Origin of the sequence: Arthrobacter sp. CC3, from assembly GCF_039907775.1 — a bacterium.
GTDB lineage: Bacteria > Actinomycetota > Actinomycetes > Actinomycetales > Micrococcaceae > Arthrobacter.
This window is the reverse complement of the sequence record NZ_JARCCY010000009.1, coordinates 57,428-166,969: the sequence shown is the minus strand read 5'-3', so window position 1 is coordinate 166,969 and position 109,542 is coordinate 57,428. Positions and strand designations below refer to the sequence as shown.

The 109,542-nt window shown below is 65.4% G+C and carries 102 protein-coding genes, 1 tRNA gene, 1 other RNA gene, 1 pseudogene and 1 riboswitch (1 of these 106 running past the window's edge); of the genes and pseudogenes, 60 read left to right on the top strand and 45 right to left on the bottom strand.

The features are described 5' to 3' along the window. Positions 1-74 precede the first annotated feature (74 nt). From PV761_RS07890 to PV761_RS07860, 7 genes are all read right to left on the bottom strand, one after another. The gene (locus PV761_RS07890) at positions 75-1,697 is read right to left on the bottom strand and encodes a hypothetical protein (protein WP_347895694.1); all 1,623 of its coding nucleotides are present in this window, start codon (positions 1,695-1,697) and stop codon (positions 75-77) included. Between the two features lie 45 nt (positions 1,698-1,742). After that, positions 1,743-1,973 carry a hypothetical protein gene (locus PV761_RS07885; RefSeq protein ID WP_347895692.1) on the bottom strand — a complete coding sequence of 77 codons (231 nt, stop codon included), beginning with the start codon at positions 1,971-1,973 and terminating at the stop codon, positions 1,743-1,745. Between the two features lie 178 nt (positions 1,974-2,151). Next, complete coding sequence (locus PV761_RS07880) at positions 2,152-3,051, bottom strand: glycosyltransferase (protein WP_347895690.1); 900 nt, start codon at positions 3,049-3,051, stop codon at positions 2,152-2,154. Positions 3,052-3,063: 12 nt separating this feature from the next. Beyond that, positions 3,064-4,158, bottom strand: a complete 1,095-nt coding sequence (locus PV761_RS07875) for an NAD-dependent epimerase/dehydratase family protein (RefSeq protein WP_051628770.1) — start codon at positions 4,156-4,158, stop codon at positions 3,064-3,066. Between the two features lie 25 nt (positions 4,159-4,183). Next, positions 4,184-5,071, bottom strand: coding sequence for a glycosyltransferase (locus tag PV761_RS07870; RefSeq protein WP_347895688.1), 888 nt, complete (start codon positions 5,069-5,071; stop codon positions 4,184-4,186). A 3-nt stretch (positions 5,072-5,074) separates the two neighbouring features. Next, positions 5,075-5,518 carry a DUF2304 domain-containing protein gene (locus PV761_RS07865; protein WP_028270166.1) on the bottom strand — a complete coding sequence of 148 codons (444 nt, stop codon included), beginning with the start codon at positions 5,516-5,518 and terminating at the stop codon, positions 5,075-5,077. Positions 5,519-5,521: 3 nt separating this feature from the next. Beyond that, entirely contained in the window at positions 5,522-6,271 is a 750-nt protein-coding gene (locus PV761_RS07860; RefSeq protein WP_347895685.1) for a glycosyltransferase family 2 protein, read from the bottom strand. Positions 6,272-6,417: 146 nt separating this feature from the next. Between PV761_RS07860 and PV761_RS07855 the strand changes: the two genes are divergently transcribed. Genes PV761_RS07855 through PV761_RS07840 form a run of 4 tightly spaced genes read left to right on the top strand, consistent with a single transcriptional unit; the run spans position 6,418 to position 10,669 of the window. Then, positions 6,418-7,188 (top strand): glycosyltransferase, encoded by a 771-nt coding sequence (locus PV761_RS07855; protein WP_028270165.1) that lies wholly within the window; start codon positions 6,418-6,420, stop codon positions 7,186-7,188. A 50-nt stretch (positions 7,189-7,238) separates the two neighbouring features. Further along, the gene (gene rfbB, locus PV761_RS07850; protein ID WP_028270164.1) at positions 7,239-8,237 is read left to right on the top strand and encodes a dTDP-glucose 4,6-dehydratase; all 999 of its coding nucleotides are present in this window, start codon (positions 7,239-7,241) and stop codon (positions 8,235-8,237) included. Positions 8,238-8,240: 3 nt separating this feature from the next. Further along, positions 8,241-9,665, top strand: a complete 1,425-nt coding sequence (locus PV761_RS07845) for a bifunctional dTDP-4-dehydrorhamnose 3,5-epimerase family protein/NAD(P)-dependent oxidoreductase (protein ID WP_347895682.1) — start codon at positions 8,241-8,243, stop codon at positions 9,663-9,665. 11 nt (positions 9,666-9,676) lie between these two features. Then, the gene (locus PV761_RS07840; RefSeq protein WP_347895680.1) at positions 9,677-10,669 is read left to right on the top strand and encodes a glycosyltransferase; all 993 of its coding nucleotides are present in this window, start codon (positions 9,677-9,679) and stop codon (positions 10,667-10,669) included. An 8-nt stretch (positions 10,670-10,677) separates the two neighbouring features. On the opposite strand, the gene PV761_RS07835 is transcribed toward PV761_RS07840, so the two are convergent. Further along, positions 10,678-11,940, bottom strand: a complete 1,263-nt coding sequence (locus PV761_RS07835; RefSeq protein WP_156037077.1) for a polysaccharide biosynthesis C-terminal domain-containing protein — start codon at positions 11,938-11,940, stop codon at positions 10,678-10,680. A gap of 119 nt (positions 11,941-12,059) precedes the next feature. Next, the gene (locus tag PV761_RS07830) at positions 12,060-14,279 is read right to left on the bottom strand and encodes a lysozyme (RefSeq protein ID WP_347895678.1); all 2,220 of its coding nucleotides are present in this window, start codon (positions 14,277-14,279) and stop codon (positions 12,060-12,062) included. A 589-nt stretch (positions 14,280-14,868) separates the two neighbouring features. On the opposite strand from PV761_RS07830, the gene PV761_RS07825 reads away from it, so the two are divergent. The 13 genes from PV761_RS07825 to ssrA all read left to right on the top strand — a co-directional run bounded on the left by PV761_RS07825 (position 14,869) and on the right by ssrA (position 25,151). Beyond that, positions 14,869-16,092, top strand: coding sequence for an ATPase, T2SS/T4P/T4SS family (locus PV761_RS07825; RefSeq protein WP_028270160.1), 1,224 nt, complete (start codon positions 14,869-14,871; stop codon positions 16,090-16,092). Next, entirely contained in the window at positions 16,092-16,946 is an 855-nt protein-coding gene (locus tag PV761_RS07820) for a type II secretion system F family protein (RefSeq protein WP_028270159.1), read from the top strand. The genes PV761_RS07825 and PV761_RS07820 overlap by 1 nt, the downstream gene beginning before the upstream one ends. Continuing rightward, complete coding sequence (locus PV761_RS07815; RefSeq protein ID WP_028270158.1) at positions 16,943-17,884, top strand: type II secretion system F family protein; 942 nt, start codon at positions 16,943-16,945, stop codon at positions 17,882-17,884. The genes PV761_RS07820 and PV761_RS07815 overlap by 4 nt, the downstream gene beginning before the upstream one ends. Positions 17,885-17,966: 82 nt before the next feature. After that, positions 17,967-18,218 carry a hypothetical protein gene (locus PV761_RS07810; RefSeq protein ID WP_028270157.1) on the top strand — a complete coding sequence of 84 codons (252 nt, stop codon included), beginning with the start codon at positions 17,967-17,969 and terminating at the stop codon, positions 18,216-18,218. A 3-nt stretch (positions 18,219-18,221) separates the two neighbouring features. Then, the gene (locus PV761_RS07805; RefSeq protein WP_347895675.1) at positions 18,222-18,668 is read left to right on the top strand and encodes a TadE family protein; all 447 of its coding nucleotides are present in this window, start codon (positions 18,222-18,224) and stop codon (positions 18,666-18,668) included. Next, on the top strand, positions 18,649-19,146 hold the full coding sequence (locus tag PV761_RS07800; protein ID WP_347895674.1) for a hypothetical protein: 498 nt from the start codon (positions 18,649-18,651) through the stop codon (positions 19,144-19,146). The genes PV761_RS07805 and PV761_RS07800 overlap by 20 nt, the downstream gene beginning before the upstream one ends. Beyond that, positions 19,143-19,604, top strand: coding sequence for a pilus assembly protein TadG-related protein (locus PV761_RS07795; RefSeq protein WP_347895672.1), 462 nt, complete (start codon positions 19,143-19,145; stop codon positions 19,602-19,604). The genes PV761_RS07800 and PV761_RS07795 overlap by 4 nt, the downstream gene beginning before the upstream one ends. Before the next feature lie 54 nt (positions 19,605-19,658). Then, positions 19,659-20,774: a peptide chain release factor 2 gene (gene prfB / locus PV761_RS07790; RefSeq protein ID WP_347895670.1), complete on the top strand. Its 1,116-nt coding sequence runs from the start codon at positions 19,659-19,661 to the stop codon at positions 20,772-20,774. 187 nt (positions 20,775-20,961) lie between these two features. Further along, positions 20,962-21,759: a cell division ATP-binding protein FtsE gene (gene ftsE, locus PV761_RS07785; RefSeq protein ID WP_347895668.1), complete on the top strand. Its 798-nt coding sequence runs from the start codon at positions 20,962-20,964 to the stop codon at positions 21,757-21,759. After that, positions 21,756-22,670: a permease-like cell division protein FtsX gene (gene ftsX, locus PV761_RS07780; RefSeq protein ID WP_028270151.1), complete on the top strand. Its 915-nt coding sequence runs from the start codon at positions 21,756-21,758 to the stop codon at positions 22,668-22,670. The genes ftsE and ftsX overlap by 4 nt, the downstream gene beginning before the upstream one ends. Before the next feature lie 27 nt (positions 22,671-22,697). Beyond that, positions 22,698-24,083, top strand: a complete 1,386-nt coding sequence (locus PV761_RS07775; RefSeq protein ID WP_347895666.1) for a peptidoglycan DD-metalloendopeptidase family protein — start codon at positions 22,698-22,700, stop codon at positions 24,081-24,083. Between the two features lie 91 nt (positions 24,084-24,174). Next, positions 24,175-24,645 (top strand): SsrA-binding protein SmpB, encoded by a 471-nt coding sequence (smpB, locus tag PV761_RS07770; RefSeq protein ID WP_028270149.1) that lies wholly within the window; start codon positions 24,175-24,177, stop codon positions 24,643-24,645. A 137-nt stretch (positions 24,646-24,782) separates the two neighbouring features. Then, positions 24,783-25,151: a transfer-messenger RNA gene (ssrA, locus tag PV761_RS07765) on the top strand. A 114-nt stretch (positions 25,152-25,265) separates the two neighbouring features. Here ssrA and PV761_RS07760 read toward each other — a convergent pair. The 11 genes from PV761_RS07760 to PV761_RS07710 form a co-directional block, all read right to left on the bottom strand. Continuing rightward, positions 25,266-25,400, bottom strand: a complete 135-nt coding sequence (locus tag PV761_RS07760) for a hypothetical protein (RefSeq protein ID WP_268760395.1) — start codon at positions 25,398-25,400, stop codon at positions 25,266-25,268. 79 nt (positions 25,401-25,479) lie between these two features. Next, positions 25,480-25,851 carry a hypothetical protein gene (locus PV761_RS07755; protein ID WP_028270148.1) on the bottom strand — a complete coding sequence of 124 codons (372 nt, stop codon included), beginning with the start codon at positions 25,849-25,851 and terminating at the stop codon, positions 25,480-25,482. Positions 25,852-25,946: 95 nt separating this feature from the next. Next, positions 25,947-26,315, bottom strand: a complete 369-nt coding sequence (locus PV761_RS07750) for a CrcB family protein (RefSeq protein ID WP_028270147.1) — start codon at positions 26,313-26,315, stop codon at positions 25,947-25,949. Continuing rightward, positions 26,312-26,728 carry a CrcB family protein gene (locus PV761_RS07745; RefSeq protein WP_347895662.1) on the bottom strand — a complete coding sequence of 139 codons (417 nt, stop codon included), beginning with the start codon at positions 26,726-26,728 and terminating at the stop codon, positions 26,312-26,314. Before PV761_RS07745 ends, PV761_RS07750 begins: the two co-directional genes overlap by 4 nt. Positions 26,729-26,743: 15 nt before the next feature. Continuing rightward, positions 26,744-27,457, bottom strand: coding sequence for a metal-dependent transcriptional regulator (locus PV761_RS07740; protein WP_028270145.1), 714 nt, complete (start codon positions 27,455-27,457; stop codon positions 26,744-26,746). 32 nt (positions 27,458-27,489) lie between these two features. After that, positions 27,490-28,278, bottom strand: coding sequence for a class I SAM-dependent methyltransferase (locus tag PV761_RS07735; protein WP_347895660.1), 789 nt, complete (start codon positions 28,276-28,278; stop codon positions 27,490-27,492). An 80-nt stretch (positions 28,279-28,358) separates the two neighbouring features. After that, a complete protein-coding gene (locus PV761_RS07730) occupies positions 28,359-29,771 on the bottom strand; it encodes an aminotransferase class V-fold PLP-dependent enzyme (RefSeq protein ID WP_347895658.1) in 1,413 nt (470 codons plus the stop codon). A 35-nt stretch (positions 29,772-29,806) separates the two neighbouring features. Then, a riboswitch (SAM riboswitch) is annotated at positions 29,807-29,920 on the bottom strand. Between the two features lie 215 nt (positions 29,921-30,135). Beyond that, positions 30,136-30,948 carry a histidinol-phosphatase gene (gene hisN, locus PV761_RS07725; protein ID WP_347895656.1) on the bottom strand — a complete coding sequence of 271 codons (813 nt, stop codon included), beginning with the start codon at positions 30,946-30,948 and terminating at the stop codon, positions 30,136-30,138. A gap of 63 nt (positions 30,949-31,011) precedes the next feature. After that, positions 31,012-32,127, bottom strand: a complete 1,116-nt coding sequence (locus PV761_RS07720; RefSeq protein ID WP_347895654.1) for a ribosome small subunit-dependent GTPase A — start codon at positions 32,125-32,127, stop codon at positions 31,012-31,014. After that, positions 32,117-33,493, bottom strand: a complete 1,377-nt coding sequence (gene aroA, locus PV761_RS07715) for a 3-phosphoshikimate 1-carboxyvinyltransferase (protein ID WP_347895652.1) — start codon at positions 33,491-33,493, stop codon at positions 32,117-32,119. The genes PV761_RS07720 and aroA overlap by 11 nt, the downstream gene beginning before the upstream one ends. Positions 33,494-33,499: 6 nt before the next feature. Then, positions 33,500-34,048 (bottom strand): DoxX family protein, encoded by a 549-nt coding sequence (locus PV761_RS07710; RefSeq protein WP_347895650.1) that lies wholly within the window; start codon positions 34,046-34,048, stop codon positions 33,500-33,502. A gap of 362 nt (positions 34,049-34,410) precedes the next feature. Between PV761_RS07710 and PV761_RS07705 the strand changes: the two genes are divergently transcribed. Together PV761_RS07705 and rsrA are read left to right on the top strand one after the other, a co-directional pair. Next, positions 34,411-35,220, top strand: a complete 810-nt coding sequence (locus PV761_RS07705; RefSeq protein WP_347895648.1) for a sigma-70 family RNA polymerase sigma factor — start codon at positions 34,411-34,413, stop codon at positions 35,218-35,220. Continuing rightward, complete coding sequence (rsrA, locus tag PV761_RS07700) at positions 35,217-35,477, top strand: mycothiol system anti-sigma-R factor (RefSeq protein WP_028270137.1); 261 nt, start codon at positions 35,217-35,219, stop codon at positions 35,475-35,477. The genes PV761_RS07705 and rsrA overlap by 4 nt, the downstream gene beginning before the upstream one ends. A gap of 282 nt (positions 35,478-35,759) precedes the next feature. Here the strand turns inward: rsrA and PV761_RS07695 are convergent, their stop codons facing one another. The 5 genes and pseudogenes from PV761_RS07695 to PV761_RS07675 all read right to left on the bottom strand — a co-directional run bounded on the left by PV761_RS07695 (position 35,760) and on the right by PV761_RS07675 (position 43,263). Beyond that, on the bottom strand, positions 35,760-36,383 hold the full coding sequence (locus tag PV761_RS07695; RefSeq protein WP_347895646.1) for a PadR family transcriptional regulator: 624 nt from the start codon (positions 36,381-36,383) through the stop codon (positions 35,760-35,762). After that, positions 36,384-37,211 (bottom strand): DUF4097 family beta strand repeat-containing protein, encoded by an 828-nt coding sequence (locus tag PV761_RS07690; RefSeq protein ID WP_347895644.1) that lies wholly within the window; start codon positions 37,209-37,211, stop codon positions 36,384-36,386. It lies immediately after the preceding gene. A gap of 41 nt (positions 37,212-37,252) precedes the next feature. Continuing rightward, positions 37,253-38,332, bottom strand: a pseudogene (locus PV761_RS07685) (serine hydrolase domain-containing protein). 349 nt (positions 38,333-38,681) lie between these two features. Continuing rightward, positions 38,682-39,281 carry a GDSL-type esterase/lipase family protein gene (locus PV761_RS07680; protein ID WP_028270134.1) on the bottom strand — a complete coding sequence of 200 codons (600 nt, stop codon included), beginning with the start codon at positions 39,279-39,281 and terminating at the stop codon, positions 38,682-38,684. 175 nt (positions 39,282-39,456) lie between these two features. After that, positions 39,457-43,263 carry a multifunctional oxoglutarate decarboxylase/oxoglutarate dehydrogenase thiamine pyrophosphate-binding subunit/dihydrolipoyllysine-residue succinyltransferase subunit gene (locus PV761_RS07675; RefSeq protein ID WP_347895642.1) on the bottom strand — a complete coding sequence of 1,269 codons (3,807 nt, stop codon included), beginning with the start codon at positions 43,261-43,263 and terminating at the stop codon, positions 39,457-39,459. A 226-nt stretch (positions 43,264-43,489) separates the two neighbouring features. Here PV761_RS07675 and PV761_RS07670 point away from each other — a divergent pair, with 226 nt between their 5' ends. The 6 genes from PV761_RS07670 to PV761_RS07645 all read left to right on the top strand — a co-directional run bounded on the left by PV761_RS07670 (position 43,490) and on the right by PV761_RS07645 (position 50,551). After that, positions 43,490-44,971: a GuaB1 family IMP dehydrogenase-related protein gene (locus PV761_RS07670; protein ID WP_347895640.1), complete on the top strand. Its 1,482-nt coding sequence runs from the start codon at positions 43,490-43,492 to the stop codon at positions 44,969-44,971. Positions 44,972-45,246: 275 nt separating this feature from the next. Beyond that, on the top strand, positions 45,247-46,584 hold the full coding sequence (locus PV761_RS07665) for a hemolysin family protein (protein WP_347895638.1): 1,338 nt from the start codon (positions 45,247-45,249) through the stop codon (positions 46,582-46,584). Continuing rightward, entirely contained in the window at positions 46,581-47,651 is a 1,071-nt protein-coding gene (locus PV761_RS07660; RefSeq protein WP_028270130.1) for a hemolysin family protein, read from the top strand. Before PV761_RS07665 ends, PV761_RS07660 begins: the two co-directional genes overlap by 4 nt. Before the next feature lie 124 nt (positions 47,652-47,775). Then, a complete protein-coding gene (locus tag PV761_RS07655; RefSeq protein ID WP_347895636.1) occupies positions 47,776-48,738 on the top strand; it encodes a zinc ABC transporter substrate-binding protein in 963 nt (320 codons plus the stop codon). A gap of 109 nt (positions 48,739-48,847) precedes the next feature. Beyond that, complete coding sequence (locus PV761_RS07650) at positions 48,848-49,663, top strand: metal ABC transporter ATP-binding protein (RefSeq protein WP_347895634.1); 816 nt, start codon at positions 48,848-48,850, stop codon at positions 49,661-49,663. After that, the gene (locus PV761_RS07645) at positions 49,664-50,551 is read left to right on the top strand and encodes a metal ABC transporter permease (protein WP_347895632.1); all 888 of its coding nucleotides are present in this window, start codon (positions 49,664-49,666) and stop codon (positions 50,549-50,551) included. A gap of 51 nt (positions 50,552-50,602) precedes the next feature. Here the strand turns inward: PV761_RS07645 and PV761_RS07640 are convergent, their stop codons facing one another. Beyond that, positions 50,603-51,067, bottom strand: coding sequence for a Fur family transcriptional regulator (locus tag PV761_RS07640; protein WP_028270126.1), 465 nt, complete (start codon positions 51,065-51,067; stop codon positions 50,603-50,605). Between the two features lie 119 nt (positions 51,068-51,186). On the opposite strand from PV761_RS07640, the gene PV761_RS07635 reads away from it, so the two are divergent. Beyond that, positions 51,187-51,843: an MBL fold metallo-hydrolase gene (locus PV761_RS07635; protein WP_347895630.1), complete on the top strand. Its 657-nt coding sequence runs from the start codon at positions 51,187-51,189 to the stop codon at positions 51,841-51,843. On the opposite strand, the gene PV761_RS07630 is transcribed toward PV761_RS07635, so the two are convergent. Continuing rightward, a complete protein-coding gene (locus PV761_RS07630; protein ID WP_028270124.1) occupies positions 51,840-52,934 on the bottom strand; it encodes a PLP-dependent cysteine synthase family protein in 1,095 nt (364 codons plus the stop codon). The two genes, PV761_RS07635 and PV761_RS07630, sit on opposite strands and share 4 nt — an antisense overlap. 112 nt (positions 52,935-53,046) lie before the next feature. Here PV761_RS07630 and PV761_RS07625 point away from each other — a divergent pair, with 112 nt between their 5' ends. The 3 genes from PV761_RS07625 to PV761_RS07615 all read left to right on the top strand — a co-directional run bounded on the left by PV761_RS07625 (position 53,047) and on the right by PV761_RS07615 (position 55,542). Then, a complete protein-coding gene (locus PV761_RS07625) occupies positions 53,047-53,883 on the top strand; it encodes a sulfurtransferase (protein WP_347895627.1) in 837 nt (278 codons plus the stop codon). A 61-nt stretch (positions 53,884-53,944) separates the two neighbouring features. Further along, entirely contained in the window at positions 53,945-55,117 is a 1,173-nt protein-coding gene (locus tag PV761_RS07620; RefSeq protein ID WP_347895625.1) for an NAD(P)-dependent alcohol dehydrogenase, read from the top strand. Next, the gene (locus PV761_RS07615; protein WP_028270121.1) at positions 55,114-55,542 is read left to right on the top strand and encodes an HIT family protein; all 429 of its coding nucleotides are present in this window, start codon (positions 55,114-55,116) and stop codon (positions 55,540-55,542) included. The genes PV761_RS07620 and PV761_RS07615 overlap by 4 nt, the downstream gene beginning before the upstream one ends. Before the next feature lie 61 nt (positions 55,543-55,603). On the opposite strand, the gene hrpA is transcribed toward PV761_RS07615, so the two are convergent. From hrpA to benA, 7 genes are all read right to left on the bottom strand, one after another. Continuing rightward, positions 55,604-59,629, bottom strand: coding sequence for an ATP-dependent RNA helicase HrpA (hrpA, locus tag PV761_RS07610; RefSeq protein WP_347895623.1), 4,026 nt, complete (start codon positions 59,627-59,629; stop codon positions 55,604-55,606). A 66-nt stretch (positions 59,630-59,695) separates the two neighbouring features. After that, the gene (locus tag PV761_RS07605) at positions 59,696-62,617 is read right to left on the bottom strand and encodes an AAA family ATPase (protein WP_347895621.1); all 2,922 of its coding nucleotides are present in this window, start codon (positions 62,615-62,617) and stop codon (positions 59,696-59,698) included. A gap of 24 nt (positions 62,618-62,641) precedes the next feature. Further along, a complete protein-coding gene (locus tag PV761_RS07600) occupies positions 62,642-64,180 on the bottom strand; it encodes an aromatic acid/H+ symport family MFS transporter (RefSeq protein ID WP_347895616.1) in 1,539 nt (512 codons plus the stop codon). 80 nt (positions 64,181-64,260) lie between these two features. After that, complete coding sequence (locus PV761_RS07595) at positions 64,261-65,082, bottom strand: 1,6-dihydroxycyclohexa-2,4-diene-1-carboxylate dehydrogenase (protein ID WP_347895614.1); 822 nt, start codon at positions 65,080-65,082, stop codon at positions 64,261-64,263. Then, positions 65,079-66,131, bottom strand: coding sequence for a benzoate 1,2-dioxygenase electron transfer component BenC (benC, locus tag PV761_RS07590; RefSeq protein WP_347895612.1), 1,053 nt, complete (start codon positions 66,129-66,131; stop codon positions 65,079-65,081). The genes PV761_RS07595 and benC overlap by 4 nt, the downstream gene beginning before the upstream one ends. Positions 66,132-66,154: 23 nt before the next feature. Beyond that, positions 66,155-66,697 carry a benzoate 1,2-dioxygenase small subunit gene (gene benB / locus PV761_RS07585; protein ID WP_347895610.1) on the bottom strand — a complete coding sequence of 181 codons (543 nt, stop codon included), beginning with the start codon at positions 66,695-66,697 and terminating at the stop codon, positions 66,155-66,157. 26 nt (positions 66,698-66,723) lie between these two features. After that, entirely contained in the window at positions 66,724-68,100 is a 1,377-nt protein-coding gene (benA, locus tag PV761_RS07580) for a benzoate 1,2-dioxygenase large subunit (RefSeq protein ID WP_347895608.1), read from the bottom strand. Positions 68,101-68,363: 263 nt separating this feature from the next. Here benA and PV761_RS07575 point away from each other — a divergent pair, with 263 nt between their 5' ends. From PV761_RS07575 to catC, 3 genes are all read left to right on the top strand, one after another. Beyond that, the gene (locus PV761_RS07575; RefSeq protein WP_028270116.1) at positions 68,364-69,473 is read left to right on the top strand and encodes an enolase C-terminal domain-like protein; all 1,110 of its coding nucleotides are present in this window, start codon (positions 68,364-68,366) and stop codon (positions 69,471-69,473) included. A 73-nt stretch (positions 69,474-69,546) separates the two neighbouring features. After that, positions 69,547-70,410 (top strand): catechol 1,2-dioxygenase, encoded by an 864-nt coding sequence (catA, locus tag PV761_RS07570; RefSeq protein WP_347895704.1) that lies wholly within the window; start codon positions 69,547-69,549, stop codon positions 70,408-70,410. Positions 70,411-70,501: 91 nt separating this feature from the next. Further along, a complete protein-coding gene (catC, locus tag PV761_RS07565; RefSeq protein WP_347895606.1) occupies positions 70,502-70,786 on the top strand; it encodes a muconolactone Delta-isomerase in 285 nt (94 codons plus the stop codon). Between the two features lie 61 nt (positions 70,787-70,847). Here the strand turns inward: catC and PV761_RS07560 are convergent, their stop codons facing one another. Beyond that, complete coding sequence (locus PV761_RS07560) at positions 70,848-71,015, bottom strand: hypothetical protein (RefSeq protein ID WP_197024910.1); 168 nt, start codon at positions 71,013-71,015, stop codon at positions 70,848-70,850. An 81-nt stretch (positions 71,016-71,096) separates the two neighbouring features. Between PV761_RS07560 and PV761_RS07555 the strand changes: the two genes are divergently transcribed. Continuing rightward, positions 71,097-72,065 carry a helix-turn-helix domain-containing protein gene (locus PV761_RS07555; protein ID WP_028270113.1) on the top strand — a complete coding sequence of 323 codons (969 nt, stop codon included), beginning with the start codon at positions 71,097-71,099 and terminating at the stop codon, positions 72,063-72,065. On the opposite strand, the gene PV761_RS07550 is transcribed toward PV761_RS07555, so the two are convergent. From PV761_RS07550 to PV761_RS07525, 6 genes are all read right to left on the bottom strand, one after another. Further along, entirely contained in the window at positions 72,062-72,367 is a 306-nt protein-coding gene (locus tag PV761_RS07550; protein ID WP_028270112.1) for a protealysin inhibitor emfourin, read from the bottom strand. The genes PV761_RS07555 and PV761_RS07550 overlap by 4 nt on opposite strands. A gap of 63 nt (positions 72,368-72,430) precedes the next feature. Next, a complete protein-coding gene (locus tag PV761_RS07545) occupies positions 72,431-73,474 on the bottom strand; it encodes a M4 family metallopeptidase (protein ID WP_347895603.1) in 1,044 nt (347 codons plus the stop codon). Positions 73,475-73,589: 115 nt separating this feature from the next. Continuing rightward, positions 73,590-73,662, bottom strand: a tRNA-Arg gene (locus PV761_RS07540). 87 nt (positions 73,663-73,749) lie between these two features. Continuing rightward, positions 73,750-75,261 (bottom strand): oxidoreductase, encoded by a 1,512-nt coding sequence (locus tag PV761_RS07535; protein WP_347895702.1) that lies wholly within the window; start codon positions 75,259-75,261, stop codon positions 73,750-73,752. 5 nt (positions 75,262-75,266) lie between these two features. Continuing rightward, positions 75,267-76,139, bottom strand: a complete 873-nt coding sequence (locus PV761_RS07530) for an FAD:protein FMN transferase (protein WP_347895601.1) — start codon at positions 76,137-76,139, stop codon at positions 75,267-75,269. A 57-nt stretch (positions 76,140-76,196) separates the two neighbouring features. After that, on the bottom strand, positions 76,197-76,649 hold the full coding sequence (locus tag PV761_RS07525; RefSeq protein WP_347895599.1) for an FMN-binding protein: 453 nt from the start codon (positions 76,647-76,649) through the stop codon (positions 76,197-76,199). A 239-nt stretch (positions 76,650-76,888) separates the two neighbouring features. Here PV761_RS07525 and argS point away from each other — a divergent pair, with 239 nt between their 5' ends. The 10 genes from argS to PV761_RS07475 all read left to right on the top strand — a co-directional run bounded on the left by argS (position 76,889) and on the right by PV761_RS07475 (position 89,553). Continuing rightward, entirely contained in the window at positions 76,889-78,553 is a 1,665-nt protein-coding gene (gene argS / locus PV761_RS07520) for an arginine--tRNA ligase (RefSeq protein ID WP_028270107.1), read from the top strand. A 5-nt stretch (positions 78,554-78,558) separates the two neighbouring features. After that, positions 78,559-80,043 (top strand): diaminopimelate decarboxylase, encoded by a 1,485-nt coding sequence (gene lysA / locus PV761_RS07515; protein ID WP_347895597.1) that lies wholly within the window; start codon positions 78,559-78,561, stop codon positions 80,041-80,043. Continuing rightward, entirely contained in the window at positions 80,044-81,360 is a 1,317-nt protein-coding gene (locus PV761_RS07510) for a homoserine dehydrogenase (protein ID WP_347895595.1), read from the top strand. It abuts the gene before it with no gap. Then, entirely contained in the window at positions 81,361-82,467 is a 1,107-nt protein-coding gene (gene thrC / locus PV761_RS07505; RefSeq protein WP_028270104.1) for a threonine synthase, read from the top strand. Positions 82,468-82,469: 2 nt separating this feature from the next. Then, positions 82,470-83,456, top strand: coding sequence for a homoserine kinase (gene thrB, locus PV761_RS07500; RefSeq protein ID WP_347895593.1), 987 nt, complete (start codon positions 82,470-82,472; stop codon positions 83,454-83,456). 341 nt (positions 83,457-83,797) lie between these two features. Further along, positions 83,798-85,969: a transcription termination factor Rho gene (gene rho, locus PV761_RS07495; protein WP_347895591.1), complete on the top strand. Its 2,172-nt coding sequence runs from the start codon at positions 83,798-83,800 to the stop codon at positions 85,967-85,969. A 108-nt stretch (positions 85,970-86,077) separates the two neighbouring features. Next, complete coding sequence (gene prfA / locus PV761_RS07490) at positions 86,078-87,151, top strand: peptide chain release factor 1 (RefSeq protein WP_347895589.1); 1,074 nt, start codon at positions 86,078-86,080, stop codon at positions 87,149-87,151. 18 nt (positions 87,152-87,169) lie between these two features. Then, positions 87,170-88,054 carry a peptide chain release factor N(5)-glutamine methyltransferase gene (gene prmC / locus PV761_RS07485; protein WP_347895587.1) on the top strand — a complete coding sequence of 295 codons (885 nt, stop codon included), beginning with the start codon at positions 87,170-87,172 and terminating at the stop codon, positions 88,052-88,054. Between the two features lie 36 nt (positions 88,055-88,090). Next, positions 88,091-88,798: an L-threonylcarbamoyladenylate synthase gene (locus PV761_RS07480; RefSeq protein WP_028270099.1), complete on the top strand. Its 708-nt coding sequence runs from the start codon at positions 88,091-88,093 to the stop codon at positions 88,796-88,798. Continuing rightward, entirely contained in the window at positions 88,795-89,553 is a 759-nt protein-coding gene (locus PV761_RS07475) for a WecB/TagA/CpsF family glycosyltransferase (RefSeq protein WP_347895584.1), read from the top strand. Before PV761_RS07480 ends, PV761_RS07475 begins: the two co-directional genes overlap by 4 nt. 28 nt (positions 89,554-89,581) lie before the next feature. Here PV761_RS07475 and PV761_RS07470 read toward each other — a convergent pair whose 3' ends face one another. After that, the gene (locus tag PV761_RS07470) at positions 89,582-90,478 is read right to left on the bottom strand and encodes a glycosyltransferase (RefSeq protein WP_028270097.1); all 897 of its coding nucleotides are present in this window, start codon (positions 90,476-90,478) and stop codon (positions 89,582-89,584) included. A 296-nt stretch (positions 90,479-90,774) separates the two neighbouring features. On the opposite strand from PV761_RS07470, the gene PV761_RS07465 reads away from it, so the two are divergent. The 14 genes from PV761_RS07465 to PV761_RS07400 all read left to right on the top strand — a co-directional run bounded on the left by PV761_RS07465 (position 90,775) and on the right by PV761_RS07400 (position 104,395). Continuing rightward, positions 90,775-91,941 (top strand): MraY family glycosyltransferase, encoded by a 1,167-nt coding sequence (locus PV761_RS07465; protein WP_347895582.1) that lies wholly within the window; start codon positions 90,775-90,777, stop codon positions 91,939-91,941. Between the two features lie 107 nt (positions 91,942-92,048). Then, entirely contained in the window at positions 92,049-92,540 is a 492-nt protein-coding gene (locus PV761_RS07460; protein WP_347895580.1) for a hypothetical protein, read from the top strand. Next, entirely contained in the window at positions 92,527-92,856 is a 330-nt protein-coding gene (locus tag PV761_RS07455; protein WP_347895578.1) for an AtpZ/AtpI family protein, read from the top strand. The genes PV761_RS07460 and PV761_RS07455 overlap by 14 nt, the downstream gene beginning before the upstream one ends. Before the next feature lie 91 nt (positions 92,857-92,947). Beyond that, positions 92,948-93,748 carry a F0F1 ATP synthase subunit A gene (atpB, locus tag PV761_RS07450; protein ID WP_347895576.1) on the top strand — a complete coding sequence of 267 codons (801 nt, stop codon included), beginning with the start codon at positions 92,948-92,950 and terminating at the stop codon, positions 93,746-93,748. A gap of 78 nt (positions 93,749-93,826) precedes the next feature. Then, a complete protein-coding gene (gene atpE / locus PV761_RS07445; RefSeq protein ID WP_009356484.1) occupies positions 93,827-94,030 on the top strand; it encodes an ATP synthase F0 subunit C in 204 nt (67 codons plus the stop codon). Between the two features lie 55 nt (positions 94,031-94,085). After that, positions 94,086-94,643: a F0F1 ATP synthase subunit B gene (locus PV761_RS07440; protein WP_347895574.1), complete on the top strand. Its 558-nt coding sequence runs from the start codon at positions 94,086-94,088 to the stop codon at positions 94,641-94,643. Beyond that, a complete protein-coding gene (locus tag PV761_RS07435; protein ID WP_347895572.1) occupies positions 94,643-95,470 on the top strand; it encodes a F0F1 ATP synthase subunit delta in 828 nt (275 codons plus the stop codon). The genes PV761_RS07440 and PV761_RS07435 overlap by 1 nt, the downstream gene beginning before the upstream one ends. 82 nt (positions 95,471-95,552) lie before the next feature. Next, the gene (gene atpA / locus PV761_RS07430) at positions 95,553-97,190 is read left to right on the top strand and encodes a F0F1 ATP synthase subunit alpha (protein WP_347895700.1); all 1,638 of its coding nucleotides are present in this window, start codon (positions 95,553-95,555) and stop codon (positions 97,188-97,190) included. Between the two features lie 76 nt (positions 97,191-97,266). Continuing rightward, positions 97,267-98,160, top strand: coding sequence for a F0F1 ATP synthase subunit gamma (locus PV761_RS07425; RefSeq protein WP_028270091.1), 894 nt, complete (start codon positions 97,267-97,269; stop codon positions 98,158-98,160). An 82-nt stretch (positions 98,161-98,242) separates the two neighbouring features. Further along, positions 98,243-99,697 (top strand): F0F1 ATP synthase subunit beta, encoded by a 1,455-nt coding sequence (atpD, locus tag PV761_RS07420; protein WP_011692446.1) that lies wholly within the window; start codon positions 98,243-98,245, stop codon positions 99,695-99,697. Between the two features lies 1 nt (position 99,698). Then, entirely contained in the window at positions 99,699-99,983 is a 285-nt protein-coding gene (locus PV761_RS07415) for a F0F1 ATP synthase subunit epsilon (RefSeq protein ID WP_011692445.1), read from the top strand. 10 nt (positions 99,984-99,993) lie between these two features. Continuing rightward, positions 99,994-100,425: a DUF2550 domain-containing protein gene (locus tag PV761_RS07410; protein WP_028270090.1), complete on the top strand. Its 432-nt coding sequence runs from the start codon at positions 99,994-99,996 to the stop codon at positions 100,423-100,425. 5 nt (positions 100,426-100,430) lie between these two features. Next, positions 100,431-101,777 (top strand): alpha/beta hydrolase-fold protein, encoded by a 1,347-nt coding sequence (locus tag PV761_RS07405; protein WP_347895569.1) that lies wholly within the window; start codon positions 100,431-100,433, stop codon positions 101,775-101,777. A gap of 77 nt (positions 101,778-101,854) precedes the next feature. Continuing rightward, a complete protein-coding gene (locus PV761_RS07400) occupies positions 101,855-104,395 on the top strand; it encodes a DUF2156 domain-containing protein (RefSeq protein WP_347895698.1) in 2,541 nt (846 codons plus the stop codon). 177 nt (positions 104,396-104,572) lie between these two features. Here the strand turns inward: PV761_RS07400 and PV761_RS07395 are convergent, their stop codons facing one another. Beyond that, on the bottom strand, positions 104,573-104,776 hold the full coding sequence (locus PV761_RS07395; protein ID WP_011692441.1) for a cold-shock protein: 204 nt from the start codon (positions 104,774-104,776) through the stop codon (positions 104,573-104,575). A gap of 308 nt (positions 104,777-105,084) precedes the next feature. Then, positions 105,085-105,780 carry an endonuclease NucS gene (gene nucS / locus PV761_RS07390; RefSeq protein WP_028270087.1) on the bottom strand — a complete coding sequence of 232 codons (696 nt, stop codon included), beginning with the start codon at positions 105,778-105,780 and terminating at the stop codon, positions 105,085-105,087. A 70-nt stretch (positions 105,781-105,850) separates the two neighbouring features. Between nucS and PV761_RS07385 the strand changes: the two genes are divergently transcribed. Continuing rightward, complete coding sequence (locus tag PV761_RS07385) at positions 105,851-106,195, top strand: hypothetical protein (RefSeq protein WP_028270086.1); 345 nt, start codon at positions 105,851-105,853, stop codon at positions 106,193-106,195. 10 nt (positions 106,196-106,205) lie between these two features. Beyond that, positions 106,206-107,006: an alpha/beta hydrolase gene (locus PV761_RS07380; protein ID WP_347895566.1), complete on the top strand. Its 801-nt coding sequence runs from the start codon at positions 106,206-106,208 to the stop codon at positions 107,004-107,006. Positions 107,007-107,031: 25 nt separating this feature from the next. On the opposite strand, the gene PV761_RS07375 is transcribed toward PV761_RS07380, so the two are convergent. Then, the gene (locus PV761_RS07375) at positions 107,032-108,330 is read right to left on the bottom strand and encodes an AI-2E family transporter (protein WP_347895564.1); all 1,299 of its coding nucleotides are present in this window, start codon (positions 108,328-108,330) and stop codon (positions 107,032-107,034) included. 193 nt (positions 108,331-108,523) lie between these two features. Here PV761_RS07375 and PV761_RS07370 point away from each other — a divergent pair, with 193 nt between their 5' ends. Continuing rightward, positions 108,524-109,542 carry the 5' portion of a hypothetical protein gene (locus PV761_RS07370; RefSeq protein WP_347895562.1) on the top strand. It continues 796 nt past the right edge of the window, so only the first 1,019 of its 1,815 coding nucleotides appear in the window; it begins with the start codon at positions 108,524-108,526; its stop codon lies beyond the right edge, outside the window.

The following is a 109,542-nucleotide window of genomic DNA, read 5'->3' as shown; positions in this document are numbered from 1 at the left end:
CTATTTTCCCTTGTCAGAGCACCTTTTCGCCCTTTAAACACGCCCTTCAACGGCCGCCCGATGAAACCACGGGGCTAAAAGCCGGCAAGGCGTATCAGCCGCCCTTCGAGGCCTTTCAGGATCAGGTGCTGGCGGACGGGTTCGTAGAGCTCCGGGTCAACGATCACCGAGACAGCCGGATCGTCCGCAAGGAGCCGGGCAATGATTTCGGGTGCGTGGTTGTAGTCCTTGTAGATGGCACCGATCGCCGGGCTCAATGCCGTCGTCTTTGACGTGGAGTTACCACGCAAGGTCCAATGCCACCGGGCCGCAAGCACCCTGTCCACCGTGCCCTGCGCCACGATGTAGATGGTTTCGTCCGGTTGCGGCTGGCGTGCACTGGCCAGGAGCCGGGCAACGTAGTCCGGCGTTGCCTCCAGCCGTGCCGCCTGCTTTTCCATTTGGGTTATGGCCCGCGCTGTCGGCGGGAGCCCGGCGTCGTTCAGGCCTGTCACCGAGAAACCGAAGAACTGGGTTGCCGCCAGAGCCAGGACGCATAAGGCTGCCGTCAGACGCTTGTCGTTTCCAGGGGCGAACCCGGACGACGGCGGAGGCAGGATAGATGCCACTGCGGCCACGGCCACCGGCCATGCAAACAGCAGTACGGCAATCAAGTACTTGTAGAAGTAGTAGGAAACAGCGCCGCCGTCCGCGCTTTGCGAGACGGCGAGCCAGAGACAGAGCCCGATGGGAACAAAGAGCCCGAACGATGCCAAAGCCGATCCTCGCCGTCCGGCTTCAAGCGAAGGGCTGGCCACGGCAACCGCGATGTTGGCGAATCCGAGGGCCACCGCGAACGTGATGACTGCGAGGGCCATCCCAAAGTCGGGAAGTTCGATTCCCCCGGTAAGGCCGAGTATCTGCTGGCTCTGCTGCACCAGCGGGGATAGCTGGATTACCGGCAGCAGCACCCCTGCGATAGTGAACGCTGCCACGACGACGGCCGGCCACCACCATGACCGTGGATAGGTCCCTGGCCGCCGAAGGACATGCCAAAGCCGGACCATGCAAGCGACCGCAACGAGGCTGACCAGCAAGACCCAGTTGTTGGCGACACCGACGAGCCCGGCGCCAACGGCAGCCAGCCCCCAAAGCGGAATCCTGCGGGGGAAATTCAGCAGAGCCAGCACCGTTGCGGTCGCCAGGCCGCATGCGAGGTAGAAGTTGGCGAAGCCGTCGTAGACGGGAAGCGAACCTGGACCGAAGATCCAGGCGCTTGCAGCCACGGCGGTGACCGGCGCCATCGCGGCGGAACGCCGCCGGATCGCGGGAAGGGCACAGAGCCCGGCCATGACCAGCACAACCGTCACCACGCAGACGGCGGCCTGGAGGTTAATAAAGGAAATCAACTCGGCGTCGAGGGAGCCGCTATCGGGCCGAATAAGGTCAGCGAAGGTTGCCAGCAGGGCATGAAATCCCTGGGGATACTCCGCGAAGCCCCAAGTGCCCCCGGAGGAAGGACCGGGGATAGTCGGAATGACGCCGCCATGGCTGCGGATCATGAAGTAAATGTTGAAGTGCGACTGGTAGTCCCACTTGTCGGTCATGAGCGACAAAGCATCCTGGGCCGACCTGACCGCCAGCATGGTGCCGAGCGAACTTGCGGCGAGCCCTCCGGCCAGGAAGGGAACAGCGTCGATCCATTTCACCCCCGGCATCAGGCGCCGGAGTCTCGGCCGGGATGGCTTCGTCGAAAGAATCCACTATGAAATCGTCCCGGCTGTCAGGGCCATCAGCAGTGTGCCGTGGTCGATTCCGAGGACGCGTTCCGGCACCCACCAGGTGAGAGGCGCGAATCCCATGGCCAGGAGGCCGTTGAGGAGCAGCCGGAGGGATAATCGCTTCGCCGTCGGAAGGAGTAGAACAAGTGCGGCTGCGAAAGACAGGCCCAGGATTCCGTCCAGCAGGCCGTTCAGGCGGAGAACGACGATCACAAATGCCGCCGCGACAAACGCGGCTGGTCCGCGGAGGGATCGAAACTTCGGTCCCCGCCCTTGAGCGCTTACCTCGAACTTCCGGGCAGCCCGGCGCGGACGCCGCGACTCCTGCTGCAACGCTGACCTCACGGACCTGCCCCCAATCGTAATTACCCGGCGTGCCGTGCCCCTGAATCTAGCTGACGCGTCGTTTTCCGGCCCGACCTGCGATGCCGTCGGCAATCCCCGCCATGGCGGAGGACAACCGTTCCCACCTGTTCGGGGCGAGCAGGGTCACGATCGCGAGGTGCCGGTAGTCTGCCAGGAAACCCTTGATAGCCCACCACAGGTGTTGGCGTCCGTATTTCCTCGCGAGCAGGATACGGTTCCTGAACAGGTAGTAATAGCGCCACGACGCTGCGGTCCGCACCCTGATGGGGCGGCCCCGCAGGGCAAGGTCCGTACCGAACAGGCGGGCCTGCGTCATGGTTCCCAGGGAGTGGCCAAGGGCTGCTTTCGGAGCAATGACGGTCTTCAAACCGGCTGACTGGGTGCGTAGGAAATATTCGGTGTCCACGCCGTCGATAAACAGGTCGCTTTGCAGGGTCCCGAGTTCCTCAATGACTGAAACCGGCAGCAGCAGACCCGATTGGATCGGCTCGCCCCCCAGCTGCACGCCGTTCACGACGCCGGCGCGCCGGGTCGGGAGCCCCCTGATCGAGGCCGGAGCGACCATGCCGACACGGACTCCGGCCTGTTCAGCGGCCAGTGCCGACTCTTCGAGAGCGGCGACGTAGCCGCCGTCGAGCAGGCTGTCCTGATCCATGGTGAGGATGAAGGCGGGCCGTTCTGCTGACGCCAGGGCCACCGCAATCCCGGCGTTCAGCGCCGCGGCGATGCCCGAGTTTACGGCGAGCCGCTCCACGGTGCAGCCGAGATCCTGAAGCTGCCCAAGAATCTGGCCGGGGTCCCGGGAACTGCCGTCGTCAACGACCACCACACGGTTGACCTGGGCCAGTAGGGCGGAGGCGTTGGCCAGGACGTGCTCGTCGGCGTTGAACAGGCTGACAACCGCAGTGGTCGCGTTGGACGACATTCGCTCGCCGGATCAGGCAGGCTTGACGTCTGGCTGCGCGTCAATCCATGTGGCCAGCAGTTCGATTCCCTGGGCAAGGTTGTACTTCGGCGTCCAGCCCAGCACCTTTTCGGCGGCGGTGATGTCGGCCCAAGCATGCCTCACATCGCCCTGCCTGTACTGGCCGGTCACGTGCGACTCGGGAGCGTTGTAGTGCTCCGCAATCAGCTTGGCGGCGGTGCCGATGGTCTGGAACTCGCCAGATCCGATGTCCATCGGTTCGCCCTGGACGGTGGGGGAGACCGCACCGGCAACAATGGCCGACGCGACGTCGTCGATCAGGATGAAGTCACGGCGCACTTCGCCGTCCTCGTAAAGGGGGATGGACTTGCCGCCCATGGCCATCCGGCAGAACAGGCTCATGATGCCCGTGTAGGGGTTGATCAGCGACTGGCCCGGACCGTATACGTTCTGAAGGCGGAGGATCACGGTCTCCACGCCGTAGGACTTCGCCCATGCCTGCAGGACATTTTCCTGGGCGAGCTTCGTGGCACCATAGACGCTCACTGGGGCGGGGAAAGTCTCGGACGCCTTCATTGCAACAGGCGAGGCACCCGGGAAATCCCACTGTGCTTTGTCGAGGGTTTCGCTTGTCCTCTGACCCGGGTAAAAGACTCGGCCGTCGGCATCCTTCCAGGCGCCTTCGCCGTACACGGCGCGGCTGGAGGACAAGACAATCCGGCGGGGAAGCTTGCCGTGGCGGTTGAGGCCGTCCAGGAGCTGCGACGTCCCCACAACGTTGACGAGAGTGTGCCGGGTGGACTCTTCCAAGGACTGACCGGTTCCGGTTTCCGCCGCGAGGTGAATGACGACGTCGGGAGTCACGTCCTGTAGGACGGCGTCCCAGGTCTTCGCCTCCGTTACATCCGCAACGACCAGTTCGGCTGCCGGGTTCAGCTGCTCGGGACGCTCGCCCGTGGCATGGATCTGCGGGTGGAGATTGTCGACGACGACCACACGGTCGAATGCGCTGACGAGGGCATCGGAGATGGCGCAGCCGATGAACCCGGCGCCGCCGGTGACCAGGACGGTGCCGCCAGGACGGGCAGAAGTTGAAGAGGAAGTCACTTGGGACCTTTCGTAGCGAACGGTGTTACTTGCCGAAGGTGTGGCGGACCAGGGCCTTGACGGCAGAGGAGTTCTTGCTGAGCACTGCCTTGGGGAGCAGGGACGCCGCGTGCGCACGCGATGTGAACCTCAGCCGTGCTGACCGGGCGGCCCGGTTCCATCCGAGTTCCTGTGCCTGCGCGGCAGCTACGGCGAAATACTCCCGCTCGCCGGCGAACCGTGAACCGTCCACAAGCTTGGTGGACGAGGCACTGTTGGAGTGCCTGCGGTACTGGAAGCAGACGGTCGGCTCGATCAGGAGCTGGTCACCGTTGTAGATCATGTCCATGATCAGGGCGAGATCCTGGATGATGGGGAAGCCGTCCCGGAAGTCCACCTGCCGGATTTTATCCGTCCGGAAGGCCAGCGACGGCCAGTAGAGCCAGTCGCCGTGCATCAGGTTGGAGGCGATGGCCTCGCCGGAGACGAGTTGGCGTCCGCCGCCCCTGGGCTTGATGAGCTTCTGCTTGACGGTGTCCACAAGGGTGACCACCACCTGGCCCGCTTCGTCGATGACCTGCACCCCAGGCTGGATCAAGGCCGCCCCGGGGTACCGCTTGTGGGCATCGAGGATGGTGGAGACGTAATTCGGCAGCAGGACGTCGTCGCAGCCGAGGATCACCAGCACCTCTTCGGTGGCCATGGCTACGCAGGTCCGGTAGTTCTCCGTGATTCCTGCGTTCTGGTCCTTACGGATGTACTTGACGCGCGGATCGGAGATTCCGGCCATGAAGTCCTTGATCTCATGGCCGGGGTAGGCGTCGTCCACGACGGTGAGGAGCCAGTCATCGCTGTCCTGGGCCAGGACACTGTTGACGGTTTCCTTCATGTAATCCGGATCGCCCCAGTAGGGAATGAAAATATCCAGTGGCATGTGTTAATCCGAACCTTTGTGTTGTGTGTCGGGCTTCGCCGCGTGGGGTCCGGCGGTATCAGGCGTTGTTGCCAGCGAGTCGGAGGGCACCTGCGAGTCGGTGCTGGCCGCGGTGCTGAGCGCTTCAACCTGGACCCGCAGGATCGCCACTTCCTCGGCCAGGGTCCGTGTCTCGTCTTCGACGACCGAGATTTCCCACGAGAGGTGGAGGCATACGCCCAGGAGCATGAGGATGCTCATGGCGAAGAGCAAGTTGGAGGGCAGCTGGACGCCGACGAACTCCGCCACGATGTTGAGCAGGCGGGGGAAAGCTGCCAGGACAAGCGTGGCGACGCCGACGATCAGCCAGAGGGCAGCGTACTTCTCCCGGAGTTTCTTCCGGCGGAGCATTTCGACAACCAGTCCGACAATAGCCAGGGCAAGCAGGAAGGCAGCAATGTTTCCCATGCTCTAGGCTCCCGATGCTTGCGGAGCAGGTACGGCCAGGTGGGACCGCTTCCGGGTCAGGGCAAACAACAGGGCGAACACCGATCTTCCGAGGTATATGGCGGCCTTGGCCGGATTATGGCTGGGTTTTCCGCCCTGCCGGGCACGCATTTCCACGGGCACCTGAGTCACGGTGCACCCCGAGCGAATGGCGACCACGAGGGAGTCAATGGTGTCGCCCAGGTATTCGGCCGGATAGTGGTCAAGGTATTGGTCCACAGCGCGTACGTTGGCGGCACGGAACCCGCTGGTCACGTCGGTGAGGCGGGTCTTGGCCAGCCCGGAAATTACCTTGGCGAGCAGCTGCATGGCCCACTTCCGCGGGCCCGTGACCTTGTAGTCCCCGCGGTTCGCGAACCGGGCACCGATTGAGATGTCGGCATGGGCAAGCCCTGCGAGGACTTCGTCGATGCTCCGCGGATCGTGCTGGCCGTCGGAATCCACCTGGATCACCTGGCGGTAGCCACAGCGGCGTGCGTACTTGAAGCCTGCCCGCATAGCGCCGCCGACACCAAGGTTGAAAGGAAGGTTAAGCACAGTAGCACCGGCCTCGGCGGCAACGGCTGCAGTGTTGTCGGTGGATCCGTCGTTGACGACAAGAACGTCGTACCGGGAGTCTGTATTCAGCACTTCCCGCACGGTATTACCGACGGCTTCCGATTCATTCCAGGCAGGCATGATGACCAGAACGCGCGGATTGGGGGTGGATTCCATGGTGTCCAAACTATATCAATTCCATGATTCGGGTCGGCGGCGGCGCCGCGGGGGAGAGCCCGAGCAGTACAGCCTAAGATGGGACGGGCCCTCCGGACGTCACCCGGCGAGCCCCGGAACTATCTTGCGCAGGCGGAAGGACCAGATTGAGAACAGATCCTACGGACGTCCCGGGCACCACCGGCAAGGGGGAAACGAGGGTAAGTGTCTGCCTCGCGAGCTACCGGGGCGGGCGCTACATCAGGGAGCAGCTCGAATCCATCCTTGCCCAGCTCGGCCCGGACGATGAGCTGGTAATCGTAGACGACGCTTCACCTGACGACACTGTCGAACACATCCGGACCTTCCACGACGGAAGGATCCGCCTCATTGAAGCGGCTGTGAACCAAGGTTACGTCCGGTCATTCGAACAGGCAGCCCTGGCATCGAAGGGACAATACATCCTGCTCGCCGACCAGGATGACGTGTGGGTGCCGGGCAGGCTTGAACTTATGCTTGGTGCGCTGCAGACATCAAGGGTGGTGGCCTCCAATTTCGACGTGCTCGGAGACGGCCCGCGTCCGAACATTCCGCGGCTCCGGGGCGGGGACAGCCGGCGCCATGCCGCAAATATCCTCGGAATCCTCGTGGGATACCGGGCTTATTACGGCTGCGGCATGGGTTTCCGGCGCGACATGCTCTCAGTGTTCACGCCCGTTCCCCGCTACGTGAACGAGTCCCACGACCTTTGGCTGGCCATCTGCGGAAACCTGGCCGGCTCCATGCGGCACTTGGACAAGTCAACGTTGCTGCGCAGGATCCACGATGACAACGCCACGCCGCGGAGCTGGCGCTCGCTGCCTGTGATCCTCCGCGCACGCATCATGCTGCTCCGTTGTATCGGGCAGGCATGGCGCCGCCTTCACCGGCCGTCCTAATGAGTCCCGTCCTGATTAGGACGCCATTGCTCAACCGGTAAGCTGGCTGAATGCAGAAACTCCTTGTCACCGGCGGTGCCGGCTTCATCGGTTCCAATTTTGTCCACTACGTTCTTGAAAACACTGATGATCACGTCACTGTCCTGGACAAGCTGACGTACGCAGGCAACCTGGAATCCCTGAGCGGGCTCCCGGAGGAGCGCTTCCGCTTCGTGCAGGGTGACATCTGCGACGCCGCTCTGGTGGACACGCTCGTGGCAGACGCCGACGTCGTGGTCCACTACGCCGCCGAGTCGCACAACGATAACTCCCTGCATGACCCGCGCCCGTTCCTGGACACGAACATCATCGGCACCTACACGCTGATCGAGGCCGCCCGGAAGCACAACAAGCGTTTCCACCACATCTCCACCGACGAGGTCTACGGCGACCTCGAACTCGATGACCCGGAACGGTTCACCGAAGAGACGCCGTACAACCCCTCCAGCCCGTACTCCTCCACGAAGGCCGGCTCCGACCTGCTGGTCCGTGCCTGGGTGCGCTCCTTCGGGCTGCAGGCCACCATCAGCAACTGCTCGAACAACTACGGCCCCTACCAGCACGTGGAGAAGTTCATCCCGCGCCAGATCACCAACGTGATCGACGGGATCCGGCCCAAGCTCTACGGCAAGGGCGAGAACGTCCGCGACTGGATCCACGCCAACGACCACTCCTCGGCCGTGCTGGCCATCATCGCCAAGGGGAAGATCGGCGAGACCTACCTGATCGGCGCTGACGGCGAGAAGAACAACAAGGACGTCGTCGAGCTCATCCTCAAGCACATGGGCCAGTCCCCGGACGCCTACGACCACGTCGTGGACCGTCCCGGCCACGACCTGCGCTACGCCATCGACTCCGCCAAGCTCCGCGACGAGCTCGGCTGGGAACCGAAGTTCTCCAACTTCGACGCCGGCATCGAAGACACCATCGCCTGGTACCGCGAGAACGAAAACTGGTGGCGCCCGCAGAAGGCCCAGACCGAAGCCAAGTACAAGGAACAGGGCCAGTAGACGATGTCGATCGAGTTCTCCAAGAAGCTGACCGCGCACGAAACCCCGATCCCCGGCGTCGTCCTCTACGACCTCCCGGTCCACGGTGATAACCGTGGCTGGTTCAAGGAAAACTGGCAGCGGGAGAAGATGGTGGCCCTCGGGCTGCCGGACTTCCGCCCTGTGCAGAACAACATTTCGTTCAACGAAAAAGCCGGCACCACCCGCGGTATCCACGCCGAACCGTGGGACAAATTCATTTCCGTGGCCACGGGCAGGATCTTCGGCGCCTGGGTGGACCTGCGCGAAGGACCGTCCTTCGGGGCTGTCTTCACGGCTGAACTGGACCCGAGCCAGGCCATTTTCATTCCCCGCGGCGTGGGCAACGCCTTCCAGACCCTGGAAGACAACACCGCCTACACCTACCTGGTCAACGACCACTGGTCCGCCGACGCGCAGGGCCAGTACACCTTCCTGAACCTCGCGGACGAGACGGCCGCAATCACCTGGCCCGTCCCGCTGGAGGAGGCTGAGCTTTCCGACAAGGACAAGGCCCACCCCCGCCTCGCGGACGTTGTGCCGATGCCGGCGAAGAAGATCCTCGTGGTCGGTGCCGACGGCCAGCTCGGCAAGGCGCTCCGGGAACTGTACGACGGCGACGCGACCGTTGAGTTCGCCGGCCGTGCCGGCTTCGACCTCGGCAGCGAAGCGTCGTTCACGGAGCGGAACTGGAAGAACTACTCAACGATCATCAACGCCGCGGCCTACACCGCCGTCGACACCGCGGAAACTGCGGAAGGCCGGGCAGCTGCCTGGGCCGTCAACGTTGCCGCCGTTTCACGGCTGGCCCGGACCGCCGTCGAACATGACCTCACCCTGGTGCACGTCTCCTCGGACTACGTCTTTGACGGCGTCCGAGAGAGCCACGACGAAACCGAGCCTTTCACCCCGCTGGGTGTCTACGGCCAGACCAAGGCCGCCGGCGACGCGGTCGTCAGTGTGGTGCCGCGCCACTACATCGTGCGGACCAGCTGGGTCATCGGTGAAGGCAACAACTTCGTCCGCACCATGGCATCCCTGGCTGGCCGCGGCATCGAACCGTCCGTGGTCAACGACCAGATCGGCCGGCTCAGCTTCACCGAAGACATTGCCGCGGGCATCCAGCACCTTCTGGAATCCGGCGCGGACTACGGCACCTACAACCTGAGCAACGACGGCGAACCGCAGTCCTGGGCCGACATCGCCGCGGACGTTTATGAGCTCTCGGGACAACCGCGCACCGCTGTTACCGGTGTCAGCACGGAAGACTACTTCAAAGGCAAGGCGGCCGCGCCCCGGCCGCTGAACAGCGTGCTGGACCTGACCAAGATCAAGAACTCGGGTTTCAAGCCGAGGCCTTCCCGGGACGTTCTGGAGACGTACCTCGGCCGGCGGACGGCCGCGGAATAGCGGTCCGATCCATGCGCTTCGATTCGACTACCTTCGGTGTGGTCGCCCTGGCGGCCTACCAGCCGGACTGGGAACTGTTCAGGACCCAGCTTCGATCCATCCAGAACCAGACGCATTCGCAGTTCCAATGCCTCATTTCGGCGGACGGCGGCTTTGCCGAAGTTCGTGACTTCGTGGACCGGGAACTCGGCGGCGACGAGCGGTTCCGGGTGCTCGGGTTCGAGGACAGGCTGGGGTTCTACGGCAACTTCGAACGCGTCCTGCAGCACGTTCCGGCCGAAGCGGCGTGGATCGCGTTGTCGGACCAGGACGACTCCTGGTATCCGTCGAAGATTGAATCGATGCTCCCGCGTTTGAACGAGGTCAGCCTCGTGGCCGGGCAGGCACGCGTTGTCCGCCTGCCCGGCAACGAGGTGGTGACCGAATCAACGCAGCGCAAGAATGTCGGTCTCGATGCGCTTCTTGCCCAGAACCAGGTGACAGGAAGCCTTTGCGTCTTCCGCCGGGATCTTCTTGACCTGGCGTTGCCGTTTCCCCGTTTGAACACCATCTCGCAGGTACACGACCATTGGCTGGCCGTCTGCGCCAAGGCAACCGGCGGTGCGCTCGTCGTCGAAGACGTTGTCCAGGACTATGTCCAGCACGGCGGCAATGTCCTCGGCGAAGTCGGCGGCAGGAAGAGCATCGCCAAATCCTTCGAACATGTCACTGCGCTGTCCCGGAAATTCCAGGGCAGCAGCAGCCCGCTCGCCTTGCTCAGGACGGCCAACGACCTGAGCTTCGGATGGCGCAGGGTCATGGCTGACGCCCTGCGGGAACGGGTTGCTGCGGGCACTCCCGGACTGGAAGGTGGCGTGGCTGTTTTTGAAACAGGCCACGGGTGGGTGCCTACTGCGCGTGCGCTTGTCTCCGGCCTTCGCAGCGGCGACATTGCCCTGCCGTGCTTCGTTGAGTTTGTGGCCGGCGTTCCGGTTGAGCTTTTCACCAAGGGGCGCCGGAAGTAGCTGCCGGCCTAGTGTGGCTGTTCCGCGGTGGGGACCGGCGGCTGGACCAGGTGCTTGAGGCTGTCGCGGACCACCATGATCTGGTAGCCGGCGACGACGAGTTCGGCCAGGCCGACCGCCCAGGCGACGCCGGGGGCGCCGTAGAAGATGCCGAGGACGAACATCATCGGAACGTTGAAGGCTGCGCCGATGGCTGTCGATTTGGCCAGGGCGGCTCCCTTGCCGAGCGGAATGAGGCAGGCGAGGCCCACTACCTGGGCAACAATGACGCCGGCGAGGATCAATCCAAAGGGGATGCTGAGGCTGTAGTCGATAGTGATGACTCCGCCGGAGAACAGCGGGCTCGCCCAGGGGGTGAGGAGCGCGAGGAGGACTCCGGCAAACAGGCCGACGATCGGGGCAATCCTGGCCACGGTCCGGATCCGGTGGGAGCTTCTCGCCGGTCCGGCCTCCGGGATCCACCCCTGAATCACCTGGAGGATGGGACCGAACCCGGCGACAGCAAAGCGGAAAAGCTTGTCTGCCAGGGCGTATTGGGGGAGCGCGGCAGCAACCACCTGGCCCACCGCGAGCAGCGGCAGGTTGCTGTTGAGGCTTCCCGTGCCTGCCGCGATCACGCCGTATTTCTGGTCGCGGAGGCGTTTCATGGCCGGAACGACGCGAAGATCCGCCTTCACCGGATGCCCTGCGCGTGAGAGTGCGCCGCCGGCGCCAATGACGACTGCCAGCAGGTTAAAGACCAGCAGTGCAAGCACAAAAACCACCGGCTGCGGGAAGAACTGGATCAGCACAACGCCCGCCACGATGCCGAGCCCCTGGGGGAGCACGTCACAGAGGAACAGCTTCCACGGTTTTGCCTGGCCGATGAAGAACCACGAGGCACCGACGAACGGCAGAACGTAGGCCACTGACGCCAGGGCTGCTACCGGAGGATCGATTTTGCCCATCAGCAGCATCACGAAGTACATCACGGGCGCGGCGAACAGGAAGAGATAGGCCCTGCTGACCAGGGAGTCGAGGAACATTTGCGGGCGTTCCCGCTCGGGGAGTGAGGCCACGAGGGCGGCTCCGACGGTTCCCCAGCCGAAGGCGACGGCGATCCCGAAAATTGCTGCCGTGGCCTGGGCCAATGCCAGTTCGCCCCAGGTCTCCTTGCCCAACGTGGAAATAACGAACGGGATGGCGAGGAGATTGATGACGGTAGAGAACACGAGCGATGTTGCGAAACCGCCAAAACGGCGGAACAAAGCGGGTGCAGCTTTCGAAGCCACGCGAGATCTCCGATCCTATGGGTCCAGGCATGTGGCCCATGCGAGTCGGCTTTAGGCCAGTTTGAATCCTACCCCGCGTGCTGCGGCGGCCAGGAACCGTGCCGCGCCAACTTCCCGTTCTAGTACGAGATGTTTTTGCAGCCCAGCAGCGAGTTGCCGGTGGTGAACGGTGAAGCCGCGATGGCATAAGTGCAGATCCGGTAATTGCCGCGCTGGCTGATTGCTTTCTTTGCCGTGTACCCGTGGTTGCCGCTGATCCCGAGAATCTGGTTCACGTCCGGCCGAGGCTGGTTGGCCATCACCGCGAAGTTGGTGGTGCTTCCGTCCGGTGCTGTGACATAGGTGTGAACGCTCAGGGATTCAGTTGGCACGTCGCGGTCCACGGTCCAGCCTGCAGCAACGACTGATGCAACGCCATTAGCCGTTTCGATTCCCACCGAATCCAGGTATCCGATCGGGCTGGCGCTGAAGCCGGCGTCAATATAGCTGCAGCCGAGGAGCGGGTTGCCGGGGGAGACCGGGCTGAGTGCTATGGCGTAGGTGCACACCCGGTACTTGCCGGGAGCTTTGATGGGGAGGTCGGCTTCATAGCCGTGGTCGCCCGGCACACCGAGAATCCTGTTGACGTCAGCGCGGGGCTTTGTCGCCGTGAACTCGTGCAGCGTACTGGTGCCGTCGGGTGCCAGGACGTAGGCGTGCACCGGGACCTGCGCGGACGTGTTGCCGTAGTCGATCGCCCAACCGCGGACGCTGAGAGCTGCCTGGGTGCTGGTTTTCTTAACGCTGACCGAATCCAAGGTTCCTACGGGCGTCGTGCCCGGAGCGATGCTAATGGACCGGCAGCCAAGTTCCGAGTGGAGGTAGAGACCGATCGCATAGGCGCAGAGCTTGTAATTGCCGGCCTTCTTGATGTCGATATTGGTTTCGAAGCCGTGGTTGGAGCCGACTGACCAGATCCGGTCCACATCCGGCCGCGAGGTATTTGCGGGGATCTTGTAGAGCGTGCTGCTCCCGTCCGGGCCGTAGAGGTAGGCGTGGACTTCGGCGGTAACCGTGGGACGGCTCATATCCACGGCCCAGCCGCGCACTTTGATTGATTCCTTGTCCGGAGACCGCTGTTCGGACACTTCGTCCAGGCTGCCGATAGGCGGTTCGGCGCCGTCCACCGTGAGCGACTTGCAGCCTATGCCAGGGTTGATGAACTTGCCGATGGCGTAGACACAGATGGTGTATTTTCCGGACACGTTAATCGGAATCTGGTTGTCGAAGCCGTGATAGTCGCCCAGCCCCAGGACCTTGTTGACGTCGGGCCGGTACGTTGTTGCCGGGAACTCATGCAGGGTCTTCGTCCCGTTCGGCGCCGTTACGTAGGCATGCACTTCCGTGGTGGCGCCTGGCAATGCCCGGTCCAGTGCCCACCCCCGAATCTTGAGGGCGGTGGTGGTGCCGGTGCGTTCGATGGTTGCCGTGTCGAACGAGCCTTGCGGCCGCGTGCCCGTGAACAGTGAAAGGGAAGCGTAGTCGCCGTTCCAGACGTTCGAATCGCCGGCGAAGGGTCCTGTGCTGCTGTACTGCCACATGCTGTACGTGTCCCAGCTGGACGGAACCGGTCCGGCGTCGTTCGTGGCGGAGCTCGGGTAGGCGGCGATCCACAGCGGATAATCGCCGAAGCCGGCGGCGTCCGCCGTGCACTGTTTCCACCAGGATGTATTGGTGTAAATCATGGGGAGCCGGCCGGTCATGGCCAGCATGGTGTTGCCGAAGTCCCGGACCCAGCTGGTCAGCTGCGCCGGTGACATTCCGTAGCACGTGTTGCCAAAGTAGAACCCGTTGATGGTCCGGCCCTCATAAGGGTTGAATTCGAAATCCAGGACGGGAGGGAGGGTATAGCCGTCGGGGCTCCAGCCGCCACCGTTCTGCACAAAGTAGCGGGCCTGGTCCGCCCCCGAGGACCAGTTGGGGATGGCGAAGTGATAGGCGCCGCGGATCATGCCGACGTTCCGCGAGCCGTCGTACTGGGAGCTGTAGGAGGGGTTGGTGTAGTAATTGCCTTCGGATGCTTTGACGTAGGCGAACCTGACACCCATGTTCCATTGCTGCAGCCAGTCAACGCTTGACTGGTAGGCGCTGACGTCCAGTCCCTTGACGCCGAACGTCGGGGACCAGGTGCCCTGGGTTTCGAGTGACTGTGTCGTCAATGACTTCGTGCCCTGCAACAGTTTGGCGGAGGCCGTCACGCGTGCGGACCGCTGGCCCATCTCGGCTCCTCCGGGACCGACAGCCGTCGCCATCGCTGCCCGGCCGGCGTCGGAGTTCGGGTCCGGGACGGGGGCGGCCACGGTCGGTTCTGCCGTGGTGGCCGGTTCGGCGACGGGAGCGGTCTGGGCAGTCGGGGCGGGCGCCGGTGCCTGCGTCTCGACCGGCGCTGGAGCGGGAGATGACGTCGGAGGGACCGATGGTGCCGGAGTCGGCGATGCGGTTTCCGTAGGAGTGGCCGAGGTTGCCGTCGGTGCCGGTTCAACGGCATTGGCCGGAACGGCAAGGCCCGGACCCGTCAGCAAGGCCATAGCAAGCAGTAGCGACCCCAACCGGATGCAATGGTTGGGTGGGAAGGGTTCTGGGTTCCGCTTCATTTTTCGCTCCGGAATGATGACATGCCCCGAAGAACAGGTCACTAGGTCGCATCTACAGCTGAATCCCGCAGGAATAACCGAACTGTGAGATATGTCTGACTTAACGCGCCTACCATAACACCAGTGTGCATGGAGCGACTAGTGGTTCTGGTGTTACCAATGTGAATCAGAATTCACTCGAATTTTCGCTTTATCCACAGCTTTGCCGATGTGACTTGGCTGACATGTGCAAGTCCCATAGCTTTAACGCAGTTGTACTGCCTCAGTCGGGGGCGGCAGTCGTATTGGGGAACTCATGGATGCTGTTCGAATTGTGGAGGACGAGGTCCGCGAACTGATTCGGCGCCGGGGCCTGGACCCGCTTCGGCAGGCCGGCGAGGTCAGGCGCCTGGTCGAAGCGGCGGTCAGCGACTACGACGAGCGTGCGCTCATGGGACCGCTTCCTCCGATCGGCCCCCTGGAGACAGCCCGCCGGCACGTGTACGACGCCGTTGCTGGTTTCGGCGCGTTGCAGCCACTGCTGGATGACCCCGCCATCGAAGAAATATGGATCAACGCACCCAGTGAAATCTACGTGGCGCGGAACGGCGAATCTGAACTCACCTCCCTGAGTCTCTCGGATCAGCAGGTTCGGGACCTGGTGGAACGCATGCTGAAAAGCTCTGGCCGCCGGCTCGATATGTCTTCGCCGTTCGTGGATGCGGCCCTCCCGGACGGGTCCCGGCTCCACGTTGTCATCCCGGACGTTACGAGGCGCCACTGGGCGGTCAACATCCGAAAGTTTGTGGTCAAGGCAAGCCGGCTCGACCACCTCGTGGAGCTCGGCACCCTCACGCCCCAATCGGCCCGGTTCCTGGGTGCCGCGGTAGCCAGCGGGCTCAACATCCTGGTGTCGGGGGCGACGCAGGCCGGGAAGACCACCATGCTGAACTGCCTGGCTGCCAGCATCGGGGCGCGCGAGCGAGTCATCACGGTGGAGGAAATCTTCGAACTGCAGTTTCCCTTGCGTGATGTTGTGGGCTTGCAGTGCCGCCAGCCGAACCTTGAGGGCGAAGGAGAGATCCCGCTGCGCAGGCTTGTCAAGGAAGCGCTGAGGATGCGGCCGGACCGCCTGGTGGTGGGCGAAGTCCGCGAGGCGGAAAGCCTGGATATGCTCATCGCGCTCAACTCCGGCCTTCCCGGCATGTGTACTGTGCATGCGAACTCGGCGCACGACGCCGTTACCAAGCTGTGCACCCTTCCGCTGCTGGCCGGTGACAACATCTCCAGTGCGTTCGTAGTGCCGACGGTCGCCTCATGCATTGATCTGGTGGTCCACTGCAGCCGCCACGCGAGCGGCCGCCGCCAGGTAACAGAGATCCTCTCCCTCGGCAGGCGGGTTGAGAACGGCATCATCGAGTCGTCGATGGTCTTCTCAATGGCCGACGGTCAGCTGCAGCCCAGAGCCAACTCCATGCCCGCCGTCGAGAAGTTCGCCGCTGCGGGCTTCGACGTTGCGGCACTGCTGGAGGTCCGCTGATGGCCCCCGTGCTGGGGGTGGTACTCGGTGCAGGTTTGTTCCTCATCTGGTGGTCAGCATGGGAACAGCCGCAGACCGCCAAACGGCCTCCCCGCTCCAGCCGGCTCCAGGACCTGCTGCGGGCAGCGGGCATTGAAAACGTCTCCGGTCCCGGTTTGGTAGCTACGTGCCTTGGCCTCGGGGCATTCGTGAGTCTGGTGTTCTTCGCCGTGACCAGGTCCTGGCCCATCTCCGCGTGCTTCGGCCTGTTTGGCGGATGGCTTCCGATGGCAGTTGTCAGGTGGCGGGCCCGCAAGCGTACGGCGACGCTGCGCCAGCTTTGGCCCGATGTTGTTGACCACCTTCGCTCCGCAATCAGGGCAGGGTTGTCACTGCCGGAGGCGCTGATCCAATTGGGCGACAAGGGTCCCGAGGAACTGCGGCACGTCTTTCGTGATTTTGGATCCGACTACCGCGCCGGAGGCCAGTTCGATCCGGCACTCAACAGGCTCAAAGAACGGCTTGCTGACCCCGTCGCCGATCGGATTGTCGAAGCCCTGAGGCTCACGCGCGAAGTGGGCGGCTCCGACCTCGGCCGGCTGTTGGGAACCCTGGGCGAATTCCTGCGGGAAAGCGCACGGACCAGAAGCGAGCTCGAAGCCCGGCAGTCCTGGACGGTGAATGCTGCCCGGCTCGCAGTGGCTGCTCCGTGGATTGTCATGGTCCTCCTGGCCACCAGACCCGAAGCGGTCGCCGCATACAACACGGCGATGGGGGCTGCGGTGCTCCTCGGCGGACTGGTCGTGTCCGCCATCTGCTACTCCGTCATGCTGCGCATCGGGGCCCTTCCCGAAGACGAGCGGGTGCTCCGATGACGTCGCCCGCAGCCGCTGCCGTGATCTGCGGACTCCTTCTCGGAGCCGGACTCTGGCTTCTGGTGGTCCGGCTGCCGTTCATGCGGCCCATGAGCTTTGCGGAACGCATTGAACCGCAACTCAAGTCCCAGAACCTGGAGTCCCGGCTGCTTATGGCCCCTGCGGGCAACCTCACGCCTTTCGGTCCGCTCGAACGCATCCTGCGCCCGATGCTCAAGGACGCGCACGCGTTCCTCGGGCGGTTCAACCTGGGGTCTTCGGCGTTGAGCCGCAGGTTGGCGCAGGCCGGAATCCGAAAGTCTGTTGTCGACTTCAGGGCAGAGCAGCTGCTGTGGGCTGTCCTGGCGTTCGTCGTTGCCACGGGCCTGGTGTTGGTCGGAGCGGCCGCAGGACAGTTCAATCCGTTCCTCGCCGTCGTGGCCGTCCTCGGCAGCGGCCTTGGCGGATTCCTGTTCAGGGACTACTGGCTTGGCGCCCAGATCAGCAGGCGGGAAAAGCGGATGATGGCCGAGTTTCCGAGCCTCGCCGAGCTGATGGCACTTGCCGTCAGCGCAGGGGAAAGTGCCTCGGGCGCCCTGGACAGGGTCTGCAGGACATCGCACGGCGAACTCGCCGCGGAATTTGAGCTGGTTCTTGGGGAAACCCGGGCCGGAAAACCGCTCGTCGAAGCGTTGCAGCGGTTCTCGGCGCGGACCGACCTGGGGCCCTTGGTGCGATTCGTCGACGGGATCATCGTGGCAGTGGAGCGGGGGACACCCCTTGCTGACGTCCTCAGGGCCCAGGCGCAGGATGTTCGCGACACCGCCAAGCGTGAGCTGATGGAATCGGCCGGAAAGAAAGAGATCGCCATGATGGTGCCACTTGTCTTTGGCGTCCTCCCGTTGACGGTCATCTTTGCCGTGTTTCCCGGCCTCGCCGCCATCAGCATCGGCCTATGACTGAACCTAGATCACCCGGACACCTCGATCACCCGGAACGCCGGAAACGAACTCCAGCCCGAACCCACAGAATGGAACCTCGATGAAGCACATAGGAATCCGCGCCCTGGCAGTCATCCTCCCCATCGTCCTGCTGCTCCGGACAACGGCGGAGTTCGTCGGGAACAGCCGCCGCGGTCCGGCCCGGACCGCGGACCACCCGGAACGAGGCGACGTGCCGGGCTGGGTAATGATCACCCTGATGTCGGCCGTGCTCGTAGCTGCCCTGCTGGCCCTGGCCGGACCTGCCCTCGAGGGGCTGTTCAACCAGGCCATGGACAAGGTCGGAAACTAGCAGATGCCTCCGGTGGTCCCGGCGGCGGACGATCCGGCTTGCCGGACATCGGGGAACCCGGCTGAGCGCGGAGCCCAGTCCCCGCGGGAACGGGGTTCCGCGGTGGTGGACTTCGTACTGGTCGGCGGGCTACTCACGATGTTCTTCCTGGCAATCATCCAGCTGACGCTGGTGCTGCATGTCCGCAACACCCTGATCGACGCCGCCGCCTCCGGAGCCAGATACGGCACGCTGGCCGACCGGAACGCGGCCGACGCGGGGGACCGCACCACCGAGCTCATCGGAATGGCGCTCAACGCCGACTTCGCTCAGGACGTGACCACCTCGGAGGTCACTTATCAGGGAATCCGCGCCCTCGAAGTCACGGTCAGGGCGCCGTTGCCGGTGATCGGGTTGATCGGTCCCCGGGAGGCTCTGGAGGTGAAAGGCCATGCTGCCATCCAGCCGTAAGATCGCGGCCAGGCTTTCCCGGGCCGGCAGCGGGGAAGCCTTGGCCCGGAGCGGGGAGGCCGCCTCTGGCGAGCGCGGAAGCGCCGTCGTGGAATTCACGTTCCTTGCCCTGCTCCTGATGGTGCCCCTCGTGTATTTCATCATTACCGTCGGGCAGATCCAGGGCGGTGCCTTCGCTGTGGTCGGCGCGGCCGACCAGGCCGCCAAGGTGTACGTTGCCCAGCCCGACGCGGAGAGCGGCCGTCTTGCAGCCGAGCAGGCAGTCATGCTGGCCCTCGCGGACTATGGACATCCGGCGGACAACGCGCGCATGGACGCGAGCTGCCAGCCCTCGGACTGCCTCGCCCCGGGGTCCGCCGTCACCATCACCGTCCACCTCACGGTGCCGCTGCCTTTTGTACCGTTTAGCGATTCGATGCGGCTCAACGCGAGCAGGCTGGACGCCTCCGCCACGCAGATTGTGGGGCGATTCCGATGACGTCCCAACACCGTGACACTGAACCACGCCGGGAAGAGGGACAGATGATGGTCCTGATCATCGGCTACGTGCTCATGGCGCTTCTGGTGACCACCGCAGTCATGGCGGCATCCTCGCTCTACCTTGAACACAAGAAGCTGCTGTCCGCGGCTGACGGGGCATCGGTGGCAGCGGCCGACAGCTACACGCTTGGCCAGGTCGAGACAGGCGCCGGCAGCCCGTCCGCGGTCCTCAACGGCGGGCGGGTGCGCAGCGTTGCCGCTGACTACCTCAGCCGGAACGGCGCCTTTGCCAGGTTCGACGGGCTCGCCGTGGCGCCGGAGACCGGGAGCCCGGACGGATCCACCGCCGTCGTTGTGCTGAGTGCCGAGGTGCATCCTCCGATCGTGAACTTCCTCATTCCGGACGGGATCAGGATTGAGGCCGCCTCCACAGCGCGCTCCCGGCTGGTCCGGTAGTGCCGCTGAGCCGGTGCCGGGCGGCTAGGAACCATAGCGTAGGCTTTAACAACCATGGCTCAAATAGATTTTTCCGCAGAAATCCGCGCTTTGCGCGCCACCTACACCTCCATCGAAAACGTCTCGAATGTTGAGGAGCTGAAGGAAGACATCGCTGAACTGAGCGAGCGCGCAGGCGAGCCCAACCTCTGGGACGACCCGGCGGCGGCGCAGAAGATCACCTCCAGGCTCTCCCACCGGCAGAGCGAGCTCGAACGCCTCAACAAGCTCGTAGCCCGGATTGACGACCTGGAGGTCCTGGTGGAACTCGGCCAGGACGAGGACGACGCGGCTTCCATGGGCGAGGCCGCGGCCGAGCTCGAGTCCATCCGGAAGTCCCTGAAGGACCTTGAAGTGGTGACGCTGCTGTCCGGCGAGTTCGACGAACGCGAGGCAGTGGTCACGATCCGTGCCGGCGCCGGCGGCGTGGATGCCGCGGACTTCGCCGAGATGCTGCTGCGGATGTACCTGCGCTGGGCGGAACGCCACGGCTACCCGACGACGATTATGGACACCTCCTACGCCGAGGAAGCCGGGCTCAAGTCCGCCACGTTCGAGGTCAACGCACCCTATGCTTACGGCACACTGAGCGTCGAGGCCGGTACCCACCGCCTGGTACGGATCAGCCCCTTCGACAACCAGGGCCGCCGCCAGACGTCGTTCGCGGCCGTGGAAGTTATTCCGCTGATCGAGCAGACGGACTCCATCGAGATCCCGGACAACGAAATCCGCGTGGACGTCTTCCGGTCCTCCGGCCCCGGCGGCCAGTCAGTCAACACCACTGACTCGGCGGTGCGCCTGACGCACATCCCCACCGGCACCGTGGTCTCGATGCAGAACGAGAAGTCCCAGCTGCAGAACCGTGCGGCGGCCCTGCGCGTGCTGCAGTCCCGGCTCCTGCTGCTCAAGAAGGAGCAGGACGACGCGGAGAAGAAGGCGTTCGCGGGCGACGTCAAGGCCTCGTGGGGTGACCAGATGCGTTCCTACGTCCTGAACCCGTACCAGATGGTCAAGGACCTCCGCACCGAGCACGAAGTGGGCAACACCTCTGCAGTGTTCGACGGCGAAATCGACGACTTCATCGATGCCGGCATCCGCTGGCGGACAGATAACCGCAACGCCGCCGACTAGGCCCTGGACCGGCGGGGCTCTCCATTCGGTGGCTGAAATCCTGCGACACGCCAGGTAACTCCAGCTTTTCTGCAGGTGCCGGTGCGTATAGTCGAGGAGCCGGAGCTCTACTTCCCCCAAAAGAAAGCCCGTGCACCGGCTGCAGTACTGGGCTCCATAAGCCATGTCCTGCAGGGTTCTTAGGGCAATGATCCGTTTCGAGAATGTCACCAAGGTCTACGACCAGACAGCCCGGCCTGCGCTGGACTCTGTCAACCTTGAAATTGACCGTGGTGAGTTTGCGTTCCTTGTGGGCGCCTCCGGTTCCGGCAAATCAACTTTCCTCCGACTGGTGCTGAAGGAAGACCGGGCCACGTCCGGCGCTGTCTACGTTGCCGGCCAGAACGTGGCGAACATTTCAAGCTGGCGCGTTCCGCGGCTGCGCCGTGGGATCGGCGTCGTGTTCCAGGACTTCCGGCTCCTTCCGCAAAAGAACGTCTTCGCGAACGTTGCCTTCGCCATGCAGGTCATCGGCAAGAGCCGCAGCATCATCCGGGACACAGTTCCCGAAGTCCTCAAGACGGTGGGCCTGGAAGGCAAAGAGCACCGCATGCCGCACGAACTCTCCGGCGGTGAGCAGCAGCGTGTCGCGATCGCCCGTGCCGTGGTCAACCGCCCGGGGATCCTCCTGGCGGATGAGCCCACCGGAAACCTTGACCCCACGACGTCGATGGGAATTATGGGCGTCCTGGACAAGATCAACCAGAACGGCACCACAGTGGTGATGGCAACGCACGACGACGACATCGTCAACGAGATGCGCAAACGTGTGGTTGAACTCCGGAACGGTATCGTCATCCGCGACGAAGCCCGGGCACTGTACACATCGATGATGCCGGTTGTGGGGCAGTCCCGCCGGTTCAAAGACGCCAGCGGACGCCCGGACGGGTCTGCAGCGGACCCGGGTGACGGGGTTGCTTCCAACCAGTCGGGGGAGGAGCTGTGAGGCTGGCTTTCATCCTCAGTGAGATCGGCAGCGGCCTGAGGCGCAACCTGTCCATGGTGGTCTCGGTCATCCTGGTGACCTTTGTGTCGCTGACCTTCGTCGGTGCCGCCGGCATGCTGCAGCTCCAGATCAACCAGATGAAGGGCTACTGGTACGACAAGGTCCAGGTGGCCATCTTCCTCTGCGGTGACGGATCGACGGCGGCCGGCTGCGCCACCGGGACGGCGACGCCGGAGCAGCAGGAAAACCTGCGCACCCTGCTGGAATCACCCGCTGTGGCCCAGTACATCAACGACTTCCAGTTTGAGTCCAAGGACGACGCCTACAAGCATTTCAAGGAGCAGTTCTCCAACTCGCCGATCGTTGACTCGGTGACCCCGGACCAGCTGCCCGCCTCCTTCCGGATCAACATGAAGGATCCGGAAAAGTACCAGATCATCAGCGAGACGTTCTCCTCGCAGCCCGGCGTCGAGACGGTCATCGACCAGCGCCAGGTCCTGGAACGGCTCTTCTCGGTGATGAACGCGGCTTCCCTGGTCGCCGTCATCATCGCCGGCGTGATGATCGTCTGCGCCATCCTGCTCATCGCCACCACCATCCGGCTGTCCGCCTTCAGCCGGCGCCGGGAGACGGGGATCATGCGGCTGGTGGGCGCCTCCAAGACCGTGATTCAGCTGCCGTTTATCCTCGAAGGCGTCATCGCCGCCGTGATCGGCGCGGCGCTGGCCTCGGGCACGCTCTGGGCCGTGGCCCATTTCTTCCTCGGCGAATACATGTCCAAGCAGTATCCGGACACGGCGTTCATCTCTCCTGCGCAGACCCTGATTCTGGCTCCGGCGCTGCTCGGCCTGGGCGCAACTTTGGCGGGAATTTCGTCTCTCTTGACCTTACGTAGATATTTGCGGGTCTAGGCTGTGCACACCAACGAAGGAATGACCATGACAGATCTGGACCGCAAGGCCCGCCGGCACCGGACCGCGGCACGTAGAAGCCGCGTCATCAGCGCTGCTTTGGCATTGCTCCTGACCGCGAGCCTCGGCGCCGCCACCCCTGTCGCTTTCGCGGGCGAACTGGAAGACAAACAGGCGGCGCTGGAAGCAGAGGCGGCCCGCGTGCAGCAGTCGCTTGAGTTCGTCGATGACAAGATCGCCAAGGCCGCAGGCGACCTAGTGATCTACCAAGGACAGCTTCCGGCCGCACAGCAGGCATTGCTTGAGGCGCAGGGCCGGGTTGCGAGTGCTGTCAAGGAAGTCGAGGCACTGGCTGCGCGGGTCGATCTGGCACAGCAGAACAAGGCCAAGATCACACAGCAGCTTGAGACTGATAAAAAGAAGATTGCGGACACCAAGAAACTTATCGGCCAGATCGCCACGCAGGCCTACAAGTCCGGCGGAGTGCCCTCGAACCTCACGCTCTTCTTTGGCTCCAAGGGCGGTGGGAGCCTGGCCGACACCATGGACCTGGCGGACCAGGCCATGCGGAGCCAGAACTCCGCCATGGACAAGCTGTCCCAGCAGAACGCAACGAACGTCAATTCGGAGGCGCGCCTGCAGGCTGTTGAGGCAGAGATCAAAGATCTTAAGGCCAAGGCGGATGCCGCGTTGGCCCGGGAAAAGGCAGCCCGGGATGAAGCCGCCGCGAAGAAGGAACAGGTGGACAAGCTGATCGCTGACACCACCCGCATCAACAACGAGCTCCAGGCGGCCAAGCCGGGCATCCAAAGCCAGCTCTCCAAGGTGCAGGCAGCCCAGGATGCGGTGGCCGCGGAAATCGTCGAACGTGACCGGAAGCTGCGCGAAGCGTGGGAGGCCGAGCAGCGCCGCATCGCCGAGGCCGCCGCCGCGGCGGCCAAAGCAGCCGGCCAGGCTGCCCAGCCCTACGTTCCGCAGGTCGGGCCGCCTTCCGCGTTCGGACTGCAGAGACCGCTTGCGGGTGCGTCTATAACTTCGGGATTCGGCTGGCGTGCAACGCCGCCGGGCACTGTCGACTTCTTCGGTGCTGGCGGGTACATGCACACGGGCATCGACTTCGGCGCCGGCTGCGGCACCCCGGTTTACGCCCCGGCGGCAGGTACGGTTTTCTCGGCTGGCTGGAGTGGTGATGGCGGCGGTAACAACGTCAAGATTTCGCACGGTGTGGTTCAGGGCAACTCGCTAACCACAATCTTCTATCACAATGCCAGCGTGGTGGTCTCAGTAGGCCAGCAGGTAAGCCAAGGTCAGTTGATTGCCTATGTCGGGAGCACCGGTAACTCAACCGGGTGCCACTCACACTTCGAGACCTGGCTCAACGGCCAGGCCGTCGATCCGATGAGCCTGCTCTGACGGGCAGGCCCTGCGGCTGCCGTAGAATTAAATAGCACCCGAGCCTCAACGGCCGGGGCAACCATCCAGACAAGAGCTGAGGAGTTCCACCGTGCCGAAAGAAAGTGGCCGTAAGGTAGTGGCCACCAACCGGAAGGCCCGGCATGACTACCATGTCCTCGACACCTACGAGGCGGGCATTGCCCTGATGGGGACAGAGGTTAAGTCCCTTCGCGAGGGCCACGCGTCCATGGTTGACGGGTTCTGTACGTTCTACAACGACGAGTTGTGGATGGAGGGAATCCATATCCCCGAATACAACCAGGGGAGTTGGACGAACCACTCCGCCCGCAGACGGCGCAAACTGTTGTTGCACCGCGAGGAACTGACCAAGATCTCGCACAAGGTCCGTGAATCAGGCTTCACTATCGTGCCGCTACAGCTTTACTTCCTGGACGGCAAAGCGAAGGTGGAGATCGGCGTCGCCCGCGGTAAGAAGGAATACGACAAGCGGCAGACGCTCCGTGAGCAGCAGGACAAGCGCGAAGCCCTGCGCGTCATGCGCGAAAAGAACCGCAGCTGAACCTGGCTGCGGAGCTGGCTGCGCACGTGGGGGAATGATTCCGGGCGGCAGTGCGTTATGATTGGTAGTCCGGGAAGGAACGGCGCGGAGTCCGCAAGGAGTCGGCAAGGAACCTGACCGGTTTGGTAACAAAATACGGGGATGATCGGTTTCGACGATGTTAGTCGCGACAGGTGAAGCGGGCCGAGGATGCAGAATTATCTCGTAAACGCTGTCTGCAAAACAATAAGTGCCAAACAAACGCGCACTGACTTCGCTCTCGCTGCCTAAGCAGTAAGACAGTCCGTCAGCCCGGGATTGCTATCGTCCCGGATCCTGGCGTCATTAAGATAGCCACTGCTGTTTACCTTCGTCATTGGGGTGAACGGGACTCTTAAATGACTGGGCCCGGATCAGCTACTCGTTTGCAGGATAGCCGGGGCCGAGAAAATCCGACGCAAACTGCGCCCGGAGAAGCCCTGACAACACGACATCGGACGGGGGTTCAATTCCCCCCATCTCCACCATCGGGACAGCGGCAACGCGGTCCCACCCCGTGCAAAAGGCCGGAAGCGGAAGCTTCCGGCCTTTTGTTTTCGGCACCGATCTGGCATTCTCCAGCGGCCGTCCGCGGCCCCGGGTCAGCGCTTCTTGATGTGCGCGACGGGGTCCACGTGGGTGTCCAGCTCATGCTTGGACTTCTTTTCGGCCCTCTTTTGCTTGATGGACTTGTCCGACTTCTTGGTAACCTGCCGGTGCGGCGATTTGTCAGGCATGTCGCCCTCCCTAACATCGGGGCCCTCGAATAGGCCCCGTGCTTGTAAGGTACGCCTGTTTTGCTCCGAATGTAACTGGTCAGGAACCCGGCACTTCAACGTCGACGATACCGACGAACCGGCTCCCGATGCCCTCGTATTCGCTGCGAACCAGACCCGGCAGAACCGGGGGCAGGTCCGACGCCGCGTGGTGGACGCAGCAGACGTACGTGAACGGCGGCCACCATTTCTTGGGTCGGGCGGCTTCCGAGAAGCCGCAGACGGCGCAGGTCAGCTGGACCCAGACTGGCCGCTTGCCGGTCCGGTTTGCCTTGGACTGGACAAGCCAGGCCGGGGGATTGTCCAGGAGTTCGGAAAGCTCGGCGTCGGAAAGCCTGGCGGGGATACCGTGACGGTGTGCCATTTCCAGCGGGATGTCGAGGATCTGAGCTGCTTCACGTCGCGTAACCATCGTTTAACGATACGGGATGCGGAGCAGCTCCACGTTCACGACGGCGGGACAACGGTGCCGGGGCCGGGTCTCCACATGCTGTCAGCCGGCGAGCTTCACCCGGCGAGGGCAATGCCCGCGCCGGCCGCGGCGAGCCCGGCCACGAGGTTGACCGTGATGTTCAGGGCGGCGGCCGCGTACCTCACCTCGCTGACGAGACGGATGGTGGCCGTGGTCCAGGAGCTGAAGGTTGTCAGCCCGCCGGCCAGCCCGGTGGCGATCGCCGCATGCCATTCCGCGCCGAGCCCGAGCCTGCCGGTGACGCCCAGGGAAAGGCCGATGATCAGCGACCCGGAGACATTGACCACCAGCGTAGCCCAGGGCCAGTGCCGGCGGTCGCCCGCGCGGTGCGCGAACCACGTATCGATGGAGAACCTGAGCAGGCCTCCCGCAACGCCGAAGATTCCCACCAGCAGCGCTGTCATGATCCGCCTGTCCGGTCGCTCAGGGCCTTGCCCGCTTTCCAGCCCGCGGCGGCCGCACCGAGCCCCAGAACCAGCGAGAGGCCGAGATACGTCAGCCAGGTCAGGTGCTGGCCGGAACGTGCCTGCTGGTCAACGGAAAAGACCACCGCGGAGAAAGTCGTGAACGAGCCCAGCAACCCCGGCCCGATCCCGGCCCGCAGCCAGAATGCTGTCCTGGGGCGTGCGATCCACAGGGTGGTGAGCGCGGCAAGGACAAAGCTTCCGCAGACGTTGATGGCTAAAGTGGTCCACGGGATGGCACCCGCGGGTTCCGGAAACAGGACGCCCAGGCCATAGCGGAGTTCCGTCCCCACGAGTGCCCCGAGAGCCACGGCCGTCCAGGCCCGCCAGCCGGCGCTTCCAAGGGCCTTCATTCAGGCGGCACGCATTCAGGCGTCCGCCAGCCGGCACCCGGCGTGGAGTGAATCGCTGTAGACCCACAGCGCTGACGACACCTCATCGGCGAGGTCGAATTCGCGGCCGGCGCCGGCGGTGCCGATCCGGACCACCAGTGCGCCGCCGAACGGCTTCCGGCCGAGCACTTCGATGTCGGCATCGAGGTCGATTTCCTGGGCGGAAAGATAGCGCAGGAGTTCGGGGTTGTCGTCGCTGATCCGGGTGATCCGGCCGGTGTGGCCGTCGTCGAGTTCGCTCATCCGGTGGGCGTGCGGCATGTGTACCGTGCCGTCCGCTGCCGGGATGGGGTCGCCGTGCGGGTCGCGCAGGGGATTGCCGAGCTTGCGGGCCATCCGCTCAATGAAGGTATCCGACACTGCGTGTTCCAGGAGTTCGGCTTCGTCGTGGACTTCATCCCAGCTGTAGCCGAGTTCCTGGACGAGGTAGGTCTCGATCAGGCGGTGCCGCCGGACCATGGAGAGCGCGAGCCGGATCCCGTCCGCCGTGAGCGTGATGGCGCTGTATGGCTTGTGGTCAACCAGTCCCTGGTCCTTGAGTTTGCGGACCATCTCCGAGACCGAGGAGTTGGCGACTCCGAGCCGCTGGGCCAGCTGCGAGGACGTGATGGGCTTGTCCTGCCACTCCGTGAAGGAGTAGATGACCTTGACGTAGTCCTCGATGGAGGAGGAGGGCGCGCTGGTCTTCACGAGTCCAAGCCTACCGCTTTGGCTGCGGGCACTCATGCTTTGAACGCCCGCCAGGTCTGGGTGAGGTATGGGAGTCCGATGGTGTCCGCCGGGGAATGGCCCAGGTGCTCGTGGAGGTACCAGTCCAGGTTGTGGCGGACCTTTGCGCGCGTATTCTCGCCGGCTGCGAGGTAGTAGCTGCGGGACTTTGCCAGCTCGACGATGTCTCCGGTGGTCACGGGGTCTTCCCAGCGTGTCAGGTGGCTCTCGAGCCCGTCGAACTCCGGCCCGATCGCTGGGCGGAAGTCCGGCTTGTGCACGTCCCCGGCGTGCATGATCCGGGAGAGGCGGTGGACCCAGGGGACGGACGTGTCCAGCTGGTTCCACACCAGTCCCAGCACCCCGCCGGGGCGGAGGATGCGGGACAGTTCGGTGCTTGCCAGGAGCGGATCGCACCAGTGCCAGGCCTGGGCAACAACGACGACGTCGAACGCCGCGTCGGGGAGTCCGGTTGCCTCCGCTGTTCCCTCTGTCGCCGGAACTCCCGGCAGGACGAGCCGCAGCTGGGCAAGCATGTCCGGTGAAGGATCCACTGCGGAGACTGCCAGGCCGCGCTGCACCAGCAACGCGGTGAACTTGCCCGTCCCGGCGCCGATGTCAGCGGCGTCGGATGCGCCTGCTGTGCCGGCCCCGGCTGCGCCCCCGGCGCTGTGGATCAGCCAGTCCGCTGAGTCGCCAGGGTAGCTTGGGCGGACACGGTCATAGTGTTCACCGCCGTCCTGGAAGCTCTGGCCGAGCTCGTAGCGGCGCTGGTGGTGCAGTTTGGGGCCTCCCCGTGCCACGTGCAGTCTCCTTCGGGCAGGCTGGAATTCTTACCCCTCGAATTTACCGCACGGACCGCGGCCCGCAGGGCCCCCGGGCCTTAGTCGTCGGTGCAGGGTGCTGCGCCGGCGGTGCCGGGGGTGTTGGGAGCCCACTCGGGGTAGCTGCGGGTGTCGTTGGCCGGCACCCAGCGGCCGGCGTCCACAACGTAGTCCCAGCCCAGGCCAGTGCGGCGGAGTTCCTCGATGCCGGCGAGCAGGCGCTGGGCGTCCTCCAGCCGGGAGCCGACGCCGAAGCTTGCGCGGAGCGAGCCCGAGGGCAGTCCCAGCCGCTTGAGCAGCGGGTGGGCGCAGAAGCGGCCGTCCCGCAGGCCCACGCCGTGTTCGGCGGAGAGGTAGGCCGCAACCAGGCCGGCGTCGTAGCCGGCAACGGAGAAGTTGACCACACCGATGGTGTCATTGGTGTCGCTGAAGATCTGGTGCACGGTGACGCCGTCGATCCTCTGCAGCCCTTCTACCAGGAAGGAGCGGATGGCGGTCTCATGGGCGTGCCACAGCTCCTGGTCCAAAGCGCCGATGACCTGGGTGGCGCGGGCAAGCGTGGCAGCCCCGAGCACGTTGGGGGAGCCGCCCTCATGCCGTGCCGGTCCCGTGGCCCAGCTGACGGAATCCAGCCGGGCCTCGCGGACGGCTCCGCCGCCTGCCAGGTGGGGTGTCCCGGCGTCGAGCCAGTCCGGCCGGCCCACGAGGACGCCTGACCCGAAAGGCGCGTACAGCTTGTGACCCGAGAAGGCGAGGTAGTCGACGTCGTCCGCTGCGATATCGATGCGGCGGTGCGGGGCCAGCTGAGCCGCGTCCACCACAATCCGTGCGCCGTATTCGTGCGCAAGTGCGGCCAGTTCGCGGATCGGAAGTATTTCGCCGGTGACGTTGGAGGCACCGGTGACGGCCAGCAGGCTGATGTCGCCCTGCCGGAGTTCAATGCGGAGGCTTTCCAGGGTGGCCTTCAGGGTGGGGGCGGCAACCACGCTGCGGTGCGGCACGCCCTGCCAGGGGAGCAGGTTGGCGTGGTGTTCGATGTCGAGGTAGAGCACCTCACCGGTGTGGCGGCCGTCCGCCACCGGCAGGCAGCCAGCCAGCAGGTTCAGGGAGTCGGTGGTGTTCCTGGTGAAAATGACGGAATCGTCCGGCCTGCCACCGACGAAGCCGCGGACGATGTTCCGTGCATTTTCGTACACGGACGTGCTGATCTGCGAGGCGTAGCCGGCGCCGCGGTGCACGCTGGCGTAGTACGGCAGGATCTCGTTGAGGTACGCCGAGACGATGGACAGTGCCGGTGCTGATGCGCCGTAATCCAGGTTCGCGTAGCGGACATGGCCGCCCTGGATCAATGGAGCCTGGATCTCCGCGCCGGTCACGGCCGAGAGGGGGCGCCGGGCGACGCTGAACCGCTCGTCCAGGCGGGTTGTGGCGGGGGCGGTTCCGGGGTTTGCGGGGAACGTGGCAGTAGTCATGGGGACCTCACTGTAAAGGGACCCCTCACTCCGGGGATCCGCGCTTGCCGGGTCCGTTCCGGACCGGCCTGGTCGTCACCCGGGGCACCCCACCGCGAATGGAGGGTTGCCGGCCAGCAAACCGGGGTTTAGCGCTGGCACTCGTGACCTGTTTCGAGATTAGGACATTGACGGCGCCGCGGGAAAGCTGCGGCAATTATTAAGCGGATTGTTACGTGCGCCGGAAGAAGGGCGATGCGGCCGAATAAACGACGGCGGACGCCCCCTTGGGAGGGGCGCCCGCCGTCGTTTATTCGGCACTGCGTTCAATCAGCAGCGCCTTGATCAGCCTCGCTCATGGCCGCACCCGGGGGTGCCGTGCGTGTTAGAGGAGGTCGTCGATGTCCGGGTTAAGCCGTTTGAGGACCTCGGAGTGGAGGATTGAGTTGGTGGCGAGGGCGTTCCCGCCGAAGGGACCGTCCACTCCCTCCAGCGAAGTGAAGCGGCCGCCGGCTTCCGTGACGATGGGCACCAGGGCGGCCATGTCGTAAAGGTTCAGCTCCGGCTCGCAGGCGATGTCCACGGACCCCTCGGCCACCATGCAGTAGGACCAGAAATCGCCGTAGGCCCGGGTCCGCCAGACGTCCTCCGTGAGGCCCAGGAATTCGTCCAGGTTGCCGCGCTCCTTCCAGCCGCTAAGGCTCGAGTAGGAGAGGGAGGCGTCCGAGAGCTTGGACACGTTCGAAACCTTCAGGCGGGTGGCGGCCGCAAGCGACCGTCCCATATAGGCGCCGGCCCCTTTCGCGGCCCACCAGCGCTTTCCCAGCGCCGGCGCGCTGACCAGGCCGACCACCGGCTCGCCTTCATCCACGAGGGCGATCAGGGTGGCCCACACCGGCACGCCGCGGACGAAGTTCTTGGTGCCGTCGATCGGATCAATGATCCACCGCCGGGAACCGTGCCCGGAACTGCCGAACTCTTCGCCGAGGACGGCATCCCGCGGGCGGGAACGGGACAGTTGGCCGCGGATGGACTCTTCAGCTGCCTTGTCAGCATCCGTGACCGGAGTCAGGTCCGGTTTGGTTTCAATCTGAAGGTCCAGCGCCTTGAAGCGGCTCATGGTCTGGGAGTCGACAGAGTCGGCCAGGACATGGGCGAGGCGCAGGTCGTCGTTGTAGCTCGAAGCGGGTTGGGTCATGGTTCCAAACTACCGTCTCTTGGCCGGCCGGGCGGGATGTCAGGTCCCTGGCCCCTCCGCCTGCTAGGAAACGATGCCGAGTTCCTTCGCTTCCTGCGCTTCCATCCGGGGATCGGTACCGAGCAACCGGCGCAGGGACGCGAGCCGCGCCGCGCCCGACGGCCCTGCGTGTCCCTCGGCCACCCAGGCGTCCACTCCGCAGTTGACGGCGGACGCATCATGCTTGCAGCCGCGTTCGCAGGAATCCGTGCCGGGTTCGAGGTCGGGGAACGAACGCAGGATCCGGTCCGGGTCGACGTGGGCAAGGCCGAACGACCGGATGCCCGGGGTGTCAATGATCCAGCTTCCGGCCGGCGCGTCACTGATCCGCAGGGCCAGTGCCGACGACGACGTGTGCCGTCCGCGCCCCGTGACGGCGTTGACTCCTCCCGTGGCCCGCTCAGCGCCGGTCAGGGCATTGACCATGGTGGACTTCCCCACGCCCGAATGCCCCAGCATGACGGTGACCTTCCCGTCGAGGTGCGCACGGAGCTGCGAGACGGCGTCGCTGTCGAGGCGCGCGGACAGCCCGTCGTCCGAGCGGGCATCGATGCCGGAGGCGGCGGCGTCGGCGGTCCGGCTGATGATGACCGGGAAATCAAGGTGCCGGTAGTTGGACAGGAGTTCGGTGGGATCCTTGACATCCGCCTTGGTGACCAGCAGCAGCGGCTCGATGCCGGCGTCGTAGGCCGCCACCAGGGCGCGGTCGATGAAACCGGTGCGCGGCTCCGGATTGGCAGCGGCGACCACCACCACGAGCTGGTCCGCATTCGCCACGACTGCCCGCTCAATCGGATCCGTGTCATCGGCGCTCCGCCGCAAAAGGGTGCGCCGGTCCTGGATTTTTACGAGCCGGGCAAGGGTGTCCGGTTCTCCGGAAACGTCACCCACCAGGGACACGAAGTCCCCGGCCACCACCGGCGAACGGCGCAGTTCGCGTGCCCGCGCGGCCACCACGATGCGTTCGTTGCCGCTGTCTTCGCCCACCACGGCCGTGTAGCGCCCGCGGTCCACCGTGATGATCCGGCCGGTCACGGCGTCGTCATGGCTGGGCCGGTCCTTGGTCCGGGGACGGGTACCTTTCTTGTTGGGACGGACCCGGATGTCGGATTCGTCCCATGTGCCGGTGCTACGCCCCACTGGCCTGTTCCGTCTGCCGGGCCGGCTGTGGTGTCAGCATGGCTTCCCACAGCTGCGGGAAGTCCGGCATCGTCTTGGACGTGGTGCCGATGTCTTCAACTTCGACGCCGTGAACGGCGAGGCCGAGGATGGCCCCGGCGGTGGCCATCCGGTGGTCGGCGTAGCTGTGCACGATGCCGCCGTGGAGCTTCGCTGGCCTGATTATGAGGCCGTCGGCGGTTTCCTCCGCGTCCCCGCCCAGCCGGTTGATTTCCGTGACGAGCGCGGCAAGCCGGTCGGTCTCATGGCCGCGGAGGTGCGCGATTCCGGTCAGCCGTGACGGGGTTGTTGCCAATGCGCACAGGGCTGCCACGGTCGGTGCCAGTTCGCTGGTGTCGGCGAAGTCCGCGCCCTTGATTTCCGGTCCGCCCGTGACGGTGAGTGTCCCGTCGGCCAGCGTGACGGTGGCGCCCATGGCAGCCAGGATGCTGCGCCAAAGGTCGCCGACCTGTGTGGTGGGCGCGGGCCAGTTGGGAATGCGGACGGTACCGCCGGTTGCCAGGGCTGCTGCGAGGAAGGGGCCCGCGTTGGACAGGTCCTGTTCGATGCGCCGGTCGAAGGCCCGGATCGAGCCCGGTGCCACAACCCAATGGTTGGGGACGGAATCGTCCACTGATACGCCGACTTCCCGCAGCACGGCCACTGTCATGTTGATGTGGTCAAGGCTGGGGACCGGCTTGCCCACGTGCTCCAGGTGCAGGCCCTCGGTGAAACGCGCACCCACAAGGAGCAGGGCCGACACAAACTGCGATGAGGCGCTTGCATCAATCACCAGGTGCCCGCCGCGTACTTCGCGGGTGCCGGCCACCGCGAAGGGGAGCGACGACGGCCGGGTGCCGTCAGCGGCCCGGACATCGACGCCGAGGGCGGCCAGCGCCTCAATGATGGTGCCCATCGGCCGCTTGCGGGCGTGCGGATCGCCGTCGAAGACTGTGGCGCCGCTGCGGAGCGCGGCCACCGGGGGGACGAAGCGCATCACGGTACCCGCGAGTCCGCAGTCGATGGCGGCGTCCGCCGCCGCGGCGTCCTGTGCGAGGGGGGTTATTTCAAGGTCGGGCCCGAATGAGCCGTCCCCGGGGACTTCCCGGATTCCGGCCCCCAGTTGGCGGAGTGCCTGGATCATCAAGGCCGAATCGCGCGAGTGCAGGGGTGCCCGGAGGCGGGACGGCCCGTCGGCCAGGGCAGCAAGGACCAGGTACCTGTTGGTGAGGGACTTGGAGCCGGGGACGGTGACCGTGGCGTCGACCGGCGCTTCTGCGAACGGTGCTGGCCAGGTGTTGTCCGCAACCGGGGCGGACGGTACTGGGGCGGGGGCGGTGCCTGTCATTCGTACTTATGCTTTCACGGCGTGGTCCACGGCCTTGCGGACTGCTTTATCGGCCTTTTTGAGATTCTTGCTGGTGGTCTTCCGGGCGTCTGCAGCCAGGTGGCTGGCACCCTTGCGGGCGTCGGCTGCCAGGTGCTCGGCCCGCCATGCCAGGCTCGGCTTGCCCGCGGTATCCACGGACGCAAGCAGCACGCCGCCGGTGAGCGTGACGTTCTTCAGGAGCTGGGTCCGCCGCGCGTCCCGGCCTTCCTTGGTCGTGATGTCGGCGCTGCGCCACTCGACGAAGGCGTTCAGCGCAGAAATGATGGCCAGTACGGAGGCTGCCAGCCGGGCCGACTTGCCCATGGCGAACAGCACGCCCGCGCCCACCTGGGTGCCTCCGATGACGCGTGCCAGTACCTTTTCGTTCGTGGCGAACGGGAGGGAGTCCGCAGCCCGGCGCAGCAGGGGCGAGAGCTGCGTCGCAGTGTCATCCGCGTTCTTTAGCTTGTCCAGGCCGGCAAGAACGAAACTTGAGGCCAGCATGGGCCGGGCGAGAATACGGACTAACGACATGAATTTCCTCCTGGGTGGACGAGCCGCGGAACATCTGCGGGGGAACCGGTTCTAGTCTTGCACTTTTGCGGAATATTTGCCCGCCGGCTGTGGTTGTGAAAGGCAGGTCCCGATGAGTCACGGGCTGTGCTTGGCCACGGCCTAAGGCGCTTGCGGACGCCCGGAGGCCGGGCGCTGAAAGCGTTCGCACGGGCGCCCCACGACGGGCGCCAACAATAAGGACACAGAGCGGAGTTGGAGCGTTGACATTGGTTAGGGGCAGCGTGGAACTACTTGCGCCACTGGAGTTCTCCGGACGCGGCGATGATGCCGGCGGGCAACCGCCGGTGGGCTCGGGGCGCGTCACAGTAGACTTGAAGGCAATGAGCACCATTGATCCGGCCGTTGCGGCCATATACGAGGCTGCCGGTAACGACGCCAAGACCAACAGCGGGCGCCCGGCGGATGCCGGGGCCACTGCGGAAGCTGCAGCCAGCCCGGACGGCTTGGCCAGCACGGGCGGCGCGGCAAGCCCGAACGGCGGGCGTGCTGCGGAAGCGGAGGTCGACGTCGTGTCTGAGACCTCCGAGGAACGCAGGCTGCGGTTTGAACGCGATGCCATGCAGTATGTCGACCAGCTCTATTCGGCCGCCATGAGGATGGCACGCAATCCCGCCGATGCCGAGGACCTGGTGCAGGAGGCATACACCAAGGCTTTCTCGGCGTTCCATCAGTACAAACCGGGAACCAACCTCAAGGCGTGGCTCTACCGGATCCTCACAAACACGTACATCAACCTCTACCGCAAGAGGCAGCGTGAGCCGCTGCAGTCGAACTCAGACACCATTGAGGACTGGCAGCTGGCGCGGGCGGAATCGCACACTTCGTCCGGCCTGCGTTCGGCCGAAGCGGAAGCGCTGGACCACCTCCCGGATTCCGATGTGAAGCGGGCGCTGCAGGCGATTCCGGAGGAATTCCGCCTCGCGGTGTACTTCGCCGACGTGGAAGGGTTCGCGTACAAGGAAATTTCAGACATCATGAACACCCCCATCGGCACTGTGATGTCCCGGCTTCACCGCGGCCGCAAGATGCTGCGCGACATGCTTGCGGACTACGCCGCAGAGCGGGGTTTCAAAGCCGCAGCCGATTCCGGTGCCGCGGCCGAAAGCACAACACAGGAGAACAGGAAATGAGCGACTGCCAGGGACTGGGCGATTGCGACGACGCCCGGATGCAACGTATTTACGAATACCTGGACGGTGCGTTGACACACAGCGACATCGCCGAGATCAAGGACCATCTGGACGGTTGCCCGGAGTGCCTTGAAGAGTACGATCTCGAGTGCGTCATCCGCAAGGTGGTCAAACGCTCCTGTACGGAAGCAGCCCCGGAGAACCTGAAGAACGCCATCCTGGACCGGATCCACTCGATCCGTCCTGTCGAAGCTTAGCTTCGCCGGGAGCCCGGCGGGAGGGCAGCTGCTCCCCGAATTCACGGCATTCACAGCGAAGGGCCCCGGAAACCATGTGGTTTCCGGGGCCCTTCGCTTTAATGCTCATGTTCCAAACCGTAGCTTAGGTGTTGGGGCGCTTCCCGTGGTTCGCGCCGCCACGCTTACGGTCACGACGTTTACGTGCACGCTTGCTCATAGCTGGCCTCCTTAATCTTGGTACTCAAAAGAGCTGCCCTCAAGTCTCCCACATCACGCGACGGCCCGCGAACCGGGCCCCGCTCAATGACTGCCGGCGTTCAGGGAGTTGCGGATGGATATTTCGGCCTGGTCCAGGACCGTCCGGATCGTCTCGAGCGTGACGCCGCTGATGGGTGCGGCGCCGGCCTTTACCCGGAGCTCCACACGGAGGTTGTCCCTGAAGGCCTGCACCAGCATTTCCGCCTCTTTGAGCGTGCGGTCGCCTTCGGGAGTGTGCCGCGTACCGCGGTCAGTGAACCCTGCGGAACGGGCAGACGTGCGCGCGGCTTCGGCAGTGGCGGCAAGGTCGGCCCGGAGCCCGCGCATGTTGACGCGGATATCCTCCCGCAGGTTGTCGGCCAGCCGGCGAACGGAGGCGGAAATGTCATTCTCCACGCCGGCCAGTTCGTCCCTGCGCCGGTTGAGCTCCACCAGGCCGGCAGGGGTGATGCGGTAGTTGGTGCGGCGCCCCTCGGCTTCCGTGGCCACGAGCCCTTCTTCCTCCAGCTTGCCGAGGCGCGGATAGATCGTCCCGGCGCTGGGGGAGTAAGTCCCCCCAAAACGCTCGCTGAGCGCTTTGATCAGTTCGTAGCCGTGTTTGGGGCCCGACTCCAGCAGGGAAAGCAGGTAAAGGCGAAGCGCGCCGTGGGCGAAGACCGGAGGCATCTAGGCGTCCGTTTCGGTGTCCGCGGGCGACAGGCTGTGGATGATGGACGTCTTTCCGGAGACGGAGTTGGTTCGAACAATCATCAGCTGCGCGTCCGGGCCGGCGATCGTCTGGACCTTGCCGCCCGGATGGACGTACTTCTGGTCGTCGATGACCACGGTGCCGCCGGCGGATTTGGCCACGACGTCCACGCCGACGTCCTGGGGCAGCCGGAGGGTCAGATCGCCCGATACCGAATTGGCTCCGAAGTCGTGGGTGAACCCGTGAAGGTCGAAGCTCATGTCGCCGCTGACGGTGTTGGCGCGGATGTTGCTGAACCGGCCGGACGCGGTAACTTCACCGGAAACGCTCTTGGCGGTAAGGAAGCCGTCGTGGTTCCGGGCGATGACTTCACCGCTGACCGTGTTGACATGGAGTTCGCCGCGGGTGCCGTCCGCCATGACGGATCCGGAGACTGTGTTTAGCTTGGTGTGGCCGCTGATGCCGGAGACGAGGCCGTCCCCGCTGACGGTGCCGGCCTCCACTTCCACGCCGGCAGGCAATGCGATGCTGATGACCACGGAGTTGGTGCTGCTGTTGTTGACCGTGTCCATCAGGTTCTTGAACCAGCCCTGGGCGCCCTGTAGCTGATGGCGGACCTCAAGCCGGCCGTTGACCAGGGTGACCGTCAGCGGATCCCCGTGAATTTCGGATACCTCGATCCGCGTGACATCCTCGGCGTGGGTGACCACATCGAACCGTCCCCGGATGATTCCGAGTTTGAGTGACCTGACGCCGTCGATGTCGATCGTTTGCGGACCGGTGACGGTCCAGGTGTTCTCGTCCACTGCGCCTCCAAGTTGCGATATATCGTGAATATGATCCGACGTTATATCGCGTCTTGCCCAAAAGCAATACGTCGTGCCCAAAAGCAATGCACGGCGGCCGCTAGCGGTAGATCTTTCCGATGAGCGTCCGGGCAATCGTGGTGGCCGGATCCCGGCCATCCGGCGTCGGGGCCAGATTCGTCCAGACGACAAGTGTGACTTTGGGCAGCGGGGTCATGGCCGGCGAAGCTGTTGAAGCCGGGCAGTTCACCGGTGTGCCCGAAGAGCTTCCCGAATTTTGCGATCCCCAGCCCGTAGAGCGCGCCCCCGGGGTCGTCGGCCTTGACGGGCTGTGGACTGTCCAGGCGCTGCTTCTGCAGGGCGGGGTCCAGGACCTTTCCGCCGCCGAGTGCCTCCGTCCACATTGCCAGGTCTTCCGCGGTCGAGATTCCGGACCCGGCGGCCCAGGCCCACGAGGGGTTCATGGCTGTCTGGTCGGTGGGCTGGAGCGTCCCGTCGGCGGCGGACTTTTGCATGTCCTCGGGAAGGGCCGGGTGGTCGAGGGGCAGCACGTTGTTCCCGTACATGTACCACTGCGGGTGCGGGTCCGGAAGGGCGTTGGATGCCTGCTCCGGAAAGACGGATCCGGTCAGTCCGAGCGGGGTGAACAGCCTGTCGCGGAACGCTGCGGTGAGCGGTTTGCCGTCCAGGGCTTCCGCGATCAGGCCGAGCAGCACCGTGTTGGTGTTGGAATAGTGGAAGCCCTCGCCGGGAGCGAAATAGGGCGGGTGGCGGAAGGCAACGGCGAGCAGTTCTTCGGGGGTCCACGCCTTACCGGGATCGGCATCGAGGACCTGGTTCACTTCCAGCGCCTCGGTGTAGTTCTAGAGGCCGCTGCGCATCGTCAGCAACTGTTCGATGGTGATGTTGGCGCCGTTGGGCACGTCCGGACGGTAGTCCGCCACCGCGTCTTGGAGCTTGATCTTCCCTTCCTGGACCAGCTGCAGGATCACAGTGGTGGTCCAGGTCTTTGTGATGGAACCGATCCGGACGTGGTCCGCGGGGGTCACGGGGTCGGTTCCGCCGTAGGTTCTCACTCCGTACGTGTAGGTGAGGTTCCCGCCGGGGGTCCGCAGCAGCATCACCGCGCCGGGGACGCGCAGTTCCTGGGCAGCATCCCTAAAAGTCTGTTCCAGCGCCGCCTGGTCGAACTCCTGCAGCGCAGCGTCGGACGAGGCGGCGGGGGAGGAGGCTGAGGGGGACGAAGCTGCCGGGGAGGAGACTGCGGACGAGGGGGAGGAAGCAGGCGGGGCAGGCGCCGGGCCCGCACTGCAACCTGCCACGGCAAGCATCAGCGCTGCGGCCAGCGCTGCCGGGGCGGGGGAGCCCGTGGGGATTCCGGGAACGTTCATGGACCCACAACCTTATGTCGACGGCGTTATGGGCCCCATTGGGTCACGTTCGGGCGTGAGGTGTCAAGCACCTCCGGATCTACTCCGGGGCGGCGATACCCAGCCACTGGAACCAGCCGCGGTGCAGCACCAGCCAGGCCATCAGCCCGTAGCCGGCCTGTCCCGGCGTTCCGCCGTTCGCTGCCAAATCCTGCCGCCACTGCTCATGGTTGAGCAACGGGGAGAAGGTGTCCACATACAAGTGCTTGCGCCGCGTGGTGACGTCGGCGAAGGCCGTGTTCAGTTCGCCCAGCCGGCGGTTCTGCGAGGGGTCCAGGGACGGCGGCGGACCCACCACAAAGACCTCGATCTTGTTCTGGGACGCGGAGTCCAGGATATTGGCAAGGTTCAGGCGGCTGCGGGCCGTGGAGAGGCCAAACTCGACGTCGCGTCCGCTCAGGCCGATCACAAGCCGGTTTTCGTGGTTGTTGCCGAAGCGGCGGCCCGCCTCATCGAGCCAGCGCGCGGCCAGGCCCTCGGTGCCTTCCTGCGGACAGGGGAGGGGGTAGCACTCAACAGTGATGCCGTCCTGCGGAGTGCGGGCCAGCACACGGCCCAGCCAGCCGAGTGCGCGGGGATCGCCCAGGCCGGCCAACAGTTCATCTCCAACAGCCGCAATCCGCAGCTTCCTGTCTTCCACGACTACCTCTTTACCTCAATATGCAATTGGTTCAGCGTTCCATGGAAAGGGGCTGCCAGCCAACTCCGCGACCGGCGTCGGGCGACACGTGCGTCGGGCAGCGCCACCCCTTCCATTAAGCAGCGCTGCCCGGCCGGAGACGAAAATGTCGAGTTCCGGCCGGGCAGCGTCCAGGCTACTTCCGGGCAAACGCCTGCTTGAGGAGGGTGTCCTGCTCCGCAGCGTGCCGCTTCATGGAGCCGGCAGCCGTGGAGGCCGAAGCCGGACGCGAGACCAGGCGCACCCGGCGGTCCAGGGCGTCGGGCAGGTTCAGGCCCATGAACGGCCACGGGCCCTGGTTGGCCGGTTCGTCCTGTGCCCACACCACGTCGGCGTTGGGGTACTTGGCGAGCTCGGCGGCGATTTCAGCGGCGGGCAGCGGGTAAAGCTGCTCGACGCGGACGATCGCCGTCGTCTTGTCGCCGGTCTTCTGCCGCGTGGACAGCAGATCGTAGTACAGGCGGCCGGACACCAGCAGCACACGCTCGACGGCGTCCGCCTGCAGCTGTTCGTGCTCTCCGATGACGGGCTTGAAGGTGCCGGTGGTGAAGTCCTCCACGGAAGACGCTGCGGCCTTCAGGCGGAGCAGCTGCTTCGGCGTGAAGATGATGAGCGGCTTCCGCGGCCGGCTGTATGCCTGGCGGCGCAGCAGGTGGAAGTGGGAGGCCGACGTCGTGGGGTTGGCTACGATCATGTTCTCTTCGGCGCACATCTGCAGGAACCGCTCGATCCGGGCGGATGAGTGGTCCGGGCCCTGGCCTTCATAGCCGTGGGGCAGCATCAGCACCAGCGAGGAGCGCTGGCCCCATTTCTGCTCGGCCGAAGAGATGAACTCGTCGATGATGGTCTGCGCGCCGTTGACGAAGTCACCGAACTGCGCTTCCCACAGCACCAGGGCGTCAGGGCGTTCGACGGAGTAGCCGTATTCGAAGCCCATGGCAGCGTATTCGGACAGCAGGGAGTCGTAGATCCACAGCTTGGCCTGGTCATCGGAGAGGTTGCCCAGGGGCAGCCACTCATTGCCGTTGGCACGGTCGTGGAACACGGCGTGGCGCTGCACGAAGGTGCCGCGGCGGGAGTCCTGGCCGGCGAGCCGGACCGGAACGCCTTCCATGATGAGGGAGCCGAAGGCCGCGATCTCGCCAAAGCCCCAGTCGATGCCGCCCTCGCGGGACATCTGTTCACGCTTCTCAAGCAGCTGCTTGAGCTTGGCGTGGACCGTGAAGCCCTCGGGAATCTCGATGTGGGCCTTGCCGATGCGCGCCAGGGTCTCCGGGGAGATCGCGGTGGACGCCGGCGCGTTGATGCCGGAGTCGGACTGCTGGGCGCTGGGCCGTTCGATATCGGACACGGCGGCGGAATCCGCGGTGATGATCGGGATCGGGGAGGTCTGCGCGGCGTGGGTCTCCGCGAAGACGCGTTCCAGGCGTTCCTGGTAGTCGCGGAGCAGCTGCTCGGCTTCTTCCTCGGTGATGTCGCCGCGGCCGATCAGCGATTCGGTGTACAGCTTGCGTACGGAGCGCTTGGCTTCGATCAGGTTGTACATCAGCGGCTGGGTCATCGAGGGGTCGTCGCCCTCGTTGTGCCCGCGGCGCCGGTAGCAGACCATGTCGATGACAACGTCCTTGTGGAAGCGCTGGCGGAACTCGTAGGCAAGCTGGCCGATGCGGACCACGGCCTCCGGGTCATCGCCGTTCACGTGGAACACCGGAGCCTGGATCATCTTGGCGACGTCAGTGGAGTAGGTGGAGGAACGCGACGACGAGGGTGCCGTGGTGAAGCCCACCTGGTTGTTGACCACCACATGGATGGTTCCGCCGGTGCGGTAGCCGCGCAGCTGGGAGAGGTTGAGCGTTTCCGCCACCACACCCTGGCCTGCGAAGGCGGCGTCGCCGTGCACCATGATGGGGAGCACGGGGAAGGCCTCGCCCTGGTCCAGGCGGTCCTGCTTGGCACGGACGATGCCTTCGAGGACGGAGTCCACTGCCTCGAGGTGCGAGGGGTTGGCGGCGAGGTAGACCTTCGTCTCCTTGCCGTTGTCCGAGGTGAACGTGCCCTCGGTGCCGAGGTGGTACTTGACGTCGCCGGAGCCCTGCACGGAGCGCGGGTCCTGGGTGCCTTCGAATTCGCGGAAGACCTGGGCGTAGGTCTTGCCGGCGATGTTGGTGAGCACGTTCAGGCGGCCGCGGTGGGCCATGCCGATTGCCACTTCGTCGAGATCGTCGTCGGCCGCATCGGAGATGATGGCGTCCAGCAGCGGGATCAGCGATTCGCCGCCCTCCAGCGAGAACCGCTTCTGGCCCACGAACTTGGTCTGCAGGAAGGTTTCGAAGGCTTCCGCGGCGTTGAGCTTGGAAACGATGCGCAGCTGCTCTTCGCGGCTGGGCTTGGAGTACGGGTGCTCCAGCTGGTCCTGGAACCACTTGCGCTCGGCCGGGTCCTGGATGTGCATGTATTCGATGCCGGTGGTGCGGCAGTAGGCGTCACGGAGTACACCGAGGATGTCGCGGAACGCCAGCATGGGCTTGCCGCCGAAGCCGCCGGTGGGCCACTCGCGGTCGAGGTCCCACAGGGTCAGGCCGTAGGTGAGGACGTCCAGGTCCGGGTGCTTCCGCTGGACGTATTCCAGCGGATCGGTGTCCGCCATGAGGTGGCCACGGACGCGGTAGGAGTGGATCAGCTGCTGGATCCGGGCGACCTTGTTGATTTCGTCGGCCGGGTCCACCTGCAGGTCCGGGCTCCAGCGCACGGGCTCGTACGGAATGCGCAGGGACTCGAAGATCTCGTCGTAGAAGTTCTGTGCACCGAGCAGGAGCTGGTGCACGAGCTTGAGGAACTCGCCGCTGCCGGCACCCTGGATGACGCGGTGGTCATAGGTGGAGGTCAGCGTGAGGACCTTGCTGATGGCGTTATGCGCGATGATCTTCTCGCTCGCGCCCTGGAACTCGGCCGGGTAATCCAGTGCGCCGACGCCGATGATGGCAGCCTGGCCCTTGGAGAGGCGGGGCACGGAGTGGACGGTGCCGATGCCGCCCGGGTTGGTGAGGGAAACCGTGGTGCCGGAGTGGTCATCGGCGGTCAGCTTGCCGTTGCGGGCACGCTTGATCAGGTCTTCGTAGGTGTGCCAGAACTCGGAGAAGTTGAGGGTCTCCGCCTTCTTGATGTTCGGCACCATGAGCAGGCGCGTGCCGTCCGGCTTGGGCATGTCGATGGCGATGCCGAAGTTCACGTGTGCCGGCTGGACCGCGACGGGCTTGCCGTCCACTTCGTCGTAGTAGACGTTCATGGACGGGAACTGGGACAGTGCGCGGATGACGGCATAGCCGATCAGGTGCGTGAAGGAGACCTTGCCGCCGCGGGCCCGGGCCAGGTTGGAGTTGATGACCACGCGGTTGTCGATCAGCAGCTTCGCGGGAATGGCGCGGACGCTGGTTGCGGTGGGAACTTCCAGGCTGGTGACCATGTTGGAAGCGATCGCCTTGGCCGGTCCGCGGAGAACGGAGACAACGTCCTCTTCGGGAGCCGTGGGAGCCTTGACGTTCTTCGGCAGCTGGGCGGGGATGGGCGGAGTGCCTGCGGATTCGGGCTTCTTTGCGCCGTCACGGGCAACAGTGGCGGGTGCTTTCTTCGCCGGGGCTGCGGGAGCCTGGGCGGAAGCGGCCGGGGCGGCAGCGGCCGGTTTGGCGGCTGCCGGCGACGGTGCCGGTGCGGCCGGAGCGGGAGCTACAACGGGAAGTTCGCGGGTTGAGGGATCTGCGGGCGCCGGTGCACCGGAGGTCCCGTTGGAAGACGAGCTGTCACCGGCGTCGAAGGATTCGAACAGGGGCCACCACTTGGCATCTACCGTGTTCTTGTCCTGCTGGTAACGCTCGTACAGTTCGTCAACGAGCCACTCGTTTCCGCCAAATTCCTCTGGTAGACGGTGGCTAGGCTGCTCTGGCACTTGAAATACGCCTCTTCCATGAGTTTGATTTCCCTCTGGTCGCCTTCGGTGCCTCAGCACAACAATCGAACCAGTCTCTGCGTCCTGTGAACCCAGACCTTTGCCAGTCTAGTGACGATCCTTGGTTAACTGCCAATAAGGGTGACCCAAATCATGTAGCGGCGAAACTATTGCGCGAATAAGCTCCTAGACTCGCACTGAGTATCCCTTTCGACGAGGAGTTGCCGTGCGTTTTTTGAGTGAACCGACCACCGACCTGACGTACTCGGACGCCTTCCTGGTGCCCTCGCGTTCGGACGTCACGTCGCGGCTGGATGTGGACCTTGCGGCCGATGACGGCACCGGGTCCTCCATCCCGCTGGTGGTGGCCAACATGACGGCCGTGACGGGAAAGCGCATGGCCGAGACCATGGCCCGGCGCGGCGGGCTGGCCGTCCTGCCGCAGGACGTTCCGCTTGATGTGCTCCGCGACGTCACGGCCTGGATCAAGTCGCGGCATACCGTTTTTGAAACTCCGGTCAGCCTGCTGGCCTCGGAGACGGTCATCGACGCCCTCCACCTGATGGGCAAACGGCCGCACGGTGCAGTGGTGGTAGTGGACGACGCCGGCAGGGTTGCCGGTGTGGTCCGCGCTGCGGACTGCGAGGGGCAGGACCGTTTTGCCTCCCTCGCGTCGGTCATGCGGCAGGCGCTGGTGCTGGACGCCGGCGCGCTCGGCCCGGGGAGCCCGGCCGCGGGCGGAACGGGCGCGGGGATGCTTGACGCTTCCCTGCGGAAGGCCTTCGACGCCATGGACGCCGCAGGCACGGACTTCGCCCCGGTCCACCAGGACGGCTCCCTCGCCGGAGTCCTCACCCGCAAGGGTGCGCTTCGTTCCACTATCTACCGGCCACTCCTGGACGCGGCGGGAAAGCTGAAGGTGGCTGCCGCCGTCGGAATTAACGGTGACGTGGCGGGCCGGGCGGCGGAACTGCTGGCCGCCGGCGTGGACGTCCTCGTCATCGACACCGCCCACGGCCACCAGCAGAAGATGTTCGACGCGCTGGCGGCTGTCCGCGGACTGGACCCTGCCGTACCCATCGTGGCGGGCAATGTCGTGACAGCGGATGCAACCCGGGAACTGATCAGCGCCGGCGCGAACATCGTCAAGGTCGGCGTCGGTCCGGGGGCCATGTGTACCACGCGCATGATGACGGCCGTGGGCCGTCCCCAGCTCTCCGCCGTGCTGGAGTGCGCCGCTGCGGCACGCGCCGCCGGCGGGCGGATCTGGGCCGACGGCGGCGTGCGGTATCCGCGGGACGTTGCCCTGGCGCTGGCGGCCGGAGCAAGCCAGGTCATGATCGGTTCGTGGTTCGCGGGAACCCACGAAAGCCCGGGGGATCTGCAGTCGGACGCAAACGGCCGCCAATATAAGGAGAGCTTCGGCATGGCCTCGGCCAGGGCGGTGCAGAACCGGAACCAGCGCGAGGGCGCTTTTGAAAAGGACCGGAAGGCGCTTTTCGAAGAGGGCATCTCCACGTCACGCATGTACGTGGACCCCGCCCGGCCCGGCGTAGAAGACCTGGTGGACATGATCACCGCAGGGCTCCGCAGTTCCATGAGCTATGCCGGAGCAGCGGACCTCGCCGGATTCCGCGAGCGTGCCGTGGCAGGAATCCAGTCCGCTGCCGGCTACGAGGAGGGCCGGCCTGTTCCGCAAAGCTGGTGAGGCGTGCTCCTGTAGACTGACATTCTTATGGACAGTAAATCTAGGTGCCGGCCTGGGGGCTGTCAGCGGAGCATGAATACCAGCTCCCCGCAGTCCACCCACAGAGCCGGCAAACCCCGTTCACGCGCCCATCATTCTGCAGCAGTCCACGCCGCAGCCTTCCAGGAAACAGGGTCGGCAACGGCCGACCATCCTCCGCCGGGCGGTTTCCCCGGCAGCGCCTCCCTTTCTCCAGCCGCTCCGTGGCCGGCCTCTTCGCCGGAGGCAATCCGCTGATGGAATGGCTACTCCTTATTGCGGGCATCCTGCTCATCCTTGGCACGGGTTTCTTCGTCGCCGTCGAGTTTTCCCTCGTCGCCCTGGACCAGGCGACGGTCCAGCGGGCCGTTGACAGCGGCGACGCAGCGGCCGTGCCGCTGCTCAAATGCCTCAAGTCACTGTCCACCCAACTATCCAGCTGCCAGCTCGGGATCACCATGACCACCCTGCTGACCGGCTACGTCATGGAACCGTCCGTCGGAAAGCTGCTGGAAGGTCCGCTGGCCGCGGCGGGTGTTCCGGAAGCCGCGGCTGCTTCCGTTTCGTTGGTGATGGCCATGGCCATCGCCACCCTGGGGTCCATGCTGATCGGCGAGCTGGTGCCCAAGAACATGGCCATTGCACTGTCCCTGCCGATCGGCAAGGCCGTGGCCCGTCCGCAGCTGGTCTTCACCGCCGTCTTCAAGCCTGCCATCATCGTGCTGAACGGCTTCTCCAACAGAGTGCTGAACGTCTTCGGACTCGAAGCCAAGGAGGAGATCTCCGGCGCCCGGACCCCGGCCGAACTGGCATCCCTGGTGCGGCGCTCCGCTGCCATGGGAACACTTGACCCGGGAACGGCCAACTTCATCGCCCGGACGCTGAAGTTCTCCGGCCGGACTGCGGCCGACGTGATGACCCCCAGGATCCGGGTGGAGACAATTGCCGCCGGGCAGCCGGTTTCGGACATTGTGGACGCCGCACGGCGGACCGGGTATTCACGCTTCCCGGTCATTGGTGAGTCCGCCGACGACATCCGCGGCCTGGTCCACGTCAAGAAGGCAATCGCCGTCCCTTCGGACCGGCGCGTCAACCTTGAGGCAGGCGCCATCATGACGGACGTCCTGAGGGTTCCCGAAACCATCCACCTGGATGCCCTGCTGGCGGAACTCCGCGAGGGAAACATGCAGCTGGCCGTCGTGCTTGACGAATACGGCGGCACGGCCGGCATCGCCACCCTCGAGGACCTCGTGGAGGAAATCGTCGGGGAGGTCGCGGATGAACACGACAAGGTACGTCCCGGACTGCTGCAGAGTGCATCGGGGGACTGGTACTTCCCCGGGCTCCTGCGCCCGGATGAACTCTCGGAACAGATTCCCGGGCTGACGGTGCCTGACGAATCTGCATACGAAACAGTGGGCGGCTACGTCATGAGCCAGCTCGGCCGGATCGCCGCTGTGGGGGACAAAGTGGACGTCGGCGGGGGCACGTTGAGTGTGACCCGGATGGACGGACGCCGCATCGACCGGATCTGCTTCAAGCCTTCCCCGGTCCGCGGCGAAGAGCACGCGGCCGGCCAGGGAGGCACGGCATGAGCGACTGGGCAGGAATTCTCTGGCTGGTGGTCCTGCTGTTCGGCAACGCTTTCTTTGTGGCGGCCGAGTTCGCGGTCATGTCCGCCCGGCGGAGCCAGATCGAGCCGCTGGCGGAGGCCGGCTCCTTGCGGGCGCAGACGACGCTGCGGGCCATGGAAAACGTGTCCCTCATGCTCGCGTGTGCCCAGCTGGGCATCACTGTCTGCTCCCTGCTGATCCTGCAGGTGGCAGAACCGGCCATCCACCACCTGATGGCGGTTCCCCTTGAAGCCGTCGGCATGCCGATGGAGCTGGCGGACATCGTGGCGTTCACCGTGGCCCTGCTGGTGGTGACCTTCCTCCATGTGACGTTCGGCGAGATGGTGCCCAAGAACATCTCGGTGTCCGTTGCGGACAAGGCGGCCCTGCTGCTGGCGCCGCCGCTGATGTTCATTGCGCGGCTGGTGAACCCGGTGATTGCGGCCCTCAACTGGTCCGCCAACCACATCCTGCGCCTGATGCGGATTGAGCCCAAGGACGAGGTGAACTCCTCGTTCACGCTGGAGGAGGTCCAGTCGATCGTGCAGGAATCCACCCGGCACGGGCTGGTGGACGACGACGCCGGCCTGATCACCGGTGCGCTTGAATTCTCCGAGCACACGGCGTCGGACATCATGGTCCCGCTCGACAAGCTGGTCATGATGAAGTCGCCCACCACGCCCGTGGAGTTCGAAAAGGCCGTCAGCCGCACCGGATTCTCCCGGTTCCCGATGATGGACGAGGACGGCATGCTTTCGGGCTACCTTCACATCAAGGATGTGCTGTCCATTCCGGAGGCGGGATACGAACACCCGATTGCCGAGAGCCGGATCAGGTCCCTGGCGAACCTGGCCATGGATGACGAGATTGAAAAGGCCATGTCCGTGATGCAGCGCACCGGATCACACCTGGCGCGCGTCATCGGACCGGACGGCAACACCCAGGGCGTGCTGTTCCTTGAAGACGTGATCGAGCAGCTCGTGGGCGAGATCCGTGATGCCACCCAGGCGAAGGGCATCCGCCGGCTCGGCCAGCCGGACGGAGAGTAGCCCGGCGCTGGATGCTGTAGCCCTAAATAGGAATCATTCCTATTTAGGGCTACACTCGTCTTGTTGCTAATGCTCCTGATTCTCATGTGGCAAGTTTTCCGATAACCAGATCCGAGGTCCTTCCGTGCGCCGTTCCGCAGCCCTTTCCGCCACCGCCCTTGCCGGTCTGAGCCTGCTCCTTTCAGCCTGCAGTACGACGTCGGCCGGCCCGCAGGCGGATCCCGGCACCGTCGAGGTGGTCACCTCGACGAACGTGTACGGCGACATCGTCAAGGAAATCGGAGGCGACAAAGTGAACGTCAAGGCACTGATCACCAAGGCGAGCCAGGACCCGCATTCCTACGAAGCCACCACCCAGGACAAGCTGGCGGTCTCAAAGGCCCGCCTGGTGGTGGAAAACGGCGGCGGCTACGACGACTTCATGCACAAGCTGGCCGACGACAGCAACCTGGGTCACGAGAACATCATCAGCGCCGTCGAGGTTTCCGGGCTGGCCCCGGAAGAGGAGCCGTCGACGGCGTCCACGGCCGAGGCCGACGATCACGGACACTCCCACGACGGAGCATTCAACGAACACGTCTGGTACAGCCTGGATGCCATGACAAAGCTGGCCGACGCCGTCGAAGCCAAACTCGCAGCGCTGGAGCCGGCGTCCGCCCCGACCTTCCAGGCCAACGCCGACTCGTTCAAAAAAGAGATCGCAGGGCTGAACGCCCAGGCCGCCGGACTTGCCACGACGGCGGCCAAGGCGCCCGTCGCCGTTACTGAACCGGTACCGCTCTACCTGCTCGAGGCTGCCGGTCTCGTGAACAAGACCCCTGCCGACTACACGGCCGCCATCGAGGAAGGCTCCGATGTGCCGCCCGCGGTCCTCAAGGAAGCCACGGAACTGGCCGGTTCGAAGGACATCAAGTTCCTGGCGTACAACACACAGACGGAAAGCCCGCAGACCCAGGCCCTCAAGAAAGCAGCCGAGGGTGCCGGCGTCCCGGTACTTGACTTCAGCGAAACCCTTCCCGAGGGCAAGACCTACGTTCAGTGGATGAGCAGCAACGTGGACAACATCAAGCAGGCCCTGGGCAAGTAGCCCGCGGGGCGCATTCCGCCCCGGGAAGCCGTGTGCTGAACCATCCACGGACTGGCAGTCCTAAGATGGTGGGGGCGCTTCGCCCCGTATGAATCGAGGATAAAGAACGTTGAAACCGGTAGTGAGCCTCCGCGGAGCCACCCTGAAGTTCGGCAAACGGACACTGTGGGAGGACCTGGACCTCGATATCAATCCCGGCGAGTTCTTTGCCGTCCTCGGCCCGAACGGCAGCGGCAAAACCACGTTCCTGAAGGTCCTGCTGGGACTGCAGGAACTCCATGCCGGGACAGCGGCGCTGGGCGGCCGTCCGGTGGAACGCGGCAGCAACCTGATCGGCTACATTCCGCAGCAGAAATCCTTTGCCCCGGACACGCCCCTTCGCGCCCGGGACCTGGTGGGGCTGGGCGTCGACGGCCACCGCTGGGGACTGCGGCTCGGTGCAGCAAAGGCCAACCGCAGGATCGATGAACTCCTGGACCTGGTGGGCGCCGCGGAGTATGCCAACGTTCCGGTGGGACAGCTCTCCGGCGGCGAACAGCAGCGGCTGAGGGTTGCCCAGTCGCTGGCCGCCGATCCGCAGATATTGCTTTGTGACGAGCCGTTGCTTTCCCTCGACCTTCAGCACCAGCAGGCCGTCAGCGCGCTCATCAACGAGCAGTGCCGCACGCAGGACAGTGCCGTGGTCTTCGTAACGCACGAGATCAATCCGATCATCGATTACGTGGACCGCGTCCTCTACCTTGCCGGCGGACGTTTCCGCGTGGGCAAGCCGGCAGAAGTGATGACTACCGAAGTGCTCTCCGGGCTTTACGGCAGCCGGGTCGAAGTCATCCGTGCCAACGGCCGGATGATCGTGGTGGGGCTCCCGGAGGGGGCCACGCACCACCACGAGGACGCGCATTCGGTGTCAGGAGAGGTGGGCTAAGTGGATTTCGACAGCATCCTGGGCTCCATCTTCAATTTCGATAACTACGGCGAGCTCCTGGCCCTGGTCCAGAACTCCATCTGGGCAGGAGCGCTGCTCGGACTGCTGGGCGGCCTGGTCGGAACCTTCGTGATGAAACGGGACCTCGCGTTCGCCGTCCACGGAATCTCCGAACTGTCGTTCGCCGGTGCCGCCTTCGCGCTGCTGATCGGAGCCGACATCGTCTTCGGATCCCTCATCGGTTCGGTGCTGGCGGCGCTGCTGCTGGGTGTGATGGGGGTCCGGGCCCGGGACAAGAACTCCATCATCGGCGTCATCATGCCCTTCGGGCTGGGCCTGGGCATCCTGTTTCTTTCCCTTTACGAGGGTCGGGCATCCAACAAGTTCGGCCTCCTGACGGGGCAGATCGTTTCCGTGGATACAGTTCAGCTGCAGGTCCTGGCCACGGCCGCCCTCGTGGTGATGCTGGCGCTGGTGGCCATCTGGCGCCCGCTCACGTTTGCCAGCGTGGACCCGGAAGTGGCGGAAGCGCGGGGTGTGCCTGTCCGGACACTCGGCATCGGCTTCATGGTGCTGCTGGGCATCAGCGTGGCGTTGTCCATTCAGGTGGTGGGGGCGCTCCTGGTGCTCGCGTTGCTGATCACTCCGGCCGCCGCGGCGCTTCGCGTGACCTCCTCGCCCCGGCTGGTGGTGATGCTCAGCGTTGCCTTCGCGGTGACGGCTACTGTGGGCGGCATCCTGCTTGCCCTCGGCGGGCGGATCCCCATCAGCCCGTACGTGACCACGCTGTCATTCCTGATCTACGTGGTCTGCCGGATCATCGGCGGCGTCCGGGCCGGCCGCGGCCTCAACGGCCGGGTCCTTCCGGCCGGGGCTGGAGCCTCCTAGGCCGGCAGCTCCCGGGCCCCGGCGGCGCCCCGGTAGCTGCTACGGTGCCCCTTAGCCCGCGGCGGATTTCCGGGCCGTGCAGTCCGGGCACAGGCCGAAGATCTCCACGGTGTGGGCTACCTCGGTGTAACCGTGTTCCGCGGCCGTCCGCGCAGCCCATGTTTCCACGGCGGGCGCCTCCACTTCCACGGCCTTGCCGCAGTTGCGGCACAGCAGGTGATGGTGATGGCCGGTAACGGCGCACCGCCGGTAGACGGCCTCGCCCTCACCGTTGCGCAGGACGTCCACCAGCCCGTCGTCGGCGAGCGACTGCAGGATCCGGTAGGCAGTGGCCAGTGAAACGGAAGTGCCCTGGTTCTGCAGGATCCGGTAGAGCTCCTGGGTGCTGACGAAGTCGTCCAGCTCGTCCAGGGCGGCGCTCACGGCCACTCGCTGCTTGGTGACACGCTGCTCCCGGCCGCCGGCGGGTGCCGGTGCGGATAGCTTTGTGGCGTCGGCCTTGGCGCCGTGGGCCATGGAATAACTCGCTTCCCTCAGGGGTGGTGCAATGTCCAAGATTACCAGCCGGGACCTGTCGGACGGGTGCGCGGGCGGGTTCGTGGACACTGCCGCGCAGGCCGCCCTAGGCTGGCTCCATGAAGTTGACTAAATACACCCACGCCTGTGTCCGGCTCGAGAAGGACGGGCAGGTGCTGGTGCTCGATCCCGGCACGTTCTCCGAAACCGGCGAGGCCCTCCGCGCCGCCGGGGCGGTCCTGGTCACCCATGAACACGGCGACCATATTGACGTTCCTGCCGTGGTCTCGGCCCTGCGGGGCAATGACTCGCTCCTGGTCTTTGCCCCCGGGGGAGTAGCCGCCAAGTTGCGGGCCGAGGCGCCGTTTGCCGAGTCCCGGATCCGGGACGTCGAGCCCGGTTCAACGTTCACCGCGGCGGGATTCGACATTCAGACGTTCGGCGGACAGCACGCGCTGATCCACCCCCAGATCCCCGTGGTGGCCAACATCGGATACTTGATTGACTCCAACGTGTACCACCCGGGCGACTCGTTTGTGATTCCGGACGGCATCGGTGTCCGGACCCTCCTGGTCCCGGTCCACGCGCCCTGGAACAAAATCGGCGAGGTGGTGGATTTCGTCATCGGAGTCCGGGCCGCCAAGGCGTTCCCCATCCACGACGCCCTGCTCAATGAGACCGGACTCGGCCTCATCGAAGGTCACGTGAAGCGCCTGGGAGCCAAGTACGGCACCGAGTACAGGCACCTTTCCAGCGGAGACTCGGTGGAGGTTTAGGCCCGCCAGGTTCCGGTTTCGAAGAATTCCCTGATGACTCCCTGGTGCGGCCTGGGATCCAGCCCGCGGGCCTGCAGCCACTCCTCGTTGTAATAGCTGCCGGCGTACCGGTCCCCGGCGTCACACATCAGCGAGACCACGCTGCCGCGCCGGCCCTCCGCGACCATCCCGGCGATCAGCTGCCACACGCCCCAGAGGTTGGTCCCGGTGGACGGGCCCGCGTGCAGCCCGGCCAGCTCCCACAGGTGCCGCATGGCGGCCACTGACGCCGCATCAGGCACCTGGATCATGTGGTCGATGACGGCGGGAACAAAGCTGGGCTCCATGCGCGGCCGGCCGATGCCTTCGATCCGGGAAGGCATGCCGGTGCTGAAGCCGGCGACGCCGTCCCGCCAGCCCGGGTAGAAGGCTGAGTTCTCAGGGTCCACGACGGCGAGCTCCGTGCCGTGGCGGTGATACCGCAGGTAGCGGCCGATGGTGGCGCTGGTGCCGCCGGTGCCTGCGCCCACCACAATCCACCGGGGGACCGGGTGCTCTTCGAGGGCCAGCTGCTCGAAGATGGATTCGGCGATGTTGTTGTTCCCCCGCCAGTCCGTGGCCCGCTCGGCATAGGTGAACTGGTCCATGTAGTGGCCGCGTGTGGTCCGGGCGACTTCCTCGGCAGCGGAGTACACCTCCGAGGCGTGTTCCACCAGGAGGCAGGAGCCGCCGAACTGCTCGATCAGCGCAATCTTTTCGGGGCTGGTGGTGCGGGTCATGACGGCGACGAACGGCAGGCCGAGGAGCTGTGCGAAGTAGGCCTCGGAGACCGCCGTGCTGCCGCTGGAAGCCTCCACGATGGTGGTGCCTTCCCGGATCCAGCCGTTGACCAGGCCGAACAGGAACAGTGAGCGCGCCAGCCGGTGCTTCAGGCTCCCGGAGCGGTGCGTGGATTCGTCCTTCAGGTACAGCTGGACCCCCCAGTGCTCCGGCAACGGGACGGAGTAGAGGTGCGTGTCCGCTGATCTGTTGTTTTCGGCGTTGATCCTGCGTACGGCTTCATCCGCCCACGCCCGGTCCTGCTTGCCCGCACGGTTACCCACTGTGTTCACCGATTCAGCCTACCCGGGACCGGCGGCGTCCACGGCTACAGTGGGAACCGGCTACCCGCCCGCGTCTGCGGACCGGGCCGGACGGCCTGTCATCCGAACCAAAGGAGATTTGATGAACCCCCTGATGGACGTGTCCGCGCTGAACCACCGGATGACCTCCGGCAAGCGCACCGTTCTGCTGGATGTGCGCTGGGCGCTGGGCGACCCCCACGGCCGTGAGCATTACCTTGAGGCGCATATTCCCGGTGCCGTCTACGTGGACCTGCCCTCCAGGCTGGCCGGGCCGGCGGACCCCGCCCAGGGACGGCATCCCCTGCCGCCGCTGCAGCAGTTCCAGGAATCGGCCCGGTGCTGGGGTATCCGGGACAACGACGTCGTGGTGGCCTATGACGACACGGGTGCAACTGCCGCCGCGAGGCTGTGGTGGATGCTGCGCAACGCCGGGATGCCCAACGTTTTCCTGCTCGACGGCGGCCTGTCCGCTTGGCGCGCAGCCGGATACGCCGTGGAAGGCGGCCTCGAGCAGGCTTCGCTGGGCGACGTCACGCTCACCGACGGTGCGATGCCTGTCATCGATGCGCCCCAGGCCGCACAGTGGCCGGAACGGGGTGTCCTGCTGGACGCGCGGGCGGGCGAACGCTACCGCGGCGAAGTCGAGCCGGTGGATCCGCGGGCAGGGCACATTCCGGGCGCCGTGAGTGCCCCCACGGGCGCGAACATTGGAGCCGACGGACGGTTCCTGCCGCCGGAGGAGCTGCGCGAGCGTTTCACCGCCCTGGGCGTCCGGCCGGATGCGCCCACCGCCGTGTACTGCGGCTCGGGGGTCACGGCGGCACACGAAATCGCTGCCCTCGAAATCGCCGGGTTCCCCGCGGCACTGTATCCGGGCTCGTTCTCGCAGTGGTCCAACGATCCCGCCAACGAGGTGGCCACGGGAGCGGCCCCGTAGGCCCGGCAGGATTGGAACGCCGGATTGGAACGCCGGCCGGGGGCGGGGGTAGCGTCGGAGCATGACTCCCGGACGCCCCGTACCGCCGCCCCTCGCCAAGCCGCTCCCCGGCACTCCGCCGCTCCGGGACGCCAGCCAGACCGCGCCGCCTGCACTCCCGAGGCTTGCCGCAGCCTACGGGGCCACAGCAAGCGACAGCGGCCTGGTCCCGCTCACCGTAGCCCGCCGCGCCCCGAAGGACGACGACGTCGAGATCGCCATTGAGTTCTGCGGCCTCTGCCATTCGGACGTGCACGCGACGCGTGGCGAGTGGGGGTCGCCGAAGTACCCGCTGGTGCCCGGCCATGAAATCGTGGGCCGGGTCAGCCGCGTTGGTGCCGCCGTGGACGACTTCGCGCCGGGTGACCTCGTGGGGGTGGGCTGCCTGGTGGACTCCTGCCGTGAATGCGAAAGCTGCCTGGACGGGCTCGAGCAGTACTGCGAAAACGGCATGACCGGAACCTACGGTGCTACGGATTCCCGCAACGGGGACGCCATCACCCAGGGCGGCTACGCCACCTCGGTGGTGGTGGACCGCCGCTACGTGCTGCGGGTTCCCGGAAGCCTCGACCCCGCAGCCGTCGCACCGCTGCTCTGTGCCGGCATCACCACGTATTCCCCGCTGCGGCACTTCGGCCTCGAAGCCGGTGACGTGGTGGGTGTGGTGGGCCTGGGCGGTCTGGGCCACATGGCCGTGAAGCTCGCCAAGGCCATGGGGGCCGGCGTCATTGTGTTCACCACCTCGGAATCGAAGGTCGCCGCTGCGAAGGAGCTCGGTGCCGACGGGGTTGTCCTGTCACGCGACGAGGCGGCCATGGCGGCCGCCGGCCGGACCATCGACGTCATCATCGATACGGTGGCGGCACCGCACGACCTCAACCCCTACTTCCGGACCCTCCGCCGGGACGGCGCGCTGTTCCAGCTGGGCCTGCCCTCCGGAGTCATGCCGCCCGTCAATCCGGGGGCGCTGATCCGGCGCCGGATCGCTTACGCGGGTTCTCTGATCGGCGGCATTGCCGAGACCCAGGAGATGCTGGACTTCTGTGCCGAACACAACGTTGTCTCCGACGTCGAGGTGGTGGGTGCCGATCAGCTGAACGAGTCATATGACCGCATGGTGGCCGGAGACGTCAAGTATCGTTTGGTCCTGGACACCAGCACCCTCGGAACCCCTTCGGAAAAGGCAGACGCATGAGCACCGTTTTCACCAAGATCATCAACGGCGAGATCCCCGGACGCTTCGTCTGGCGCGAACCGGACGTGGTGGCGTTCCTGACCATGGGACCGCTCGCCGACGGACACACCCTGGTGGTTCCGACAGAGGAAGTGGACCGCTGGACGGACGCCCCGACCGCGCTGCTGACCCGGGTGATGGAAGTTGCGCAGAAGATCGGCGCCGTCCAGGTAGACGTCTTTGATGCCGCACGGGCAGGGCTCATCGTGGCCGGCTACGAGGTCAACCACCTCCACGTCCATGTGTGGCCCTCCAACTCCATGGCCGACTACGACTTCGGCTCCGTGGACCAGCACCCCGACCCCGCACAGCTTGACGCCAACGCGGAGAAGCTGCGCGAAGGTCTCCGCCAGGCCGGCCACGGCGATCACGTGCCCGCGGCCTGAGAGCTGCTGCGCCATTCCGGTTTTGATCGGGACTGGCCCCGGTGTGGTTCCCTGGCGGGGGCTACGCCGGGGCCAGTGCCTTATTCAGGACCGCCCGGATCCGCTTCTCGGAGACGGAATAGGCCGTTCCGAGCTCGACGGCGAAGAGGCTCACCCTCAGCTCCTCGATCATCCAGCGCACCTGCGTTAACTCCGTCCCGGCCCGGCGGCCCGGCAGCAGCGCCGACACGGCGTCGTCGTAGTCGTCTTCCAAGGCCTGCACCGCGGCCATGTGCAAGGCGTCCCGCTGGACATTGCCGGGCAGCTTCTCCAGCCGCTTCTCGATCGCGGCCAGATAGCGCGGCAGCTGGCTGAGCTGGGCGTAGCCCGTGCGTGCCACAAAACCGGGGAAGACGAGCTGTTCGAGCTGGCTCTTAACATCGTTGAGCGCGCTGATCAGGGCCAGGCTGGTGGTCCCCTTGAGCTGCTTTTCGATCCGGCGTGTGCTGGCGAGGATGCGCTCGACGACTGCGGTGACAGTGAACACTGTGTCGATGAGCTCGGCCCGGACCTGTTCGTACAGGGCCTTGAAGGACGCCTCGTCCCACGGCAGTTCGGCCGGCGTCAGCTTGTCGATCGCGGCCAGCGCGCAGTCCGCGATCAGGGCCGACACCGAACCGTGCGGATTCTGGCTGAACGTCAGTTTCTCGGTGTTGTTCAGGTGCTCCAGGACATACCGGTCCGGCGCGGGCACCTTCAGCGCGAGCAGACGGATGACGCCGCCGCGCATGGCCAGCTCCTGTTCGGACGCGGTCTGGAACAGGCGGAGGGCAACCGACGCGCCCTCATCCACCAGGGCCGGGTAACCGGTGACGGTGTGTCCCTTCACCATGCCCTGGACCTGGCGCTGCACGGTTCCGAACGTCCAGTCCGTCAGCCCGGACTTCTCTGCGAAGCCGGGTGCTGCGGCACCGTCCGGGGACGGCGTGAAGCCTCCGGAGCTCTTCGGGGCCTGCGCGGACTGCCCCCGCTGCGCACCCTTCGGGCCTTTGGGGGCCGTCGTCACCGGGGTGGCGCCCAGGGACTCGGCGATCGCCCGCCGCGTGGCCGGGGCAAGCCGTTCCTGCAGTTCTGCCAGGTCCTTGCCCTCATCCAGCGTCTTGCCCTTGGAATCGACCACGCGGAAGCTCACGCGAAGGTGGGACGGCACGGCGGCCCAGTTCCATGAACCCGGCGGGATGACCTGTCCGCGGATCCGCCGCAGGACCAGCTCAAGCGAGGGCTCCAGCTCGTCGGCGGCAGGATCGAAGCCGGCCTCCAGGGCGGCCACGGCCTGCCGGGCGACGTCCGGGGCGGGAACGAAGTTCTTGCGGACCTGTTTCGGCAGCGACTTGATCAGGGCAGTGACCAGCTCCACCCGCTGGCCCGGAATGAGCCAGCGGAAGGCGGCGTCGTCCAGCTGGTTCAGGAAGAGCACCGGCACCTCGGCCGTGACGCCGTCGGAGGGGTTGGGCGGGGAACCGGGCGCGACGGGGTGGAACTCGTAGCTGAGGGGCAGTTCGAAGCCTTTGTGCAGCAAAGTCTTCGGATAGGCCGAATCGTCAAGGGCCGCGGCGTCCTCGCTAATCAGCAGGGACTTCTCGAAGTCGAGCAGGCCGGGGTCCTGCTGCCGTGCATCCTTCCACCACTTGTCGAAGTGCCGCTCGGAGACGACGTCCTTGCCGATCCGGGCGTCGTAGAACTCGAACAGCGTCTCGTCGTCCACCAGGATGTCCCGGCGCCGCATCCGGGCCTCGAGCTCCTCGACTTCATGGAGCAGTGCCCGGTTGCGGTGGAAGAACTTGTGGTGGGTCTGCCAGTCGCCCTCAACCAGGGCATGGCGGATGAACAGCTCGCGGCAGAGCTCCGGGTCCACCCTGCCGTAGTTGATGCGCCGGCTGGGGATGATGGGCACCCCGTAGAGGGTGACCTTCTCGTGGGCCATCACCGAGCCCATCTTCTTGGACCAGTGCGGCTCGCTGTAGCTGCGCTTGACCAGGTCCGGGGCCACCTGCTCGGCCCAGAGCGGATCGAACTTCGCCGCAACCCTGGCCCACAGCCGGCTCGTTTCCACCAGTTCTGCCGCCATCACGAACGTGGGGGACTTCTTGAAGAGCGCCGAGCCCGGGAAGACCGCGAAGCGGCTGCCGCGGGCGCCGGCGTACTCGCGCTTGCGCTCGTCGAGGATGCCGATGTGGCTGAGCAGGCCCGAGAGGAGGCTGATGTGGATGCCCTCGTGGTTGCCTACGGGATCGGCCAGGCGCTTGTTGTCCAGGCTGATGCCCAGCGGGCGGGCGAGCTGGCGGAGCTGGGCGAAGAGGTCCTGCCACTCGCGCACCCGCAGGTAGTTGATGAACTCGGCGCGGCAGAGCCGCCGGAAGGCCGTGGAGGACAGCTCCTGCTGCTTCTCCTGGAGGTAGTTCCAGAGGTTCAGGAAGCCGGTGAAGTCCGAGTTCTCGTCCCGGAAGCGCGCGTGCTTCTCCGCGGCGAGCTGCTGCTTGTCGGTTGGACGCTCGCGCGGGTCCTGGATGGTGAGCGCCGCGGCCAGGATCATGACCTCGCGGACGCAGCCGCGCTTGCCGGACTCGACGATCATCCGGCCGAGCCGCGGGTCCACGGGAAGCTGGGCAAGCTGCTGCCCGACGGCGGTCAGCCCGCCGCCGTTCCTGCCGCCGGCCGATCGCCCGCCCGGGCGTCCGCCGCCGTCGCCGGTCTCCTCCTGCGGACGCGCGGCGCTGAGGGCGCCCAGCTCGCGCAGGAGCGTGACGCCGTCGTTGATGGCGCGCGAATCCGGCGGCTCAACAAACGGGAAGTTCTCCACGTCCTTCGGCCCGCGGGCCACACCCATGGCGGTCATCTGCAGGATGACGGCCGCGAGGTTGGTGCGGAGAATTTCGGGATCCGTGAACTGCGGCCGGGATTCGTAGTCCTCTTCCGAATACAGCCGGATGGCGATGCCGTCGGACACACGGCCGCAGCGCCCGGATCGCTGGTTGGCCGAGGCCTGGGACACGCGTTCGATGGGCAGCCGCTGCACCTTGGTCCGGTGCGAGTACCGGGAGATGCGCGCGGTTCCGGTATCCACGACGTATTTGATGCCGGGCACCGTGAGCGACGTTTCGGCGACGTTGGTGGCCAGCACGATCCGCCGTTTGCTGCCGGGATGGAAGACCTTGTGCTGCTCCTGCAGGCTCAGCCGGGCGAAGAGCGGCAGCACCTCGGTGCCGGCCAGCCTCCGGTTGGACTGGATGCGGGCGTTGAGGGCTTCGGCGGCGTCGCGGATTTCGCGCTCGCCGGAGAAGAAGATCAGGATGTCGCCCGGGGCTTCGAGGGCCAGTTCGTCGACGGCGTCGCAGACGGCGTCGAGCGGGTCGCGGTCCTCCTCGAGTTCGTCGTCGGAGGCAGCTACTGCTTCGTCGTCATCTGCGTCGTCACCTGCGGTGCGGGCGCCGCCCGCCGGCTGGGACAGCGGCCGGTACCGGATTTCCACCGGGAACGTCCGTCCGGACACCTCGATGATGGGGGAGGGATCGTCCTCGGTGCCGAAGTGCTTGGCGAACCGTTCCGGATCGATGGTGGCGGAGGTGATGATGATCTTCAGGTCGGGGCGCTGCGGCAGGATCCGCTTGAGGTACCCGAGGATGAAGTCGATGTTGAGGCTGCGCTCGTGGGCTTCGTCGATGATGATGGCGTTGTACTTGCGCAGCAGCTTGTCGCGCTGGATTTCGGCCAGTAAGATGCCGTCGGTCATGAGCTTGACCTTGGTGTTGCGGCTGACCTCGCCGGTGAAGCGGACCTGGAAGCCCACTTCCTGGCCGATTTCGACGCCGAGCTCCTCGGCTATGCGCTCGGCCACCGTGCGTGCGGCCAGCCGGCGCGGCTGCGTGTGGCCGATCAGTCCGTTGTCGCCCAGGCCCAGTTCCAGGCACATTTTCGGAATCTGGGTGGTCTTGCCGGAGCCGGTCTCGCCGGCAATGATCGTCACCTGGTTGGCCGCGATGGCGGCCATCAGGTCCTCGCGGCGCTCGGAGACCGGCAGCTCGGCGGGGTAGGAAATATGAAAAGTCATGGCTGGACACAGTCTACTGCGGCCGGGGCCGCCCGCTGTGTTCAGTGCCGGCACGTCCCCGGCCGGCTACGTGCCGGTCTCCGGCAGCCTGCCCGGGTAGGCAGCAGCCAGTCCCGAGCGCGAGGTGATCCGCAGCTTGGCGTAGATCCGGGTCAGGTGGTACTGCACGGTCTTGACCGAGACGTAGAGTTCCGCCGCAGCCTCCTTGTTGCTCAGGCCGGAAGCCACGAGGGCCGCCACGGCCTTCTCCTGTTCCGTGAGGTCCTCGGTTCCCTGCACTGTGGCGGCCCCGCTGGAGCCCGCGCCGCCGGAGCCCACGCCGCTGGCCCGCATTTCACGGGAGCAGCGGTCCACATAGGCCTGGGCTCCCAAAACGGCGAACAGCTCACGGGCTTCGGCGAGGACGGCTGCGGCTTCCCGGCGCTTGCCTGCCCGGCGGAACGCCTGGCCGTAGGCGAACTTGACGCGTGCACGCGCGTACGGCATCGGCAATCCGTCCAGCCGGGCGAGGCCGCCCTGGAAGCTGCTGCGGGCGGCCTCCAGGTCTCCTGCGGCGGCCTGGATCCTCCCGCGGACGTAGGCCAGCCGTGCCAGGGTGGAGCGGTGCCCGCGGCTGGCGGCCAGCTCTTCATGCGGAGCGAGGAAAGCATCGGCTTCGGCCACCCGGCCCACCATCACCAGGGCATTGGCGTAATGGTCCTGCCACGGCCAGAAACCCGGCTCATCAATGCCCGCGTCGCGCTGCATCCGCAACACCGGCAGCAGCGCGCGGATGACGCCGTCGTAATCGGCCTTTGTTTCAGCGACCTGTGCCCGTGCAAGGCACGACGGCAGCAGCATGGTGGCGTAGCTGTCGGCGGCGGCGGCCCCGCGTTCCAGATGGTGCTCCGCGGCGTCCCAGTTGCCGCGCAAGGCATGGATCTGGGCTCCGCTCCAATGCAGCAGCGGCCGGAGGAGTTCGATCCCGGACTCCTCCTGCAGGCCAACGGCATTGTCGACGGTCTGCAGCGCGTCATCCCAGGCGCCCAAGGCGAAATCCGCCCGGGCCAGCCAGCCCTGCGCCCACAGCGAAATGCGCTGTGATCCGTGGGCGAATTCGGTGGGCACTGCCCCCGCCAGCTCGGCCCGGGCCTCTTCGACCCGGTCCCGGGCAAGGTGCAGCCAGCCCTTGCCCATGTCGGTCCGCTGGCGCTGGGCACCCGCCTCGGGGAACCTGTCCGCGTCCTGGTAACTCTGATCGGCCTCGGCGTAGCGGCCCATGGCGCCCAGTCCGAGTCCTTCGATGGCCTGCGCCTCCACCGCAGGCGCGCTTCCCGGAGGAGAGTGCCTGCGTGCCCGCTCTGCCCACATCACCAGGTCCTTCCCGTGGAAGCGGGCCAAGGCGTGCAGGACCTGCCGCTGGCAGATGCTGCCGGCCGTGCCGGCACCGGAAGCGGGGTCGACGGCGGTCCAGGCCTTCTGCAGCAGGGCCTCCGCCTGCGCTGGACGGCCGCGCAGGATGGCCAGGTAGCCCCGGACCGCATCGCTGCCCGGGCCGGGGGCGAAGGCCTCCAGGGCGTCCAGCGCCGCGACGGCCCGGGGGAGCTCGCCTGCGCCCACCATGGCATCGACTGCCCTGATCATCAGTGCTTCGCGATCCGCAGGCAGCGGACTGAGCCGTGCTGCCTGGGCGAAGGCGTCAGCCGCCCGGTGCCAGGCACCGGAGGCCGCAAAGCCTTCGGCTGTTGATCGGAGTTCCGCTGCCAAGGAAGCATCGGGCAGCAGCGCTGCCGCGGCGCGGTGTTTCAGCTGCTGGACCGGTGTGGGCAGGATGCCGGCGGCGGCGGTGTGGAGGGCGGCACGGCGGCCCGGGCCGAGCTGCCCGTACACGGCCGCGCGGAGTACCGGCTGTGGAAAGGCCAGCCAGGTTTCGGCTCCGGTCATGCTCAACCGCAGGAGGCCGGCCGCGTCAGCGGGGTCGAGGGCGGCAACGGCGTCCGTCACTCCGGCCAGCTCCGCTGCCAGGGCGAGCCGTGACCGGATTCCCAGGACGGCTGCCGCCTCCGTCAGCGCAGCAGCCGCCGCCGGAAGGCGGCGCAGGGTGGCCGCCACCGAGGCGACACATTTCTCGGGTGCCGGAAACGTCTCCGGGCTCCCGGACCAGACGGATACCGGGAACTGTTCCAGCAACGGGAGGATCAGCGCCGGGCTGCCGCCCGTGTGTTCCACCAGCATGCGGGCGGCCGACGCCGGGAGGCCGGCTCCGGCGGAGCCGTCCCACATCGCCGCAACCTCGTCCGCGGTCAGCGGCTGGAGGTGGATGGCTGCGGCCCGGTGCAGCTCCGTCAGGGCGGTCAGCCCGGACCGCAGTTCTGTGTATTTTGACTCCTCTCGGCTACGTGTGTTCCCTGTGTTTCCTGTGATTTCGGCGCTTTGGGTGGGCCCGGCATCCGGGTCGAGGCACACGATGGTCAACAGCGGCAGCGGACCTACCCTGCGGAGTGCGTACAGGAGTGCCTGTTGGGAGGGAACGTCCGCCAGATGGAGGTCGTCCACCCACACGATCAGCATTCGGCCGTTGGCGGCCAGCCGGTTGAAGGCGGCGAGGAGCATGTCGCCATGGCGCCGTACGCCATCGGCGGGGCGGGCGGAAGGTTCAGAGGTGCCAGCGCCTGCGTCTGGCCCCGGGCCGGTGCCCGTGCCCGTGTCCGGGCCGGTGTATGTGCCCGTATCTGTGCCTGGGCACGGTGCGAGCAGTTGCTCGACCACCCCGAAGTCCCGGTGCGTTTCCCAGAGCGCCCCGGCGGCAGTGAGCACAACGGTGCCCTCCCGGGCGGCGTCCGGATGCCCGAGGAAGGCGCGGGCCAGGGCGGTCTTGCCCATGCCTGCGGCGCCGGTGATCACAGCCTGGGCGGGCGCGCCGCAGCGGGCGGACTCGAGCAGGTCCAGCAATTGCCGGCCCTGCCGTGTCCGCCCGCTCGGGAACTGTCCGGCGTCGTTGTCAGGCATGGTTCCTAAGGGTATCGGACCCGGTCACGCTCCCCAGTGCCCCGAACCCTGGGGAACGGATTCCTGGGGAACGGATTCCTGGGGAACGGATTCCTGGGGAACGGATTTCCGGGGAGCGGAATCCTGGGGAACAGGCACCTGTTGAACATCGGCGCGGCCGCTTCCGCCGTCGACACCGGAGCTTCGGTGCCGGCGGACGAAGACGGTGACCACGCCGCCGGCCAGTGCCACCGCGGCAAAAACGATGAATGCCACGTTGCTGGGTGCTTGGGCGCTGATCAGGAAGCCGCCGACGAGGGGGCCGAAGATGCCGCCGAGCCGGCCGAATCCTGCGCACCAGGCGACGCCGGCACCCCGCGCCGGAGTGGGGTAGTAGTTGGAGACGAACCCGTACACGAGCACCTGGGTGCCCAGGCTCCCCACGCCGGCGAAGGCTACGGCAACCAGCAGGACCGGCAACGGGAAGTCGAAGGTCAGCAGGACCAGGGCGCCGGCGGCGATGACGAACGTGGTGGCAACAATGGCGCGGGGCCCGAACCGGTCGGCCGACCGGGAGGCGACGAGCCCGCCGATGACCGCGCCGGCATTCAGGGCCAGGAGGAAGGTGAGCGAGTATGTCTTTCCGTAGCCGTGCTGTCCCATGATCTCCGGGAGCCAGGTGTTCAGGCCGTAGGTCAGGAGCAGCCCGCAAAAGCTCATGAGACCGAGCAGAATGGTGGGCGTGCGGTAGTTCCCGCTGGCCAGGGCAGCGAATCCGGCCAGCTGGCGGCCGCCCCTGCCGACCGCCGGGGGCGGCGCCACGGTGCCGGCGCCCGCTGCCTTGCCGGTTGCCTGGCCTGTTGCGTTGCCCGTTGCCTTGCCTGGGGCCGGGCCGCCTGTCGCCGGGTCTTCCAGCGGGATGCCGGTCTTCACGGACAACCGGATGGCGTCCTCCGTGCGTCCCCGGGCCAGGAGCCACCTGGGCGATTCCGGCAGCTTGAAGTACGCCAGCGGGAACAGGATGACCAGGGGGAGGGCGCCGATCATGAACAGGCCCCGCCAGTCGGTGACTCCGCCCAGCATGATGGCGAGGAGCGACGCCAGCAGGCCGCCGGCAGGCACTCCCGAGTAGACGATCGCGTTGTAGAAGTTGCGCTTCCCGGCGGGGGCAAATTCGGCGACGACGGCGCCCGCCGTCGCGACGAGGGCACCGACGCCGATCCCGGTGAGGAACCGGAGGATGCCGAAGGCCGGGACGCTGGCAGCCATGGCGGTGAAGGCCATCCCAAGAGAGAACCAGACGATGTTGATGAGCATCATTTTGCGGCGGCCCAGGAAATCGCCCACCGCGCCGGCGGTGAGGGCTCCCACCATGACGCCCATCAGCGCATAACTGCCGAGCGCACCTGCCTGGGCGGCGTCCAGCGCGCCGAGCTGGGACGGGTCCCTGAGAAGCGACGAGACCACGGTTCCGTAGACCACGAGGTCGTAGCCGTCGAACAGCAGGGCAGCCGCAGCAACGGCTATCACCCAGCGGACGGTCTTCTTGGGGGTTGCATCAGTGGATGCGGATAGAGCGTTCATAGTGGGCTCCAGTGCTTGGGCCGCGTCATTGCGGCCGGGCGGGTTTTTGCCGGGGGTGCTGCAAAAAACGTTGGGCCGAGTCAGCCCAGGTCGCCTCCGGCGACGGCCAGGACACTGCCGGTGATGTACGAAGCTTCGTCCGAGGCCAGGAACACGATGGGGCCGGCCTGTTCGTCAAGGGTGCCGTAACGCTTCATGAGCGAGGAGTCGATGGTCTGCTCCACGATCTGCCGGTACCAGGCCTTTTCCGTCTCGCTCTCGGGCCGGGGTCCGCGGGCCACCTTGCGCGGCGGCGCTTCAGTGCCGCCCGGAGCAGTGGCCACCACGCGGATTCCGTGCGGGGCGGCCTCAAGGGCCAGCGCGGCCGTGATGGCTTTCACGCCGCCCTTGGCCGCGGCATACGGCACGCGGTTGACGCCGCGTGTGGCCACGGAGGCTACGTTCACAATCACGCCGCCCTGCTGGCTGATCATGTGCGGCATAACGGCCCGGCATGTCCACAATGTGGGGAACAGCGAGCGCTGGATTTCCAGGCTGATCTGCTCCGGCTCGTAATGTTCGAACGGCTTGGCCCAGATGGTGCCGCCCACGTTGTTGATCAGGACGTCGATCCGTCCGTGGCGGGCCAGCGCAGCGTCGATGGCGGCGCCGGCCCCGGCGTAGCTTTCCAGGTCCGCAGTGACGGCGGACGCGGAGCCGCCATCCGCCGCGATCTGCCCGGCGGCGTCATGGACGAGGTCGGCGCGGTCTACCAGGACGGTGTCTGCTCCCTCGGCCGCGACGCGTGCTGCGACGGCCCGCCCGATGCCCTGGGCAGCCCCGGTCACCACCACAACCTTTCCGGCGAACCGGCCCGGGCTGATGGCCCGGGGCCTGCCGCCGGCGAGGTTTGCCGGGTTCAAGCGACGGCTCCCGTGAGTGCGGGGGCTGCCGCGGGGCTGCCGACGGCAAAGCGCTCGTAGTAGAAGTTGGCGGGTGTGATTCCCTGGACGTCCCAGTACTTGCGGACGGCGTCCACCATGGCGGGCGGACCGCAGAGGTAGACGTCCACGTCGCCGTCGTTCAGTTGAGCGGCGGTGATGTACTGGGTCACGTACCCTTTGTTGACGGCGGCGCTCGCCGGATCGGCCACGCAGAAGTCGAAACTGAAGTTCTCGATGGCGCCGGCGTACTGCTGGAGCTTGTCCAGCTCCACGAGGTCCTTGTCGAAGGTGACGCCGTAGGCGAGGTGTACGGGATAAGCAGGGGCTTCTTCGAGGCCGGTGGCGATCTTTTCCAGCATGGACAGCAGGGGTGCGATTCCGGTGCCGCCGGCCAGCATGAGCACCGGCCGTTTGATGTCGCGCAGGAAGAAGCTGCCCATGGGCCCGGTGAGCGGGATGGTGTCCCCGACCGCGGCGCGCTCCTTGAGGTAGGTGGTCATGGCGCCGTCAGGAGCCGTGCGGATGAGGAACCGGAGTTCCTCGGCGGACGGGCCGCTGCTGAATGAGTAAGAGCGGGCTGCCTCTGTGCCGGGCACGGCGAAGTTCATGTACTGGCCGGGGAGGAACTTCAGGTCGCCGCGGTTCTCCAGGCTGAGCGTGAGTGCGGCGGTGTTGTCCGCGAACCAGGTCAGGTCCCTGACGGTGCCCTGGAACGCCGTGGCGCCGGCTTTGGCCATCTCGGACGTGCCGGCGATCTGCAGCACAAGGTCGGTCTCCGGGACCATCTGGCAGGGGAGGCAGAAGCCCTTCTCGGCTTCGTCGTCGGTGAGGGCCTCCTCAATGTAATCGCCGCCGTCGTACTTGCCGGATTCGCAGAAAGCCTTGCAGGTGCCGCAGGCGCCGTCGCGGCAGTCGAACGGAATGTTGATGCGGTTCTTGTACGCGGCGTCAGCAACGGTCTCGTATTTGTTCGCGGTCACAAACCGTGTGACGCCATCCTCGAAGCTGAGGGCAATCTGGTAACTCATGGGGGCTCGATTCGTTCGAAAAATCAGATGTGGTAAACGTCCACGATGTGGTGGATGTAGTCGTTCTTGAGGACGACCTTCTTCTTCGTGATCACCGGCTGCGTGCCGGAGTAATCGATCGTGTAGAACGAGGTGCCGAAGTACGGATCGATGTTCTGGTACCGGTAGTAGAGCGTGTGCCAGTTGAACCTAATGTCCACGTGCTCGCCGTGCCAGCCGATGACCTCAACGTTCGTGATGTTGTGGCCCGTCCGCGGTTCGGGGAGGCTGGTTGCGCTGGAACGGTCCGTCTTGATCCGGAACACGCGGTCCTCAAGGCCGCCGCGGTTGGCGTAGTAGATCAGTGAAATTTCGCGCTGGGGGTCGCTGGTTAGCTCGTCGTCGTCGGCCCAGGCAGGCATCCAGAACTCTGCCTCGGGGTGGTAGCAATCAAGCCAGCGGTCAAACTCGCGGTCGTCCAGGAACCGCGCTTCGCGGTACAGGAAGGCGCGGATTTCCTCCAGCGTGGCGAGGCCGCCTGCAGCCTCGGAAGCGTCCGGGTTTGCGACGTCGGTGGTCTGGGTCATGGGGTTCTCCTCGGTCTCGTTCCGGTCTAGTTCCGGGTTGCAGCGTCTGCTGCTTCGGCGGCATCGGCGGTTGCCGCCTTGCGCATGGTCTCCACCCAGTAGCCGTGCTGGATCGGATAGAGCCCTTCATCTTCAGTCCGGGCACCGCTGGAGATGGGCTTGAGGCCGATGACCTCGGCGTTGGCGTCCGGGCCCTGGATCTGGTGGGTGACGCCACGGCTGAGGTCGTTCCAGGGCGCTGCGGTGGCCAGGTAGGTTTTCTGGCAGGAGCGGAATTCCTCAAGGTCATCCGGGGTGGCCATGCCGGAGGCGTTGAAGAAGTCCTCGTACTGGCGGATGCGGCTGGCCCGTGCTTCGTCGCTTTCGCCCTTGGGCGCGATGCAGTAGATGGTCACTTCTGTCTTGTCCACGGAGATGGGGCGGAAGTGCCGGATCTGCGAGCCGAACTGGTCCATCAGGTACACATTCGGGTACAGGCAGAGGTTGCGGGAGATGTTGATCATCCAGTCGGCCTTGGCCTCGCCGTACTTCTCCACGAGCTCGTCGCGGCGGTCGAACAGCGGGCGGTTGCTGGGGTCCAGCCATTCGGTCCACAGCAGCAGGTGGCCGTGGTCGAAGGAATAGTAGCCGCCCTTCTGTTTGGCCCAGCCGCCGGCATCCATGTTCTTGGTTTCGTTGGCCGACTCGCCGGTGGTGCGGCGTGCGGTGGTGGCGGCGTAGTTCCAGTGCGTGGCGGACACGTGGTAGCCGTCGGCGCCGTTTTCGGCCTGCAGTTTCCAGTTGCCGTCGTACGTATACGTGGATGCGCCGCGCAGCACTTCCAGGCCGTCGGGGGACTGGTCCACGATCATGTCGATGATCTTGGTGGATTCGCCGAGGTGGGCTTCCAGGGGCAGCACGTCCGGGTTGATGCTGCCGAACAGGAAGCCGCGGTAGCTTTCGAACCGGGCCACCTTGGTCAGGTCGTGGGAGCCGTCCTTGTTGAACTGTTCCGGGTACCCGGCGTCGCGGGGATCCTTCACCTTGAGCAGCTTGCCGGTGTTGTTGAAGGTCCACCCGTGGAAGGGGCAGGTAAACGTGGTGCGGTTGTCTGTCTTGCGCCGGCACAGCATGGCGCCGCGGTGGCTGCACGCGTTGATCAGGGCGTTCAGTTCGCCCTGCTTGTCGCGGGAGATGATGATCGGCTGGCGGCCGATGTACGTGGTGAAGTAGTCGCCCACGTTGGGGATCTGGCTGTCGTGGGCCAGATAAACCCAGTTGCCTTCGAAGATGTGCTTCATTTCGAGCTCGAACAGGTCTTCGTCCGTGAAGATGCTCCGCTTGGCGCGGAAGATGCCGTTCTCGTGATCCTCCACAAGGGCCTGGTCGAGGTGGGCTTGGATGCCCGCCAGGGTCTCTGTCATGTTGGCTCCTATCGGTATCGGGCGGCGTTGCCCGGATCGCCGGGCTGCAGTGCCCGGCGGACCGCCGAATGATCGGTCGGTCAAAGGTGAGTGGACCCCACTCTGCCAGCGGGTGGTGCACGTCACACTAGGCATTTGCCTAGGTTTGACTAGGCGGCTATTCAGACTTTCAGCGTCTGAAATTGGCGTAATTGAGTATTTGTTGGATGCCAAATTCGGCCCTACGCTGTTGAAGCAACAACCACCCGGACCGGAAGGCTCCCGTGAAAATCACTGCCATCGAGGCGATCCCGTTCGCCATTCCGTACACGAAGCCCCTGCGCTTCGCCAGCGGCGAGGTGCATACCGCGCTGCACGTCCTGGTCCGGGTCTTCAGCGACGACGGAATCGTGGGTGTGGCCGAGGCGCCGGCCCGCCCGTTCACCTACGGTGAGACGCAGGAATCCATCGTCGCGGCGATCCGTACTCTGTTCGCGCCGTCGATTGTCGGCATGTCCGTCATGGACCGTGAAGCCATTCACGCGGTAATGGACAGGACGGTGGGCAACCCGACCGCGAAGTCAGCCCTGGACATGGCGCTCTGGGATGTGATGGGTAAGACCCTCGGCCAGCCCGTGACAGCCCTGCTGGGCGGTTTTTCGGACAGCATGCGGGTCAGCCACATGCTCGGTTTCGCCGAGCCCGCCAAGATGGTGGCCGAGGCGGAGCGCATGCGCGGGACGTACGGGATCACCACCTTCAAGGTCAAGGTGGGCCGGAAGCCCTTCATGCTCGACGTTGACGTCTGCCGGGCCCTGCGGGAAGGCCTTGGCGGGGACATCGAGCTGTACATCGACGGTAACCGGGGCTGGACGCCGTCGGAGTCCCTCCGGGCACTCAATGCCATGGCGGACCTTGACCTCACGCTTGCCGAGGAGTTGTGTCCCGCCGATGACGTGCTGGGCCGCAAGTGGCTGGTGGAGCATTGCCCCGTGCCGTTCGTGGCGGACGAAAGCGCCACGACGCCGGGCGAAGTTACCCGTGCGCTGCTCTCCGGCGCCGCCAACGCTGTCAGCATCAAGACAGCACGCACGGGCTTTTCGCACTCGCAGCGGGTGCTGTTCCAGTGCGACGGCCTCGGTGTGGAGGTGGTCATGGGCAACCAGATCGACGGCCAGCTCGGCACGCTCTGCACCGTCACGTTCGGGGCTGCCTATAAGTCCACAACGCAGCGCGCGGGGGAGTTGTCCAACTTCCTGGACATGAGTGACGACCTCCTGGCCGTACCGCTGGAAATCGTGGACGGCAGGCTCCTTGCCAGGCAGACTCCCGGGATCGGGATCGAGATCGATCCGGAGAAGCTGGCCAAGTACCGCCTTGACGACCCCCGCTGAACCCAAGAACCCAAACCCCGCAACCATGGCGCCCGCACCGCAGCCGGCGCCGGATGAAGAAAGTGAGTCAATGATGACAACCGAACTCAGCGAATTTGATGCCAAGGCTGCCGAATCCGGCAGCCTCGCCACCGAGCGTTTCCGCGACAGCGGCAAGACGGCGGCACTCGACGTTCCCCAGGAACGGGTGTCCCTGCTGGCCAACGAGGTCCTGGGCGCCGTTTACGAGACCATCCGCAAACACAAGGTCACCTATGACGAGTTCAACGCCCTGAAGTCCTGGCTGATCAGCGTTGGCGAGGACGGCGAATGGCCGCTGTTCCTGGACGTCTGGGTGGAGCGTGTGGTTGAAGAGGTATCCACGGAGGACCGTGAGGGCAACAAGGGAACCATCGAGGGGCCCTACTACGTTCCCGGCTCACCGCAGCTGGCCACTCCGGCAACGCTGCCGATGCGCGAGGACGAGGGCGGCACCCCGCTGCTGTTCCAGGGCCAGGTCCGTGCCGTCGACGGCACGCCCCTGCCCGGAGCCCACGTGGAAATCTGGCACGCGGACGACAACGGCTTCTACTCCCAATACGCTCCCGGCCTGCCCGAGTGGAACCTGCGCGGCACCGTGGTGGCCGACGCCCGCGGCAACTTTGCGCTGAACACCGTCCAGCCCGCGCCCTACCAGATCCCCACCGACGGCGCCTGCGGCAAGCTCATCGCCGCCGCCGGCTGGCACGCCTGGCGCCCGGCGCACCTTCACCTGAAGGTATCCGCCCCCGGCTACCAGCTGCTCACTGCGCAACTTTACTTCGAGGGGGACCATCACCTGTCCGACGACATCGCCTCGGCGGTCAAGCCGGAACTGGTCCTGAGCCCGGCAGCACGCGACGGCGGCGCCGGCAATGAAGTTACCTACGATTTCGTGTTGGACGCCGAGCGCGCCTGACCGGCAGGAAGCCCGGCTGCCAGGCGGCAGCCGGGCCGACAAACACAACGGGTCCGCCAATACGGGCCCGTGAACAGGAAGGGAAGTTCCAGTGCTTTTCGCAGTGCGTATGGACGTCAGCATTCCGCAGGACATGCACGGGCCGGCCAAGGCGGAACTGCTCGCCGCCGAAAAAGAGTATTCGCAGGACCTGCAGCGCAAGGGCGAATGGCGGAGCATCTGGCGCTGCGTGGGTGAATACGCCAACATCAGCATTTTCGACGTTTCCGGTAACGAGCGGCTGCATGAAATTCTTTGGGGGCTGCCGCTCTTCCCGTACATGACGATGGATATCACGCCGTTGGCGGTGCATCCCTCCGACATAGCCCTCGGCTAAGGGAGGCATCAACGCTAAGAGGGACCCGGCTCATTCCTGGGCCGGGTCCCTTCGTGGTTGCTCAGTAGTTCCGCAGGGTGTAGCTGATGCTCGGAAGGTCCAGTGCAGACCAGTCGCGCTCTGAACGTTCGGGAGGCGTGTGGCCCCGTCCGTCCTTGAGGAGTGCGGCGATGGTCGCCGACAGGATGACGAGCAACAGGACGATGAGTGCAACTCCGATGGTTTCCATGCCTCTATGTTTCTCCGGTTGCCGGCAGCAAAACAGTGGCAGAAATGCCCAAAAAGCTATAATTTCTGCCACAATGGAAGCATGCTCAAATCAGTGGCAGTGATCGTTGTTCCCAACTTCTCCATCTTCGAGTTCGGGACCGCATTCGAAGTGTTCGGCATCGACAGGTCGGCCCGGGGGACCGGTGTGCCGGCGTTCGATTTCCGCGTCTGCACGCCGGAACCGGGCGATGTCCGGCTCAAGTCCGGGCTGTCCATGCACGTCGAGCTGGGGCTGGAAGCGGCCGCCGATGCCGATCTGGTGATCATGGCTCCCTACGGCCACGACCAGGATGTCCCGGAAGAAGTGCTGGATGCACTCCGCGCGGCCCATGCCCGCGGCGCCTGGGTGTTGTCCATCTGTTCCGGCGCCTTCGCCCTGGCGCGTGCCGGCCTGCTCGACGGCCGGCGGTGCACCACGCACTGGCACTATTCCCCGGAACTGGCCAGCCGCTACCCGGCGGCACTGGTGGACGAGAACGTCCTGTACGTCCAGGACGGCCGCATCATTACCAGCGCCGGCACCGCAGCCGGCATCGATGCCTGCCTTCACCTGGTGAGGGTGGAACTCGGTGCCGGCGTGGCGGCCAGCATCGCCCGGGACATGGTGGTCCCGCCCCATCGCGACGGCGGGCAGGCCCAGTTCATCGACCGTCCGATCCCTGCCTGCGGCTCACAGCCCATGGAGGAACTGCTGCAGTGGATGGTCCGGAACCTGGAGCAGGACCACACCGTCAACGAACTTGCCGCGCGGGTGCACATGTCGCCGCGGACGTTCGCGCGCCGCTTCCGGTCCGAAACGGGTGCCACCCCTGCAGCCTGGCTCAACTCCCAGCGCGTGCTGCGGGCGCAGGAACTCCTGGAATCCACCGAACTCAACATTGACGAGATCGCCCGTGAGTCGGGCTTCGGACACTCAGTGCTGCTCCGCCACCACTTCGGCAAAGTGCTGGCCACGAGCCCGCAATCCTACCGGCGGGCGTTCCGCGGCCACCTCGAACCTGCCCTTTAGCGCCCTGCGTCCGGGGTGCCGTTCCGGGCGGCTTCGGCCGCTGCCCGGGTATTGTCGACGAGGACCCGCCACGGGCCGGTGAGGGCCTGCTCCGGAAGGGTGGCGCGGTGCTGGCCGGCCTTGATGGAGTACATGAACCTGTCCGGCTGGCCGCCGGCTTCAGCGGAGCGCGGAACGGCATCCCAGGGGCACGCCTCAACGAGCGGACCCCAGCGGCTCTTGTCCGAGGGGGTGGTGGCCTGGACGCTCCATACCCGCTTGAGCGCAGCAATCCCGCCGCTGCGCTGGACAGTGATCTTCATGGCCTGGTTCCTGTGCTTCCGTTACTGCCTGGTTGCCGGCTGACCCCTCCGGCGGCGTTCCAGTTACAGCTTTACCTTCACAGTTTCCCACGCCTTCCGGACGGCGTCATGTTCCGGTGAAGCAGCACCGAACAGTTCCGCCGCTGACGCGGCGGTGGCCTTGGCGAACCTGGTGAACGTGGCGTTGGCCGGGAGGGAACCGCCGGTGAGCGTGTCATACCAAATGCGGCCCGGGGTCTCCCAGGCGTTGCCGCCAAGAGCCGAGGCCACGAGGTAGAACGCCCGGTTGGGGATGCCGGAGTTGATGTGCACCCCGCCGTTGTCCGCGCTCGTACGGACATAGGAGTCCATCGAGTCCGGCTGGGGGTCCTTGCCCAGCACGTCGTCGTCGTACGCGGTGCCGGGAGCCTTCAGCGACCTCAGGGCCGCGCCTTGCACCTGGTCCGTGAACAGGCCTTCGCCGATCAGCCAGCTGGCCTCCGCAGCCGTCTGCTGCGCGACATACTGCTCCACGAGTGCGCCGAACACATCCGAGAGCGATTCGTTGATGGCACCGGCCTGGTTCCGGTAGACGAGACCGGCGGAGTGCTGCGTGACGCCGTGCGCCAGTTCGTGGCCGATGACGCTCAGGGAACGGGTGAAGCGCTGGAATATTTCGCCGTCGCCGTCGCCGAACACCATCTGGTGTCCGTCCCAGAAGGCATTGTCGTAGAGCTTGCCGAAGTGGACGGTGGCATCAAGCGGCAGTCCCTGGGCGTCAATCGAATTCCGTCCGAAGGCCTCGGCGTAGAGCCGGTGGGTGTGGCCCAGGCCGTCGTAAGCCTCGTCCGCCGACGTGTCTCCCGTAGCGGGTTCCCCCTCCTTGCGCACCAGCTGCCCGGGCAGGGATTCGGAGGTCTTGGCGTCATAGACCGTGCGGTTCGGCGGCCCGGGCTGGAGCTGCCGGACCCCGGATGGAACCGCAGGCAGCGGATGCGCCCGGGTTGCCTGGATGGTCCTGACATGGAGCAGTGCTTCCTTCGCCGCCCGGGCCACCTTGTTCAGGCGGGGTTCGTCCTGAGCCGCCAGGCGCCGCAGCATGTAGGGCGGAATGATGGAGCAGTACATAAAATGTCCCCTTTACTCGTCGGCGATGGAAACAGCCTACGAGGGGGTGCCGACATTGCGGCGGGACACGCTATAAGCAGGAAACCCCGCCAGCTGGGCTGGCGGGGTTTGTCTGTGCCCTCGATAGGATTCGAACCTACGACCTTCTGCTCCGGAGGCAGACGCTCTATCCCCTGAGCTACGAGGGCAGTCAGGGTTCCTGCCGTTGCCGGCGGGACGTCCTAGAGCTTAGCAGGAAGGTGGCCCCCAAAGGAAAATCGGGTCCACATCGGCGCTCAGTAGCCCGCGAACGAGTCCGTACGGATGCGCCGCGCACCGGCGCTGCGGGCGGCGGAGCGCAGTGACCGCACGCTGGCGGGCGAGCCGGAAACGAACACGTCGCGCGAGGCAATGTCCGGAACAAGTTCCTTGAGCGCCGCGCCGTCGAGCCGCGCCGGCGGGCGGGAAACCTTGCCGGCGTCCTCCATGAACGGCGGCGGTGCAGAGCCGTCGGAGAGCCTGGCGATAACCCGTGCACCGGACTGCTCCAGGGTGTCAGCGTAAGCGAGTTCCGCCGTCGACTTGGCCAGGTACAGCAGGACGACGTCACGGTTCTTAGCCGCGCCTGCGGCGAGCTGGGCCAGGTAGGGCGTGATGCCGATGCCGGCTGCAACCAGCAGGACCGGCCCGGTCTGGCCGCGGGGCAGGACGAAGTCGCCGCCCACCGCCGTGGCAGTCACCGAGTCCCCGGGCTGCAGCGCCAGCAGGGCGCGCTTGGCGGCGGACACCGGTTCGGCTGTGCCCACGCCGATGGTCACGTCCCGGGCATCCGGGGCGCTGGTCAGGCTGAAGACCCGGCGCCAGCCCTTGCCGTCGGAGTTGGCATGCGGCAGGTGCAGTTCCATGTATTGTCCCGGCGCGAACCTGACCGCGCGTTCGGGCCGGAAGCTGAATTCCGTGGTCGTCGGCGTGAGGGGCCGCGATTCCTGGAAATTGAGGCGGATGCCGCCGCGCTGGCCGGCCAGGAAGGCAATCAGGTTCCCCGTCAGCAGGGCCAGCTCCGGAGAGTTGGCCACGAAGCCCAGGTTGTAGGGGACGGCAAAGACCACGCCGACGACGGCGGCGAGCGCCAGCTGCTGCCAGCGCCGGGGCGGCAGGGTCAACGGTTCGGTCAGCATAAAACCCACGAAGAACAGCACGGGGCGCTGTGCCAGGGGCTGCCACAGCGCCTGGCCCGTGGACATGCCGGCCCGGAGCAGCTCAGTGGTCACGATCGACACCGAAACCGCCGTGAACACGGCACCCATGAGCATTTTCCGGGTGCGGTAGAGGACCAGCAGGATGCCCGGGACGATGAGGAAAAGCATGGCGGGGGTGGCCGCCCACCACGTGGCGATGTTCAGGCCGGTCAGCCCGGCCGCAAATGCCCCCGCGGCGGCCGGGTTGAAGATGTGCCTGCCGCGCCAGGCCAGGGCGTATTTCGAGGCCGATGCCAGGACGCAGGCGATCGCGACGCCGGCAATATCCAGCATTTTGAAACTGGGCCAGAACAGGAAGTACAGCAGCAGGCCGGTGATCAGCGAGGATTCCGAATGCGGCCGGACCTGGAACAGGGCAGCCAGCCCGCGGTTGGAGGCGTAGGTGAGTCCCAAGGAGAGCGCCAGATGAGTGAGCATCTCCGGGATGCCGAACGTGAGCCAGCCCAGGACATTGAGCAGCAGGCTGTATGCGGCCAGTATCGCAAGCACCCACAACACCAGGCGGTACATGGTGAAGCGGTTCAGGGACGTGTCCACCCGCTGGATCATCGAACTCATTCGAACAGCACTCCTTCGAAGCCTGCTGAGTAGGCGGCACTTCCGTCCGAGAAAACCGTAAGCCAGGAAAATCCAAAATACTGCTGAAGCGCCTTCCCGGATACGAAGAACAAAGCTGTGGCCAGGGCATCGGCCGTCATGGCGTCCTCGGCCAGCGCCCAGGTGGCCACCACGGTTCTGACCGGCGACCCGGTGGTGCCGTCCAGCACGTGGTGCAGCCCGTCGCCCCACGCCCGGCGGTTCGCTGCCGAGGCGCACAGGGCGCCCGCGCCCAGGCTGATGGTGCCGATGGCCCGGCCGGGATCGTACGGATGCTCCAGTGCCACGGTCACCGGTACCGGTCCGGAATTGAGGAGGTCGCCGCTGGCATCGATGAAGTGTTCGCCGGCGCCCTGGGACCGGAGCTCCGCTGCGAGCAGATCGGCCAGCTGCCCCTTGCCGGCAGCGCCGACGTCCAGCACCACGGGAGCCGTTGTGGTCAGCACGGCATCGTCCCAGTCCAGGACGTCGTCCCACCGCGGGGCGGGAACGGGTGTCCCGCGGGACCGGAGCGAACAGTCCGGGCCGTATCCGAGCTGCTCCAGGCTGACGCCGATCAGCGGCGTCATGGCGCCGTCAGTCAGACGGTAGAGGCTGCGGTACAGGCGGCCCAGTGCGCCTGCACCGTCCGGCATCCGGAAGCGGCCGGGCTCCCTGGCCGCCTGCGCGACGGTCGAGTCCGCCCTGAAACGGGACCACGCGGCGTCGTACTTCTCCACCACGTCGAGCAGCCGGCGGCGCTGGCTGCCGTCCAGGGTGACCGGCGTTGAAATCTCCCAGCTGGTTCCGATTCCGTCGAAACTGAACGCTGCCCAGCCCGGGTGCGGCACGTTGTCTCCTCTTGACGCGGTATGGGGCGGCTGCTGCGCTGTTGGTACGGGCGCGGCCTACTGGGCCTCGGATTTGATCTTCTCGACGGCCTGGTTGAAGCCGCCGCTGGTGAGGGATGAACCGGCTATTTTCGAAACATTCAGCTCATCCAGGTTCTTGCCCACGATCTGCGCCGCGATACCGCCGGCGAACTCGCCCTGGAACTTGCGGGTGTTGGGGTTGGAAGGATGCTGGGTGATGTTCACGCCGGACACTGTGCCGCCGGACAGCGTCAGCTCAACGCCCACAGTTTCGGTGCCGTTGGGGGAGACGTAGTTTCCGTCGGCGCTGTAGGTGCCGTCCTTGTAGCCGGACGCGGCCGACGACGAGGTGCCGGCTGCCGGGGCGCTGGACGAGGGAGCGGATTGGGCTGCGGGTGCCTGGGCGGACGGCGCGCAACCGGCCACGGTTCCGATCAGGGACATGCCGGCGATGCCGACGAAGACGCTCTTACGTACCGGGAAGCTCATGCGGGGGCTCGTTTCGTAGGGTTGCGGGCAGATGCGTGCCGGGCTGGTACCGGCACCGCAGGGACGGGATCCAGTCGGGCAGTTACAGGATGGACAACGTTGGAATCAGCGTAATGGTTCAGCCTGTGACGAACCCGATTCAATTCTGTGAGCCTTCTTACTCCTGTGCGCCTTCTAGGCGGCGTCATGGCACCGCCGAGGATTCCGCGGGTTTTGCGGGCCACCGGTAGGCTAGATGCGTGACTCCCGAAGAACTCTCCCTCGCCATATCCGCCTGCCTGAAAGACGCCGTCGCCGCCGGCGAAATTACTCTTTCCGCATCAGCTGTGCCGGACGAGGTGCGCGTGGAGCGGCCCAAGAACCGGGACCACGGCGACTGGGCCACCAACATTGCCCTCCAGCTGTCCAAGCAGGCCGGTGTTAATCCCCGGGAATTCGCCACCATCCTCAGCACGCGGCTCAAGGGCATTGACGGCGTTTCGGCCGTGGACATCGCCGGTCCGGGCTTCCTGAACATCACGGTGGACGCCGCAGCTGCGGGCACCCTGGCCAAGGCCATCGTCGAAGCGGGCCCGGCGTACGGCACCAACTCGGCGCTCGCCGGCCACGTGGTCAACATGGAATTCGTCTCCGCCAACCCCACCGGGCCGCTGCACATCGGCCACACCCGCTGGGCCGCGCTGGGCGACTCGATCGCCCGCGTCCTCCGGGCTTCCGGCGCGACAGTCACCGCCGAGTACTACATCAACGACGCCGGGTCGCAGATGAACGTCTTCGCCCATTCCGTGCTGTCCCGGCTGCACGGCCGCGGTGTGCCGGAGGGCGGCTACCCCGGCCAGTACATTTCCGACCTTGGCCACCATGTCCTGGCAGACCACCCGGACATCCGGGAACTGACCGACGTCGCGGCGCTGCCGGTCATCCGCAGCGCGGCGTACAAAGCGCAGATGAAGGACATCAAGGACACCCTCGCCGACTTCGGCGTCGCCTTCGACGTGTACTTTTCCGAGCAGGAACTGCACGACGCCGGCGCCATCGAAAGTGCCGTTGCCCGCCTTCGCGAGCAGGGCCACGTGTTCGACGACGGCGGCGCCGTCTGGCTGCGCACCACGGACTTCGGGGACGACAAGGACCGCGTGATGATCCGCGCGAACGGCGAACCGACCTACTTCGCCGCCGACGCCGCCTACTACCTTTCCAAGAAGGACCGCGGCTTCGACCAGAAGATCTACCTGCTGGGAGCGGACCACCACGGCTACATCCACCGGCTCAAGGCCATCGCCGCAGCGGCAGGCGACGACCCCGAGGCCAACATCGAGGTGCTGATCGGCCAGCTCGTGTCGGTGAACGGCGCCAAGCTGTCCAAGCGCGCGGGCAACATCATTGAGCTCAAGGACCTTATTTCCTGGCTGGGCAAGGACGCCGTCCGTTATTCGCTGGCGCGTTTCCCCGCAGACTCCCCGCTCACCCTGGACCCCGATCTCCTGAAGAAGCACAGCAACGAGAACCCGGTGTTCTACGTCCAGTACGCGCATGCCCGCTCCCGCGGCGCCGCCCGCAACGCCGTGGCGGCCGGCGTCGACCGCACCGTTGACGGTAAGGACGTGTTCGACGCGTCCTTGTTGGACCACCCCACGGAGAACGAACTGCTGTCTTACCTGGGCAGCTACCCGTCCATCGTGGCCAAGGCCGCCGAACTGCGCGAACCGCACCGCGTGGCCCGCCACCTGGAGCTCATCGCCGGCGCCTACCACCGCTGGTATGACGCCTGCCGCATGGCGCCGCAGGGCGACGAGCCCATCACCGACGTCAACCGCACCCGGCTGTGGCTCAACGACGCCACCAGCCAGGTGCTGGCCAACGGACTGGAACTGCTTGGCGTTTCGGCGCCGGAACGGATGTGACCCCCATGTCAGCACAGCACGGGAAATCCTCAGATTACGCATCCCCGCTCGCCCCGGAGTGGCTTGCCGTCCCCGCAGACCTCAACAGGCTCCACGAGCCCCTCTGGGCGGCCGGCGTTGCCCGGAACGACGCCGGTGAACTCGCCCTTGACGGCATCCCGGTCAGTGAGCTCCGGCGCCAGTTCGGCACCCCGCTGTTCGTGATGAGCGAGAACGACTTCAGGGCACGTGCCCGGGCTTTTAGTGACGCTTTCAACGACGCCTTCGCGGACATCTGCGGGGGAGTGGATGTCTACTACGCAGGCAAGTCATTCCTGTGCACCGCCGTCGTCCGCTGGGTTGAGGAAGAAGGGCTGCGCCTGGACACCGCCTCCGGCGGGGAACTCGCCGTCGCGGACCGCGCAGGCATCCCGGGCGCCGACGTCGCCCTGCACGGCAACAACAAGTCCGACGCCGAGATCCACCGTGCGCTGGACATGAAGCTGGGCCGGATTGTGGTGGACAGCCTCGCCGAGCTGGAGCGCGTCGCCAAGATCGCGTCCGAACGCGGCGAAACCGCCAGGGTGATGCTGCGGCTCACGCCCGGGGTGCACGCCCACACGCACGAGTTCATTGCCACCGCCCATGAGGACCAGAAGTTCGGCCTGTCCATGGCGGAAGACACCACGGACCAGGCGGGCCTGTCCGCGGCCGAGGAAGCCGTGGCCGCCGCCACGAGCTACCACAGCATTGAACTCCTTGGCCTGCACTGCCACATCGGCTCGCAGATCTTCGAACCGGACGGCTTCGCGCTGGCCGCAGTGAAACTGCTCAAGTTCCTCGCGTCGATGCAGGAAAAATACTCCATCGTCCTGCCCGAACTGGACCTCGGCGGCGGATACGGCATCGCCTACACGCCGGCGGACACACCGCGCCCGGCGGCAGAGATCGCCCAGGCGATGGCCGCCGTCGTGCGTTCCACGTGCGCCGAACTGGGCATCGACTCGCCCCGGATCTCGATTGAACCGGGACGCGCCATCGTAGGCAGCTCCACGTTCACCCTGTACGAGGTGGGAACCCTCAAGACCGTCCGCGTGGACGCTCCGGCAGCCGAAAATGCCGGGAATGCCGGGGAAAACGTTACGTACACGCGCCGCTATGTGTCGGTGGACGGCGGCATGAGCGACAACGCCCGCCCGGTGCTCTACGACGCGGATTATTCGGCGATTGTGGCGTCGCGCACCTCCGGGGCCGCGCCGCAGCTGTCCCGCGTAGTGGGCAAACATTGCGAGAGCGGCGACATAGTTGTTAGAGATGTATATCTGCCCGAGGACGTGGCAGCCGGTGATCTGCTCGCTGTACCGGGGACCGGCGCCTACTGCTGGGCCCTCTCCAGCAACTACAACTATCTGGCCCGGCCGGGCGTTGTCGCTGTGCGCGACGGATCTGCCCGGCTGATTGTCCGCGGGGAAACCGAACAAGATCTGCTGAACCGCGACATGGGAGTCTGAATGACTGAATTGCGAACCCTGAAAGTAGCCCTGCTGGGCTGTGGCAACGTTGGGGCTCAGGTGGCGCGGATTCTGATTGATGACGCCGAAGCACTGGCCGCCCGCACCGGAGCCCGACTGGAGCTGACCGGCATCGCCGTTCGCACCATCGACGCGCCGCGAGACGTCGAGCTGCCGCGGGAGCTGTTCACCACGGATGCTGAAACCCTGGTCAAGGACGCCGACCTCGTCATTGAACTGATGGGCGGCATCGAGCCGGCCCGTTCCCTGATCCTCAGCGCCATCCAGAACGGCGCCAGCGTGGTCACCGGCAACAAGGCCCTGCTGGCCCAGGACGGCCCCACGCTGTACGAAGCGGCAGACAAGGCCGGCGTCCAGCTGTCCTATGAAGCCGCCGTGGCCGGCGCCATCCCGATCCTGCGTCCCATCCGCGACAGCCTCTCCGGCGACCGCATCACCCGTGTCCTGGGCATCGTGAACGGCACCACCAACTTCATCCTTGACCAGATGGACACCACCGGTGCGCAGTTCGCCGACGCCCTCGCCGAGGCGCAGCGCCTCGGCTACGCCGAAGCGGACCCCACCGCCGACGTCGGCGGCCTCGACGCCGCCGCCAAGGCGACCATCCTGGCCTCGCTGTCGTTCCACACCCGGTTCGACCTCGAGAACGTCCACTGCGAAGGCATCACCGAAGTGAGCGCCGCGGACATCGCCGCTGCCAAGGACGCCGGGTTCGTCATCAAGCTCCTGGCCATCGCCGAGAAGCTTGTTGCGGCCGACGGCAGCGAAGGCGTTTCCGTCCGCGTGCACCCCACGCTGCTGCCGCGGGAGCACCCGCTGGCCGCCGTCCACGGTGCCTTCAACGCCGTCTTCGTGGAAGCGGAAAACGCCGGCGAACTCATGTTCTACGGCCAGGGCGCCGGCGGCACCCCCACCGCGTCGGCCGTGCTGGGCGACCTCGTCTCCGCGGCCCGACGGATTGTCCTGGGCGGCCCGGCGCAGATCGAGACCACCAACGGCCAGGTGCCGGCCCTGCCCATCGACGCCGTCAACACCAGCTATTACATCGGCCTGGACGTTGCCGACCAGCCCGGCGTTCTGGCCAAGATCGCCCAGCTCTTCGCGGAGCACGGCGTGTCCATCGAGATCATGCGCCAGACCATCCACCGTGACGCCGATTCCAACGTGGAATCTGCCGAACTGCGGATCGTCACCCACCGCGCAACCGAAGCTGCACTGGCAGCGACCGTCCAGGCCGTGAAAAGCCTGGACGTCATCAATTCCGTTACATCCGTACTGCGGGTAGAAGGAGTCTAAGTGGCTCACCAATGGCGCGGTGTCATCCGCGAATACGCTGATCGTTTGCCCGTAACGGAAAGCACCAAGGTCATCACCCTCGGTGAGGGCGGCACGCCGCTTGTCCACGCGCAGAAGCTCTCCGAGCTGACCGGGTCCACTGTGTACCTGAAGGTCGAAGGCATGAACCCCACCGGCTCCTTCAAGGACCGTGGCATGACCATGGCCATGACGGCCGCCGTGGCCTCGGGCGCCAAGGCAGTGGTGTGCGCCTCCACCGGCAACACGTCAGCGTCCGCAGCGGCCTACGCCACGGCAGCCGGCCTCCAGTGCGCCGTCCTGGTGCCGGAGGGCAAGATCTCCATGGGCAAGCTGAGCCAGGCGATCGCCCACGGCGCCACCCTCCTGCAGGTGGACGGGAACTTCGACAACTGCCTGGACATCGCCCGGAAACTGGGGGAGTCCTACCCCGTTTTCCTGGTGAACTCCGTCAACCCGGCCCGGATCCAGGGGCAGAAGACCGGTGCCTTCGAAGTGGTGGATGCGCTCGGCGACGCCCCGGACATCCACGTCCTCCCGGTAGGCAATGCCGGTAACATCACCGCGTACTGGAAGGGCTACAAGGAGTACTCCGCCCCGTTCGAGTCCGAAACCGCCGGCACGCTGCCCGCCGTGTCCACCAGGACCCCGCAGATGTGGGGATTCCAGGCCGCCGGCGCTGCACCGTTCGTCGCAGGCCACCCCATCACGGAGCCGGACACCATCGCCACGGCAATCCGGATCGGAAACCCCGCCTCCTGGGACGGTGCCATCGCAGCCCGTGACGAGTCCGGCGGATTCATCGACGCCGTGACGGACGATGAGATCCTCGCCGCGCACCGCTGGCTTTCCGCCAAGGAAGGCGTCTTCGTGGAACCCGGTTCCGCCGCAGGCGTCGCCGGCCTGATCAAGAAGCATGCCGCGGGGCAGGTTCCCACCGGCAAGACCATCGTGATCACCGTGACCGGCCATGGCCTGAAGGACCCGCAGTGGGCGCTCCGCACCGAAGACGGCAGCGACGTCCAGCCCGTCAAGGTGTCCAACGACGTGGTCACCGTGGCCGCCGAACTTGGCCTGGAAGAAAAATAGCCTTGGAAACCACCCTCACCGTGCCGGCCGAGTCAGCTGCCGGGGCGCCGGCAGTTCCGGCCGGGCAGTTGGTAACCGTCCGCGTGCCCGCCACCAGCGCCAACCTCGGCCCCGGCTATGACAGCCTGGGGCTCGCACTTTCGCTGCACGACACGCTGACTGTTGAAACCCTGGGCAGCGGCGAGCTCGAGTTCGAACTGAGCGGCGAGGGTGCGGAGACGCTTCCGCGCGATGCGAGCCACCTGGTGGTCAAGGCCATCACCGAGGCCCTGCACCGGCTGGGCTTCCGGCACCAGGGCCTGAAGATCACGGCGGACAACGTCAACCCCCACGGCCGCGGCCTGGGCTCTTCGGCCTCGGCCGTGGTGGCCGCGGTCACGGCCGCGAATGCGCTGGTGCCGGAGCCGTCCCGCCGCGGCAAGGACTGGATCCTGCAGCTCACCAGCGAGATGGAAGGCCATCCTGACAACGTGGCACCGGCCATATTCGGCGGGCTGGCGCTGTCATGGCAGGACAGTGACCAGTACAGCAGCACCTGCGCCAGGGTGTCGGATTCGGTGATCCCGGTCGTTGCCGTACCTGACTATGAGCTGTCCACCGAAGCGGCACGCGCACTGCTGCCGGCATCGGTGGGCCACCATGCTGCCGCCATGAACTCGGGCCGGGCCGCGCTGCTCATCCATGCCCTCACCAGCAAGCCGGAATTCCTGCTGGCCGGCACGGAGGACTACCTCCACCAGAGCTACCGCGCGGAAGCCATGCGCCCCAGCGCGGACCTGATCCGTGCGCTGCGTTATGCAGGACACGCTGCCGTTGTTTCCGGCGCCGGACCGACTGTCCTGGTCCTCGCCAACGGGGAAGAAGAGGCCGCCGCAGTGGTGGGCTTCATCGAGGCCTACACGCGGGCCAACACGCCGGATGTCGGCTGGCGTGTGATGAAGCTGGCGGTGGACGTTGAAGGTGCTAAAGTGGGAGTGCACCGGCGGTAATCCCGCAGGCAGTTTAAAGAAACCCGCAGTCACGACGAATCCGATGTTGGCCATGGCGCCTGTCTAATCGTTTGCTGCTCTGAACTTCAACTGCGCAACAGTCTCCGGTGCCGCCTGCTTTGGTCTGTCGCAGGAATCTGCAGAATCGCTCTGCACCCCTGAACCGTCAGTCCGCCATTCCGTTCTCTTCTTGGAATGTTCGAGGCGTATCAGTATCCGGCCCTGCTGGCCGAATTCCATCCGGCAAGGCCGAAATCCGGCTGCAGATCTGAACTGCAGCCCAGATCAAATCATCGCGTCCAGCTCCCAGTCTGGACGCCGTCGAGGGGGAAGGATCCTTCGTGACCGAAACCACTGAGCTGTCTCCAGCTGTGGACATATCTTCTGCTACCGACTTGTCGGCAGCACCCGCCAAGAGCAGCGGCCTTGCCGGCCTTAAGCTCGCCCAGCTGCAGGCTCTTGCCAGCCAGCTCGGTATCTCCGGCGGATCCCGCATGCGCAAGGGCGATCTGGTGACCGCCATTTCCGCCCACCGCGCAGGCACTTCAGCCACCAAGGCTCCGGCCAAGGGCGCTGACAAGACCGGCGAAAACATCTCGGCACGGGCTACTGCGCCGGCAGCGGCCGCCCCTGTAGCTGAAGCTGCGGAGGCTCCCGCAGCGGAAGGCACCCGTGCCCGCCGTGGCCGCAGCCGCCGTGCCGGCAGCGACGGCGTTGTCACGGCTCCTGCCACCGAGGCGCCGGCACCGGAAGCCGCTCCCAGCGAAGCGCCCGCGGCTCCGGAAGCCGCCCAGGCCGCTGTGTCCGAAGGTGCTGCACCGGAAGCTGCAGAGCGCCGCCAGCCCCGCACCCGGAACCGGCGCCGCGGTGAAGCAGCCGCCCAGGCGACGGCCCCCGCCGCCGAGGCTGAAGCGCCGGCCCAGGCGCCTGCCGAGCAGCGCGTCTCCGAACAGCGTGTTTCCGAGCAGCGCGTTTCCGAGCAGCGCACGGAACAGCGTGGCGGTGAGCAGCGCGAACAGCGCGGCGCAGACCAGGGCGGCGAAGCAGCCGAAGCCGGTCAGCGCAACGAACGCCAGGCAACCCGCACCCGTGGCGGCCGCGACGGCGGCGAAACCGCCGTTACGCGTGAAACGACCCGCCGGGACGACACCCGCGAGAGCGACGATGCCGACGGCGGAAGCCGCCGCAACCGCCGCAACCGCCGTGACCGCAACGACCGGACGGGCGGCCAGGACAACAGCCGCGACAACCGGGATAACTCCCGCAACGACCGCTTCCGCGACCGTAACGATCGCCGTCGTGGACGCGCCCAGGGACCGGACGTCGACGACGTCGAGGTCACCGAGGACGATGTCCTGCTGCCCGTCGCCGGCATCCTGGACGTGCTGGAGAACTACGCGTTCATCCGCACCTCCGGCTACCTGCCGGGTCCGAACGACGTCTACGTGTCCCTCGCACAGGTCAAGAAGTACAACCTGCGCAAGGGCGACGCCGTCGTCGGCGCCATCCGCGCACCGCGTGAAGGCGAAGACCGCAGCCAGCAGTCCGCCCGCCAGAAGTTCAACGCCCTGGTCCGGGTCACCTCCGTCAACGGCAAGACTCCCGAGGAACTCAAGGACCGCGTCGAATTCGCGAAGCTCGTCCCGCTGTACCCCTCGGAGCGCCTGCGCCTCGAGACGGACCCCAAGAAGATCGGCCCCCGCGTCATCGACCTGGTTGCCCCGATCGGCAAGGGCCAGCGCGGCCTGATCGTCTCGCCGCCGAAGGCCGGCAAGACGCTCATCCTGCAGTCCATCGCCAACGCGATCACCACCAACAATCCTGAGGTCCACCTCATGATGGTGCTCGTTGACGAACGTCCCGAAGAAGTCACGGACATGCAGCGCACCGTGAAGGGCGAGGTCATTGCCTCCACCTTCGACCGCCCCGCCGACGACCACACCACCGTGGCCGAGCTCTCCATCGAACGCGCCAAGCGACTCGTGGAAATGGGCATGGACGTTGTGGTGCTCCTCGACTCCATGACCCGCCTGGGCCGCGCCTACAACCTGGCGGCACCGGCTTCCGGCCGTATCCTGTCCGGTGGCGTCGACTCGGCAGCGCTGTACCCGCCGAAGCGCTTCTTCGGTGCAGCCCGCAACATCGAAAACGGCGGCTCGCTCACCATCCTGGCCACCGCGCTCGTCGAGACCGGTTCCAAGATGGACGAGGTCATCTTCGAAGAGTTCAAGGGCACCGGCAACATGGAACTGCGCCTGTCCCGCCAGCTGGCTGACAAGCGCATCTTCCCGGCAGTGGACGTCAACGCGTCCGGTACCCGCCGCGAAGAGAACCTGCTTTCCCCCGAGGAAGTCAAGATCATGTGGAAGCTGCGCCGTGTCCTCTCCGGACTCGAAACGCAGCAGAGCCTTGAGCTGCTGACCAACAAGATCCGGGAGACCCAGAGCAACGTCGAGTTCCTCATGCAGGTTCAGAAGACGACGCTTGGTGCGAAGTCGGATAACGACAAGTAGCTGTGCTTACCGCTCAAAGTATGCCGACCCTGTGGCCGGCATACTTTGGGCGGTTCGTCGTTAAGTCCCACGAAACTAGACTTGTAAGAGTCGAAAGAGGTTTTGAAAATGTTTGAGTCCGTACAGGGCCTGCTTGATGAGCATGATGCCATCCAGGCGCAGCTGGGGGATCCTGCCGTTTATGCTGACCAGCGGCTAGCCCGGAAGCTTGGGCGGCGGTCTGCTCAGTTGAACGGCATTGTCGAGGCCTACCACCGCTGGGAGGGTATTCGGGACGACCTCGCGGCTGCCAGGGAAATGGCGGACGAGGACCCTGAGTTTGCCGCCGAGGTGCCTGAGCTGGAGGCTTCGCTGGAGACGGCGGCCGCCAAGCTGCGCCGCCTGCTCATCCCGCGCGATCCGGACGATGCCCGCAACGTGATTCTCGAGGTCAAGGGCGGCGAAGGCGGCGACGAGGCTGCGCTGTTCGCTGCGGACCTGCTGCGGATGTACACCCGCTACGCGGAATCACGCGGCTGGAAAACCGAGCTCATTTCGGCCACCGAATCGGACCTGGGCGGCTACAAGGACGTCCAGATGGCGGTCAAGGGCAGCTCGAACGACCCCGCCGAAGGCGTTTACGCGCGGCTGAAGTTCGAAGGCGGCGTGCACCGTGTGCAGCGTGTCCCCGTGACGGAATCCCAGGGCCGCATCCACACCTCGGCCGCCGGCGTCCTGGTGCTTCCCGAAGTGGACGAGCCTGAAGAGCTTGAGATCAACCAGAACGACCTCAAGATCGACGTCTACCGGTCCTCGGGGCCGGGCGGGCAGTCGGTTAACACCACCGACTCCGCGGTGCGCATCACCCACCTTCCCACCGGCATCGTGGTGGCCATGCAGAACGAAAAGTCCCAGCTGCAGAACCGTGAGGCCGGCATGCGCGTGCTGCGCGCCCGCATCCTGGCGCACCAGCAGGAACAGATCGACGCCGAGAACTCGGCCCAGCGCAAGTCCCAGATCCGCACCATGGACCGTTCCGAGCGCATCCGGACCTACAACTACCCGGAAAACCGCATCGCGGACCACCGCACCGGGTACAAAGCCTACAACCTGGACCAGGTCATGAACGGCGACCTGGAACCCGTGATCCAGTCGGCCATCGAGATGGACGAACAGGCCCGCCTGGACGCCATCAGCGAATAGTCTCCGGCGGCACGCACGATGACACTCGGAACTGGGCTGAGCCTGGCGGAAGCCGTCCGCGAGGCGACCGCCATCCTTCACGACGCCGGGGTTCCCAGCCCGCGCGTGGATGCGGAGCTGCTGGCGGACCACCTCCTGGGCGTCGGCCTGGGCAGGCTGCGGGCCATGCTCCTGGCGGATTCGTCCCCGGAGCCCGACGGCTATTCCGAGCTGGTGGCCGAGCGCGCGCAGCGGGTGCCGCTGCAGCACATTACCGGTGTGGCCCACTTCCGCTACCTGCAGCTGGCCGTGGGGCCCGGGGTCTTCATTCCACGGCCGGAGACCGAGTCCGTGGTCCAGCTGGTCATTGACCGGCTCAACAAACCGGCCCAGGGCACCCGCCGTCCCAAGGTGGTGGACCTGGGCACGGGCTCCGGAGCCATTGCCGGCTCCATCGCCCTCGAAGTGCCGGGTGCGGACGTCTACGCCGTGGAGTTCAGCGAATTTGCCCATGCCTGGGCCGAACGCAACCTGCGGCCGCTCGGGGTCACCCTGCTCCGCGGGGACCTTCGGGACGCTCTGCCGGAACACAACGGAACGTTCGACGTCGTGGTTTCAAACCCGCCGTACATTCCCGCCGAGGCGATTCCCAACGAACCCGAAGTGGCTTTGCACGATCCGCCCGAAGCGCTGTACGGCGGGGGAGCGGACGGGATGGAACTCCCGACGGCGGCGGCGGCGTCTGCCGCACGGCTGCTGGTTTCCGGCGGCTACTTCGTCATGGAACACGCCGAAGTCCAGGCAACATGGATCGCAGCCATGCTGAAGGCCTCGGGCCTCTGGTCAGACGTGATGACGCACCTGGACCTCAACGGCAAGGAACGCGCCACGAGTGCAGTCCTTGCCGCACCGTCGGACCGATAAACCAATCAGCCCATGAAGTGATGAAAGAATAGGCCAGTGACCACAACCTACGACTGCACGGCAGCTGACCAGCGGGCCGAAGGGCTGGAGAATGCCCAGCGGGCCATCCGCCAACACAAATGCGTGGTGTTCCCCACCGACACGGTGTACGGAATCGGTGCTGACGCGTTCTCGCCCCAGGCTGTCAACATGCTGCTGGCGTCCAAGGGCCGCAGCCGGAAGATGCCGCCGCCGGTCCTCATCCCGCGGCTCAACGCCCTGGACGGGCTGGCAACGGACGTCCCTGCAGAGGCCCGCAAGCTCGCCGAGGCGTTCTGGCCGGGCGGCCTCACCATGATCTTCCACGCCCAGCCGTCGCTCGACTGGGACCTGGGGGAGACCAAGGGCACTGTCGCGTTGCGGATGCCGGCCGACGACGTTGCTCAGGACCTGTTGACGCTGACCGGACCCCTCGCAGTGTCGTCAGCAAACCGCACCGGCCAGCCGGCAGCCCGGACCGCCGCCGAGGCCCTGACCCAGCTCGCCGAATCCGTTGAGGTCTACCTCGAAGGGGGACTGCGTCCGGAGGGCGGCGCGGACGCGGAGGCCCTGCCCTCAACCATTATCGACGCCACTGCACTGCCCCTCAGGGTGGTGCGCCAGGGTGCCCTCGCCCTTGAAAAACTGCGCGAGGTTGTTCCCGGACTCCTGGACATTGACGGCAATGCCGCCGACGAATCCGTCACGGGATCCGGCGTCGAATGATTCTCACCCGGCAGCACATCCCCGTCCTCGGTGTCGACGCGACGCCACTGACCGTGCAGGGGATGACGGCCACGCTCGACCGTTTTGTCGCAGAAGGCGGCACCCGCACGGTGGTGGGCCACAACCTGCACAGCGTGACGCTCTTCCACTCCGATCCGGAATTCCGGGCCCTCTACGAAAACAGCGATGTCGTGCTGCTCGACGGCGCGCCCGTGCTGTGGCTGTGGGGACGGTCGGGGGATGCCGACGGGCCCGTCATGGACTACCGCCTGGGTTCCACCGACTGGATCCCTGCCCTCGGCAATGTGGAAGGCCTTGAACGAATTGCCGTGCTCGGCGCCGGCGCGGAAGCCAACGCCAGGGCTGTGACGCGCCTGGCCGGGATCGTGCCGAATGCCAAAGTGGCCGGCATGCCGGGCGAAGGCTGGAACAGCGACCTTGAAAACGACGCTGTTGCCTGGTTGCAGGAGCTGCGTCCGCAGCTGGTGCTGCTCGGACTCGGGATGCCTTTGCAGGAAATGGTCCTCCGCCGGAGGCTGGACGCACTTCCCCCTGCCGTGTACTGCGCGGTGGGCGGTGCGATCGAACAAATCGCCGGAATCCAGAAGCTTGCTCCGCGCTGGTTGGGACGCCTGGGCCTGGAATGGGCCTGGCGGCTCATGCTGCATCCCCGCAGGGTGGCCTATCGTGTTTTCGGTGAACCGTGGGTGCTGCTGGCCCTCCTGGTCCGGAGGCGACTCAGGCAGAACGGCTAGGATCCGCCGTTTTCCAAGCTAGAACAGGCTAGAACTTCTGGTCCTTCAGGGGACCGAAGCCCTTGCCGCGCAGGCCGGTGGAAAACGCCCGGAACCAGTCCGCCAGGCCGCGGAAGTCGCCGCGGCGCAGGAAGTAGCCGAGGTAGCCGCCAACGTCCGCCACGAGCGACTTCACGCGGAAGTGGCGGCGGATCAGGTAGCCGCGGTTCCGGTAGTAGTAGTAGCGCTTGAACGCCGTCTCGGGAACGATCACGTGCCACCTGGCGCCAAATACGTGCTGCGTTTCGGCAAAGGCGTGCGGATGCGTGATGGCGGTGGTGGTTACCGTGCCAAAGCGGATGCCCGCCTTCCGGAGCCTGATGGTGAAGTCCACCTCGTCGCCGCGGATGAAAAGCCGCATGTCAGGCAGGCCCACCTTGAAGAAGACGTCCGACCGGATCAGCGCTCCGTTGAAGAAGTGGCCGTCGTCGGGCAGGAAGCCAAGCTTCTCCACTTCCGCCCGGTCGTGGGTGACTTTACCGTCGAGGCGGAAGAAAAAGGACAGCCGGTCCGGGTGGCCCGGCGCGGCAACGAGCGGGACCACAGCATCCAGGCCGCGGGCTTCGGCTTCCCGGAGCAGCGTGGCGAGGCATTCCGGGTCGCCGGGCTCGGCGTCGTCGTCCATCATCCAGATCCAGTCAGCGCCGCTGGCAACCGCCTTCAGGACGGCGAGGGAAAAACCACCGGCGCCGCCAAGGTTCGCTTCGGACCGGACGTAGTCCACGTTGGCGTGCTGGTCCGCCACCTCTTTGGCAGGCACGGTGCCGCTGTCCACGAGGCAAATGGAATGGACCGGAGAGCTCTGCCGGTTGATGGCATTCAGCAGGACGGCGAGCTCGCGGGGACGGTCAAACGTCACGGCGGCAACTGCAACCGAGGGGGACATCGCTGGTTCCTTTCAACACGGCCGCCGGTGGATTTCCCGCCGGCAATGGGCCGTGTGACGCGAAGCCAGCCAGCCGTTGGCATTAGTATCTTGACTAGAGTCCACTGTAATACAGCCCTGTCAGGCACCAAGCACTGCCTGCCGCGCGCACGGCGACGGAGAAGTTTCATTTATCGAAAGTCAGTTCCACAGCAATCGAACCCTAGCTATCCCTGCCGCCGGCCACTGACCGGGCTGCAGGGATACACACTGTCGAGGGTTGGTTCCGTCAACGGCGCGGGGAAGGTGGCTTCCCCATGATCATGTACCTGCTGATGATGCTGACGGCCGCAGGCGTGTCCTTCGCCGCCACCTGGGGTGCACGGCTGATCGGCAACAGGCTTGAGCTTTTCTCGCCGATCCGCAGCCGTGACACCCACTCCCATAAAGTCTCCCGGCTGGGAGGCCTGGGCATTTACGCGGGATTCCTGGTGGCGCTGATCGTGGCGAGCCAGTCCTTCTTCGTCAAGGACATCTTCCGCGGCAACGCCTCGCCCTGGGGCGTGCTGGCCGGCGCCACGCTGATCGTCATCGTGGGTCTCGCCGACGACCTCCTGGACCTCCGGTGGTGGGTGAAACTGATCGGCCAGAGCGCTGCCGCCATGGTGGTGGCCATCTGGGGCGTGAGGATGAGCATCCTGCCGTTGATACCCGAGCCGATCCTGCTTGAGAATGAGATCGTCCGCATCGTCCTCACCGCGGGGCTGATCGTCACCACCATGAACGCGTTCAACTTCATCGACGGGCTGGACGGGCTCGCCGCCGGCGTGGCCATCATCGGCGGCGCGGCGTTCTTCCTGACTGCCTACTGGGTGCACAGGTCGGCCGTGCTGCTCGACTATTCGGATCTCGCGACGCTGCTCACCGCGGTGGTGGTGGGCAGCTGCGCAGGCTTCCTGCCGCACAACTGGTTCCCTTCGAAGATCTTCATGGGGGACTCCGGCGCCATGCTGATCGGACTCCTCATGGCCTCCGCCGGCATTGTCTCAACGGGCCAGATCACCTCCGGGCTTTACGACCGGGCCAACGGTATACCGACGATCATCCCCATCCTCCTGCCGTTCGCAGTGCTGTTCCTGCCGTTGCTGGACCTCAGCCTTGCGGTGGTGCGGCGTACTGCGCTGGGACGTTCGCCCTGGTCCGCGGACCGCGGACACCTGCACCACAAGCTGATGGACATTGGCTACTCCCATCGCGCATCCGTCATCCTGATGTACGCCTGGACCTGCGTGCTGGCGTTCGGGGGCCTGGCCTTTGCCATCTTCCCGTGGCAGCTTGTGCTGGCTGCGGACGTCGCGGCAGCCGCGGTCATGGCTGTGGTCACTGCATGGCCGTACCTTCGCGACAAGGCGCCCGGCCCGGGGCCGCGGTCGGAAGGGGAGTACGAGGCCGAAGCGGAAGCGGAAGCGGAGGGGGAGGAGTGAGCGTTACACACCCTTTTCCGAATAATTTCTATCTCATGTAGAATTTCAGTGCAGCGCTTCGCCGCACCCTCCTTTGCCAGCCCGCAGTACACGACGATTGGGATCTGATGACCTCCAACGCCGATCCCGGACACAGATCCGGTAACGGACCCGTTGGTGTCTCCGGCCCAACAAAATCACTCTGGCTGGGACTCTTGAAGCTGAGTGCAGGTGCGGCCTTGGCCGGCCTGGTGCTTGCCGGAATACCGGCCGCGATCCTCAACGGCGGCGGGGGAGTGCTCTCAAGCACTTTCGGCGGGCTCGTTGTTATGGCGTTCTTCGGAATCAGCCTTCTGGTGGGCCATTTTGTCGGACGGAACAATCCCTCCGGCGCCATCGGGGTCTTTGTTGTCACCTACTTCGTCAAAGTCGTGGGTTTCGCCGTGGTGCTCTTCGTTATCGGAGCACCGGAATGGCTCCACGGCCGCTGGTTCCTCATCGGCGCAGTCACTGCCGTCGTGTTCTGGCAGGCCGCGGAGATTTACGGGTTCAGCAAAGCCCGCCTCCAAATTTATGACGACCCCCAACATGTGAAGGACGGCGAAGATGAACAGCCGTAATTCCAAGCGGAAAAACAAGCGGGAAATCTCCAAATCCACCTCCGGTTCCACCGGTGTATCTTCCAGCGGAGGGGACGGAGGATACAACGCCGGCATCGCCGTCTTCAGCTACATAATTGGCGGAACCATCGTCTGGAGTTTGATAGGGTGGGGTCTGGATTATCTGTGGGGAACCCGCTGGATTGTGCTCGCAGGCGCTCTGCTTGGAGTTGCGGGAGGGTTCTATCTTTCTCATATGCACGGCCTCACCAGCAACGGAACGACAACTGGTGAAGACAGTGCAGCCAGCGGCCCGTCCAAGGACGAGGAACAGTAATGCCTAACAATTTCACAAGGGGAAGGGCGGACATGAAGCTCGCCGGACCCTCACCAACGCCCAATGATGGACACTGCAGAGAGGAAACGCGTTGATCGCGCTTGCGCTCCCGGCCCAAACTTCCGGGGATTTCATACCTCCCGGAATTGAAGACCTGCACCTGCCGGCAATTCTGCCGTGGGGTGCATACGACGGATTCTCCAAGCAGATGCTGCTGGTCATCCTGTCCGTCGTCATTATCGCAACATTCTTTCTGCTCGCTGCGCGGAAGCAGCAGCTGGTTCCCGGCAAACTGCAGTTCGCGGGCGAAATGGCCTATGGCTTCGTCCGCAACAGCATCGCGAAGGACATCATCGGCGGCAAAGACTTCATGAAGTACGTGCCGTTGCTGTTCAGCCTGTTCTTCTTCATTTTGGTCAACAACATCTATGGCGCGATCCCGCTCCTCCAGCTCCCCAGCTTCTCGCACGTGGGCGGCGCCTACGTGCTGGCCGGCATCGTATACTTCACCTGGATTGCCATCGGCGTCAAGAAGAGCGGCCTTAAGTATTTCAAGCTTGCCACTGTGCCATCGGGAGTTCCGTTCTACATCCTGCCTATCGTGGTTCCGATCGAGATCATCTCCAACTTCCTGGTCCGTCCAGTCACGCATAGCCTCCGTCTGTTCGCCACTATGCTGGCCGGACACCTGATCGTGATGCTCGCAGGCTCCGGCATCGAGTACCTCGTGTTGCAGGAAAACCTGTTCCTGAAAGGAACCTCGGTTCTGGTGCTGGGTGGCGCGGTCGCGATGTACATGCTCGAGGCGCTAATCATGGCTCTCCAGGCCTATGTCTTCACGCTGCTGACCGCCATCTACATTGAAGGCGCGCTGCACGCGGACAGCCACTAGTTACCCACAAACTTCCCCTTGCGGGGATGAAGCAAACCAAGCAACCTGCCACAAAGATGGCATCTTGAAAGGAATAAAATGGAAGGCAATCTCAACCTCGTAGGTTACGGTCTGTCCGCAATCGGCGGTGGTATCGGTGTGGGTCTTGTATTCGCGGCTTACATCAACGGCGTGGCTCGTCAGCCGGAAGCCCAACGAGTTCTTCAGCCGATCGCATTCCTTGGCCTCGCGCTGACTGAAGCTCTCGCCATCCTCGGCCTGGTCTTCGCTTTCGTTCTCTAGCCAAGCTTTAGAACTAAGCGAATCCAGGACCGAGTAGATAAAGGACGGGTGAATTATGAATCAGCTGATCATCTCAGCCGCCGTTGAGGGCGAGGAGCCGCCTAGCCCCCTGTTGCCGAACATCTGGGAAATGGGGGTCGTCCTCGTTGGCTTTGCTGTTCTCTTATACATCGTGGTCAAGTTTATTGTCCCGATGTTCGAGAAGACGTTCGCAGAGCGTGCCGAGGCAATTGAAGGTGGCATTGCCAAGGCTGAAAAGGCCCAGGCAGAGGCTTCTGCTGCACTCGAAGAGTACAAGCAACAGCTCACCGACGCCCGTGCAGAAGCCAACCGCATCCGCGAGGAAGCCCGTGCCGAAGGCGCTCAGATCCTCGCGGATCTGAAGGAAAAGGCAGCTGCAGAGTCTGCCCGCATCACTGCGCACGCCCACGCTCAGATCGAATCCGAGCGCCAGGCAGCCGTTGTGTCGCTGCGCGCCGAGGTCGGCACGCTGGCTACCTCGCTGGCAAGCCGCATCGTCGGCGAGTCACTGAGCGATGATGCACGTGCAGCCCGCGTGGTTGACCGATTCCTGGCAGATCTGGAGAACCAGAACGCAGGTGCAGCTCAGTAATGGCAGGTGTATCGAGCGAATCGCTGACCGCGGCGCTGGTGGAGTTGGAAGCCAAGCTTCCCTTCGCTTCGCTGCAGTTGGCAAAGGAACTCTTCGGAATCCTGGGAACGGTGGACAGCTCGGCTGGTTTGCGCCGTGCCCTGACTGACCCGTCTCGCAGCGGTGTCGAAAAGTCGGCACTGGTCAAGCAGCTCTTCAGTGGAAAAGTCTCCACCGATGCTGCGGAAATCGCGAGCGGACTGGCCGGTTCACGCTGGGCGTCGGCTCGGGATATCGGCGATGCACTCGAGACTCTTGCCGCTTCGGTGGTAATTGCGGTTGCTGAGAACAAGTCGGCCGTCTCTGCCCCAGGGATCACCGGACTGGAAACGCTGGAGAACGATTTGTTCTCCTTCAACCAGGCCGTTGGTTCCAGCCACGAGGTACAGCGTGCTCTGTCCGAGCCTCAGGCGAGCCCGGCTGCCAAGACTGCCCTCGCCGAGAAGCTCGTTCCCCATGCAAGCGGGGAGGCGAAAGTCCTTATCGGACAGGCAGTTTCGCATCCGCGCGGCCTCAAGGTGACCAGCCTTCTGCGCCGTTTCGCAGAGCTTGCAGCCAAGCGCCAGCGGCGCTGGATCGCAACGGTCAGCGTCACCCGTCCGCTGACGGAGACGCAGACCAGCCGGCTGCAGGCAGCGCTGAACGCTCTGTTTGGGCGCGAGCTCAAGATCAACATGAACGTTGACCCGGCACTGATCGGTGGCATCCGGATCCAGGTCGGTGATGAAGTGGTAGACGCTTCTGTACTGAATCGCCTCGGCCAGCTCCAGCGTCAGCTTGCCGGCTAATCGGACAAGCACAACTTAACTGATAGAAACCCCGGTCATCGTGACAACGATGATCACGAAAACAGGAGAGCAGGGACTGCAGATGGCCGAATTGACCATCAACGCCGACGACGTCCGTATTGCGTTGAACGAGTTCGCGGCGTCCTACGAACCCGGAAACGCAGAGCGCGTAGAGGTCGGCCGTGTGACCACCGCAGGTGACGGCATCGCCCGTGTTGAGGGCCTTCCCTCGGTCATGGCGAACGAGTTGCTTCGTTTCGAAGACGGCACGCTGGGCCTGGCCCAGAACCTCGACGTCCGCGAAATCGGTGTCATCATCCTCGGTGACTTCACCGGAATCGAAGAGGGCCAGGAAGTCCACCGTACGGGTCAGGTTCTGTCCGTGCCGGTTGGCGATGCCTTCCTCGGCCGCGTGGTTGACCCGCTGGGCCAGCCGATCGACGACCTCGGAGAGATCAAGGCTGAAACCACCCGTGCACTGGAACTCCAGGCGCCCGGCGTGACCCAGCGCAAGTCGGTGCACGAGCCGATGCAGACCGGTCTGAAGGCTATCGACGCCATGATCCCGATCGGCCGCGGCCAGCGTCAGCTGATCATTGGCGACCGCCAGACCGGCAAGTCGGCAATCGCCATCGACACGATCATCAACCAGAAGACCAACTGGGCTTCCGGAGATGTCACCAAGCAGGTGCGCTGCATCTACGTGGCCATCGGCCAGAAGGCGTCCACCATCGCGGCTGTTCGCCAGACGCTCGAGGACAACGGCGCACTGGAATACACCACCATTGTGGCTTCCCCCGCGTCCGACCCCGCAGGCTTCAAGTACCTGGCCCCTTACGCCGGGTCGGCCATCGGCCAGCACTGGATGTACGGCGGCAAGCACGTCCTCATCGTGTTCGATGACCTTTCCAAGCAGGCCGAGGCCTACCGTGCAGTGTCACTGCTGCTGCGCCGCCCGCCGGGACGCGAAGCCTACCCGGGCGACGTCTTCTACTTGCACTCCCGCCTGCTGGAGCGTTGTGCCAAGCTCTCCGACGAGCTGGGCGCCGGCTCGATGACCGGCCTGCCGCTCATCGAGACCAAGGCAAACGACGTCTCCGCTTACATCCCGACCAACGTGATCTCCATTACCGATGGCCAGATCTTCCTGCAGTCGGACCTCTTCAACGCCAACCAGCGTCCCGCCGTCGACGTGGGTGTCTCGGTTTCCCGCGTGGGTGGCGCAGCACAGGTCAAGTCCATGAAGAAGGTCTCCGGTACCTTGAAGCTGGAATTGGCCCAGTACCGCGACATGCAGGCATTCGCAATGTTCGCGTCGGACCTCGACGCCGCATCGCGCCAGCAGCTGACCCGTGGCGCACGCCTGATGGAACTGCTCAAGCAGGGCCAGTACTCGCCGTTCCCGGTCGAGAACCAGGTTGTGTCCATCTGGGCCGGTACCAACGGCTACCTGGACGACGTTCCGGTTGAGGACATCAACCGCTTCGAGACCGAGTTCCTGGAGCACCTGAAGCACAAGTCCTCCATCCTGACGACGCTGGCACAGACCAACGTCATGGACGATGACACCGCAGAAGCACTGAAGACCTCGATCGTGGCCTTCAAGAAGGGCTTCTTCGGCGAGGGCGACAACCTCCTGGTTGGTGCGGGGCACGAGGAACATGCCCCCATCGACGAGGCGCAGGTCGACCAGGAAAAAATCGTCAAGCAGAAGCGCTAGTTTCGCTGGCAGGGACTGCCGGGACCCCGACGGGTTCCGGCAGTCCCGGCCACCGGGATCTTAGGAAAGGATAAGTATGGGAGCCCAGATTCGGGTCTACCGCCAGAAGATCAGCTCGACGACGTCGATGCGCAAGATCTTCAAGGCGATGGAACTGATCGCTACCTCGCGCATCGGCAAGGCCCGCGCACGCGTAGCGGCTTCACTGCCTTACGCAAACGCGATTACGCGTGCCGTTTCTGCTGTCGCTAGCCAGAGTGAAATCGACCACCCGCTGGTCACCGAGCCCGAGCAGATCCGCCGTGCCGCCGTCCTGGTCATCACCTCGGACCGTGGCCTTGCAGGTTCCTACTCGGCAAGTGTGCTCAAGCAGGCGGAAGGCCTCACCGAGCTGCTTCACGAGGAAGGCAAGGAAGTCAAAACGTACGTTGTCGGCCGCAAGGCACAGGCGTACTTCGATTTCCGCAACCGTCCTTACGCACGGGTATGGACCGGCAACACGGATTCACCGGAGTTTGCGACCGCGCAGGAAATCGGCGCAGCGCTGCTGGAGGATTTTGCCACCGCGTACGAAGAGGACGGCGTGGACGAGATCCACGTCGTGTACACCCGCTTCAAGTCCATGGTGACGCAGGAACCTACGGTCATCCGACTGCTTCCCCTCGAGGTCGTCGAAGAGCAGGCACAGTCCGAATCGGACCTCCTGCCGCTCTACGAGTTCGAACCGGAGACGGAGCAGGTGCTTGACGCACTGCTGCCGCGCTACATCGAATCACGTATCTTCGCCGCAATGTTGCAGGCAGCAGCTTCCGAGCTCGCAGCCCGTCAGCGGGCGATGAAGTCTGCCGGTGACAACGCCACGGACCTCATCAAGAAGTACACGCGTCTGCGCAACACTGCCCGCCAGGCTGAAATTACGCAGGAGCTTTCCGAAATCGTGGCCGGCGCCGACGCTTTGAGCGCGTCCTAGCCAGCACGGTTGCGGATCCAGCTGTACCTGCACCAAAAGATAAACTTAACCCCCACGCCATCTACTGAGTGAAGTGAGAGAGATGACTGCCACCGCTACCGAACACGTAGCCGCAACGTCCGGTGCTACCGGCCGTATTGCACGTGTTATTGGCCCGGTTGTCGACGTCGAATTCCCGGCTGACGCAATCCCCTCGATTTACAACGCACTCACCACGGAGATTACTCTCAACGGTGAGACCAAGACCATCACGTTCGAGGTTGCCCTGCACCTGGGTGACAACCTCATTCGCGCCATCTCCCTGCAGGCTACTGACGGACTCGTCCGCGGTACCAACGTTGTGGACACCGGCTCGCCCATCACTGTGCCTGTCGGCGACGGCGTCAAGGGTCACATCTTCAACGTCCTCGGCAAGCCGCTTGACGTTGACGAGTCCGAGATCCAGGCTTCGGACCACTGGGCCATCCACCGCAAGGCTCCCGCCTTCGCGACCCTCGAAGGCTCCACCGAGATGCTGGAAACCGGCATCAAGGTCATCGACCTCCTCACCCCGTACATCAAGGGTGGAAAGATCGGCCTCTTCGGCGGCGCCGGTGTCGGCAAGACCGTTCTGATCCAGGAAATGATCACGCGTGTTGCCCGCAACTTCGGTGGCACCTCGGTGTTCGCCGGCGTCGGCGAGCGTACCCGTGAAGGTAACGACCTCTGGGTTGAAATGGAAGAGGCCGGCGTGCTCAAGGACACCGCCCTTGTCTTCGGCCAGATGGATGAGCCGCCGGGAACGCGTCTGCGCGTTGCGCTGTCGGCACTGACCATGGCGGAGTACTTCCGCGATGTGCAGAACCAGGACGTGCTGCTCTTCATCGACAACATCTTCCGCTTCACGCAGGCAGGTTCCGAGGTTTCCACCCTTCTCGGCCGCATGCCGTCCGCCGTGGGTTACCAGCCGAACCTTGCTGACGAGATGGGCCTCCTCCAGGAGCGCATCACGTCCACGAAGGGCCACTCCATCACCTCGATGCAGGCCATCTACGTTCCCGCGGATGACTACACCGACCCGGCTCCGGCCACCACGTTCGCACACCTTGACGCGACCACGGAACTTTCCCGTGAAATCGCTTCGCGTGGCCTGTACCCGGCCGTGGACCCGCTGACGTCGACTTCCCGAATCCTGGACCCCCAGTACATCGGCAAGGACCACTACAACACGGCTGTCCGTGTGAAGCAGATCCTGCAGAAGAACAAGGAACTCCAGGACATCATCGCCATCCTCGGTGTTGACGAATTGTCTGAAGAGGACAAGATCGTCGTGTCGCGTGCACGCCGTATCCAGCAGTTCCTCTCGCAGAACACCTACACTGCCAAGCAGTTCACCGGCGTAGAAGGCTCCACCGTTTCCATCAAGGACACGGTTGAAGGCTTCACCGCTATCTGCGACGGCGAGCTTGACCACGTTGCAGAGCAGGCGTTCTTCAACGTCGGCGGCCTGGATGACGTTGAGCGCCAGTGGGCCAAGATCCAGGAACAGACCAAGTAATATGGCTGAGCTTGAGGTTGAGATTGTCGCAGCGGATCATTTCGTGTGGTCTGGAGCGGCCAAGATGGTCAAGGCCCGCACCAGCGATGGTGAAATCGGAATCCTGCCCGGCCACTCGCCCCTGCTGGCGATTCTGGCCGAAGGTGAACTGGCCATTGAGCCTGTTTCCGGTGAGCGCATTGCTGTGGTTGTCGATGGCGGATTCTTCTCCGTCGACAACAACAGGGTGGTCATAGTTGCTGACAACGCCCAAATGGGTGAAGCGGCTACCGCGGGGATCCGCTAGCACGACCTTGATGAACGATCCTGGTTTTCCGTTCATCGCATTGGCAACAGTCTTTGCGTTGCTGATTTTTGCACTGTGCCTGTCCGGGGTACGCCGCTTTAACCTGCGGCGTGCCCTGGGCACAGTGGACGCCTCCATTTGCACGGCTGGAAAAAGCTGGCAGATGGGGGTTTGTCGTTATCAGGACAACGACCTTGAGTGGTTCAAGCTGCTCTCGCTCAGTGTCCGCCCCAAATACACTTTCCGGCGCAGTTCGCTGGAACTGGTGGGCCGCCGCCAGCCCACCGAGGCGGAACTCGTGAAAGTCCAGCCCGACTCCGTCATTGTGGAACTCCACTACGAAGGCCAGGAAGTCCTGCTGGCCATGAAGTTTGATGCCTACACCGGACTGTCCTCGTGGCTTGAAGCCGGGCCGGTCATCGGTGTGGGCACCTGGCGTTAACGCCGGTGGACCTTATCGCTGACGTCCATCTCACCGATGGACCCCTGCTCTGGTTTGCCTGGGCCGCCGGCGCTGCCGGCCTCGGCTGGCTGTTATGGGGCCGCGGACGCCGCTGGCTCCTGAGCGCCGGAGCCGCCCTCCTGCTGGCCGCAGGTGCCGTCGCCGCGGTGCACTGGCTTCTGCTGTACACGTTTTCGACCCTGCCCGAGAGCCTCCCGCGCGAAGTGCTCGCGTGGTTCGTGGCGATGGTTTTTGGCTTATTCCTGTGGGTGCTCCGGCTCTGGAATCTCCGGCGTGCTTCCCCTGCGAAAAGCCGTGATGCGTGGTGGGGAAGCACAGCGTGGCGGGGAAGGGCAGCCGCAACGGGAGCCATGCTCGGGGTGTGCCTGCTCGGCGCTGTCCAGATCAACGCCTACTTCGGCCTCAACCATACGGTCAGCGACCTCATGGGCACCGCCGTGGCCAGGATCCAGCCGCTCGAAGCCGCACTCAAGCGTCAGGCTGCGGCCGCTGCCCCCGTCGCCCTCAACGCCTGGCGGCCGCCGGAAGGCATGCCCTCGGACGGTGTGGTGAGGAAGGCCGTCATCCCTGGCACTGATTCGGGCTTCAGCAGCCGCGAGGCCTACGTCTACCTGCCTCCCGCCTACCAGGCCACACCCCGTCCCGCCCTTCCCGTGCTGGTCCTCTTTTCCGGCCAGCCCGGCGGGCCGTCGGACTGGCTCACCGGCGGGGCCCTGCGCAGCAGGATGGACCGCTTCGCAGAGGATCACGACGGCGTGGCCCCGGTTGCCGTGGTGGTGGATCCGAACGGTACCGCGTCGGCCAACACCCTCTGCATGGACAGCCGCATTGCCAACGCGGACACTTTTCTTGCCCGGGATGTTCCCCGGTGGATCGAGCAGACCCTTGACGTTGATCCGGACCACCGGCAATGGGCCGCCGGCGGCTTTTCCTTCGGAGCCACCTGCGCCCTGCAGATGGGCACGCGCCATCCCGACGTCTACGCCTCGGTGCTCGCATTTTCCAGCGAGCGTGAGCCGGCGCTTGCCAAGGAACGGCAGAAGACTGTCGACGCGGCGTTCGGGGGCGACGTGGCAACCTTCGACCGCCTGACTCCCTTGAGCATCATGCAGAATACGCGTTTCGAGGGTCATGCCATTTATTTCGGGGCAGGTTCCAGGGATCCGGAATTCCTTGCCTACATGGATGAACTGTCGGCTGCGGCCAGCCGTGCCGGCTTCACCGTTGAGGCGCAGCCGGTGGTCAACACCGGCCATTCCTGGGAGGCCGCATCCAAGGGCCTTCCTGCCGCCCTCGACTTCGTGGCGGCCCGCTGGGGAATCCGGCCATGATGAACCAGCGGGAGGCCGTTGCGGAAACAGGCAGGAAGGCGTCAACGGCTGCCGCCAGCGTCACCTGGGCCGATGTCATGCTGGGAGCGCTGCGCCGTATCCGGCATCATTTCAAGGCCGTGCCGTTCACCCTCGTCGTCCTGGGCCTGTTCCTGGGTGCAGGCGCGGCCACCAACAGCTTCCTGTCCGGTCCGCCGGAGGCCCTCCTTGACGTCGCATCCGTGCACGCCGGCGCGTTGAAGGACGGCCGCTGGTGGTCCATGTTCACCTCACTGTTTTTCGCCACGAACCCTGCTGCCTATCTCACTGCCGGACTCATGATTCTGTTGTTGCTGGGACTCGCCGAGCGCAGGCTTGGCACGCTGCGGACGGCAGGGTTCTTCTTCGGCGGGCAGTTCGCGGCCGTCTCGCTGTTCCTGCTGCTCACGCAGCTGGCCCGCTATGCCGGCGACGGATGGCTGGGGCTCATGGTGGACGCCCGGCTCATCGGGCCGTACGCCGCTGTCCTCGCCGCCGTCCTTGGGGCCAGCGGGCTCGTGCCCACCCTCTGGCAACGGCGCCTTCGCACGGGCATTGTCTCGGCGTCGCTGCTGCTTGTCCTCTACGTGGGGCATCCGGAGACCGTAGTGGGATTCCTGGGGGCACTCGCCGGGCTTGCCGCCGGCTGGTGGATCCAGAGCGACCAGGGAACCCTCCACCGGCACCGTTCCACCGGCCGCGAGACGCGCAACCTGCTGGCCCTGATCGTCGGAATTTTCGCCGTTGGGCCCATACTGACGGCCGCCGTCCGCAGCCCCACCGGGCCACTGGCGCTACTGCGGGACGTCGTCCTGAACCCGTTGCCCACCCTCAGCCAGCTGGAGCAAAACTGCGGCGGCACGGTGGACGTGAACTGCCTGGAGATCGGGCGGACGGGATTCGCCGGACCGCTGGGCCTTGCCCTGGCGGTGGTGCCGGTGCTGCTCCTGCTGATCTGCGCCGACGGGCTGCGCCGCGGACGCCGGCTTGCCTGGCGGATCACGATCGGAGTCCAGCTGGCCGTCACCGCGCTGTCCGCCGTGTACCTCACCCTCTTTGCCCGGATCCCGCACTACCCGCAACGGCCGCACACGGCCGTCATGGGCTCAGGGTTCGTCCACGTGCTCCCGCTCGTGGCGGTTCCGCTGCTGCTCGTGATGCTGCTGTGGATCAACAGGCGCCAGTTCAGGGTGGAAACCTCGGCGGTGGCAAGGCGCAACCTGACCAGGGTGCTGGCAGGGACCTGGGTGGCACTTGCCGGCAGTTATACCGTTGCCTGGCTGGGAGCCGGTGGAATGGCGCGCGACGGCGGACCCTCCGGTCTGGCGGCCGAGCTGGCACGCCAGTATCTTCCGGTGCCCATCCCCAGCCTGTACAACCGGATCTTCCAGGACCGGCAATCGGTTGAGGCCTTCCTGTTTGCCTACTCGGGCATCGTGTTCTGGGCCGTCGCACTGGCCGGAGTGTGGGTGGTGCTCCTGGGGCAGCACCACGGTGCCGGTGCCGGCGTTGAGGAGCGGGACGTGGCCCGCCGCCTGGTGCGGCGGGGCGGCGACTCCCTGTCCTGGATGGCACTCTGGGAACCGAACAAATACTGGTTCACGCCCGGCCTGGATGCCGGGGTTGCCTACCAGCAGCACGGCAGCGTGGCCCTGACGCTGGGCGGCCCCTTCGGTGATGCCGCGTTGCGGGAGGAAGCAGCGGCCGGTTTCATGCGGTACTGCGCCGAACATGCGATGGTGCCCTGCTTCTATTCCTGCACTGACGGGCTGTGGCCCCTGCTCCAGTCCCGCGGGTTCAGCCGCGTGGCTGTGGCCCAGGAAACCCGGCTGGCGGTCAGGGAGCTTGAATTCAAGGGCAAGGAGTGGCAGAACGTCCGGACTGCCCTGAACCGTGCCCGGAAGACCGGCGTCACGGCGGTCTGGGGACGGTACAGCGACTTCCCGGCGGTCCTGCGCGCCCAGCTGCTGGAAGTATCCGAGGAATGGGCTGCGCAGAAGTCCGTTCCGGAGATGGGCTTTACGCTCGGCGGCATGGACGAACTGATGGACGACGACGTGCTGTGCTGCGTCGCCGTCGACGCCGAGGGCCTGGTGCACGGCGTCACCAGCTGGCTCCCGGTATTCGATGAGGGGCGCGTGGTCAGCTGGACGCTCGATTTCATGCGCCGGCGGGAGAACGGCCTCCCCGGCGCCATGGAGTTCCTCATTGCCTCCGCCGTGCTGGAGCTGCGCAGCTCGGTTGAAGTTATTTCCCTGTCCGGCTCACCGCTGGCCAAGGAGCCTGCCGACGGGGCGGCGTCTGGCGCGGCGCAGGACCCTGGGGCAGACCCGGGCAGTGAAGCCGGACGGGAGTCGGTGGGGGAGCCCGACGCCCTCACGGCAATCCTGGACGTGGTGGGACGGGCACTGGAACCGGTGTACGGATTCCGCTCCCTGGCCACCTTCAAATCACGGTTCAAACCCGATTACCGCACGCTCTACCTCTACTACCAGGATCCCCTGCAGCTGCCCGCCATTGGGCGGGCGCTGAGCCGCGCCTACCTGCCCGGACTCTCGGTCCGCCAGAGCGCCCGGCTGCTGAGGACCTTGGTGGGCTAATTGCGCACGGCGGGGTAACGATTATCGGAGCCATGTTTTCAGATTCCGAAAACATTTGTGACAAGAAACAATGCGCCGGCAGATGAATGGATAAAGCGCAAAAAAATGATCCCCGGCACTTGTGCCGGGGATCATTTTTTCGCAGGACGCCGCCGAAGGCGGCGATCCGAAGCGGGACTAGACCAGAGTTACGCCGGTAGCCTGGGGGCCCTTGGCGCCCTGGCCGATTTCGAACTGAACGCGCTGGTTCTCGTCGAGGGTCTTGAACCCACCGGTCTGGATCTCCGAGTAGTGAACGAAGACATCGCCATCGGAGTCGTCCGGGGTGATGAAGCCGAAGCCCTTTTCAGCGTTGAACCACTTGACGGTTCCCTGTGCCATGTATATCTCCTCATTATGGAACTTGCTTAAGTCCGGCACACTTCGTGCCGCACTTGGTCACTCCGCGAGAAGAATCCTGGCTTGCCGCCCGGTGGAACCGGACACTAGCTGACGAAGCTTCGCGCTCGCAACATGTCTTGCGAGCATGAAAAACACCTACACAAAGACTTAGATAAGAATTTCATGTGGGGTGCGTCAGGTCAACGGGTAAAAGGGGGAATTCGATAAATTTTGCGTAAAGCCGACGTGAACCGCTTCGTTATGCAGAGCACCCGGCTATTGACGCACTGCCTATTGGGGAGGGCCCGTCAGAAGAGGCGGGATTCGCTGTCGTCGACGCCGCGCATGGCGTCGTAGTCCAGGGTGACGCAGTCGATTCCGCGGTCGTTAGCCAGCACCTTGGCCTGCGGTTTGATCTGCTGCGCGGCAAAGATGCCCCGGACGGGTGCCAGCAGGGGATCCCGGTTGAGCAGTTCAAGGTAGCGGGTCAGCTGTTCGACGCCGTCGATGTCGCCCCGCCTTTTGAGCTCGATGGCGACTGTGGCGCCGTCTGCATCCCTGGCCAGGATGTCCACCGGGCCGATGGCGGTGAAGTACTCCCGGCGGATCAGGGAAAAGCCGGTGCCGAGCCGTTCGATCTGGTCGGCCAGCAGCCGCTGCAGGTCGGCTTCGACACCGTCCTTGATGAGGCCGGGATCCTGGCCCAGCTCATGGGAAGTGTCGTGCAGCTGCTCATGGATATTGATGATGAGCCGGTCATCGGTCTTGGCGGACTGGACGGTCCACTGCTCGGTGACACCGAGCTCCAGGTCCACTTCATCCGGCAGGGAAACCCGAAGGCTGGCCGGGGGGCTCATCCAGTTCAGCGGCTTGTAGGAGCCGCCGTCGGAGTGCACCAGGACGGACCCGTCGGCCTTGACCAGCAGGAGCCTGGTGGCAAGGGGGAGATGGGCCTTGAGCCGGCCTACATAATCAACAGAACATCGGGCTATGACTAAACGCACCCGGTAAACACTACCGTCTGGGTGCAAGGCAGGAACAGCGCGGCGCCCGGGCCTGGGGCAGAATGGAGGCATGCCCCGTTCCAACCGCCCCCGCCGTGCCGCCTCCGGAAAACTGGGACAGGCCAGCCGCAAGCACGCCGGCGGCCCCGTGCCGGAACTGGACCTGGAGCGGGCAAGGTCGGGGATCTCACGGCGGGAGAGCGCCCCCGACGGCGAGTGGATGGTGCGCACCATGACGGCCAAACGGGCCGAAAAGTCCTACATCTGCCCGGGCTGCTCCACCGCGGTCCTGCCCGGCGTCGAACACCTGGTGGTCTGGTCCGAGGACCATCTGTTCGGTGCGGCCGCGGGGCTGTCGGAACGGCGGCACTGGCACTCCAACTGCTGGACGTCACGCACGTACCGCTATCGCTAAGCTGTTAGTCATGACTTTTGACCCGGCGTCGTTCGTTTTCAGCCAGCCTTCCGAAGCAACAGCTATCCGGGCTTCAACAGTCCTGCCGGCCCGCCGGGAGAACGTGGAAATACAAACGGAGGACGGCTGCGTCCTCGTCGGCGAACTCGCCGTCCCGGAATCGGGCGACATCACCGCCACGCTGATCACCCTCCACCCGCTGCCCACCCACGGCGGTTTCATGGATTCGCATGTGTACCGCAAGGCGGCCTTCCGCTTGCCCGCACTCGCCGGCGTCGCCGTCCTCAGGTTCAACACCAGGGGGACCACCTCGCCCCGCGGCACCAGCGGCGGCCGTTTCGAAGAGGGCATCGGTGAACGGCTGGACGTCGAGGCGGCCGTCCGCTTCGCGGAATCCCGGAACCTTCCCAACCGCTGGCTGGTGGGGTGGTCGTTCGGCACGGAACTGGCGCTCATGTACGGGGCGACGGAGCCGGTCGCCTCCGCAGTGGAGGGCGCCATCCTGCTGTCCCCGCCGCTGCACCGTGCCACGGATGAGCACCTGCTGGCATGGGCTGCGTCAGGAAAGCCGCTGAAGGTGCTGGTTCCCGAACACGACGACTACCTCCGGCCGGCGGCCGCCGCCGAGCGCTTCAGCCTGGTGCCGCAGGCTGACGTTGTGGGCGTCGACGGCGCCAAGCACCTGTGGGTGGGGGAGAAGTACGCCGCCCGGGTGCTCAACGAAATCGTGGACGAGGCCACGGCGCAGGGAGCGGGGCCCGAGGGCCTGCCCCAGGACTGGAACGGACCCGTGGCCTCCGCAGCCGCCTAAGCCTGCCGCGGAGGCGGCAGCCTTCCTAGTGCTTGTCCTGGCGGACGATGAAGATTTCCTTCACCAGCAGCATGACCGCGGCCGCGGTGGGAATGGCGATGAGCGCTCCGAGGACGCCCAGGAGGCTGCCGCCTGCGATCACGGAGATGACCGCCACGGCACCGGGCACGGCCACCGCCTTCTGCATGATGCGGGGCGAGATGAAGTACGCCTCGAACTGCAGGTAGGCAAAGTAGCAAATGCCGTACACCAGGGCGGTCTGCCAGCCCGCGGTGAGGGCGATCAGCGTGACCAGCACACCCGCGATCATTCCCCCGACCAGGGGGATGAAGGCGAGGAGCGCCACGACGAACGCCAGCAGGACGGCAAACGGGACTCCGACAATCGACATCACGATAAACGCAAAGGTCGCGTTGAGCAGGGCCACGCAGGCCTGGCCGATGACGTAGTTGCCCACGGAACCGGTGATCTCCTCAGAGAGCGCTTCGACCCGGACACGGCGCGAACGCGGTGCCAGCCGGTAGCCCCACTTCTTCATGGCGGGAAGGGCGGCCAGGAAGTACAGGCTGAGCACGAGGACAATCAGGGTTCCGAAGAGCCCGTTGGCCACCGTGGATCCGAAGCCGACGACGCCTCCGAAAATGCCGCCCATGGCGTCCGGATTGTTGACGAACTTTTCCAGTTCCTGGGTAATGCGCTCCCGGACACCGAACTGGTCGTCCACGCTGCGGAAGAAGTCCGAATCGATGAAGTCCTGGATCCAGCGGGGTGCTTCCTGCACGATCTGGGTTACCTGCTGGACGATGGTAGGGATCAGTGTGGCGAAGAAACCGGCAACAGCGGAGACGAGGACCGTGACGGAGACCAGGATGCCGATGGGCCGCGGAAGCTTGCGTCCTTCCAGCCAGCGCACCACCGGGTCCAGGCCCAGGGCGATGAAGAGCGCTGTCACGATCCAGAGCAGGAGCTGCGTGGTGTTGGAGCCGATCCAGTAGACGAGCAGGGCAAGGCCCACGCCCACGGTGCCCATGAAGCCCATATATAGGGGATGCTGGGACGACATGCGCGGGCCGGGATGTCCAAAGCGGGTGCTGGTCTCGGTCGCAGGTTCGGCGGAGTCCTCGGCGGATTCGGGAGGCATCTCGAAGCGGAGCCGGGGCTGGGCGCCGGGAAGAGGCGTCCGGAGCCTGCGCACCACCGCCGCGGCCAGGCCCGGCAACAGCGGTTTGTGCTCGTGCCGGGTACCGGCCGGTAGGCTTTCCTGGGCACCGGATCCGGTCGAGTCGTCATGTCCTGGGGCGGACGAATCCGTGTGTTCAGTCACTGCTTGTGGGGGCCCTTTACCTTCTGTGGCGCCGCTGCTGCGGCCCATGTGATGATCATCGCAAACACTATCAGCAGGCTTGTCAGTGCCCGGGTTTACTCCCGGCGCGGCCCGCTGTCCTAGGCTGTGATCCGGGTCCCGGCCTGACTCATTGGTAACAAAACGGTTACTATTGAAAGTAAAACCCCCGCTGATGATAGGTATCCCTTTGCGTTTCAAGACTGCAGTTGCACTAGTGCTGCTCGGCCTCCTGACACTGCTGGCCGGCGTAGGACAAAAGACCATCTGGGCCCCGGCCGAGACATTTACGGCCACGGCGCCCGCCGACGGCACCGCCGCACCACTGACCGTTATCGACCAGAAGTTGCGGACCCTTCACGGGGGTACGGTCAAGATCAATGTCAAGGGCGAAGGCAGCTTCATGCTGGCAGCAGGCCGCCCCGACGACGTGGAGGCCTGGGTCGGCAAGGCGGCCCACAACACGGTCTCCGGAGTTTCCGAGGACAACAAGTCCCTGCAGATTGCGCACACGGAGGGCGAAGCCGCCGCTCCCTCGCCGGCAGGTTCCGATCTCTGGGTCACCACCGAGAACGCCAGCGGTGAACTGAACTACACCTGGAGCGCCCCGGCAGACGGCGAATGGTCACTCCTGCTGGCCTCGGACGGCACCAAGCCGGCGCCGTCGTCGATCTCGATGACCTTCCCCAACGACACGTCCACACCGTGGGCCGTGCCGTTGATGGTGCTGGGCGGCCTGCTCATGCTGGCCGGACTGGCCCTGCTGGTGCTCAAGCCCAGGGCCGGCAAGCCCGGAGCGGGCGGGGACGATGCCGGCGAGTCCGTCGCGGACGAATCGATGAAGGACAAGCTGGTCCGCCGTGCACGTGCGGACCGTCCGGCCGGCAAGCCGGGGCCCGCCGCTCCTGCGCCCGTCGAGCCGCCGGCTGAAAAGCAGCCCGGGACCTCCGCCTTCACCGCAACGTTCACCGCAAAGCGGGCCGGCGTGGCCATGGTTGCGCTCGCCGCCACGATCGTGGCCGGAACCGGTGTGGCTGCGCAGGCGGCCACGACCCCCGCTCCGTCGCCGTCAAGCAGCGAGACCGCCGGGGCCGACACCGCCCCCGACTCACCGGTGCTCCTGGACGCACAGTTCCGCCGGATCCTGGAACAGGTTTCCAGCACGGTGGACGCCGGCGACGCCGCCAAGGATGC

Coding starts and splice junctions, on each gene's coding strand:
- hrpA (WP_347895623.1), bottom strand. CDS start 59,629: ATGACTTTTCATATTTCCTACCCCGCCGAGCTGCCGGTCTCCGAGCGC.
- PV761_RS07745 (WP_347895662.1), bottom strand. CDS start 26,728: ATGAAGGCCCTTGGAAGCGCCGGCTGGCGGGCCTGGACGGCCGTGGCT.
- lysA (WP_347895597.1), top strand. CDS start 78,559: ATGTCAGCACAGCACGGGAAATCCTCAGATTACGCATCCCCGCTCGCC.
- PV761_RS07640 (WP_028270126.1), bottom strand. CDS start 51,067: ATGGCCCACGGCGCCAAGGCCGACGCCACAAAGCTATCCGCACCGGCA.
- PV761_RS07880 (WP_347895690.1), bottom strand. CDS start 3,051: ATGTCGTCCAACGCGACCACTGCGGTTGTCAGCCTGTTCAACGCCGAC.
- ftsE (WP_347895668.1), top strand. CDS start 20,962: ATGATCCGTTTCGAGAATGTCACCAAGGTCTACGACCAGACAGCCCGG.
- PV761_RS07605 (WP_347895621.1), bottom strand. CDS start 62,617: ATGCCTGACAACGACGCCGGACAGTTCCCGAGCGGGCGGACACGGCAG.
- PV761_RS07755 (WP_028270148.1), bottom strand. CDS start 25,851: ATGGTTACGCGACGTGAAGCAGCTCAGATCCTCGACATCCCGCTGGAA.
- PV761_RS07625 (WP_347895627.1), top strand. CDS start 53,047: ATGAACCCCCTGATGGACGTGTCCGCGCTGAACCACCGGATGACCTCC.
- PV761_RS07435 (WP_347895572.1), top strand. CDS start 94,643: ATGGCAGGTGTATCGAGCGAATCGCTGACCGCGGCGCTGGTGGAGTTG.
- PV761_RS07795 (WP_347895672.1), top strand. CDS start 19,143: ATGACGTCCCAACACCGTGACACTGAACCACGCCGGGAAGAGGGACAG.
- PV761_RS07665 (WP_347895638.1), top strand. CDS start 45,247: ATGGAATGGCTACTCCTTATTGCGGGCATCCTGCTCATCCTTGGCACG.
- PV761_RS07600 (WP_347895616.1), bottom strand. CDS start 64,180: ATGAACGCTCTATCCGCATCCACTGATGCAACCCCCAAGAAGACCGTC.
- PV761_RS07620 (WP_347895625.1), top strand. CDS start 53,945: ATGACTCCCGGACGCCCCGTACCGCCGCCCCTCGCCAAGCCGCTCCCC.
- PV761_RS07815 (WP_028270158.1), top strand. CDS start 16,943: ATGACGTCGCCCGCAGCCGCTGCCGTGATCTGCGGACTCCTTCTCGGA.
- aroA (WP_347895652.1), bottom strand. CDS start 33,493: ATGACAGGCACCGCCCCCGCCCCAGTACCGTCCGCCCCGGTTGCGGAC.
- PV761_RS07845 (WP_347895682.1), top strand. CDS start 8,241: ATGTCGATCGAGTTCTCCAAGAAGCTGACCGCGCACGAAACCCCGATC.
- prfA (WP_347895589.1), top strand. CDS start 86,078: ATGTTTGAGTCCGTACAGGGCCTGCTTGATGAGCATGATGCCATCCAG.
- PV761_RS07425 (WP_028270091.1), top strand. CDS start 97,267: ATGGGAGCCCAGATTCGGGTCTACCGCCAGAAGATCAGCTCGACGACG.
- catA (WP_347895704.1), top strand. CDS start 69,547: ATGACAACCGAACTCAGCGAATTTGATGCCAAGGCTGCCGAATCCGGC.
- PV761_RS07475 (WP_347895584.1), top strand. CDS start 88,795: ATGATTCTCACCCGGCAGCACATCCCCGTCCTCGGTGTCGACGCGACG.
- PV761_RS07550 (WP_028270112.1), bottom strand. CDS start 72,367: ATGAAGATCACTGTCCAGCGCAGCGGCGGGATTGCTGCGCTCAAGCGG.
- PV761_RS07460 (WP_347895580.1), top strand. CDS start 92,049: ATGACCTCCAACGCCGATCCCGGACACAGATCCGGTAACGGACCCGTT.
- prfB (WP_347895670.1), top strand. CDS start 19,659: ATGGCTCAAATAGATTTTTCCGCAGAAATCCGCGCTTTGCGCGCCACC.
- PV761_RS07870 (WP_347895688.1), bottom strand. CDS start 5,071: ATGCCACTGGATATTTTCATTCCCTACTGGGGCGATCCGGATTACATG.
- PV761_RS07695 (WP_347895646.1), bottom strand. CDS start 36,383: ATGCCTCCGGTCTTCGCCCACGGCGCGCTTCGCCTTTACCTGCTTTCC.
- PV761_RS07415 (WP_011692445.1), top strand. CDS start 99,699: ATGGCTGAGCTTGAGGTTGAGATTGTCGCAGCGGATCATTTCGTGTGG.
- PV761_RS07840 (WP_347895680.1), top strand. CDS start 9,677: ATGCGCTTCGATTCGACTACCTTCGGTGTGGTCGCCCTGGCGGCCTAC.
- PV761_RS07525 (WP_347895599.1), bottom strand. CDS start 76,649: ATGAGCTTCCCGGTACGTAAGAGCGTCTTCGTCGGCATCGCCGGCATG.
- PV761_RS07820 (WP_028270159.1), top strand. CDS start 16,092: ATGGCCCCCGTGCTGGGGGTGGTACTCGGTGCAGGTTTGTTCCTCATC.
- PV761_RS07455 (WP_347895578.1), top strand. CDS start 92,527: ATGAACAGCCGTAATTCCAAGCGGAAAAACAAGCGGGAAATCTCCAAA.
- PV761_RS07545 (WP_347895603.1), bottom strand. CDS start 73,474: ATGTACTGCTCCATCATTCCGCCCTACATGCTGCGGCGCCTGGCGGCT.
- PV761_RS07535 (WP_347895702.1), bottom strand. CDS start 75,261: ATGATCCAGCGGGTGGACACGTCCCTGAACCGCTTCACCATGTACCGC.
- atpE (WP_009356484.1), top strand. CDS start 93,827: ATGGAAGGCAATCTCAACCTCGTAGGTTACGGTCTGTCCGCAATCGGC.
- PV761_RS07710 (WP_347895650.1), bottom strand. CDS start 34,048: ATGTCGTTAGTCCGTATTCTCGCCCGGCCCATGCTGGCCTCAAGTTTC.
- atpA (WP_347895700.1), top strand. CDS start 95,553: ATGGCCGAATTGACCATCAACGCCGACGACGTCCGTATTGCGTTGAAC.
- rsrA (WP_028270137.1), top strand. CDS start 35,217: ATGAGCGACTGCCAGGGACTGGGCGATTGCGACGACGCCCGGATGCAA.
- PV761_RS07805 (WP_347895675.1), top strand. CDS start 18,222: ATGCCTCCGGTGGTCCCGGCGGCGGACGATCCGGCTTGCCGGACATCG.
- benC (WP_347895612.1), bottom strand. CDS start 66,131: ATGAGTTACCAGATTGCCCTCAGCTTCGAGGATGGCGTCACACGGTTT.
- PV761_RS07800 (WP_347895674.1), top strand. CDS start 18,649: ATGCTGCCATCCAGCCGTAAGATCGCGGCCAGGCTTTCCCGGGCCGGC.
- PV761_RS07385 (WP_028270086.1), top strand. CDS start 105,851: ATGCCCCGTTCCAACCGCCCCCGCCGTGCCGCCTCCGGAAAACTGGGA.
- hisN (WP_347895656.1), bottom strand. CDS start 30,948: ATGACCCAACCCGCTTCGAGCTACAACGACGACCTGCGCCTCGCCCAT.
- PV761_RS07635 (WP_347895630.1), top strand. CDS start 51,187: ATGAAGTTGACTAAATACACCCACGCCTGTGTCCGGCTCGAGAAGGAC.
- PV761_RS07470 (WP_028270097.1), bottom strand. CDS start 90,478: ATGTCCCCCTCGGTTGCAGTTGCCGCCGTGACGTTTGACCGTCCCCGC.
- PV761_RS07660 (WP_028270130.1), top strand. CDS start 46,581: ATGAGCGACTGGGCAGGAATTCTCTGGCTGGTGGTCCTGCTGTTCGGC.
- rfbB (WP_028270164.1), top strand. CDS start 7,239: ATGCAGAAACTCCTTGTCACCGGCGGTGCCGGCTTCATCGGTTCCAAT.
- PV761_RS07400 (WP_347895698.1), top strand. CDS start 101,855: ATGCTGGGAGCGCTGCGCCGTATCCGGCATCATTTCAAGGCCGTGCCG.
- PV761_RS07750 (WP_028270147.1), bottom strand. CDS start 26,315: ATGACAGCGCTGCTGGTGGGAATCTTCGGCGTTGCGGGAGGCCTGCTC.
- PV761_RS07825 (WP_028270160.1), top strand. CDS start 14,869: ATGGATGCTGTTCGAATTGTGGAGGACGAGGTCCGCGAACTGATTCGG.
- PV761_RS07555 (WP_028270113.1), top strand. CDS start 71,097: ATGCTCAAATCAGTGGCAGTGATCGTTGTTCCCAACTTCTCCATCTTC.
- PV761_RS07395 (WP_011692441.1), bottom strand. CDS start 104,776: ATGGCACAGGGAACCGTCAAGTGGTTCAACGCTGAAAAGGGCTTCGGC.
- PV761_RS07730 (WP_347895658.1), bottom strand. CDS start 29,771: ATGACTACTGCCACGTTCCCCGCAAACCCCGGAACCGCCCCCGCCACA.
- PV761_RS07890 (WP_347895694.1), bottom strand. CDS start 1,697: ATGCCGGGGGTGAAATGGATCGACGCTGTTCCCTTCCTGGCCGGAGGG.
- PV761_RS07865 (WP_028270166.1), bottom strand. CDS start 5,518: ATGGGAAACATTGCTGCCTTCCTGCTTGCCCTGGCTATTGTCGGACTG.
- PV761_RS07810 (WP_028270157.1), top strand. CDS start 17,967: ATGAAGCACATAGGAATCCGCGCCCTGGCAGTCATCCTCCCCATCGTC.
- PV761_RS07760 (WP_268760395.1), bottom strand. CDS start 25,400: ATGCCTGACAAATCGCCGCACCGGCAGGTTACCAAGAAGTCGGACAAG.
- benA (WP_347895608.1), bottom strand. CDS start 68,100: ATGACAGAGACCCTGGCGGGCATCCAAGCCCACCTCGACCAGGCCCTT.
- PV761_RS07860 (WP_347895685.1), bottom strand. CDS start 6,271: ATGGAATCCACCCCCAATCCGCGCGTTCTGGTCATCATGCCTGCCTGG.
- atpD (WP_011692446.1), top strand. CDS start 98,243: ATGACTGCCACCGCTACCGAACACGTAGCCGCAACGTCCGGTGCTACC.
- PV761_RS07440 (WP_347895574.1), top strand. CDS start 94,086: ATGAATCAGCTGATCATCTCAGCCGCCGTTGAGGGCGAGGAGCCGCCT.
- PV761_RS07465 (WP_347895582.1), top strand. CDS start 90,775: ATGATCATGTACCTGCTGATGATGCTGACGGCCGCAGGCGTGTCCTTC.
- prmC (WP_347895587.1), top strand. CDS start 87,170: ATGACACTCGGAACTGGGCTGAGCCTGGCGGAAGCCGTCCGCGAGGCG.
- PV761_RS07410 (WP_028270090.1), top strand. CDS start 99,994: ATGAACGATCCTGGTTTTCCGTTCATCGCATTGGCAACAGTCTTTGCG.
- PV761_RS07560 (WP_197024910.1), bottom strand. CDS start 71,015: ATGGAAACCATCGGAGTTGCACTCATCGTCCTGTTGCTCGTCATCCTG.
- PV761_RS07705 (WP_347895648.1), top strand. CDS start 34,411: ATGAGCACCATTGATCCGGCCGTTGCGGCCATATACGAGGCTGCCGGT.
- PV761_RS07775 (WP_347895666.1), top strand. CDS start 22,698: ATGACAGATCTGGACCGCAAGGCCCGCCGGCACCGGACCGCGGCACGT.
- PV761_RS07380 (WP_347895566.1), top strand. CDS start 106,206: ATGACTTTTGACCCGGCGTCGTTCGTTTTCAGCCAGCCTTCCGAAGCA.
- PV761_RS07615 (WP_028270121.1), top strand. CDS start 55,114: ATGAGCACCGTTTTCACCAAGATCATCAACGGCGAGATCCCCGGACGC.
- benB (WP_347895610.1), bottom strand. CDS start 66,697: ATGACCCAGACCACCGACGTCGCAAACCCGGACGCTTCCGAGGCTGCA.
- PV761_RS07510 (WP_347895595.1), top strand. CDS start 80,044: ATGACTGAATTGCGAACCCTGAAAGTAGCCCTGCTGGGCTGTGGCAAC.